The sequence below is a fragment of the Microcoleus sp. K1-B1 genome (genome assembly GCF_036704705.1).
Lineage (GTDB): Bacteria > Cyanobacteriota > Cyanobacteriia > Cyanobacteriales > Microcoleaceae > Microcoleus.
On sequence record NZ_JAUBSH010000001.1, the window covers coordinates 1 to 115343 of the forward strand.

Consider the following 115343-nt stretch of genomic DNA (forward strand, 5'->3'; position numbering starts at 1 on the left):
ATCTCTTTGAGCACAACTTGATATTTTTTATTATATCATATTAGTTGTTTGTGTAATTAATTTTGTTTGACTACTTAAGGGTGTTTTGGGCGATCGAGAAAGCGAACTAGATTTTTTTATTTAATTAACCGCAGAGGACACAGAGGACACAGAGAAGAGATGAGAGAGGGTTTACTGTATTAAAATGTTCATGACGGATCAAGCTAGGGATGTTGGGCTTTATGAGCGAATCAATTTCGACTAAGCAGTTATCCGCACAATGGGTGACACCGGATAATTTTCGGAGTTACGGTCAAGTTATCTTTGCGGCTGTTGATGGCAAGTCTTTCGATGCTGAGGATGCTCAGTTAAACTTGCAAAATGGTATTCCTAGATTTTACATTATGCGGCTGCACAATAAAGGTCGCAAGTTTGGCAAAATTACGCGGCACGTTCAATGTACTCAGTGTTTGGGTTCTTTGGAGGGGAAGGATTGGTTGATGGCGGTTGCGCCTCCTGGGGGTAGCTATAAACCGAGTTTAGAGGATATGGCTGCTTTTCGGATTCCGGGCAATTGTTTTATTAAGTTAGATGTGGGGACTTGGCACGCTGGGCCGTATTTTGATGCGGATTTTGTTGATTTTTACAATTTGGAGTTGAGCAATACTAATGTGGTTGACCATTTTACCTTTGATTTGGTGAAAAATCACAATCTGGAGTTTGAGATTGTCTGATGTTGGCGATTTGTAGTTGCGCTTTCTTCGGGTGATTATGGTTATAGGTGGGTTTTTTGAGTAAGATTTTTTAACCGCAGAGGGCGCAGAGGACGCAGAGAGGGAGAAGGAGGGGGTTCGCAAGTGATTGGGGAATTCTTTTGGTCTCACTAGGCTGAATCGCAATTAGGAAGGATAAAGTTTACCAGTGTTAAAATAAGTGCAATTGTCATGCCTGAGCAAAAGTATAGCATTGTTCTGCGCGAATGTCGTTTGTTAGGTGCGGGTGATCGCCCAACGGTTGATATTGCTATCGAGGATGACCAAATAGTCGCCGTTTCGCCTCGGATATCAGAACTTGGGGAACGCGAAATCGACATTCAAGGCAAATTAGTCAGTCCCCCGTTTGTGGAGTCGCACATTCATCTCGATTCGGCTTTGACTGCGGGGGAACCGCGATGGAATCAAAGTGGCACTTTGTTCGAGGGAATTCAAATCTGGGGGGAACGAAAGCAATGTTTAACTCTGGATGATGTCAAAAAACGGGCTGTTGAAACTTTAAGGCTGCAAGCGTCTCAAGGGATTTTGTTTGTCAGGAGTCACGCTGATGTTAGCGAACCGACGCTGACTGCTTTGCCAGGACTTTTGGAAGTTCGAGAACAAGTCAAAGATTGGATGACTCTGCAAGTTGTGGCTTTTCCCCAAGACGGGATTTACGGAAGTCCAGAAAATGACAAACTTTTAGAGAAATCTCTGGATATGGGTGCGGATGCTGTGGGCGGGATTCCGCATTATGAGTTGACGCGGGAAGATGGGGTGAAGTCGGTTGAGCGAATTTTTGAACTTGCGGAAAAATACAATAAATTAATAGATGTTCACTGCGATGAAATCGATGATGAACAGTCGAGATTTTTGGAAGTTGTAGTGGCTTGTGCGATTAGAAGCGGGGCGGGTTCGCGGGTGACGGCAAGCCACACGACTGCTTTCGGTTCTTATAACAATGCTTATGCTTTTAAGCTGATGGGAAGTTTGGCAAAATCTGGAATTAATTTCATTGCCAATCCTTTAATTAATATCACCCTGCAAGGCCGCGCTGATACTTATCCCAAACGCCGTGGGGTGACGCGAGTTAAGGAGTTGTGGCAGCAGGGATTGAATGTGAGTTTTGGTCACGACTGCGTGCAAGATCCTTGGTATAGTTTAGGTACGGGAAATATGTTGGATGTCGCTCATATGGCGGTTCATGTTTGTCAGATGACGGGAATGGCTGAGATTGCAGCTTGTTTTAATATGGTCACTGTCAACGGTGCTAAAACTCTCAATCTGGGGGATGATAATTATGGGATAGATGCGGGGAAACCTGCAAATTTGATTGTGTTGGATGCTGAGGATTGTTATGATGCAATTAGGAGGCGCGCTGCGGTTCGCTATGTGATTTCGCGGGGTAAGTTGCTGGCGGAAACTGAACCTGCTAAAATTAGTTTTTATTCGGTTTGACAAACAATATTTGAAGCTGTTAAATTGTGAATCAAGGTGCTATTCCCGATGAGAGTCCGAGAAGGGCGCATCTAGAAGTTGGGGGAGGAGCCAGAATTGGAAAAAAAGTTCGCATCCGAAAACAAGTCGTCGAAGCGACCATTTACCCACGCTAGGCGTAAATGCAGCAAGTGATTAAATCCCTCAGAACTCCATCGCATACCTACACCCTTAAAGCGCTGTTGGATTAACCATTTACAAGCACTCTCGACCATCCCAGAACCTCTGGGTATGGCTTCGGCTTCAAAACTTTTATAAGTAATATGATTTTCATGAATTTTCAAATAATTATGTACTCGGCGGATAATTTGCCGTTGGCTAGGGGTTAAACAACCTAAAGCTAAAACTTTTTCTAATTCTAAAATTACTTCTCTTGAATCTCCATGTGTCAGGTGATGTCGCCACTGTTTAAACCAGTTTTTTGCTTCCCTCGTCCTGCCATCTTTATAAGCTGCTGCCGCTGACCACAAATGTCCAGCCGCATGATAAAAATCTAATACACCTATTACATTTAAGGGAGCTAAATATTGATAATATAAATTCCAAAAACCTACTCCTCCATCCGAGAGCCACACTACCTTAGAGGCTCTGTGTAGTCCAGAACGAATGGCTTCTAGCATTAGCCGGGGACAGAGGTCATTAATATTTCCTAGTACCGCTACTAGACGCCGTTGATGTAACCGGGTTGCTGTTTTACCCGATCGAGTAAAATATGCTTCTAGTCTGGCGATTACTCCCACTTTCACTTCTCGCCATTGTGTGGCTCCTGATGGAGTTTTTTCCTGGGGCCGAAAAGGCACCATTACTCCATCAGCAGCTAGAGCTAAAGCCATTTTTTCTACCTCACAGGGCAAAGACTCAGCTATTGGGTTGTCCCCTTGCTCAAAAGCAGCTATTTCTTTCTGAGTTTTTTCCATTGTCAGCCTTCCTTTGGAGGCAATCCAATTACCAATTGTTTGACTACAAACCTTAATTCCTGTTAGTTGTTTTAGTAATTGACTTGTAATCCCAAAGGGAACAAAAATTGCTAACAAACATCCCAACCTCATGACTTCATCGGAGGTTTTTTGGTCAGGTTTGATTAAGAGCAACTCATCAAGAGGAACTCTCTGGCTATTCTGACACTTGAGGGGGCAACGCCCGACTCTTCTAGACCAGTTAACCGTTCCCACGAGGGTTACTATCGAGCGTTTTTGAAAGCCCTTACTATTGAGTCGGCTACCACAATGAGGACAGTTGGGCCATTCAGTTGGTAACTTGGCACGACTCCATAATTCATTTTCAACCAGAACTCTTGCCACTTCTAATCCTATCCCCCAAGCCACCCAAACAATGGCTCCCAGGCTAGAAGCTGTTTCTAGCTTTAATATGCGGGTTTCCCAGTCTGGGATTTCATCAATGATTCGTTCCAATAATGCTATCATAGAGCTACATAAAAAATTTGTGGACAGGGAATGTGTGCAATCACATTCCTTTTTTATGTTACCCCAACCCCTCCCCTGAACCTCCTCCCGATACAGACCCTTCCGGGACTCCTCTCCCAACTATTAGATGCGCCCGTCCGAGAAATTTGCCGGAGCAACTGCTACTGCAAGATGCTAAGGCTGGTAATTGTAGAGCAATTCAGGGCGGGCCTGACGATATACTAGGGGATGTTTCCAGACTGGTTGCCCTCTATGGAGGTAATCCCGAAGACTGGTACAAAATAACTAGCATTCAGGCTTTTACAATTAATGGAGCTTCCGTACAAGTCCACTGGTTTGAAAATGCAAAAATTTTCCAACAAGTTGAATTAAAGTTTAAACGACAATATCCTAAAATAGCACCTAAGAATTTATAGGTAGATAAGTTATGATTGTTCGCTGTATTGCTAATACTGGGGAAGTTCTACCGGAAAATTATATTGATCCGGCCCGAGGTTATACTAAAAAGGTTGAATTGCCGTTGACAGTTGGCAAGGAATATGTTGTTTATGCAATCCGATCGTGGCAGGGAATAGTTTGGTACTATATTTGTGATGATAATTACACCTATTATCCCATACAGACTCCGGCACCGCTGTTTGAAGTAGTTGATAACCGAGTTTCTAAGTATTGGCAGTTTATGCTTGACCCGAATGGGGTGTTAAGGTTTGCTTTTGAGCAGTGGTTTACTGACCCTTGTTTTTATGATAAGCTGACGGATCAGGAAGAGGCGGAGGTTGAGATTTTTGAGAAGGTTAAGGAATTGATGGATGCTGAGGATTTTACTTTGCCTCCGCTGGATGTTGCCGTTGAGAAGTTGCAGGAAACTGTCAGTGTTTGAGTGGGAAAAGTGCGATAGTCAATTTATTTCTTTACCAGCTTGACTCAGATAGCTTGAAATGGTATCAAATAGGAATCAGCAGAATTTTGTAAAAAAAAATGAACGATGAAATTAAATCCAATAATAACTATGAGACAGTCGGTGATGATGATGTTTTGTTATTCGATGAAGCTACTTTTCTGGTGCGTAGGTTTAAAAACTTAACCGTCAGCAAATTTAGTAAGATACTTGAGACTTATGTAGTTGGAGCTAATAACCAAGGGGGTAACAAGCAGATAATTGAGTGTATGAACGAGCTGCGAATTAACGAAAAAATAATAATTTACGGGTCTGAAATAAACTGGAAGTCCCCTAAAGAAGGAATCGATTGTCAAGTTCTTAAGATAGGTTCTAATGGTTGGCAAAAAGGAAAGATTAAAATCGAAGTTAAGGAAGATTTACAGTTGGGTCAAACACAGGTATGTATAAAGTTTTGTCCTGATGAACTACCAGAGCAAAAATCCCCTTTAGATGATATCAGACAATCCGAGGAATACAAAAAACTGAGCAATAATAACTGACGGCCCGATCGCGATTACAATACAATAATCATCGCACCTAGATCTGAATCTTAGATTTTCAACCGCAGATGAGGGCAGATGTACGCGGATGAACGCTGATGTTTTTTTGGGAGGGACTAATGATAAACATAGAAGAATATGTCGATCGCACGGCTGAACTGATAAACTTACCGTTAGACCCGGAACATCGTCCAGGCGTTGTGGTAAACTTCGAGAGAATAGCTGCGATCGCCCAACTCGTTACTGAATTCCCTTTACCTCAAGCAATCGAAGCTGCGCCAGTGTTTGAACCTTAGATTTTTAACCGCAGATGAACGCAGATGAACGCAGATGTTTTTTAGATAAGGCTGATGCGGTTGCTACGGCAGCGGCTGTTAAATGTGGTAAGGTTACGGCTACAGAGGCGGTAAGTGCTGCTTTGGAACGGATTGCTGTTAAGGATAAAGCTTTTAATTGCTTTACTGCAATCACTGCATCAAGCGCACTCGCAGCAGCCGAAAATATAGATAATTCCATCGCAAATAACCAAAACCCAGGCCCTTTAGCAGGCGTTCCCTTCGCTGTCAAAAACCTGTACGACATCGGCGGAATTACCACTCTAGCAGGGTCAAAAATCAACGCTGACAATCCTCCGGCTACCCAGGACGCGGCGGTGGTCGCCCGACTCAAACAAGCCGGTGCAATCCTCGTAGGTACGCTTAACATGGACGAGTACGCCTACGGTTTCGTCACGGAAAACAGCCACTACGGGCCGACTCGCAATCCCCACGATACTACGCGCATCGCTGGCGGTTCCAGCGGCGGTTCCGCAGCAGCAGTCGCCGCCGGTTTTGTACCCTTCACTCTCGGTTCTGATACTAACGGTTCCATCCGCGTACCCGCTGCTTTGTGCGGTGTCTTTGGGTTTAAGCCTACTTACGGCCGTTTGTCGAGGGCTGGCGCTTATTTATTTTCGAGTAGTTTGGATTGTGTGGGGCCGTTTGGGCGATCGATCAGAGATATGGCGCTGCTGTACGATATCCTGCAAGGTCCTGATTCTCGTGACCCAGTTTGCACTCAACGCCCGCCTGAACTTTGTTCGCCGCAGTTGAATCAAGGCATCGAAGGATTGCGAATTGCTGTTGCTGACGGGTATTTCGCTACAGGCGCCGCACCGGAAGCAATGGAGGCTGTAGAAATAGTTGCTAAAGCCTTGACAAATGTCTTGGATTGTGGTAAAGCCACAGAAAAAACAACAAACCCCCCAAAAATAGGGGGGCTTGCGACTGTCAGCATACCGGAATCCGATCGCGCCCGGGCTGCGGCGTTTATCATTACCGCCTGCGAGGGCGGAAACTTGCATTTAGACAATTTACGATCGCGCCCTCAAGACTTCGATCCGGCGACGCGCGATCGCTTTTTAGCGGGAACCCTGATCCCTGCGACTTGGTACTTGCAAGCGCAGAGATTCAGACAGTGGTACCGCGATCGAATTCGCGAAATATTCCAACACACAGACATCATCCTCGCACCCGCAACCCCGATAGCTGCCCCTGAAATTGGCGTCGAGAAAATGGTAATAGCCGGACAAGAAATCTTAGTGCGTCCCAATCTCGGACTGTTCACCCAACCCCTATCATTTATTGGCTTGCCCGTTCTTTGCGTGCCCGTACAGCGGCCCGGCGCTTTGCCCTTGGGGGTACAAATTATTGGTGCTCCCTACAGCGAAGCGGTGATTCTCCGAGTCGCTGCGGTACTAGAATCGCAAGGCATTATATCTGCCGAATCAATTTAGTGCTAATAATTCTAGGGTTTGTTGTTGCGGTGAAAGCGTCTCTTAGTCCTTCTGGCAATAGCTTTGCGCTTCTGCTTTTCCAACGGGGTTTCAAAGTGGCGGTGCTTTCTCATGTCGGGGAAAATACCCGCTTTGGAAACTTGTCGCTTAAACCGTCGTAGGGCTGACTCAATCCCTTCATTTTCGCCTATTACAACTTGGGTCATTATTTCTCCTTAGTGTTTGTCAGATCAAGTTTTATCATATCAAGGTTTTTGGCCGCGCGACCTGTTGAAGGTCGGGCGATCGACCAAAACCCCAAAATTATAGCAAATCCGCTGCCATTACCACTCTTGATTCTTTAGTCCGCGCAGGCGGACTTTCTATGTGAAGGCGGCAATTATATTCGCGCGGTTGAATCGGTTTGGGCTACCAACTGATTTTCTTGCCGCAGGTAAGCTTGAATAAACGGGTCTAATTCGCCGTTCATCACATCTGCGATGGCGGTTGTTTCCACTCCAGTACGCAAATCCTTGACCATTTGGTATGGGTGAAAAACATAATTGCGAATTTGGTTGCCCCAAGCCGCCTCCACCATATCGCCGCGAATCTCGGCAATTTCCGAAGCGCGCTGTTCTTTAGCAACCACCAACAGCCTAGCCTTGAGTAATGCCAAAGCTTTTTCTTTATTTTGCAACTGACTGCGTTCTTCAGTACAACGGACTGCCAAGCCGGTAGGAATGTGAACGATGCGTACAGCAGTTTCTACCTTGTTAACATTTTGCCCGCCCTTGCCACCAGCGCGGGAGGTCGTGATTTCCAAATCTTTTTCTGGAATGTCCAACTTGACGGATCGATCGAGAATTGGCATCACTTCGACGCCTGCAAAACTGGTTTGACGCTTGTCGTTAGCATTAAAAGGCGAAATTCTGACCAAGCGGTGAGTGCCTTTTTCCGATCGCATATAACCGTAAGCGTAGCGGCCGACAATTTCCAAAGAAGCCGATTTAACACCTGCTTCCTCTCCCTCGGAAATTTCCATTAAATGTACTTTGTAACCTTGACTTTCCCCCCAGCGGGTGTACATCCGCAGCAGCATTTCGGCCCAATCTTGAGCATCTGTGCCGCCGGCCCCGGCGTTAATTGTCAAAACAGCGCCGCCTTCGTCGTAGGGCCCAGATAGTAATTGTTGCAGTTCCCACTGATCGAGTTCGCGGGTTAACTGAGAAAGACTCGATGAGGCTTCTTGGAACAGGGACTCGTCGGCTTCTAACTCCAGCAGTTCTAAAATAGCTTTAGCATCTTCCAAGCTAGTTTGCCAGCCGCGATATTGGTCTAAATGAGATTTGAAGTCATTAAGTTCTTGGAGGGTTTCTTGAGCTCGATCTTGGTCGTCCCAAAATGCTGGTTGGGCGCAGATTTGCTCTAAGTCTTGAATTTTGGCTGTGAGTGCGGGGATGTCAAAGATAGTCCTGGGTTGCACCCAGTCGATCGGACAATGTTTCGATGTTGTGTTTGATGTGTAGAATTTCCACTGTGAGCTCTCCGGCGTTGTGGGGTGTATTTTTGAGTTTAGCTGAAATTTTAACCTTTCAGCAACTAATGCGTGTATCCGTGTCCAAATCCGTGTCGTGGCTTCCTTCTTATATATACTGTGAACCTGTTGAATTGAAAGTTTTACCGCATTCGTGAGCGCATACGTCCAACCTTTTAGAACAGGAAAAACTTTTTGTGAGGTCTTCGCGAAACCAATCACTTTCCAGGGCATCTTTCACCGATTGAGTTCTGAGAGAATTAAAGCCCTCTCCGTATTTTTCAATTAAAGCCAGCATCTGCGGTCTGTAAGTATCATTATAAACAGCGTATTTAGTATGACTTACCCAACAACAAGGCCAGAGTTCCGCTTCAAAACTGATAAAAATGTCTTTGCTAGCTTGAGTTTGGCAGCTAATTTCTACATTTCGGTAGTAATTGTTTAGGCTACCAAATTTTTCTACAGCTTGGATAAATTGGTCTCCCTGTGGATTTTTATATTGTTCCAACGATGGGGGTTGAAGTTCTTCGCTGGCTGGCTTTGATGGGACGGGCTGAGTTTGATTGGGTGCTTGAGAGGTTTCGATAGCTATAGCTTGATACCAAGCATAATTTGCTTTTTCTGGTTGCCCCAACTGCGTCAACACTTTAGCTAAATTGCGATAAGCTCCGGCAAAATTGGGTTTAAGCTCGATCGCCTTTTGGTAATAAGCACTAGCTGGCTGCCACTGTTGCTGTTGGGCATAAAGACTGCCGACATTAGCATAAACTTCTGGAAAATTAGGCTGAATTTTGAGGGCTTTTGCGTAACAATCGGCTGCTGCTTGCATCTTCCCCAAACCTTGAACAGCATTGCCTAAAGTTTTCCACGCTGCTGCAAAATTAGGTTGAATTTTTAGGGATTGTTGGCTGGCGGCGATCGCCTCTGATAGCTTTCCTTGTTTCAAACATTCCTCAGCTTGTTTGTGCAACCCAACAGCCGTCTGTGTTTGATTTTTAGGGGCTGACGCATTAGTTGTTGCTGGTTGGTTTGGGCGATCGCTCTTGGCATCTACCTGAGAGTTTTCTGCCTTCTGAGGCTGTTGATTTGCGGACTCTTTCTCATAAATCTCTTTCGCCACAAAACGAGAGGTTGCTTTCGGTACAAACTCGACAAATCCTAGTTGTTGGGCTAAATCCCGCGCTGCTTCTACTTGGTGCTGGTTGTGTTCAAATATCAAGTAGTGCCATACAGCTTTTCCGCCAGCTTGGATGAAGGCATTAACCGACTGCATTATTCTATCCCAGTTGGTATTTTTGCGGTAAATGCTGTTAGTATCTGCCAAGCCGTCGATACTAAAGGTTACGCTGTCGTTTTCTCCTGTCATCGCCTTTGCCAGGGATCGCCACCAGTCGGGATTGCGTCCGCTACCATTAGTATAAAGCCCGATTTGAGGAACTCCCATGCGATGCCAATATTCGATCGCGGGAATTGTGGTATTGCTAGTCATAGCATCGCCGTAGTTGCCGCACATATAAACCAAATCCAACTGAGAGCAAAACTCTTGTGGGAAAATTCTCTCAATATCCTCAATCTTTAATTCCGCCCCCGGCAAAATCGGGTTGTCGGTGCGGGGACACTGCGGACAAGCTGCATTGCACCTAGAGGTAATTTCTACGCTGACTCTCCTAATATCTTCATATTTTAGGTACATGAGTTTTCCCCAATTAATTTGTGATTAATATTGAAATCGCGATCGACAGAATTAAATAACAAGGGTTTTGATTGAGCGATTAAAAATAAAGATTATACCTCATGTCGGCCGGCTGCAAACATTATATAAGTTTTTTGTATGAGGGACAGAAGAGGCGATGACGACTATCTTGGTTGCAAATCTTAATCAAAAACCGCGGCTCGATGTCGATCGAGCCACGGTTTTTTTTAAGCTAAAGTTTCAATTAATCCCGGCCGTTGAGAGCAATCAGCAGGCGCAGAATGAAAATGAACAAGTTGATGTAGGTCAAGTACATCGACAGAGCGGCGGGCAAATACTGGTCGTCTCGGTAGCTGCGGGGTAGTATGTAAAAATCGACGATCGCAGCGCCGGCAAATATAAACACGCCGATGCCAGAAATGCCAATTTCCAACCAGGTTGGGGTGTAGACGCCAAATAGAGCGAGCAGAAACTGACCGCCAACGACGACGAATAAAGCAATCACACCTAAACTGATAGTTTTGGTGAGGGCCATGCCGTCTTGTTCAGAAAGGTTAGAGCCAATTTGGCGGGCGGCGATAAAGGTAATGCCGCAGCCGAGGGCAGCAAAAGCGATGCCGGAGATGCCGACGCCTTGGGTTCTGAGGGCTGTAAATACCAATCCGCTGAGGGTATAGCCGGAAAGCAGGCTGTAGGTTGCCAGCAGCGGCAAAGCGGTGTTTTTGTTGCCTTGTTCGGCAGCACCGCGGGCGACAAAGAATAGAATTAATTCTACGACGATCGCGGCAATGAATGTGGGAAAGAAGAGTCGGGGATAGTTGCGGATCACTCCGAGGCCGCCGTAGGTGCCGACAGCAGTTAAGACAAGTCCGCCGCCCACGAAGGGGAGAGCGTTGGAGATGACGTTGGGGCCTACTAGCGCGTGGTTTTTGGCCTCGCGCACGGCTTCGCGGAAATTGCTAGTGTTACTCACGAGGATTTACCTAATTTTGGCTGAGAATTGCTATCTATCATTTTGACAGCTTTACACTGTGTTTGCAAAACCTGAAAGAGTTTAAAGATTTGATAAAGAAGGGGGGTGAAATCACTCCAAAGCAGGGATCGATTGTTTATAATCGACTGCGTACAGGTATGTGTCGTGTCGCTGTCTCGCACCGTTGCGCGTCGCGGCAAAGCTATAATTGAGGTTAAAGGGCCGGCGCTATCTGTGGCCAGGGGCAGCTTACAATCGCTCAAATCACAAATAGCTGAAGTCAATCAATTTTGGAGGGGGGATTTACGATTGGGGATTAAGGAGTATATGCTAGAGGCATGGGCCACAGTTGATTTTAGGTTTTTGATTTGCGACTTAGTTGAAACTAGGGACCAGAAACTTCAATAATCTAAAATATAAAATATAAATAAAATCTAAAATCTAAAATCGGTTCCGTTAATTGCTAAGGTAGCTCAGACAGAGAATACCCAGAAAATCAATGAATAGAGCTAGTTCTATCGACAAACTGCTAAATAGGTAATGTCCCATGCCCACCTTTTTTGAGCGAAAAGTATTGCCCCCTACAGCCGGGATTTTATTGGCTGTCGCCGCCATTATTTCCGGCGGTCAAGCTGCCGTTGCAGCTAATGTCCAAGCCGTTTCTACCGCTGCTTTAGGGCAGGGTTCAGAAAATTTGCTGCTGGCTCAGACCGGTCAACTCCCCCAAAGTACAACTTCTTCAACCCCGAACCGGGGGACGGAAAACCGCGTACCTCTCCCCGCAAGAATTCCTGAGCCTTCGACGGTGGTAGGGTTGGGTTTAGTGGCGGGTTCGCTGGCGCTGACTCGCCGGAAAGTGAGAGTTAAAAATTAGACTTTGGGCAAAAAGTCTAATTTTTGGATTTTTAACCGCAGATAAACGCGGATAAACGCAGATAAATCCGGGTATCAGGATTTTAGCCGATCGCGTCGCGTAGAGCATTTTTAGTCATAGCTGCGATCGACTGTTCGGTAGCTTTGGGCAAGTGATAGTATTTCCCTCCAGAAGTCTTGGCCAATTCCTTCGCAAAGCCAGTCGAAATAAACTTGCTCTCGGTATCAATCACCAGCAACTGCATTCCCAACCCACGAATTTTGGCAGCAATTTCTAACAATTCCTGCTTAATATCAGGCTTTTCTCCATCTACAATCGGTTCGCCCAAAGAACGAGCCAAAGGAATATTACCGCGTCCGTCAGTAATGGCGACAATCGCAACTTGACCGATATCTCCAGACTGACGCGCGTTGACTCCCACCCGCACTGCTTGAGTCAAACCGTGGGCCAGGGGGGAACCGCCGCCGCAGGGCAACCGTTCCAAACGCTTGCGGGCCAAGGCTATCGAGCGAGTCGGCGGTAGCAGCACTTCTGCTTGTTCTCCGCGAAAGGGAATGAGAGCAACTTGGTCGCGGCTTTGATAAGCTTCTGTGAGTAGCTGCATGACTGCACCTTTGGCCGACTGCATTCGGTTGAGGGCCATCGAACCGGAGGCATCGACGACAAATACGACTAAAGCTCCAGCTTTTCGGGCCAAGCGCTTCGCCCGAATGTCTCCCTGTTCGACAAATACACGGCGCTCAACCTCCCCTTGCCCCCCCTTGCTAAGGGGGGGGTGCGGGGCGTGAGAATTCCTGTCGCGACGGGCTTTTTGGTAGGGCGCGGCGGCTCTGAGGGTGGCGTCAACGGCGATGCGGCGGACGGGGCCTTTGGGTAATACTGGCTTGACGTAACGGCCTCTATCTTCCGAGAAAATGGTGCTGCGGCTGCCCGATTTGCCTTGGCGGTTGGCGGCTTGGGCGAAAAAAAGCACGCTGGGGTCGAGAATTACTCCTTCGGGGTCGAAGAGAAATTCTTCGGGAATGGTATCTTTTTCTGGTTCTTCTTCAGGTTCCGGGTTGTCTTCATCCTCTTGGTCTTCTTCGTCTTCTTGCTCGTTTTCTGGTTCGTCTTGTTCTTGTTCTGACTGCTTTTGGGGAGGCGGTGGGGGGGGAGGAGGAGGAGAGTTTTCGTCTGGGGGAGTTTGAATGATGGTGGCGCGGGGTACGATGACTAATTCTACGGCGCGGCGCAGGTCTTCGGCGTTAACTTCTGTGCGTCCCTCGATGGCGGCGGCGGCTTTGGCGACGCGGACTGCGAATATTTCGGCGCGGTGTCCTTGAACGCCACCCCGGATGGCTTCTTCTACTAGGTAGGCAATTTGTTCGCGTTTAATGCTGACATCTTTGAGCCATTCTCTGGCTAGGATAATTTGGGTTTTGAGGTTGTCGGTATCTTCGCTGTATTGATTGAGAAATTCTTGGGGGGAGCTGGAGTAGGATAAAGCTTGTTCTACTGCGTAGACTCTTTCTTCTAGTTCGAGTGCTGCGTCGGCTGAAAGTACGATCGCGATGCGATCGAGCAAATGTTCTCTCAGTGGCCCTTCTTCGGGGTTGTAGGTGGCGATAAATAGAGGTTTGCAGGGGTGTTGGAAGCTAATACCTTCGCGCTCTATTTGGTTGCGTCCTTCGGTTAATACTGTTAGCAATTGGTTGGAAATGTTGTCATCGAGGAGGTTAATTTCGTCTACATAAAGTACGCCTCGATTTGCTTGGGCTAAGAGTCCGGGTTGAAATACGGTTTGACCGAATTTTACTGATTGTTCGACATCGACTGAACCTAAGAGTCTGTCTTCGGTGACACCCAAAGGAATTTGAATGAAGGGTGTGGGAATTATTTCTGTATTTGGGGAATTAGTATCAGTGGTGTGGGCATCTTGCCCGCCATTTTCTGGTAACAAGTTTGATGCCTGTTCGGCAATATTTTCATTAGGTTCGGCGTTGCAAAAAGAATCTTTAACAATTTCAATGGGTGGCAGTAAGGAGTGCAAGGCGCGGGCCATTACTGATTTTGCTGTACCACGGCGGCCTGCGATCGCAACTCCTCCCAATCCGGGATCTACTGCTGCTAACAGCAGGGCTAGTTTGATTGCTTCTTGCCCGACTACGGCGGTGAGGGGAAAGGCTGTGGTGGAAGGGCTAAGGTTGGCTGCGGGCATAGGATTTTCGGATGTAAAAATTTGAACTTAATGTTTAGCTTACTTCTTGGAGTATTTTAACTTCTTGCGGCAGAATCACGGTAAAAGTTGAGCCGACTCCTATTTCTGATACTAACTCGATTTTGCCTTGCAGCAGCGAGACGAGCCGCGATACTATTGCTAATCCTAGGCCAGTGCTCTCGGTGGGAAAGAGCTGTTTGCCTGCTTCTCCTGCTTGAAAGAAGGGGTCAAAGATGCGGTTTGTATCTTCGGGGGCGATGCCAATGCCGGTATCTGTAATTGCGATCGCCCAATTTCCTTCTCCAGCAGGGTGGCAACTTAATTCGATGCTACCAGATTCTGTATAGCGAATGGCATTGCTCAGCAGGTTGATCAGAATTTGTTGCAGCCGCCCAGAGTCGGAGATTACTTGTGTTGGGCCGCAGTCGCTGGTAACAGCGAGCTTTAATCCTTTAGCATCAGCAATTGGCTGCATCATTTCTACTACGGTGTTAATTACCGATCGTACATTAGTTCGCTGCAGGTTAAGTTTAATTTTTCCGGCATCGGCGCGAGAAAGTTCTAGGGTGTCATTAATCATGCGAAGCAACTGTCTGCCGTTACGCAATACTCGCTCGATGTGTTCGATGCCGGGGAGAGTATCTTTGACTTCAGATTGCCATTTTTCTTTTCGCAGGAATAGTTCGGAATAACCAATAATTGAGTTGAGAGGAGTTTTGAGTTCGTGAGCCAAATGGTAGACGTTTTCTTGATTGACGCTGACGAGGCGAGCGAGTTCTTGATTGGTGAGTTGTAACTGAGTTTGGATTTGTTGAAGTTCCCGCAGTCTCTGAGCAACGTAGCTGTTGAAACACTGGGCAATTGCTTCGTCTACTACGGCATCTATGAGCCTAAAAGCTCTGAATACGTCGGCGGTGGTTCCTGCTAGCAATTCTGATTCTAACTGCGAAAATATTACTTGACGCAATAAGTGGTATTCCCGGGCTACTTCGGCAGCATCGTAGCCTTGTTCGGCTCTGAGAAATCCGTGATCTAAACTGGCTTCAATTATTAGTTTTATTTCGCTGTTTTGATATTGGGAAAGCACTGTGGCCATTGCCGCCAGCAGGTGAGGTATATGATTTTCGATTGCTGAGTGCGGTAAGGCGTCAGCGCTTTCAATTTTCCGATCCTGACGAACTGCTTCAATCCAGTTTTTGACGATAGTATCGGTTTTTTCGGCGAGCACTTGGCTGTAGTCCATGATGTCTGCGTGGGGGTTGAGTTTGGCAGAGATTGCCCATGCTTCATTGTAGTTGAGCGATCGCCAGATCGCCATATCAAACTTCGGGCGATCGCGACCCTGCCAAAAGAAGTAGTTTTGAGGTGATTTTTTTCCCAGGGCCGGATCTCTCTCTAGGGGTCGATCCCAGCTTGTTGCTACAATAATCAGCCCTTCAACCTATTGACAGAAGAGCCATAAAGTAGTACATTGCCTCACACTAATAGTTTTTAATTTTAAGTATTAAATTGTTCAGGGGAATAAATGGAAAACGTACAAGCTGTGATTGCTGCAACAACATTTATATGTGTAATTTTCTTAATAATTACAGAATGGATACACCTAACAGTTGCGGCATTTCTGGGAGCAGTGATTCTGGTGTTTACCCACGTGATGACGTTAAACAACGCGATCGAATATATCGGTCGGAGTCACGCCACGCTGGGCTTATTCTTCGGAGTCATGGTAATGGTGAGAGCCTTTGAGCCTACCAAAGTATTTGAATACTTGGCAACTCAAATTGTGCTTTTGGCTAAAGGCAAAGGTAAAAATCTCTTGCTGGGTGTTGTCGCAATTACTACGCCAATTTGTGCAGTTTTGCCCAATGCCACGACAGTCATGCTGCTAGCACCATTAATTCCGCCAATGGCAGAAGAAGTAGGTGTAGATTTTGTGCCGTTACTGATTTTAATGGTATTTGTGGCTAACAGTTCGGGACTGCTGACCATCGTGGGCGATCCGGCGACATTCATTGTCGGGGATGCTATTAACATGAGCTTTGCAGATTACCTGGTAAAGTTAAGTTTGGGCGGGGCGATCGCATTAGCAGTTATATTAGTTACGTTGCCTTGGCTGTTCCGCGAAATTTGGCACAAGAACTTAGACGATTTGGAACATTTGCCCCACCCAAAAATCAATCACCCGCGAGTTTTAGCAGTAGGCGGCTTAATTATAGCTTTCGTGCTGACCTTTTTTGTAATAGGAGAGTCTCTGCCCGTGCCTATTTCACCGGCAGCCGTTGCTTTGTTGGGGGCTGCTTTGGCAATGCTCTTAGCTCACCATTCCCAAATTGATTCTGTTAATAATATTTTGCGGGATTTAGATTGGAGCACCCTGCTATTTTTTATGTCTATCTTTGTGCTGATTGGCGGTTTAGAAAAAACCGGAGTCATCGCCAGTATATCTGGAATATTAGCAGTGATTTTAGGTAAGAATATTTTTCTGGGTTCTTTAGTTTTGTTATTTTTTGTGGGTTTGATGTCGAGCGTGGTGCCAAATATTCCGCTGGTAGTGGCGATGGTGCCGCTGCTAAAACAGTATGTTGTCAATGTCGGGCTTGCACCGGCAGAAGTGCTGGCGCCGGATTTTGCAGGGCAGTTTCCACCTGCTGTGCTGCCACTGTTTTATGCGATGATGTATGGAGCAACTTTAGGAGGAAATGGCACTTTGGTAGGAGCTTCTTCTAATATAGTGGCGGCGGGAATTTCTGAACAGCACGGGCGCCGGATTTCTTTTAAAACTTTTCTGCGTTACGGGCTTCCTGTGATGGCGCTGCAATTGGTGGCTGCGGCTGTTTATGTAACTATTCGGTTTCTGATTTGAAGGAAGAAGGAAGAAGGAAGAAGGAAGAAGGAAGAAGGAAGAAGGAAGAGAGAAGAAGTCAGAAGTCAGAAGTCAGAGGGAAGAGGGAAGAAGTCATAGGGAAGAGGGAAGAAAAATTGGTTGGTAATACTAAAGCATCTAAAATCCATCCAATTCTAAGGGGAAAATTACAGTGAAGGACGAGCCAACTCCTACTTCAGACACTAATTCGATTTTACCTTGCAAGAGCTTAACTAATCGAGCGACAATTGCTAGCCCTAAGCCGGTACTGTCAGGAATGCCAGAGCTCAGGGAGTTGTCGGCACGAAAATAGGGTTGAAAAATTCGATCGCAGTCTTCGGGAGGAATGCCAATTCCTGTATCTGAGACAGTTACTGTCCAATATTTATCTGCCAAAAGTTCGCTTTTTATTGTAACAGTACCGGCTGTGGTGTAGCGAATGGCGTTGCTGGTTAAGTTTGTGATAATTTGCTGCAAGCGCAAGCAATCTGTCACCACTTGATCGTCTGAGAGATGGCACTCAACAGCTATCTCTAAACCTTTGGCTTTCGCTAAAGGCTCGATTATTTCAACAACAGTGGCGAGTACATCTGGCAGTCTGATTGGCGCTAGCTGTAACTTTATTTGTCCGGCTTCGTACCGCGAAATTTCCAGAGTATCGTTGATCAATCTCAGCAACAGTCGGCCGCTGTTGAGGACTCTATCAATATGTCCTATATTGGGTACCGAACCTTTAATTTCTGAATAGTTTTGTTGCTGGCGCAAAAACAAATCTGAGTAGCCGATAATAGAGGTGAGGGGAGTTTTTAATTCGTGAGCTAAGTGAGATAAGTTTTGTTGATTGGCGCGAACTAAGCGAGTCAGTTCTTGATTTGTAAGTTGCATTTGGTTTTGCAAATCCTTTAGTTCTTGGAATCTTTCCTGGGTAAAGGTTTGGAAACATTTAGCAATTACTTCGTCGAGGGCCGTGTCAATTAAGCGGTAAGCTCTGCTGACTTCGGCTGCAGAGGCTTTTAACAATTCTGGCTCTAAAGCATCGAAAATTACCCAGCGCAGCAAGCGGTATTCCCGCGCAATTTCTTCGGCGTCGTAGCCTTGTTTTGCCCTGAGAGTTCCGTGTTCTAAACTTTTTTCTACGAGTGTGCGAATGTCGCTCTCTTGGGATTGGGAAAGCATGGTTACGATCGCGTGTAGTACCATTGGAACGCTGTCGCGCACGCCATTGTAGGTGAGTTCCTTAGCGGTTTCGAGTTGGTCGTCGGAGCGTACAGCTTCGATCCAGTTTTGTATAATTATGTCAATTCGATCTTGCAGCGCGAGGCTAAAGTCTCTCATGGCTCAAGTAGAGAAAGAAGTGGCCGATCGCATTTTATCTCTCTAGGTGAGTTTAATTAATTAACTTTTGGAATTTTCTCTCAACTTTGGAGCTTTGCCGATCGCCAATAGCTACTCCTAAAGACCTATTGACAAACTTAAATGCTCGTGCTACCTTATGTTAAATTGGCTTAAAAAGTCAAGCCTAATCGAGCATCGCGCAATCAAACCAAGCGTGTGGCTGGAGCGGAGGAACCAATTTTCGGGGCTAATTTCTACAAAATTCAAAAGCAAAGTTAAAAATTTCCCAGTTTGAGTGAGTGTAATTTTTAACCTTTAATTATGTAGAGAAGGACATCTCTCAGTCCTAGCCCGTCAGCTAACTTCGCAGGCATTGAGAAGAGACTGAAAAGCCAAATTTCTGAACAAGATAGTTTGGCTTCGTCAGTGTCTCAGGTTGGTATTGTTCAAGATTCTTGTACCTGCCCTGACTCTGAAGGAGTTTGAAATGTTCATACAGCTTAATTTATCTGCGATCGCAGTTGCAGGAGTTGCAACGTGGAAGCGGGTAAAACCCGTTGTCATCCGAGATGCTGTTTTGTTGCCTGCTGCGGGTTTTTTGGGAATTCTTGGCTTGTGGTGGATTGTTGCCAGCTTCAACAGCGATTTGATTCCCACTCCCTATCAAGCGTTAATCGCTAATTTAGATTACATATTGCATCCATTTTACCAGCGCGGGCCTGGAGATTTAGGCATTGGCTGGCTGCTGCTAGCGAGTTTGCGGCGGGTATTGGTGGGATTTTTCCTGGGTGCAGCAGTTGCGATTCCCGTGGGATTTCTGATCGGGATGTCGAAACCAGCAATGATGGCGCTCAATCCGCTGATTCAAATCTTCAAACCGGTGTCGCCGCTAGCTTGGCTGCCCATAGCTTTATCGATTTTTAATTTAGCAGAGCCGTCGGCAATTTTTGTCATATTCATCACGTCTTTGTGGCCGACAATTATCAACACAGCTTTGGGAGTTTCTAGCGTTTCCCAGGATTATCTGGATGTGGCGCAAGTCTTGGAAATGCCTCGCTGGAGGCGGATTACCAAGATAATTTGGCCGGCGAGTTTGCCATACATTTTTACAGGTTTGCGGATTAGTTTGGGGATTGCTTGGCTGGTGATTGTGGCGGTGGAAATGCTGACAGGCGGTGTGGGAATTGGCTTTTTTGTCTGGGATGAGTGGAGCCGTTTGAACCTGAGTTCTGTATTTTTAGCGGTGTTTGTAATTGGCTTAACTGGACTTTTGCTCGACGCTGCTGTTGACAAAGTTCAGGAATTGGTAACGCATCGATCGGTCATTAATCATTAGTCAGTTTGCAGTTTGCAGTTGTTAGGAAAGCAGTTGTCAGTTGTCAGTTGTCAACAGTTAACAGTTAACAGTCAACAGTCAACAGTCAACAGTCAACAGTTAACAGTCATTAGTCAAATTAAATATGAGTGACAAGTTTTCCAATGAATGGAAGCGCCGCGAGTTTTTGCAAGGAATGGGATCGGCGGTGGCGGGAATGGCTTTATCTGGTTGTGGAATTAGCGCGGATCGATCGGCAAAAGGACTCACAGAAGAAGCCTCAGCCGTAAAGCCGGTTGTCGATTCCCGAACCTTAGAAAAACCCGATTTAACCGTAGGATACGTGCCGGTTAACGATTGTGCACCATTTGCGATCGCCTGGAAAAAAGGCTTTTTCCGCAAATACGGTTTAAACGTCAAACTCAACCGCGAAGCAAGCTGGGCAACCTCCCGCGACGGCCTAATCTTCGGCCGCCTCGACGCCTCCCCAGTCGTATCCGGCGCCGTCACAAACGCCCGAATTGGCGCCGAAGGAGCGCGCCACGCACCCCTGTGCGCGGCAATGACAATTCACCGCCACGGCAACGCCATGACGATGAACAAAGCTATGTGGGATTTCGGTTTACGCCCGTGGAACGAATACAACGGCAATTTAGAAGAATTTGGCAAACAATTTCGAGCCTTTTTTGACAGTCAGCCGTCGGAAAAAAGAGTTTGGGCAGTGGTTCTGAGTTCTTCGATTTACGAATACTTTGTCCGCTATATATCGGCGGCTGCGGGTGTCGATCCGTTGAAAGAATTTCGGGTAATTATTGTGCCGCCGCCGCAGATGGTAACTAATATCAGGATTGGCGCCATGCAGGCTTACATGGTAGCCGAACCTTGGAATACGCGGGCAATTCAAGGCAATTTGGGAGTGGGTTTTACCTTTGTGCAAGGCAAGGAAGTTTGGCTGGGACATCCCGATCGCCTTTTGGGAGTAATGGAATCGTTTATTGAGGAAAATCCGAAGACTTATTACTCGCTGGTTAAGGCAATGGTGGAAGCTTGTCAGTATTGCAGCAAGCCTGAAAATCGCAGTGAAATATCAGCGCTGCTGACTGAGCGATCGTTTACGGGGGCGAGACCGAAAAAAGGGGCGATCGACAAATTTACGCGACCCGCAATAGTTGGCGACTACAACTATGGAGGGTTTGACGAAAAAGACCGCACCATACAATCGGAAGATGCAACTATTTTCTATGACATTCCTAAGAATTTGCCTCAAATACCGGGAAATCATTCAACATTTATGTGGCAGTCTCAGAGTATTTGGTTGATGACTCAAGCCGCTCGCTGGGGACAGATTAAAGAAGTGCCAAAAAATGCTGAGGAATTAGCTAAAAAAGCTTGGAGAACCGACCTTTACCGCAAGATTGTTGCCGAAATGGGGATCGACTGTCCCCCGGAGGATTACCAAGTGGAACCTGCGGAACTTTTTATTGATAAAAAGGCATTCGATCCAAGCGATCCGGTAGGTTATTTGAATAGTTTTGAAATTCGAGCTAACCGCCCTCAGTCTTTTTTTCAGTCTTAATGTTTGAGATGTTGCACTTTTACTAAGATCCCGCCAGGGACTTAAGTCCCTGGCTAATAGCTAAAGTCGGTTGAAACCGACTGCCCAAGTTTAGGATTTAGGCAATAGCAATAAAATTCAATTAACACTTTACTACTTTTTAGGAGAATACCGTGAGCCAATACACTTCTACTTCTACCAGTACCAAAACTTCCGTCAAGAGCGATCGTGTATTTCTGGAAATAGACAATTTGTTCAAGTCTTACAAAAATGGTGACGGTACAGAATTTAGCGTCTTGGAAAATATCAATTTAAGTATTGGAGAAAACGAATTTATTTCGGTAATCGGTCACTCAGGCTGTGGCAAATCAACGCTGCTAAAAATAGTGGCTGGTTTGGAAAAACAGAGCCGGGGAATGGTGACACTGGAAGGAAAAGAAATTCGCAAACCTGGAGCCGATCGCATGATGGTATTTCAGCACTACGGATTGCTGCCTTGGCTGACAGTGCGCGAAAATATTCGGCTGGCTGTTGATGAAGTTTTGCAAAGTCTTAGCCGTCCCGAGAAGATTAGTCTTGTCAACGAACACCTAGCAATGGTAAACTTAACATCGGCAGCCGATAAATATCCAGACGAAATTTCAGGAGGCATGAAACAGCGGGTTGGGATTGCACGAGCTTTGGCGATTCGACCGAAAATGTTATTAATGGACGAACCGTTTGGAGCGCTGGATGCTCTGACTCGCGGTAAGTTGCAGAAACAGGTGCTGGATATCTGGGAAAATCACAGACAAGCTGCAATGATGATTACTCACGATGTGGATGAAGCTATATATATGTCCGATCGCATTGTGCTGATGACAAACGGCCCGGCTGCGACGATAGGTGAAATTTTGTCAGTGCCGTTTGCGCGCCCGCGCGATCGCCAAGAGTTGCGGGAATCCCAGGAGTATTACGAACTCCGCAACTATGCTTTGAATTTTCTCGATCGCTACTTTACCCAAGACGAATAACGCCCGACGGACAGACCAAACAATTCACTTAAGAGAGGTCAAGCCTGTGAATCTCAAAACAATGTTAGCGCGTTTTGAAAGTGCATTGGGATACCAAAATTTAGCAGAAGAAATGGTGTTGCTGCCGGAGCCAACATTACCAGTTTCTAAGAAATCAAAATCTCCAAAACAGGCAAAAAGTATCAATTTTATTGTCGGTTACAACAGTTCTCCCAAAAGTCAAACAGCTCTGGACATTACCCTTTGGATGGCGCATCAAACTCGTTTAGTAACAACTCAAGAAGTCACGGTTCAAGTAGTCTACGTGATCGACGAAGCGCCAAAAAGTGACGGGGAAGATACTTGCAAATTTGCTGTAGCAAATGCCTTGGCTGCACAGCAAAAAGTGTCTGCTTTAGAGGAAACATTCGCCCTTAACTGTGCAGCGCCTGCGATCGCTTTACCTCAAACCGAACTCCCATCAATATCCCAGGGAAAAAATTGGAGCGAGCCACCTGATTTCAGAGCAGTTTGTGGTCAAAATAATGAGTACGAGGTCGCAGATAAGTTGTTGTGGCAAGCGCGCTGTTTGGCTGAGGAATGGCGCGGTTTATTCAAAGCTCATTTACGCATCGGGGGGGTTGCTACAGAACTGAGAAATGTGGTGGAATTAGAATCAGCAAATTTACTATTTTTGGGCTGTGGTTCTGGCAACCATCGGCTTGTTAGGGAACTAGGCAATAATTTTCCTTGCTGCGTACTCGGTATTCCTTCAGCACTCAGCTATCAGATGGATTTTCAGCCTGAAGAAAGTTTGAGCAAGTTACAGTTGGCGACAACTATACCTGCACGTTAAACTTGTTCACTCGTTGGGCCAGAATCTAATTATGTAAGGTGCAGCGCACCCTACGACTATAATTCGTGCGCCCAACCTTTTTTTTCGTAAGTTCTATATCGCTCAAAAATTAAAAATGGTTTCCTCGCTCGAAGTCCTAATTATGAGACAATTAGGACTTTTTTTGATTGTGGAGATTTAAAAAAATATCGTCAAGTAAAATTATCGGCACTTATCTAATCATAGACAGTTCGTTAACTAATTTTATCCTTCCCCGGCACACAGAGCGCAGCAGCCGATCGATCGAGCGTTTGTCTTCCTCAGTCAAATTTTCGTCAAAAATAGCAGCCATCAAACCGTACCTATCGGCTAGAGTAATGTAGCCATTTTGATTCACTTCGGCAAACAGCTCGCCCAAAGCAGATGGAATCAGGTGGACAGGAGTTTGCATAGTAATTGACTCTCTACTCGACGATCGCGCGATCGGGTGTTCTGCAACAACAAAAGGCGATCGCACTATAAAAATTTATAGCTGTATTGCCTTTAAAGGTGTGACAATAAACAGCCCAATTTGTGAAGTAAATCACATTTAAAACTTGCGAATTATGATAAAGCTTGCAGGTGCGTTTGAGGGAAGACCGAGCAACTGCAAACTTAATGTTTTCTAAAGATTGAAAATCACCACTTCCTCCACAGGTTCAGCTAACTCAAACTTAAACACCCGCGAATAGAAATAGAATTCGCCGTCAAGAGTTCTTTTGATATTTTCAGCGCGGCGAAAACCGTGCTGTTCCCCTTCATAAGCAACATAAGCCACCGGCAAACCTTTAGCTTTCAATATGTCTACCATCATTTCCGCTTGATTGGGGGGAACCACTTTATCTTCTAATCCTTGAAAAAAGATAACGGGACAAGATAAACGTTCGGCGGAATGAATCGGCGAACGAGCCACATACAAATCTTTTCTTTCAGGATAAGGCCCGATTAATCCATCCAGATAGCGCGCTTCAAACTTGTGAGTATCCGTCGCCAAAGCTTCCAAATCGCTAACTCCATAATAGCTCGCACCGGCCTTAAACACATCGCGGAAAGTAAGAGCACACAGAGTGGTGTACCCCCCTGCACTGCCTCCGGCGATCGCCATTCTTTCCCCATCAACTAAACCCTTTTGAGCTAAATATTTAGCACCATTAGCGCAGTCGTCAACATCGACAATTCCCCAACTATCTTGCAGTCTTTTTCTGTATTCTCGGCCGTAACCAGTGCTGCCGCCGTAATTAACATCAAGTACGGCAAAACCGCGACTCGTCCAATATTGAATTTTCAAATTCATGCTGCTAGAAGTAGCAGCAGTTGGGCCGCCGTGACTTTTAACAACAAGCGGCGGTTTTTCACCCGCAGGCGCTGCGAAATCTTGATTTTTCGGGGAATAAAAGAAACCGAAAGCAGTCAAATTATTTTCCGTGGGAAATTCAATCGGTTCCGGTACAGAAAGATAACCCGGATTGATGCTTAAATTGCTCGATTGTCGCAAGATTTCTAGTTTGCTTGTTGCTAAATTTAATTGTACAATAGCAGTGGATTCAGTCGGTGAACTTGCCAGAAAAACAACTATTTGTCCCTGCGCTTTGACGGATGAAATATCAGTGTAAGGCGTCTCAATTGTTGTCAAATGCTTTGTCGTTAAATCGAGACTCGCTAAATACCACAGACCTTGCTGAGTGTAGGTGCAAATAATTTTGCTTTCCGAGACAACGGCATAAGTAGACATTCCAAAAACCCACTGGGGAAGTCCGAATTCAGCCGCCATTTCGCACAGAGGTTCAACCTCTTGCTGTTCCCTCGGCAAGCGGGGATTGACGGTTCTATAGAAATTCCACCAGTTCGACTTGTCAGAAACAAAATACAAAACTCCATCGGGCGACCATTCCGGTTGAAAAATCGACTCCTCAACCCCGCCAGCAACTAAGTATTTTTCACCTAAAGAACCGTCAGCCTTAATTTCTGCCACCCACAATTCTGTGCCATCCCACGGCATATTTGGGTGGTTCCAACAAATCCAGGAAAGTTGAGAACCGTCTGGACTTAAACGAGGGGAAGCATAAAAATCATTGCCCTGAGTTAAGATTTGAATATCTTCGCCGTTATCTAAATTAATGCTAACAATAGTATTGACAGGTTCGCCCTCACCTGCATGGTCTTCGCGCACGCAAATCAGGTGATTTCGTTGCTTGTCAACTATCGCATCTGCATAGCGACAATTAGCAGCAGGAGTCAGAGGTTCTGCTTGAGAAGTTAATGTTTGAGTATAAATACGTTGGTCGGCAAAATGAGAAAAATAGACAACACCGCCAGCAACTGCAAAAGCAGCGCCGCCGTATTCGTTAACGCGAGTGCGAACATTAAAAGGATGCGGTGTCACGTCGCTGATTTTACCGTCAGGAGTGCGCCGCACGAGGACGCTTCTTCCCGCTTCCGAAGGCCTTCCCTCAACCCAATAAATATCATCGCCGTCAATAGCAATTTGTCCCAGCCCGACAGTTCCAGAAACAATTAAATCGGAAGAAATAGGTGATTTCCAAGAGCCGTAAGGTGATACTGTATTCATATAGTTAAGGCTGTTGTGTTTGATACACAAATAAATTTATATTTGTACTTTACACTAATTCAGTCACCGGGAAGCAAAATGTCTAAAAAACTCGTACTAATGGATCACGATGGTGCAGTTGATGACTATCTCTCAGTCGTGTTGCTGATGACAATGGAGGAAGTCGAAACTCTGGGAGTAATTGTAACTCCTGCGGACTGCTACATTCAACCGGCGGTGAGTGCAACGCGCAAAATCCTCGATTTGATGGGGCGTTCAGAAGTTCCGGTGGCGGCGAGTACCGTGCGGGGACTCAACCCATTTCCGGTGTTATTTCGGCGAGATTCCTTTGCAGTCGATCGACTTCCCATTCTAAATGAAAAAGGAACCATTGACACGCCGTTAATATCAGAACCCGGACAAAACTTTATGGTGCGAGTTTTGCAAGATGCAGCCCTACCAGTCACATTAATGGTAACGGGGCCGTTAACAACAGTAGCGCAAGCTTTAGATATCGCACCAGAAATTGAAAGCAAAATTCAAGAAATTGTCTGGATGGGAGGCGCACTCAATGTTATCGGCAATGTTAGCAAAGATATGGAACCCGGACAAGATATGTCGGCGGAATGGAATGCTTACTGGGACCCGATAGCAATCGAGAGAATTTGGCAAACCCAAATTCCCGTTGTCATGTGTCCTTTAGACATCACAAATAATGTACCGCTGACTGTCGAATTTTCCAATATCTTAGCAAAACAGCGCAAATATCCAATTTCCGACTTAGCAGGACAGTGCTATGCTCTCGCAATATCTCAAGATTACTATTTTTGGGACATTTTGGCAACCGCTTATTTAGCACATCCCGAATATTACCAACTGCGAGAATGGGAAACAGAAATTGTGACCGAAGGCATCAGCGAAGGACGCACAAAAGTTAAAATAGGAGGACGAAAAATTCAAGCAATGGATAAAGTAGACACAGCCAAATTTTACAATTACATATTAGAACAGTGGGCGAGGTAAAAATCCCAATATCTGCTAGAAGTGAGCAAAATCTCCGTACAAAACCCCCCTAACACAAATATTTACCTCCTCTTCTCTTCCTCTGCGCCCTCTGCGCCCTCTGCGGTAAAAAAAACTCCTCTCAAAAATGCTGCCAATTCTATCAATTCTCCCCTTAGCCCAAACCCCTCCCGCACCTCAAGAAATCCTCCAAATCCAAGAAGTGCGACCACTCCCCGGACAGTTAGACAACATACCAGTATTTAACAGCAACAGTCCCGAATTAGTGCTGCAAGAAGGAATTTTGCTTTCGACATTTCCCCCGGATGGTAAAAGATTTCCGGCGGCACATTTAAACTTTCCGTTTCAAGGACGTTTCGACATATTTGCCCACCACATAGCCCGCGCACCTTCCCCGGAAGATTTGCGAACATTGTATCAAGGAGTAATTGTTTATAATCCGGGCAATAAACCTGTAACATTAGATATATTGCAAGCTGCAAGTTATCTCAGCCAACCCGATGCACCTTTTATTGAATTGCCGCCGCAAGTCGATAATTCAAACAGTAATATTTACGCGGGGCCGGGAAGTCGCGCTGTGAATGATATTCTGAGAGGAAGGAGACAGTCTGACTTTGGGCCGAGGTTAATTATTCCACCGGGAAAAAGCGAACTGTTGATGAATCATCCGATACCGGTGCGGGGATTGGTACCGCCGCTAAACGGTCGATCGACCTTGATGCGGTTGCGGAGCGATGGTATAGTCTATGTTGCCAGTCTGGCGATGTTTGCCCGAGTTGACCCAGAGGGAAACGGACAGGGAAACGAGCGATCGCCCAATTTAGCAGAATGGCAAAACTTATTAGACAATGGTAATATAGCCGGGCCGCGCGATCGAACTCCCACACCACCAGAAATCACCGAAGGTCAAATAATTTACGGCCGAGTTGCCGGTGTAGCATTAGGTTCAGAATGGCGAGCACTTCTCTCCGACAACCCCGCCACATCAAGCCTAGCAATTCCCCAACCCGGAACAGCATTTTCCTACCCATTAAGCAGCCTCCCGCGCGGAATGCTGGGCACAAATCAAGTGCAAAGTGCAAAGATGCTAGTCCGCTACCCAGATACAGCATACCGCGCCCACGGCAATTACGGAATTCAATACAGTCTCAGCTTGCCGCTGTACAATTCTACCAGCAAAAATCAAACTGTAACTGTCGCCATTCAAACTCCAATTAAGACAGACAAATTAACTTCAGGAGGACTTAGTTTTTTAGAACCTCCGGCACCTCAAACTTTTTTTAGGGGAACGGTCAGAGTGCGCTATACTGATGATAATAAAGTGCCTCAAACTCGCTACGTGCATTTAGTGCAGCGGCGGGGACAGCAGGGGGAACCTTTGGTAAAATTAGAGATGGAATCGGGAGAAAAGCGGCTTGTAGAAGTAGATTTTATTTATCCGCCCGATGCGTCGCCTCCGCAAGTTTTGACAGTGACCACAAATTAAATTTGATCGGCTGCTACGGGTAGGCAGACGCCTACAAATACAATACGCAATTAACCAGATTTGATATTAGTTTCGCGTTGGGCGGAGTTGGTTTGTTTCTAGTCGGTATTGGCAAAAAACAAGATGAACTTATCAAAAAACTTCTGGATTGTTGCTTGTTTTGTGTACGTTTTAATTCTTCTCACTATCATGCTTTTAGCAGGGACGGGGAAATTAGTCAACTTTCCTCTCGCTCATCCGCCTTATGACAAAATCGGACACTTTGTTTTGTACGGAATAGCATCTTTTTTGTGCCATAGAGCAACTGGCAAAAAAAATATAAATTTATTTAATTATTCAATTCCTTTCGGGCCCGCAATTTTTACTATGTTCACTGCGGCGGAAGAAATGCTGCAAGCGATTTTACCAAATCGTAGCGCTAGTATTGAAGATTTTTTATATAGTTTTTGCGGGATTGCAGTTTTTTATTGGATTGGAGAAGTTTGGGATAGAAAAAAAGGGCATTGATGATATAGAAGGAAGTTCGGCAACGGATTCTGTAACGGATGTAACGGATGTCACGGATAGAAGGAAGAAGGAAGTTCGGCAACGGATTTTGTAACGGATGTAACGGATGTCACGGATAGAAGGAAGAAGGAAGTTCGGCAACGGATTTTGTAACGGATGTAACGGATGTCACGGATAGAAGGAAGAAGGAAGAAGGAAGAAGGAAGTTTGTAGGGTGCAATGAGCATCGGTTGACGAGTGTCAGCAACTTTTGTCAATGGTGACTCTGCCCCCACGGGTAAAGAGATATGAGTAGCATAAACGGGAGCAACTGTCAATACGCTGGCTGCTGCTGTCGCAGTTAAAAATTGATTTTTTTTTGAAATTGTTTAAGATTAGCAATTAACCGGGATTTCCCATCTCGACAATGTGTTTGAGAGCGTTTAATCACTCTCTTCCAAAAAGGTTTGTACTCGACCGTTTGGTCTCAATACCACTCGAATTTTTGGGTTTTTTCCATTGGAAACGGCAGAAACAAACGGCTCGCCGGCTAAGGGCATATTAATTTGCTCGATATAATCTGCTGCTGCTTTTCCCATCGGCATAATACTTTCAACTGAACCATTTTCATCGATCAGCACGCTGTATTCCAAAGTTTGTTCCATTCCTTCTGGAGGCTTCCAGCGTTCCTCAAAGTAAGTTCTAGCTTCTGAAACTTGAGGAATAGTATCAAATAAAGTGCGGTTTTTTTTGCTCACCGCGGCCTGGTTGTTGTCCTCAGACTCCGCTGGCGGTTGAGCGTCCTCAAGGGCTGGGAGTTCCGTACTGGCGGGGGGGACAATCGGCTCGATGGGGCTGGGGAAGGGTTGTGGCGGGGGAACGGGAAATCGGGAGGCAGACAGGGAGGGCGGCAGGGGGGGCGGTACGGCGGGAGCTAGTCTCGGCGGTAGGGGGGGCAGCACGTAGGGCACTGGTGCGGGTGCTTGGGGGGCGGAAATGGGCGGTTCTTCGGGGGCGGGAATAGTGATTGTTTGCCCTTGAGGGAAAGCTGGGGCGCTCTGTGGGGCGCTGGCTGCGCTGCCGTTGGGGGGAAATAGCAGGGGTGGCTGCTGGATGGGGCTGGGTCTGTTGGTGGGGGAAGTTGGGGCGAGGGCGATGGGAGGCAAGCTGGGGCTGGGGGAGGCCGCGGTGTTGATGGGCGGGGGCGGCAGCGGTGGTAAACCGGGTGTGGCTGCGGGTTTTGGTGCTGGGGGTGTGGGTAGGGCGGGAACTGGACTGGGGGAAACGCCGGCAGCTAACTGGGGGTTTCCTGGAGCGGTGCTCAATTGTGGATTGGCGGGGGCGGGAGCAGGGGCTGTGGCGGTTTGCGGGGAGGTAGCCGCCCGATCGAGCATTTTGAGAATTCCTGTCGTCAGGCCCGCGCTGGCGACCATCATTGCTGCCACCTTGAGCCAGGGTGAAGACAGCGGTTGTCGGGGCTCGCGGTTGAGGTTGGGAAGCGCCATCACTTCGGCGGCGCAGTCATCTAGCGCTGTGGCCAAGTCAAACAGTTGCAGGGTGCTCAAGGGAACTACTGGCCCGGATTCTGCAGCGCTCAAAGAGCCTAAAAACAAGTTGTGGGCGAGCAAGCCGCGGGGTTCTAAGCGGGGGGGAACCGGAAGGTAGGCTGTGTTCGGGGCGGAGGTTGCTAGTTCGGAAGTGTGGACGGCTCGATCGAATATAACGGCATTACGCCCGACTTCTGGCGTGTCTGGGCCCGCAGCGGTACGATCGGTTTGAGAGTTGAGGTTGCTTTCCCAATCGCGGGATTCGCCGAGCAAGTTTTGGACGTAGTTGCTGACAGCTTCGTGGAGGGTTTCGAGTTGAATTCGATCGCCCCTGAGAGTAACGTGTTCGGTATCTGGCAGCCTGGGGTCGTCGAGTCGCAGCTCGAAACTTAAAGATTTAAACACGGGTTGGCCCGCCCAGCGAGATAGAGGCGAACTTTTGGCTGTAATTTCCAGCGTGCAAGTGGGGGGCGTGTACCGTTTGAGAACCATAGCAGAAAGTCTGTTGACTGTTGACCGTTGACTGTTGACTGTTGACTGTTGGCTGTTGGCTGTTGACTGTTGACTGATGACTGATGACTGATGACTAATGACTAATGACTAATGACCGTTGTTTAATTCTTAGCGCGGTCTAGAAGAGCCAGCCAGAGGCGGCGGTGGCCGCCGGGACTGCTGTAAAACAGCAAATCGATCAGGAGTTTGAGGGCCAAATCAGTCAACTCTCGGGCCGATAAATTTTCTCCATCTTCCATGCGCGAGCCATAAGTGTTGCTGAACCTGTCAATATAATCTCCCAACAAAGCGATTGTGTGAGGTTCGCGGTTTTGCTCTGCCATTTGTTCGAGCAAAGCAACAGCGCGGCGGATTAAAGCTTGGTGCTGTTTTGCCAAATGACAGCTTATCAAAACGAGCGATCGAGCTTCCTCCACATCGAGTTTTTTGCGCCCTCCGTGGCCTTTCCGCAGCGGGTTAGATTGGCGCAGCCGCCACAAAGCTACCCGATCGGCTACCATTGGCTCTAAATTCAGTTCGGCTGCTACCTTGAGCATCGCCTCTGAGCCAATTTCTGCCAGTGCTTCTAGGGCTAACAGCACTAAATCCAGTTGGGCTTTAATGTTGTCCAACTGGGTAGGTTCTGGCGCTTTTTGGGTCAATTCTGCCCAGTTGGGAGATGGGCCCGTTTCGTTTGTGGGAGCGGAGGACTTTACGGTCGAGCGCATGGCTTCAGCACGGGAAATTAAGACTGGTTGAGGCAGGATATCAAACAGTATGCAGTGATGAAAGCTTTACGGCCCGGCAACAGCACATCTGTTAATTTGTCTCCATAGCTCGTTGCTTTGATTCCGGCAATCCTAACTGCTGGACGGAGTTGCGGGTGAAAAGTTGCGGTTTCAAGTTCGATCGAGCGCAATCCGCAAAACCCAGATATTTTTACCCCTAACCATCCTACGCCGCAAAGTGACCGAAATCAAATCAGTGGTTTGAAACTATCGGGACTTATATTAATCCAAATATCCTAGCGCTCTCGAATGCTACTTATAGTCTGTCGATACTTATAGTCTGTCAGATTATAGTTGTCATTGCTTCATCTGGCGCGATCTATGGATATTACGGAGCAATTTGGTAAAAAAGTTAGACATTTCAGAAAGCTCAGAAATCTTTCCCAAGATCAGCTTGCAGAACTATCTGAATTACATCGCACCTATATTGGTTCAGTTGAACGAGGTGAAAGGAATATAACGCTGCTTAATGCCAGCAAAATAGCCAAGGCATTATCCGTTAGTCTAGCTGAACTGGTAACTGCTGATGACTGAAAGAAGACTAGAGCAAATTTTAGCAAGATACCAAAACTCATTTACCGAAAAAATTTATGCAGAAGAGAATGAAGAACACGATATTTTAATGGATGTGTTTGGTATTTCTCCAATAATAAAAAAAGAAAATAGGCAATATTGGGGACGTGAGTTAGGTATGTGTTGGCAATTGTTAGTTACTGAAACGTGTAAAACATATTGCAGTAGCTTTCAGCCAGCATTTAAAGTTGGAAGCGATGAGCCGTGCGATCTGATTGTTGATGGGTACGCAATAGATACAAAATATCGTATTGGCTCAGGAGATTCTGGAACCCTGAAAAAGTTCAAATCTTATGGGTCGCTACTTCGTACTTATAATTACGAACCAGTATTTTTAATCCTTAGAAAAGATAATTTGCCCACAGCTATTACAGCGTGCCAAGTAGGGACTTGGAAAGTTTACACAGGGGACAATTCCTTTGAGTTCATAAAAACAATAAGCGGGTTTGATTTAAAGTCATTTCTTATTGAAAAAGTGGGAGAATTCCCTGTCTACCGCTGAAACTATCAAGGCGCTTGTTGATAATCTCTATGTAGTCAGGTACTATTTCAATGCCAACATACCTAATGCCAAATTCTTGCGCCGCCAGCAATGTGGTTCCCGATCCTGCGAAAGGATCGATTAGAATAGAAGTTTCCAAGCGCGGTACAAATATTTCGACCAGCTTTCTCATGAGAGCGATTGGTTTAACTGTGCAATGGACGTTAAACTCCTCGGTTTTCTCACGCTGTATACCTTCTAAAATATTGGACTGAAAACCACCGAACTGATCTTTAGTATAAAATAGACCAGTACCATACTCCTGTAGAGTTTCCAAGTAATTATTGACCAGTGGCTTTTGAAGTACGCAGATTGCTTCCCATTCATTCCTCAGACAACTGTGCCAACCATCCCATTTTTCAGGATTTTCATATCCTTTCTTCTCTAACTGTTGTTTGATATTGACACCTTTAGGGATACCACTGGATCTTTTATAAACAAGAATATCTCTCGCATAGAAACCAGCACTTTCAAGTGCTACTTGTACGTGAGCAACAGTCCGCGTGCTGTTGAAAACTAAAACTGTCGCACCCGGTTTGCAGATCCGAAAAAGCTGCTCACCCCACTCAAAGCACCACTTTTCATAATCCAGAGTGTTGTTGCGATTCCTTTGATACCATTTTTCGTTTCTGACTCCACCTGCTAAACCACTGCCATAAGGAATGTTTTTAACAAGGGTTTTATTTCCCTTGCCATTGACTCTTTCAATACGCCTTTGAATTTCTGAGTCATCCCACTTATGGCCAATAAATTCATAATTATAAGGTGGGTCAGTGATACACGCAGAAATATAATTTTCTGGCAATGTCTTCATCACTTCACGACAGTCGCCCACCAAAACTTCATTTGAGGGAGTTTTTTTCATTAGTCAGGCAGTTACTAAAGTGGGAAATCAACTCTTAATTATGCCACATTTGCAGTATAGTATCCATTCCGGTTGTATCAGTAGGATATGTTCGTTGCGACTTGTTTTGCTGCAGACAACTATATAATTACGAGTCAACCGGAAATGCGTAAATCCTCACTATTTCAAATAAACCACCGTCACACCTGCGCCTCCTTCTTTTTGACTAGCCAACTCAAAGCGGGAAACCTGCGGGTGAGAAGCGAGGAACTCGTGAACCCCACGCCGCAACTGTCCCGTACCTTTGCCGTGAATTATCCACAGAACTCCGTATTCCACTGCTTTGGAAAGAGCTCTGTCTATTTCTATTTCTGCGTCTGAAACTCTCGCACCCCGTAGGTCGATCGAATTATTAGCAGTGCGAATGGCGATTTCGGGATGGGGTTTTGCAGGTTCCGACGCTGCTTGCTTGGCTTTAGCGGTAGCGAGTGCTTGTGCTTGGGCGGCCGCCTTGGCTAATTGAGCTTTAGTTTCCGGTTTTTGACCGTCGAGGGATTCAATTTCTCCTAGTTTGACAGTCATTTTCATAATCCCAAACCTAACGCTCAACTCTTCGTTAGCATCGGGGCCGCTGAGGACTTCGGCGGTTTGGCCCAAGCTGGGAATGCGGATGCGATCGCCCACTTTCGGCATAAAACTCGGTTTGGGTTTAGCCGGTTGTTGGCGAGAGGGCAGGTGTTTTTGGGAAATTTGATTTAATGTATCTGTCGCTTGTTGGGCATTTTGAGCCGTCTGGTTGCCCGACTGCAAGCGACGAATGATTTGAGCAATTTCTGATTTTGCCGACCCGATCGCCTCATTTACTGCCACTTCCTGAGCTATTTTTAGTTCTCGCTCCCGCTCTTGCAAAGCGGCTGCTTTTTGAGAAACTTCTCTGTGCAGTTTTTCGGTTTGGTGTAGCAGTTGAGTTGCTTCTCTGGCCTTGGTTTCCTGTTTCCGGCGCTGTGCTTCGAGTCCAGCAATCACTTGATTAACATCTTGAGAGGCTCCCCCGACATAGGTTTGAGCTTCTTCGACTATGGATGCTAGCAAACCGAGTCTTTTGGCAATGGTGAGGGCGTTGGAACGTCCGGGAATTCCCCACAGCAAGCGATAGGTTGGCTGCATGGAATTGTCGTCAAATTCTACTGAGGCATTTTCAAAGCGGGAGTCTTGATATTTGAGGGCTTTGAGTTCGCCAAAGTGGGTAGTTGCAACTGTTAATAGGGAATGTTGGGCGAGGTATTTCAACAGGGCGATCGCCAATGCACTGCCTTCTGAGGGGTCTGTCCCCGCTCCTACTTCATCTAACAAAACTAAAGATTTGGGAATTGGGAATTGGGCATGGGGCATGGGGCATGGGGCATGGGGCACTTGTGCTGAGCTTGTACTGAGCTCCGTTGAAGTGCGTAGCCGAAGTATGGGGCCTGGGGAACTTGTACTGACTGTAGCCGAAGTATTAGTAATTGGAAGGTTTGAAATTTCTTCCCCTTCCTCTTCCCCAAGCGATTTATTGCCTAAAACTTCTAAAATGCGGCTGATGCGGCGGATATGGCCGGAGAAAGTAGACAAACTTTGCTGCAAAGATTGTTCGTCACCAATATCAGCCAAAATATTGTCGAACCAAGGCAATTCTACGGGTTCGCGGGCGGCAACAAACATTCCTGCTTTCGCCATTAAAGCCGCCAATCCCAAGGTTTTGAGAGTAACAGTTTTGCCGCCTGTGTTGGGGCCTGTGATGGCGACGACGCGGATGTGCGGCCCGATCGTTAAATCGACCGGCACGACTGGAAAGCCTTGCTCGTGCTGTTGCTGCCAAACTAATAAAGGATGGCGCAACTCGCGCAGGGTAATTTGCGATCGCAGGTTGCGAATTAATAATTGACTGTGTTCTGAGTTTTCCTCATCTTCTTTTTCTTCTTTTTCCTCATCTTCTGTTTCGGGATTTTTGGGTGCTAATTCTGGCTCTCCCAATTCGATAAATTTCGGCGGATTTGCTTGCAACCAAAAACTATAACGCGCTTTAGCGGCCGCTAAATCTAAAGTTGTAACTACAACTAACAATCTGTCTAAATCAGGTTTTACTGCTGCGACTTGCTCGGTGAGGGCGCGGCGGACTGCTTCTTCTTCGGCTTGTTCTTGCCTGAGCAACTGCCGCATTTGGTTGTTAAGATTGACTGTGCTGTGGGGTTCTACGTACAGTGTCGCGCCGCTGGCCGAGGAGTCGTGAACGATGCCCGGTATGGCATCTTTTTGGGGAGCTTTGACGGGAATGACAAAGCGTCCGCTTCTTTGGGTAATTAGCTGTTCTTGTACGGCGTTGGATTGGCGCTGCAAAATCCCCTGCAATATTTGATAAATGCGATCGCGCAACTGTCGCATTTGAACTCTAATTCCTGCTAATTTAGGAGTGGCTCTGTCTGCTACTTGAGCGCGATCGTCTATACAGCGATGGATTTCTTGCTCTAGTTCGGGATAAGTCCGCAATTGGGCTGCCAGTTCTTTGAGTGTCGGCACATCTGCCTGAGAGTCAATTATCCGGCGCAATTGCCTTGCTCCGGCGAGGGTAGTAGCAATTGCCAGCAATTCTTCGCCGCTGAGCAAACCTTGGAGTTCGGCTCGCTGCAGAGAAGTGCCGATGTCTTGGATTCCTTCAAAACTCAAAGCACCGCCCGCGCGACTCTCTAACTGATAAGTTTCCTGAGTTTGGGCGAGGAGTTCTGCTGTTTGAGCTTGAGTTGCCGGGATTTCGAGGTCGAGGGCGGCGGCGACGCCGAGTTTGGTGGCCGCGAAGGTAGCCAAGTGCTGACACAGGCGCGGCCATTCTAATAGTTCTAGTGTTTCGGCTTGAATCAAAGTTGAGGTGGTGTTGGTAATTGGCATTCCCAGGCGCTGACCGAGAAGGTGAATTTAACGATACTATTAATTGATTTTAAAGTTTTTTATTGTTTCCTGGCGCAATTTGAGAAAGTATCTGCGATCGCCCTCAGCAGTCTTTCGGCCGAAAGCTCTGATGTAACATTAATTACGAAGGAGAAAATTTGCATTTTTGCATTACCCGTCTACAATTATACCTTCTCGTGATACCATTCCCCAAAAAATATGCAACTGTAGGCAAGCTCCCAACTATTATACAGTAAGTCATTCCCTGTTTTTTACTCTAAAATATAAAATCTAAAATGGTATGGGCTATTTTGGGTTTTGAGGGAGCGGGGATGGACTGTTTTTTGAGGGAATTGAACTATTTTGGAATTTTAAATCTGTCAGCGCAATTCTGGCGGTTGTATCCTAAAAAGTAATTTGTGGAGGTGGTAGAAGTATGGCAAAGATTCTGGCGATCATCGCGGATACTGTGACTTTTCAAGTTGTCCAAGAGTTACTCAGCCAACAGGGACATCAGGTGAGAGTCGTTCCTGACGACAAGGAGGGTTTAGACTTGGCGAAGGAGTTATCCCCCGATGCGATAATTTGCGACGGGACTTCGCCTCAAATCAACTTTTTGGAGGTGTGCAGGCTGGTGAAAGCCGATCGAGAATTGGCGACAGCCTATTTTATTCTGCTGACAACACCGGAGCAATTTGATGAAATTCAAGAATTGGATGCGCCCTTTGACGATTTTCTGTTTAAACCGATAGTTAAGCAGGAATTATTGGCGCGGGTGCGCGCGTCTAAGCGATCGCACGAGTTGAGGGCGCGGTTGGAGTTCACCCAGCAAGAATTGGATCTGTCGCGCGATCGAATGCTGCAAACTGAAAAAATGTCTAGTTTGGGCGAATTGGTGTCTGGGATAGCCCACGAAATTAACAACCCAATTACTTTTATTTACAGCAATCTAACTCACGTCCAAAGCTACGCAGCCGATTTAATTGAACTGCTGCGATTGTATCAAAAAGAGCTAGTCAATCCCGGAGCGGAAATTCTGCAAAAGCAGCAAGATATGGATGTGGAATTCGTACTCGACGATTTATTAAAAATTGTGAGTTCCATGCGTACCGGGAGCGATCGCATCCGCCAAATAATCTTGTCGCTACAGGATTTTTCCCGCAGCGATCGATCGGGCTGGCAGTTATTTGATGTTTCCGACGGTTTAGAAAATACTCTGTTGTTGTTGCAGCACCGCTTGCCGGCTCGCGAGGGAAGGCGAGACATCAAGGTGATCAAACAATTCGGCAATTTGCCACAGATTGAGTGTTATGCAGGTCTGCTAAATCAAGCTTTTCTGAATATCATCAATCACGCGATCGATGCTTTGGAAGAGTCGGCTCAAGAGTTGGAAGAGTTGGAATCAGTCAAATTTAAGCCTGTGATTTTGATTACCACTCAGGTGGTCGATGCTCAGCGAATTTCGATTGAGATTGCTGATAACGACATCGCACATAGCAAAGATATCACAGCCCAAATTTCCGATCCATTTTTGGCAGCAAAACCTGCGGAACCACCCATATCATCGGGACTTGCTCTCAGCTATCGGATAATTGTAGAGCAGCACAAAGGAGAGTTCAAGTGTTTTTCAGAACCGGGTAAAGGCACTAAAATTCAGATAGAGATTCCGCTGCGGCACAGTTAATTAACAGTATCTACCGTTGGTGGGGGCGGGTTTTTGAAATTGTTGGTTTTAGCCTGAGATTATGGTGAATCCGCCCCTACAATGACTGCATTTTTTTTGAGGTAAATTTTTTGATGTAAAATTTTGTAGAAGGAATGGCAGAAGTCATCAAAAAGAGACTTTAGTTAATATTCAAGAGATTTGAATGGTCGCCGAAAACAATTTTTAATCAGGTAATAAAACAGGCGTTGGTGGACTTACCCAACAATCCTATGGATAGGGGCAACCACAGGGGATTGCCCCTACAAAACACAGTGATGTAGATGTTGTGTGTCCAGCAGTGGAATAACTAAAGGGAGACTTGCGCGCCTTGAGTATCGAGGCCGATCGCCCTTACCTCAGCCTTTACCCCAAATTCCATCCAAGCAGCCGCCATCGCTTTCTCAACAGCAACGGCGTTAGCCACATCCGTTAAAGCTAAAAGCGTTGGCCCGGCACCGCTAATTACCATTTCATAGGCCCCTGCATTCAGGGCAGCTTGTTGCACCGCTTCATATCCCTTAATCAGAGATTGCCGGTAAGGTTGGTGAATTTTGTCTTGGAGGGCGCAGCGCAGCCAGTTTTCATTGCCAGTTTCCAAAGCCCGCACTAGCAAACCGAGGTGTGCAGCATTAAAAATCGCGTCAGCCCGACTGTAATCTGCTGGCAAAACTTTGCGGGCTTCGGCTGTAGACAGTTCAAAATCGGGGATGGCTACCACGGGCACAATATTTGGATGCCAGGGAATATCGCAAATCTCCCAGGAACCGCTTGGTGTAGTGCTAGCAGCGAGGCGACAACCTCCCAATAAAGCGGGGACAACGTTGTCGGGATGTCCTTCAAGTTCGATCGCCAATTGCATCACTTCCACCTGACTCAAAGGCTTTCCGGCTAATTCATTTGCACCGACTAACCCGCCGATAATAGCTGTGGCGGAACTTCCTAAACCTCTAGCCAGCGGCACTTGCATATCTATATGTATGGCTACGGGCGGCGGCGATTGGTTCAGGCGATCGTATAACTTGACAAAGGCTAGATAAGCGAGATTGCTGTCATCTGTCTTGACTTTGGCGGCTTCTTTGCCTGTAACAGTAATTTTTAGTTTCTCTGTTGCTGAGGGTTCGAGTCGGGAGAATTGGAAGCGGTTGTAGAGGCTTAAAGCGGCGCCGATGCAGTCGAATCCGGGGCCTAGGTTGGCGGTTGTGGCGGGTACGGTGACGGTGACGGTGGAAGTTTCGGGCATTTTTTGAATGGTGGATTTGGAATGTTTAACCGCCGATGAATGCGGATTAACGCAGATCGAAGGATATTATACTATGTTTTCAAAAGCACTCTATTTTTGCAGGATTTGAAGATGTTTGATAGCATCTTGATAATCGTTGGTATTGCCGTCTTTTTGATAAAGTTCCGCTGCTTTTTGATAATCGGCGATCGCCCCCGGTTTGTCTTCTAAGAACTCGCGGACTCTGGCGCGGTTGTAGTAGGCGTCGCCGTAGTTGGGGTTAATTTCAATTGCGCGATCGAAATCTGCTTTAGCTGCTGGATAATCTTTGAGATTGCGGCCGTGGATGATGCCGCGTTTGTTGTGGGCTTTGGCGTAGTTGGGGTTGAGGCGAATAGCTTCGGTGTAATCGGCGATCGCCCCTTGAATGTCTCCTGCTTCTGATTTGGCTAAAGCGCTATTAAATAAGTCTTCAGCAGGATTTTGAACGATGAGTATTGGCGCTGACTCTGCTGGAATGGCAGGGGATATGCCACCCAAAACGGTAACAAATCCTAAAATGCCGATCGCCCGGTAAAAGTGTTTCATAAATCTAAGCAAAAATTCGAGCGATAGAGCAACTAAAACCAGGTAACAAAGGCGAGGTCAATTCATCAGCGTTCAACAGGGTAGCAATGAGCCTTAAACTTGCTTGTTCCCTGCGATAAACTTCTATTTGCTGCAACCGCCAATTCACAATCCAGTATTCCTGTACTCCTCGTACCGAATAGAGTCTGAGTTTCAAATCTCTATCCCGTCTTTCATTGTCTGCACCGAGGGACAATACTTCAACAACTAACTCAGGTGCGGCGGTTAAATGGCCGGCTTCGTCTAGCAAGATAGCCAAGCGTTCATTGCTGGCCCAAACTAGATCGGGAATAACGTTATCAGCATCCGTGAAAATGATACCCGGATTGATTCCTGCTTGTCCTAAATTAGTCTCTCGCGACCAAGTATTAAGTTCTTGGTAGAGGTTGCCTATAGCCTTTTGATGACCCCAATGCGGTGATCTAGTCACAAATAACTCTCCATCAATAATTTCGTAACGATCGCCGTTATCGGGCAATAGTTCTAAATCGGCGGTAGTCCAGCGTACTTTATCAGATATTGTCTGGTTCATACAAGCACTCTTGATAGGTGATAGAAACATTCTAAACGATCGAGCTTCTACACGATCCACAGCTTAAAACAATCGGGCTACACTGACTTTCGCTTTTTGCAGGCGAGACTCAGAATATTGAAACCCGCGCCTAGGCGGGTTTCGTTTTTGTAGAGGCGATGTCGCATCACCAAATTGTCCGATCGCCCAATTTAAAATTATTTAAAATTTCAAATCGCGCGATTACTTCAAAATAGTTTTAGAAGCAATCCGAGTTTTCTTGCGATCGGCTTCACTCAATTGTTCGCCAGACTGCAAACGAGTAGCAGAAGTTTGCAGCACAGTTGCGGCACTTTTATCGCCCATTTGCAGAGCAGTTTTAGCAGCAGTTTGCAGCATTGTCGCCGCGCCGGCTCGATCGCCCTGTTGCAATCTAGTTTCTGCCAGTTGAGTTTGGCGGTATTTAGCCAAAGCTAAAATGTGCTGCTGTACCATCGGGTTAAGTGCCGGCTGATAAACTTTCAGGACATTAGCGGAAACTGCAACGGGATCGGAAAGCAAACCTTGACCGACACTCGGATCGTCGTAGCGAATTTGCAATTGCCCGATCGCCTGTGTACCTTCGGGCAACTGTCCAATATAAATATTAGCCAAAACTACTCGCTCTATATCCTTCATTAAATCTCCCAGGCGCACCATAAACCGATCGCCCTCTTGCTGTACCGGTAATTCGATCGTATCCGGGGCAACTTGGGCGATCGGTTTGAGTTCGGCTAACCGAACTTTTGGCATTAGGGAAAATAGCAAATAAGCATTAGTCAAACCTACACCTTGGACGCGGCTAAAGAGTTTACCAAACTCGTCAACCGCATCTTCAGGACGCTGAATGTGAGCCAGAGCACCGCCACCAGCATCAGCAATCTTTTCCAAAATATCCTGGTTCCAGTTATCGCCAAATCCCAGAGAATTTAAAGTCATATTATACTCGGCAGCCAGTTTCGCCAACTTCAAACAACGGCTGTCGTCGCCATGTTCGTTTTCGCCGTCAGTCAGCAGAAACGCCTGAGATATAGCTTCTTTTTTGCCTTTGCCCAACTCTTCAATACCTAACTTAATGCCCTCATCAATTGCTGTGCCACCGGCCGGGCGCAATTGCTCAATTTGCCGTTTAATGCTACTGGGGTCTCCCACAATTTGATTGGGGACGAGGACTTTGGCTTTGTGGTCGAAAGCCACCGCGCAAAAGCGATCCCCAGGCTTCAACCTGTCTAGCAAGCGTCCGGCTGCTTGTTTGACGGTTTCCAAGGGGCGTCCGCCCATCGAACCGCTGTGGTCGAGAATCAGGCACAGGTTTAAGGGTACGCTGGAGTCGATCGAGCTTGCCATCGCAGATACTGAAATCGCTAGCTGGCGCTGGGTCGAGGGCGCGGCAGCGTCAAGGTTAGGGTCGTTTAAAACGGGGAGCAAACTAACTTTCATGCGGGATACCTAAAGATTGCGTTAGTATTTCTTTAAGAATAGCTCCATCAGTTCAGGCAACATTTCGGTTATATGAACACACCAATTAAAGCTGTGCAATCGCCATACTACGGGGAAGGGAACTCTCGGACGCCACCTCCCGATTTGCCATCCCTGTTGCTGAAGGAGCGGATCGTTTATCTGGGGATGCCTCTGGTGCCTGCGGTAACAGAACTGATTATCGCTGAACTGTTGTTCTTGCAGTACGAAGACCCGGATAAGCCGATCAAAATCTACATCAACTCGACCGGCACTTCTGGTTACAGTGGCGAACCCGTCGGCTTTGAAACAGAAGCCTTCGCTATCTGCGATACGATCAGGTACATTAAGCCGCCTGTGCACACTATTTGCCTCGGTTCGGCAATGGGGATGTCTGCGATGCTGTTAGCGGCTGGTACAAAAGGCTTTCGGGCGAGTTTGCCCCACGCTTCCATTGTGTTGCACCAACCCAAGGCTTACACGCGGGGTCAAGCAAGCGACATTCAAATTCGGGCTAAGGAAGTGCTGGCAAATAAAGCGACGATGCTTGAGATTTTTGCAAGCTGTACTGGCCAACCGATCGAAAAGATTACTAAAGATATGGATCGGTTGCTGTACATGACGCCCCATGAAGCTAAAGAATACGGTTTGATCGATCGCGTTCTTGAAAGTTCGGAAGAATTGCCGAAACCGCTGCCTGCAGGAGTCATCTAACTGGGAATCGGGAATGGGGAATCGGGAATGGGGAATCGGGAATGGGGAATCGGGAATGAGTAAGAATTAAGGGTTAATGCCTAGTAGTTTCTACCCTGATTAGTTACTCAATAGTCTTTTTATGACTAACAATGCCCGATGCCCAATGCCCAATGCCCAATGCCCAATGCCCGATGCCCGATGCCCAATGCCCAATTGCCCGATCACCAATTACCAACTAAACGGAGTTCCGAATTATGCCTATAGGTGTGCCAAAAGTTCCCTACAAAATGCCGGGTGGTTATGATACTCAGTGGATTAATATCTACGATCGCCTCTACCGGGAACGGATTATTTTCTTGGGCAGAGACGTTGACGATGAAATTGCCAATCAAATCATCGCTGTGATGCTCTATCTCGATTCGGAAGATTCAGGTAAGGATATTATTTTGTACATCAATTCCCCAGGCGGGATGGTGTCGGCAGGCATGGCTATTTTTGATACCATGCAGCACATTAAATCGGACGTGGTGACGATTTGTGTGGGCTTGGCTGCTTCGATGGGTTCTTTCCTGTTAGCTGCCGGTGCGAAGGGGAAACGGTTAGCTTTGCCTCACTCGCGAATCATGATTCACCAGCCTTCTGGGGGCACGCGGGGACAAGCAACGGATATTCAGATTGAGGCGAAAGAGATTCTGCGGCTGCGCCACGAACTCAATAATATCTACGCTAAAAATACTGGCCAGCCGATCTCGAAAATCGAGAAGGACATGGATCGCGACTATTTCATGTCCGCTGAGGAAGCCAAGGAATACGGATTGATTGACAGAGTGATCGAAGAGCGTCCGTAAGTTGTTTTTTCGCTTCAGTAGTGCGGGCAACCCTCGCACTACAACCTAGTTCGCAGTAAATTTTGGCAGAATCTTTACATTTAAGGATTCTGCCATATTTAATGGTATTATCACCGCTCATTCATGCTAGATGGATATTGCAGATTATTACCGACAGTTAGGACTGAGGTCTGGCGCGAGTTTATCGCAAGTTAAGACCTCTTATCGGCAGTTAGCCAGACAGTATCACCCCGATGTGAATCCGGGAAACGAACAGGCTAAGAATAAGTTTATTGCTATTACTGAGGCTTATAAGTTCCTGGTGAACGTTGCCCCCCACCATGTTGCGGAGTCGAAAGTTGCCAATTCAACTGTGCCGCCTACTTGGACACCGCCGGATCAGGAGGTGAAAGCTCAACCGCAGGCAGTGAAAGTGACTCGAAAAGACCCGCCCGATCAATCTAATGCGGATTTGTCGGCTGCGGAACAAAAGTTAAAGCAAGATGCTTATGTTGAATTGCAGCAGTTGCTGAAATATCAGAGGTTCCCACGGGCGATCGCCTTGATTGAGGGTTTGGCACAGCGGGTTCCCGAAGATTTGGAGGTGCGTCAGTGGCAGGCGATCGCCTATCAGCGCTGGGGACGGCATTTGATCGGAGAAAAGCAGGTTGATAAGGCGAGAATTTATTTGAAAAAGGCTGTGAAAACTGACCCTCACAATCGGGCTTTGTGGGCGGAAGTTGAGCGGGATTTTCGCAGGTTGGAACAGATTTATTGAAGCGATGTTGCGTCCCCCTCTTTCAGGGGGTCTGCGTCGTGAATTTTTAATTTTTCTAAAATAACTTGGGTATTTTCAGGCCGGTTTTCTGGTAGCGGTTCTATCAATTCGTCGATCGAGTCTAGGAGTAACGGGTCAATATCTACAGCCTGGTTCCTCCAATTAATTTTACCAGTTTTTTCATTAAGGGGAAAGTTAATCGGCTCTATGCCTGTTAATAAATGTACAAAAGTACGCCCTAGGGCAAAAAAGTCCGAGCGCACGCCTGCTTTACCTAGAATTTGTTCCGGTGCGGCGTATCCAGCAGAACCTATGGGTGCGGTCTCTATATCTGCTTCTGTGGCTGCGCCGAAGTCAATTAATCTCAATTTCCCATTCGCTTCAACCATCAGGTTGGATGGCTTAATATCCCGATGCACTACATGATATTTGCGGATTTCCTGCAAAATATGAAGCATTTGTTGCAGCCAATCAAGAGCTAGTTTTTGAGAAACGTACTGTTTTTTCGTTAAGAATTCTGCCAAGTTTTCTCCGCTAATTTTTTCCATCACCAAACAAGACAATTTCTGGAAATTATGGGGGAGTTTAATTTGGAAATAACCGTCAGGTTCGACTTGGGGAACTGAGCCCTTTCCGGCCAGCCAAATCAAAACTCGCGCTTCTTGCTTGAACAAGCGAACTAAATGGGAATTGTGTGTGTGCTTCAAGACTTTTAAAATTTTGACAGTTCCCCATTCGTTTTCCCCGGTTCCCAAATCTTCGACTTCAAAGATGTCTGTGGGGCGTGCGGGATTGGGCGAGCGCACTGGTTTAAGGATACGATAGCGATCGGCAATTAACAAATCCGTGCCACAAGCCTGACAATTTTGAGCAGCAGCAGGATTTTCGCGTTGTTCGCATTGAGGGTTGATGCAGTAAATCATCGGCCTTGATACATCCACGACTGACAGATTTAACAAATTGATTCAATTATTAGCATAAAACCCAGCAGTTCTGACCTTACTACTGGGTTTATATTTACCGCCCATTTACGCACGCTATCACATTTAAGTCAAGGATTTAAGATTAATAGCATCGCGCTCTACCGATTGAGCTACCCCCCTGCGTTTGGTAGAGGGGGCTGGATATGAGCCAGCAACCTCGATGATGTTATTTTTTCCTGACATTCGTTTTAGCGATCGGCGGTGAATGCTGAGTTTAGAGTAATAGCTTGCTGTTGAATTTGTACGCTATGCTGCCTCTGCCTATTGGGCTACCCCCCTTTTTTTGGGTAGGAGGGACAGGACTCGAACCTGCACTATCACATTTGTACGGTTTAAGTTGAAGTTTTAGTTTGAACTTGTACTCTGTTTATATCTTAAACCATAACTATCACAAAAGCAAGCACTTAGCGGAAAATAAACTGAAAAATTCGCTCTCCCACTCTCTGCTCCTCAACTTCAGAATTGTTAGCTTCTTCGCGGGCGAACATAACAGCTTGCTGCAAGATTTCCACCCTCTGCAGCAACTCATTGATCCGCCGTGCTGGCAAAGCTCCAGAAAACTTGACAGTCCGCCAATAGCCGATCGTAATATCTTCGTAATAAACATCGACTTGAGCCGGATGGTGTTCGGTAGCTTCAGCTTTAACGTGATTGCGCGGAGTTTTAAAAGTCTTGAGAGTTTGCACCGGTTCAGTTGCCCAACAGTCTGCCGAAGCATCGAAGTTCCAAGTCTCGGAAGCATCTAAGACAGGAAGTTTTTTGATGAATGCTTGCAAATCTGCCAACTGCTTTTCAATGAATAGCAAATAGCTGACGGGAACTTGGCTCAAAAGCACGTTTCCGTCTACAGTTACGTCCGCGCGGGCGCTACAATTTGTCCAATCTTTGGTTGCGGTTACGTCGAAGAGTTTCGTCAAAACTTCAGTCGTTTTGCGGATAATCTCTTCTGCTTTGACTTCAACTTTTTTGGACTCTGGCGGTAGTTGTTCGCCTTCTTCGTCTTTGGGGCGGTAAGTACGGGAGATTCCAGAAAGCACAGCGGGTTTCTGGAGTGCTTTTTGAGCTTCTGCGAGTTCTTGGACGGATCGGCTTTTGATGCCTTTTTCGATCGCAATAATCTGATTTAAGCGTGCCATTGTTCGGTTTTATTGACGCTGAACTCATATCAAGCCGGGTTGATACTGATCATCAAATTGTTTGTCCTGTGGCTTTTAGGGCTTTGATAACTCTCCCTCCTCAGTACAAACCTCACGATCGTTCTTTAACCAGACTTGCTCATTGTGTAGTATGACACACTTCAAAATAAATTACAAGCTTTTTTATCGGCGCGGTGCCAAGAGAGCGCGCCGCTACCCGTGCCCAGCAATTTATCCCTCAAAAAATCGGCACAATCTCTCGCATCCTACCAAAGTGTAGCAAATATCACTCTTTGTGAGCGCTGCGACTACCTCTTGAGATAGATGCGGAAATACCTCCCAGGGCGCGTTGTCATATCGGGAAACATTTCTTAACATATAGATAACAAAGGGAATCCGAGGAGACACCAAAAATCCTTAAGCCCTTGGGGTGCCCCGTTAATCAGACTTTTCGCAAACAAGGGCTAAATCAATGAACCAGCAGCAAAACTCCGAAGTTTCAGCATTTTTGCCCATGCTCCAAAAAGGCATTTGGCTGTTTGGGATTCTCTCTTGGATATTCGGGCTGACAGATAGAACTATTGCACTATTATCTGACGGATATTTGTCGGCGATCGATATTGTCCAGCTATTTACAGCATCCTTTTTCTTCATTAGCTGGCTGTTGTTAAGCCCGTTTTGGGGTCTTAACTCCCAGAGTCAGCCGAAGGAAGAAGCATCTCCCTAGTTTTTAAGTTGTAATGTTAGTTTCTCGATCGCTATGAGTTTCTTCTGGGGCAAAGCGGGCCGGCCAAATGCGATCGCAAAAAAACAACGTTCCCGCCGTCACGCACAGCGGAATCGCCAACAGATTCAACAGCGGAATGCTCACCAAACCCAAACAAACCAAACCAAAACTCCCGCTGGCCGGCAAACTCGCCCAAATTATCTCCAATTTCTCCTGAAAAGGTCGCCTGCGTCTCTCCAAAGGTGCATCTAGAAAGTCCAAACAGACAATAGTCGCGCCCAAAGCTACGCCACCCAAACTGCTAAGAATAGAACCGACACCAGGGAGAAAATTTAGCAGCAGCAGGGGTATACCGACGCTCAACAAAATTTGTAGTTTTCGCAGTTCAAAGGCGATCGCCCTTTGAATATCCCCAAAACTACTCGCCCAATTCATTGGTGCTTCTGCGGGCAATTGACCGTTCCGCAGGAGTTCCAATTGTTCGGAAAGTTTGCCGTACCAGGGCGAACCTAAAATCACGCCAAACTGCACTAACAAAAATCCAATTATCAGCAAAAGTCCTGACACTAGGAGTACGCGCAGCAGCCAGCCGAAAGCGACTGTTAACCCGCCGAGAAAGCTCAGCCAAGCGGGAAAACTCGCAATTACAGCATTAAATCGGACGGATAAATCGGCAACTAAAACATCTATCCCTGCCAAACTGGGAAATAGCAAGCTTAAATAAAGACCAATACCAATTATAAAATTTAGCAGCACGGGAACTAATACATAAGTCCACAGCTTGGGAGTTTGCAAAATGAGCGTGAAAGCTCGCAAAGGATAGGTGAAACCTGCCAGGAGTCGAATTGGTGCGGTAATGGCGGCGTGGGCGGGGTTTGAATTTAGCTGTTTTGACATATTTTCTGCTTTTGAGGACTCGACTCTATTTTCTATTATCCACTTTCCATTATTATTGCTGATGAGGATTTATCGCAGGTAGCCCAAAAGTGAAGCTTTTTATTTACCATACCCCGGAACTTACGCCAGCCGACAAAATGCCGGCTTGCGCGATCGCAGTTGATGTGCTGCGGGCGACTACGACAATGGCAACGGCCCTGAATAATGGGGCGGAAGCTGTCCAAGTTTTCAGCGACTTAGATAAGCTAATGGCCGAGAGCGAAAAATGGCCTGCTGATAAGCGGATTCGCGCTGGAGAGCGCGGCGGCGGCAAAGTTGACGGATTTGACATGGGGAATTCTCCCCTGGACTGCACGCCAGAAAAGGTGAGTGGGAAGCGAATTTTTATCAGCACAACTAACGGTACTCGCGCTCTGGAACGAGTGCAAGCTGCTGCAACTGTGTTAACGGCGGCTTTGATTAACCGCAAATCTGTGGTGCAGTTTTTGTTAAATAAACAGCCAGAAACTATTTGGATTGTGGGTTCTGGTTGGGAAGGGAGTTATTCGTTGGAAGATACGGTTTGTGCTGGTGCGATCGCCCAAAGTCTCCTAGCAGAAAGCGGTATTCCTGCGAGCGATTTTGCTGGTAACGATGAAGTATTTGGGGCTATTGCTCTTTATTTGCACTGGCAAGATCGGTTGCACGAATTGTTGGAAAGGGCCAGCCACGGCCAGCGCCTCCTCGGTTTAGGTGTTATTGAAGATTTAAAATATTGCGCGCAAACGGATACTTTAGATGTGCTGCCTGTGCAGCGAGAACCAGGAGTTTTGGTTAAGTCGGATTTTAAAATTCCTCAAGCTAATTTCTGGGTTCCATCATCAGAAAAAACGGCGACTTGAAATTTTCTGCGAATGCAGTATTAGTAAGGTGCGCTTAGGCGCACCCTACGAAAATTAGTAGGTAGTTAATGAACAATATTTTTTTAAAGCAAGTAGAATTAAACATACTTGGTAGGGACAAAACATTGTTTTGTCCCTAGTCTATTGCAGGCAATTGAGAATTGCTGTCTTCACCGCCGAAGCGCTGAATTAAACACTCGGCAATTCTGGCTGCTGCACCGGGTTCTCCCATGCGGCGCCAGCCATTTTCAGCGATTAGCTGCAATCTGTCGGGGTCGCGGAGCAAAGACTGCACTGCGCCGGCAACTTCGGCGGGATGTTTGACTAAAATTAATGACGGGCCTAACAGGCGACTTTGAGCTTCTGCAAAGGCGGGAGTAAATTGCGGGCCGTTTCCGGGAATGGCGATCGCCGGTTTTCCTAAACCTACAAATTGTTCTGTAGCCGTACCTGCCATTGCTATTGCTAAATCGGCTTCGTACAAACAATCGTTAAAACTTTGCTGAGTCAAAATCATCGTGGCGTTTCTCTGCACAAATGTCAGGGGCAATAGTAAATTAGGAGATTCTGGCTGAATTTCTTGAGCGCTAGAAACAGGAGGCCGCAAAATACTTCCTTCTCGCCGCTGCGTTCTAGCTTCCCCGTCTTGTCGCCAGCCGAAAAATTCTAAACTAGGTCGCAAAGCTTCTAAATTTAACTCTGGAGAAATGGCTCCGAAAAATAACAATTTGCGATCGGCAAACAGCGACAAAATTCCGGCTACAGCCTCTACTATTAGCAGCCAATTAGCATAGGCTTCCGGCGCTCTAGAACCGGGGAGTAAGGTGATGATGAGCGATCGCTCCATTTCCCGAAACTCTGCGTCAGGGCCGTAAAAACCGGCGGGGTTTTCCGGTTCGAGTCCGTCCATCATCGGGTTTCCGAGATCGTAAGCGGGAATGCCCAGCTTTTGTAAAGTCTCGGCGGTGAGCGCGTCCCTGGCAAAAACGGCCCGACAGCGCGATCGAGTCATCAACCAGCGCTCCCAAGGCAAATAAACCGATCGCGACCAACTCCACCCACCAAAGACCCTGGATTTGCGACCCAGAGGCCCGTCCTCGTCCCGCAAATAATACTCGGACTTAGCAGTACCGACAAAGGCATAGGGCGCGCCGCTGAGCCAAGCAAACAGCAGCGGTACAATATCCCCGCAGGCTAAAATAACGCCGTCTTGATTCCCCGACTGTTGTTGGGCGCGCACCCAAGCGCGGATGGCTTTAAACTGAGCGATGGTCAACTGAAGCAGGCCGCCTTTGACATCGCGCAAAAATTCCCTCCCGTCCATGTAAATAAAGCCGCCCGAAGGCATCCGCTGCACCGGGCCGATGATGCGGGCGTTTTCTAGTTGAGCGAAAGCTTGCCCTTCACCCACTAGCGGAAACACGGCTAATTCTGGCGGATGCGGGTGCTGTTGCAGTTCCTGCAAGATGCGAAGGGCGATCGCGTCTTCTCCGTGGCCGTTACTGAGGCAAAGTAATTTCAATCCCAACTCTCTCAAAAACTGTCTCTGAATATATAGAAGCAAGATTAGCCGCAGGATGCAAGGTGCTATAGCCGGATGTTGAAGTAAGTGGATCGCCGATCGCACGAGTCTGGGACTTTTGGGTAAAATAGCAGATGAAACTCTATTTTATAGGTAAAATTGGATGGTACAAACCCTGCCAAAATCTTTGACACTCCAAGAGTTTCTGAAGTTGCCAGAAACCAAACCAGCCAGCGAGTACATTGACGGTGAAATCATTCAAAAACCGATGCCTCAAGGAGAACATAGTGTCATTCAAGGCGAGTTGACAAGCGCTGCTAATACTGCTCTCAAACCTCAAAAGGTGGCGCGAGCATTTCCAGAACTACGGTGCATTTTTGGCGGTCGAGCGATCGTTCCAGACGTGACTGTATTCACTTGGGAGCGCATTCCCCGTAAAGAAAATGGTGGTGTGGCAAATGTGTTTGCGATCGCCCCGGATTGGACAATTGAAATCCTCTCCCCCGACCCAAGCCAAACTAAAGTTACTAAAAATATTTTATATTGTCTCAAACACGGAACTCAAATGGGTTGGTTAATCGATCCAGAAGAGCGATCGGTTTTTGTATATCGGCCGACTCAATCAACGGAGGTGTTTGACGAACCGGAACAGTTATTGCCCATGCCATCTTTTGCCAGGGAATTGCAACTGACAGTAGGAGAATTATTTGGTTGGCTATTAGAGTGATATCATGTCCGATCGAGCGATCGCACATGATATCACTACTGACCACTGACCACTGACTACTGACTACTGACTACTGCCTACTGACCATCGATATATTGCTTTAAAGTATTCCGAATTTGTTTGAGCTGAAATCCCTTAGCAAGTTGGCGCAGCTTCGAGACAAACGGCACTAAATTAGGTTCTAAACTCTCCAGCTTAGCACTCTCCTCAAAAATTTCTTCAATGTCGCCCATAGCTGCGAGTTTCAAAAGTTTTGCTACCGACTCAGAAGCCGCAGGTAACAGAGAAGAATAAGCAGGAAAATCAGAGGCTGGTGACAAACTGGGAGGTTTGCGCTTTTTGTTTTCCGAAGATTCCCCATAAATCCATTCTAGTCCCAAATGCACGCGCAACTGTTCCAAAAAGTGATTTGCTTCGATCGGTTTGGGAAGAAAAGCATCGTACCCTGCCATGATGCTATCTTGCTGTGTAGCCTCGAAAACGCTAGCTGACATAGCGATTAATACAACATCTTTTACTTCCGGCAACTGCCGCAGTTTTCTTGCAGTTTCTAAGCCATCCATTACAGGCATCCGCAAGTCCATTAAAATCACATCCGGTTGAAATTCAACTGTTTTGCAGAGGCATTCTTGCCCGTTTTGGGCTTCTGCAACATCAAATCCCAAACGCCGTAGCAGCCTGCACAACAAATCGCGATCCAGTTGATTGTCATCCACGATTAGCACTTTCTGCTTGTTGCCGACAAAACCGACAAGCCAGCGTTTTTCCTGCAAAGGAGACACCTCTAAGTACCGTTTAGCTGCTGGCAATTCTAAATCTACCCAAAAAGTGCTGCCTTTTCCCAAAGTGCTGTGGACGCGAATTTCGGCACCCATTAGTTTCGCTAATTTCTGGCTAATCGAGAGTCCGAGACCTGTACCTTCAACAAACGTATTGCCTCCTACTTGGTGGAAAGGCAAAAATATTTCTTCTAACTTGCTTCGCTCTATTCCCGTGCCGGTATCCTCGACTTGAAAGCGGATTTTTAAAGCGTGTTTGGCTGCGATCGGATTGTGGGCGAAGCGCATATAATTTTGTTTTAGTTCCGAACTCAAAGTCGAAAACTCATAATTTTCTTCTTGCCCTCGACTCCAGGCCCCTGTGCCGACATAGCCGACCTTGAAAGTCACACCGCCACTGTTAGTAAATTTAACGGCATTGCTGAGTAAATTTATGAGAATTTGGCGCAATCTTTTTGGATCGACACGAACGCAGCTAGGCAGGGGAGAGACTTGTTCGTAATGGAATAAAATTTCTTTTTGAGAGGCCCGCATCTGAAACAGATCAGCAATGTTTTTCGTAAAATTTAGAAAATTTAACTCTTCCGGGTAGAGTTCCATTTTTCTAGCTTCAATTTTGGAAAGATCTAAAACATCGTTGATTAACATCAGCAGGTGTTGACCGCACTGTTGAATATTGCTGAGACTTTCTTGCTGATCTGAGTTTAAGTCTTTGTCGGTTTTGAGGATTTGAGCGTAACCTAAAACGCCGTTTAAAGGCGTGCGTAGTTCGTGGCTCATATTAGCAAGAAATTCGCTTTTGGCGCGGTTGGCACTTTCTGCAGCTAATGCAGCTTGTTGGAGGGCAGATTCTGCAAGTTTGCGATCGACAATTTCCGTTTGTGCTTGTTGAAATAGCGTCGATTGCTGGATCGCGATCGCCAATTGCACACACAATTGCCGGAGGGATTCTATTTCTGAGGAATCCCAGGGACGGGGGCCGCTGCAATCCTGGGCGATCAGCAGTCCCCAGAGCTGATTTTCTGCCGTCGGTTGGGTCTGGGAAATGCTTTCTCGTGCTTTTAAAATCGGTACTATTAAGTTAGCTTTTACTTCAATTTTTTCGAGAAATTTCATGTGGCATTCCGTCAAATTTTCCCGGTAAATATCTTCCATAGATCTAATACCGCCTTGCTGATAAACTTCAACAAATTTCTCTTTAAAACAGCCATCAATATTGTTAAAATTTAGCAGCGAAATTCTATCTTTTGCCACGGATTCCACAACGACAAAGCCGCTCCAGTCGGGATTAAAACGGTAAATAACTGTGCGGTCTGTTTGCAAAAATTGCCGCACTTGTTCGACAGCAGTTGTCAGGACTTCTTCTAAATTTAGGGAGGAGCGAATGCGATCGAGCATGGCAACTACCAGCCGTTCTCGCCTTAATTGCTGCTGCAGTGCCATCTCCGCTTGTTTGCGTTCGGTGATGTCGGTAATTACTCCCACTAACCCGATTAAATGACCAGTTTCATCTTTAATGCCGTCGGCGCGAAATAAAGTTGTTACCAGTTTGTTGTTTTTAGTGTTGATTTTGAGTTCGCCTTGCCAAGATTTGCCTTTACGGATCGTTTTAAACATTTCTAGCAGCACTTTAGCTTGGGGGTAAATTGCTGTTAATCCGCCTGCTGTGTTTAGTTCTTCTGCGGTGTAGCCGTACTGTTGAACAAAGGCTTGATTGTGGTAGAGCGATCGCCCTGTTAAGTCAGCAATGCCGATCGCATCGCTGGTGCTTTCCACCGCTTGAGTAACTCGCAGCAAATCTAATTCTGCTTGTTTGCGATCGCTAATATCAGTAATAGTGCCGATATAGCCTTTAATTTCCTGCTTGTCTCCGATTTCTGCAATTGCCTGACCGATCACCCAGATTACCCGACCGTCTGGACGCTGAAAGCGGTATTCTGATTTAAAAGGAATTTTCTCAATAATTGCTCGCTGCCATTCATTTTTTACCCGATCAACATCGTCGGGATGTATGGCATTCATCCAGCCAATTTCTGCTGCTAATTCTGCGTTTAATCCCGTAATTTCGCTCCACCGTTTATTCACATAAAGGCAATTTCCCAAGGTGTCAGTGTGAAAGATGCAAACTGGCGATGCTTCTGCTAAAGTTTGGTAGCGACGCTGGCTCGATCGCAGGGCTGATTCTACCTGTTTTCTATTAGTTATATCGCGGACTATAGAAATAATTTCGCCCCCCGCAAGCATTGTCAGTGACAATTCTTGAGGGAACTTAGTACCGTCACGGCGCTGGCCGATAGCTTCTATATTGCAGTACCCTTTTTGCAGAAGCATTGGCATTATTTGTAATTCAAAAAATATATTTTCTGCTTTGCTGTAGAGCATTTTCCATTTCTTCCCATACAGTTCGCTAGGGCTAGCCAAGCCGTACATTTTGAGATAAGCGTCGTTTGAATAAATACATTCTTTATTATTATTAAAAATAGCGATGCCGTCATAAGCAGCGGCCATTGCTACTGCTTGTCGCTGGAGTTGGGACTCTGCTTGTTTACGAGAGGTAATGTCGTGACCTACTGAGTAGATTAAACCTTCTTCACTAAATGGCGATGCCGTCCACAGGAAGCATTTGTAAGAACCGTCTTTGCAGATGTAGCGGTTTTCAAAGGAGATACTGGACGTACCTGCTATTAGTTTTGCTCCTTCGGCTGCGGTAGCTTTTCGATCGTCTGGATGAACAAATTCGATCATTGGCTTGCCAAACATTTCACTAATACTGTAGCCTAAAGCTGTTGACCAAGCTGGGTTTAAACGTTTAAAATGACCGTCAAAACCTACAATACAAAGCAAGTCTAAGGAGATGGTGAAAAACCGATCGCGCTCTGTTTGTGCCTGCTTTAATTCAGTGATATCCATCACTAAACCGTCCCAGAGAATATCGCCTTCGCTGCCAGATTTGCTTTCATTAGTGAGCCTTTCTGGTCTCGCAGCTCCTTGCAGCCACTTAACTTTTCCAGATGGCAAAGTCTGTCGCCACTGCTGCTGCCAAGGTTCCAGCGTAGTGGCTGAAATTGCGATCGATGCTTTTAAATCTAAGAGGTCGTCTGGGTGAATTCCATTGGAAATCAGTTCCGCATTTTGCTCTATTGCTTCTGCCTCTAATTCGTAGAGTTGCCGGCTGCCTGAAGAGATGTAGGGGAAAGACATTTTTCCAGTTGCTGACCTTCGTAATTGATAAATTGTTCCCGGCAGGTTAGCTACCAATTTTTGAAAGCGAGCTTCGCTTTGTTCCAGGGCTTTTTGTTGCTGTCTGTATTCGGTAAAATCTCTAATTGTACCCACTATTACTTTACTGCCGTCTGCTATTTTGAAGACGCTTTTTTTGGTAGAAATTATGTGTTCTCTCCCGGCAGAGTCTGTGAATTTTTCTTCGGTTTCCAAGCAGACACCCGTTGTCAATACTTCTTCATCTTTTGTCCAAAAAACAGCAGCTTCTGATGGGGGGAAAAAGTCATAATCTGATTTGCCGATCAGTTCTTGCCGCGATTTTCCGACCAACTGACAAAAAGCATCATTTAATATCATCCAGCGGTGTTGCTCGTCTTTGACAAAAATTGGGTCGGGCGTAGCATTTATGGTGTGGTTTAAAAATTCTTCTGACGCTTTCAGTTTTGCTTCGTAGCGGTAGCGATCGCTCACGTCCAAAACTACTTCGATTATCCGGTCGATAGACCCGTCCAGGCGGCGGATGCAGCGCAGGGAAACTCGCGTGTGAACTATTTCTCCGTTTTTTCTGAGCCACCTTTTGTCTGAGATGTAACCGTCGAGCCTACCTGCTAACATCTGAGAAAATTTTTCACAATTAGCATCCAAATCCTCTGGATGAGTCAACTCTAGCCAATTCTTTTGCACGAGTTCGTAGCGCTCATAGCCCAGCAAATTGCACAGGGCATCGTTAACTTCTATCCAGTGGCAATTTAGAGGAATTTCGCTGTCAATAATTGGAGCGATGATGGCAATGCCGATCAGGGAATTTTCCACCACCGAGCGATATTTTTCTTCACTTTTTCGCAAAGCATCTTGACTGTTCTGGCGTTCTATGGCGTAACGGAGCGATCGAATTAACAGTTCGCTGTCGATTTTTCTTTTTACCAAATAATCCTGTACGCCGACCGAAATCAACCGCAGGGCAAGTTCTTCGTCGTTTTGGGCGGTCAGAACTACGATCGGCACATTTACCCCGTACTCTTGTACGCGAGCCACCGTCTCGATTCCCAGACTATCTGGCAATGAAAGGTCTAATAAAATTATGTCAAAAGTTTCTTGATTCAATCGCTGCTGCGCTTCGCTGAGGCGCTCTACTTTCGTCAGCACTATACGCTGCGAGCCACCTATTTCTGACAGCAAATCTTCAATCAGCTCAGCTTCCTGAGGGTTGTCTTCTACTAACAGAACTTTAAAGCAGATAGGAGGCAAAGCTAAGTTAAAAACTGCTTTCATAATATTTGTTAATCAAGTAAATATTAAACTAACTTGAATTTTACCTTTTATTTTCAGGGCAGTCATTCAATTGCAGGTACACATACATCGATCGTCTGATTGGGGAAGGTAAGCAAGCGTTACAAATAATATGTTTAATAATTAAAATTATATCACGCACCAACTAGACTGTCAACGGAAAAAATTTTTTATTCTAACTGGTTATTTATATCACTTAAAAAAAGAATGCAACTGTAGCCCATATCCCCACCCCGATACTCACATTCCTTCTCAATTATTCAATGCTTTCATCTCCCCTATTAAATAGTATTAACTTCGATATTATCTCTTCTAGGTTATGATTTGTCATATACAAAAAAATTAATTTTACCTACCTGATAGCTTATACCTTTTGCCAAAATTATGTCTCAATTAAGCGAGAGTAAAGTAAAAAGTTGAACCTTGATCCTGTTCCGATTCCACCCAGATAGATCCGCCGTGAAGTTCCACAATTTTTTGACAAATTGCTAAACCAATACCTGTCCCCGAATATTCTCTTTGAGTGTGCAAGCGCTGGAAAATTTGAAATATACGTTTTTGATGCTGGGGAGCAATCCCAATTCCATTATCGGAGACAGAAATTAACCAGTTTTCCTCCTGTTTGCAAGCGGTAATATGAACCACAGGCGGTGCATCGTGGCGATATTTAATCGCATTGCTTACTAAATTTTGAAATAGCTGTACGAGTTGAGAAAGATCCCCCATTACCGCGGGTAATTCGCTGTAGGTGACAACGGCTTTAGTCTCGCGGATCGCCCCTTGCAGGTTCGCGAGTGCTTGCTCAACTGCATGATTGCAATCTGTCAGTTGAAAAGGTTTCCGACTCCGGCCAACGCGCGAATATTCGAGTAAATCGTCAATTAAAGTTTGCATTCTGGTGCAGCCCTGAACGATATTACCGATAAACTTACTACCTTGGCTGTCGAGTTGGTCTTTGTAGCGTTTTTCTAAAAGTTGAGCGTAACTGGCAATGGTTGCTAAAGGCGCTTGCAAGTCATGAGAAGCCACATAAGCAAATTGTTCTAGTTCTGCATTTGAACGCGCTAATTCTTGGTTAGATTTTAATAGAGCAGATTCGGCGCGCTGGCGGTGGGATATCTCTTGTTGGAGTACCAAATTTTGCTCTTGCAGAGCTTTTTCAACAGCGCGACGAGTGCTGATTTCTTGTTGCAAGATTTGGTTTTTTTCCTGAAGAGTTTTTTCGACTGCTAAACGGCTCGTTATTTCTTCTTGCAGCAGCATATTTTGTTCTTTTAGCTGCTTTTGTAAATTCCGCAGGCTGAGGTGACTTTCGATGCGGGCGAGCACTTCTTCAAACTGAAATGGCTTGCTGATATAGTCAACAGCTCCCACAGCAAATGCGTTTACTTTGTCAAATACTTCATCTTTAGCGCTGATAAAAATTACCGGGATTTCGCGAGTTTTTGCTTCTAGTTTCAAGTGCTGACAGACTTCGTAGCCGTTCATTTCCGGCATCATTATGTCGAGCAAAATCAAATCTGGTGGATTAGAATTGCAGGCTCTCAAAGCCATTTTTCCGTTAATCACGCAGCGGGGGGTGTACCCCCTCTGAGTCAACATCGTAGACAACAGACGCAGGTTTTCTGGTGTATCGTCTACTACTAAAATGTTTCCTAACGGCGTCCCTGGTTGGTGATTGTTCATTGATTATTTCCCCGTTCCTGTTCTCTTCACAAAAAATCTTTGCAGCTATTTTATTTAGGACTTACGGAAAACACCCGATTTCTAGTAGGAATATTGGGGAAAGAAAACGAGGAATCCGCTCATAAACCGGGTGTTTAGCCGTTTGTGCACAAGCAAGTCCTGTTATTATTCGTTTACAAACCCTCAAATCCCCAGCAGCAGAGTCAGAACATTATTGCCCCAAGCCAATCCTTTGTCTAAAACCTTAAATCCCGCGACTTTGCACATAGCTTCTAAAGCAGTAGCTGTAGGCAGCCACCAGCACGCCGCCAAATTGTCCATGTCAAAAACTGCTTTTTCAGTTATCCCTATAAGTGGGTTGCTGTTGAGGTATGGCTGCCAGTAAGCTGTTAAAATAGCTCGTTCAGCATCGTCCAAAGCTGGAATAAACATTACTCCCGAAGTTGGAATTTCATAGCGTCCCAACTCATTTTCTATAACTTCTTGGGTGATAGCGGAAGTGAAAACTAAATGCTCGCGAGTTATCTGACGCAAGGCAGCTAAAATCTGCAACGGATGGGGGTGATGGTACAAAACTCCTGCACAGTGAACTACATCGTAAGGTTCGCCAATGTCTGCAAGTTGAATCTGAGTGATATCTTGATTGATACAGTGATAATTAGCAATATTTAAACTTGTCATGCGATCGTGAAAATCTTGCCACCAGTCGAGGTATGCCGGCATGGCATCAATCATTGTCAGAGAAACTGCACCGTATTTGCTAGCTACAGATACTTTTTCGCTGACAGTTCCCCACAAGCCGCCGACTTCTGCAAAAGTCTTGCCTTTGGCGACTCGGGCGATATAGCGATCGCGAATATCCTTAGCCTCTAACTCTAATAATAGAGTAGATTCCCCTGTTTGACGCTGTTTTTCTAAAATTTCCTCTAATTTCTGGGATATTTCTGGATCTTTTGGTCTAATTTCTAATGCCATCAAGTACAACATTATGGCTTCGTTAAGCCGATCGCTCTCAGCAAACTTTTGGGCTATTTCGCAGTAAAATTCAGGAGCGTGCAGCGGCTGCATTTCGTGGTGATAGTAGCTAGTTGCTACATCTGAATCTACCGGAGTTCTTTTAACTACAGCCTCACCTAACTTTATGTAAATTCCCGGTAGAGACGGATCGAGTTGAATCGCACAAAGGTAGGCGGAAACAGCATCGTTCCATGCGTGACTTTCACTCAAAGCATCGCCTAAATTGTAATAAGACCAAGAAATAGTGGGATTAAGTTCAATAGCACGTTGGTAAGCGGTAGTGGCAGCTTTCCACTGTTGGGTTTTTAACAGCGCTTCTCCTAAATTGTGGTAAGTCCAAGAGAATTCGGGATTGAGTGCGATCGCCCGCCGATAAGCGAGTGTTGCGGCTTCAAACTTTTGAAGTTTAACTAAAGTCAAAGCTAAGTTATAATGAGACCAAAACAAATCCGCATTTACTGCGATCGCCCGTTCGTATGCAGCCTCAGCTTCTGACCACTTTTCTAGTTGAAACAGAGCATCTCCTAACTTGTGAAAAGCTGCGAAAAAATTCGGGTCTAATTCAGTAGCGCGCTGGTAAGCTGCGGCGGATTCAGACCATTCTTCTAATTGATCGCAAGCTGCACCGATGCTGTAGTAAGACCAAGGAAAATCCGGGTTAATTTCCACAGCCGTGCGGTAGGCTATCGCAGCTTCTTGCCATTTTTCTAAATTGAGCAGCACGCTGCCTAAGTTGTAGTAGGACAAAAAAGAATTGGGATTTAAATCAATACTTTTTCGGTATGCAGCCTCCGCTTCACGCCAGAGTTCCTTAGCTTGCAAAACATTGCCTAATTTGTAATAAAAATCCGAAATCTCCGGCTGGAGTTGAATAGCTTTGCGGTAGTTAACAATAGCTTCGTCCCACTGCTTTAGCTCCCTAGCGGCTTCGGCTATTTTGCAATAAGCTTCGCAAAAGCTCGGGTTTAAATAAATCGTGCGGTGGTAACAAACTAGCGCTTTTTCTGGCTTGTTTTGCGCTAACAAAGTATTACCTAAATCGAGATATTCTTCTGCTATTTCTATCGGTTCCACAATCAGTGCTTGATACCAAAAATCGGCTGCTTCTTCAGCTTGACCGACTTGGGTAAATATCCGGCTCAAATTACGGTAAAATCCTGCAAAGTTTGGTTGCAGGGAGATGGCTTTTTGGTAACAGGCGATCGCCTCTTGCCACTGTTCCAAAGTAGCGCTGAGAGTGCCGAGGTTAGCAAAAGCTTCGGCAAAATCTGGTTGCAGGGCGATCGCAACTTTATACCAATACCTTGCGTCTTCTAGTTTACCCTGAGCTTGCAGCGCCTTTCCCAAGGTCTTGCAAGTCTCTGCTGAATTGGGTTCAGATGCCAAAACTTGTTGGCAAAGTGCGATCGCCCGATCGAAGTTGCCTGTAGCTAAATAAAGTTCTGCCTGTTGCTGAAAATTCACCTGCGCTGTTTCCGAATTCATTTTTTATTTTCCTTTTGAGTTATCATTCCATGTAAAATTATATGCTACACTTTGCCAAATTTCAAGTTTTTGTAAGTAGAGCAACCGAACACAGAATAATGATAAATGTCCGCGAGATTAATATAAACTAGATAATCATAGGTTAACAGGGAGCTAAATAATGTCAACAGCTACTCAAACACCGCAAGTCAGCGTAATTATACCTGTATACAATGGAGCTCGCTACATCGTGCAAGCGGTTGAAAGCGCCCTAGCTCAAACTTTTACTAATTTGGAGATTATAGTTGTAGACGATGGTTCCACAGATCGCACGCAGCAAGTATTGCAGCCTTATTTTGACAGAATTCGCTACATATACCAGGAAAATCAAGGAGTAGCAGCCGCCAGAAATATTGCTTGCCAACTAGCGCAAGGCGAGTTTTTGGCATTTCTAGATGCCGATGACTATTTCCTACCATCCAAGCTAGAGAAACAACTAGCTTGCTTTGACGCTGACCCCGCATTAGATATGGTGCAGACAGGTTGGCTGATGGTCGATGAAACAGGGAAAGATATTTTTGAAATGAAGCCTTGGCAGCAAGCGCATAAATTAGATTTAGAAAGCTTTATTATATTTAAATGCGTGCGTCCGAGTGCGATGATGCTGCGCCGAAAGTGGTGGGAAAAATTAGGAGGTTTCAATGATAATTTTCCCTTGGCTGAAGATTTAGACTTTGCCTTGCGTTTAGCTTTAAAGGGGTGCAAAGCAGTTTGGTTAGAAGAGATTCTTACCTGTTATCGCCAGCACAATTCTAATATCATGTCAAGCGGTTTACCGCTAATGAAGAATACAGAAATTTTGATGAAAGAATTCTTCAATCGACCTGATTTGCCTCAGTCAATCCGCCAGTTAAAAAACCAGGAACGCTATCTATGCTTCAAGTGGCTGGCATGGCGGATGTACCGCGACGGTCATCTAGCAGAGATGGCCCAGTGTTTGGAAAAATCATTGCAATATACGCCTTTTTCTCCCACAAAAACAGTCTTGAATTGGCTGGAAACTTTTAGGATAGCTTCTGAAGAATACGGTGAAAAGTTTGATGCTTATTCGCTGAGTAAGTTAGCGGAATGGCAAGAGATAATTCAGATGGTGATGACTAATCCACCCCAATCTCAACAGAGTTCTATTCCCACACCTTCAAAAGCGCAAGCCCACATTCTACTCTACAACACCGACGATCCGGGGGTGGGAGGCTTAGCGCAGTACAATCATGCCATTCTCTGTCAGTTAGCCTTGTTAGGCTATCGAGTCACTTGCGTGCAAACCAAACATTCTAGTCCCTTGCTTGAGCGAGAACGAGAGTTAGGTATAGAACACTTGTGGCTGGATTTTAGCGGCCATAAAGATTTACAGCGGGTGTTAAGAAATACTCAGGATGCACAAGAGATTTTTGCTAGTAATAAACCGGATCTGATTATTTTTAGCGATGGTTGGCCATTTTCCAATTTTGCAGCTAAACAGGTAGTTATTGAAATGGGAATACCATACATGATGGTGATCGGGTTAGTTATGCCAGAACACGCAACTTTTGCCTGCGGGGATGTAGTGCCTTATGTAGAAGGAGTGCTATACCACTGCCTGCAAGCTAGAGCGGTGATTGTTGGCGCTTACGAACATCTGAATTTATTGTGCCAACATTTCAAGTTGCCAAAAGAGCGAGGACAAGTGATTTACTTGGGGCGTTCTCCTGAATATTTTGCACCTCCTAATGCTGCGGTTCGTCAACGCCTGCGACAAGAAATAGAAATTCCTGAAGATGCGATTGTCTGTTTCACTTCTGCTCGATTGGCATCGATTAAAGGGCATCGATATCAGATTGAAGCAATCAAGCAGTTGCAGCAGTCTCCTGTGTGGTCTAAACTGTATTTTGTCTGGGCAGGAACTGGTGAGGGAAGCGCTGACAATGTAGAAATAGAATTGAGGGAAACTATTGAAGAGTTAGGGGTGAGCGATCGCGTGAAGGCGATCGGACAGCGCTGGGATATCCTAGATTGGCTCGATGCTAGCGACATATTCATTTTGACTTCTGTGGCAGATGCAGCGCCTTCCCTTGCAGTTATGGAAGCGATGGCTAAGGGATTGCCCGTAGTTGCAACGGCTGTGGGCGGCATTCCTGAAGGGCTTGGCGAGACTGGGAAATTATTGCCAGATCCGAATACCGATCCAGAGGGAACCGCGAGGGAATTGGCGAAAACTGTAGAAGCTTGGGCGATGAATCCAGAATTACGGCATCAAATCGGTCAAGCTTGCAAGCAGCGGGCCGAGAAAGTGTTTAAAGAGGAACGGATGTTGGCAGAGTCGATGGAGGCGATCGAAAAAGCTTTACTTTGCGATGATCGCCAAACAGATCCATTTGTTACTCAAAAAAAGGTGCTGAGGTCAATGGCGAAAATAGAAAGCCTGGTCAACTACAGCTCTTTAGTATGGAATGCTTGGCAGGCTTACTGTCAAGAAGATCTAAGTGGAATGCAGAAGTCGCTTCAAGAATCTTTGAAGTACACACCTTTTTTGACTACAGAAACGCTGTTAAACTGGGTAGAATATTTTGTCAACTTTTCGTCAGCAAAAGGGCATTCTTTAGATACATATTCTCTGATAAGCTCCACAGAATGGCAAGAATTGGTCGAGGGCGTACAGGGTCTTGAACCTGTATTTTCTACACGCTAAAGTAATAGATTGACATTTTAAATTGGGATTGCTGTCAGCAGTATAATTGCATCTGCCTTCTGCCTTTTGCCTGACCTCCGTTACATCCGTCGAGCGAATCCGTTGCCGAAGTTCCTTCTTCCTTCCTTATCACCGATAAAATTCATGTCAATAGCAAATCCGGCACCGCGAGTAAGTGTAATTATTCCAGCATATAATGGCGATCGCTACATCGGGCAAGCGGTAGAAAGCGTCATCAGCCAAACCTATAAAAACTGGGAAATTATCGTCATAGACGACGGCTCAACCGACGACACCCGCCAAGCATTGCAGCCTTATGTTGAAAAAATTCGCTATGTTTATCAGGAAAACCAAGGAGTAGCTGCAGCCCGCAACCGAGGAATTGAGGAATCCCGAGGTGAATTAATTGCTTTTTTAGATCAAGATGACTTTTTCTTGTCCGATAAGTTAGCTGCACAAGTTGCGTTATTTGACGCTCAGCCATCACTAGGAATTGTTAATAGTGGCTGGCGGATGGTTAAAGAGCAAGGCGAAAGAATTTTCGATGTAACACCCTGGGAATACTTGCCTCAGCTAGACTTAAAAACCTGGATTGTTTATATGCCCCTACTTCCCAGCGCGATGATGTTTTCGCGGCAGTGGCTGGAACGAGTCGGTGGCTTTGATTCTCAGTATGATTCAGTAGATGATGCCGACTTAATCTTGCGTTTAGCACTATTGGGCTGCGAAGCTGCTTGGTTGCCTCAAGTGACTGTATGCTATCGGCAGCATGGGCAAAATGTGTCCATCCAGAGAGCGCTGAAACAAGCAAATCTTGCTATTAAATTAAAGCAAAATTTATTCGCCCGATCGGACTTGCCAGAGGACCTCCGTCAATTGGAAAAGCCTGCTTTTTATGAGATTATAACATGGATGTCATGGCAACTTTACTACAGCGGCTATCCGGTGCAAGCAGTTGAGTATTACCAAAAATCTTTCCTTTATACTCCTTACTCGCCAGAGAAAACAGTAATTGATTGGCTTGCTCGTCTGACTGCAATTGCTAAATCTTACGGAATTGACCCCGACACTGAATCTTTAAGAAACTTACCAGAATGGAAAAAGTTAATGGTTAGCATACTTCCCCAAAAAACAGCGCGAGTCAGCGTCATCATCCCCACTTACAACTGCGAGCGCTACATTGTCAAATCCATAGAGAGTGTTCTTAGCCAGACTTGTCAAAACTGGGAAATTGTCGTCATAGACGACGGTTCAACTGATAACACTCGCCAAGTTTTAGCACCTTACCTCGATTTAATTCAATACATCTATCAAGATAACCAAGGAGCAGCCATTGCTCGAAATAGTGCTTGCAAGTTAGCAAAAGGGGAATTTTTAGCTTTTTTAGATGCTGACGACTTCTTCTTGCCCGAAAAACTAGAAAAACAAGTAGCTTGCTTTGACGCTGACCCCACATTAGATATGGTGCAAACAGGTTGGTTTATCGTTGGTGAAAAGGACGAAGCCATTTATGGAGTAAAGCCTTGGGAAGAAGCACCAAAATTAGATTTAGAAGCATTTGTTTTCTACAAATCAGTGCGTCCCAGCGCCATGATGCTGCGGCGCGAGTGGTGGGAACGCTTGGGAGGTTTCGATCCTCGCTTTCCGCCAACCGAAGATTTAGATTTTGTCCTACGTTTAGCTTTAAAGGGGTGCAAGTCAGTTTGGTTAAAAGAGATATTAACCTGCTATCGTCAGCACGACAACAATATCATGTCCAACGGCTCCAAATTAATGAAAAATACGGAAATAGTGATGGAGCAATTTTTCGCAAGGCCAGACTTACCTCAGCACATCCGCGACTTGAAACGCGCGGAACGTTACAAGTGTTTAGTATGGATAGCATGGCGGATGTACCGCGACGGATATTTGCCAGAAATGGTCGAAAGTCTGGAAAAATCTCTGTATTACACTCGTTTGACAGGCACTGAAACTGTTTTTAATTGGCTGGAAACTTTTAAGGGGGTTTCGGAACAGTACGGCGACAACTTTGATGCCTATGCCTTAACCAATTTACAGGAATGGCAAGACATAGTGGCGATCGCAGCTAACAATCCTTATCAGTTCCAATCGGCTTCCACTTCAGCTTCTCGGTCGCCCACAAAGCACGTACTGCTATACACAGAAGACTCAGGAGTCGGGGGATTGGCTCAGTTTAACCACTCGCTGATGTGTAAATTAGCTGCCGATGGCTACCGAGTTACTAGCGTTCAAAGCCAAGCTTCTAACCCTTTAATTACTGAACAAAAACAGCTAGGTATAGAACATATTTGGCTCGAATTCGACACGATGAAAGAGTTCTTGCGAATAGCTTACAATTTGGATGATGCTCAAAAAATTTACGCCCAAGCTCGACCGGATTTAATTATATTTAGTGACGGTTGGCCGATGGCTAACTTTGCAGCTAAACAAGTTGCGATCGAGCAAAATATACCGTACATAATCAGTCTGGGTTATATCAATCGCAATTATGAAACCTTCGATCGCGGCGATCAAATTCCCTATTTCGATGCAGTTGCCTACCAGTACATGGTAGCCAAAGCAGCAGTAGCAGTTTCCCACGAGAATTTAAACTTGTTCCAAAGTTTATTTAAAGCGCGTCTAGAACGGGGGAAAGTAATCTATTATGGCAGACCAAATAGTTATTTTGAGCCGCCGAATCTTTCCACTCGCCAACGCCTGCGTCAAGAACAAGGAATCCCCGAAAATGCTATCGTTTGTTTTACGGCGGCGAGATTGACTCCCATTAAAGGATATCAGTATCAATTGCAGGCGATCGCCCAATTAAAAAATCGTCCAATTTGGCCCCAAATTTACTTTGTTTGGGCCGGACCTGGGTCTACTACTCACGACAATATGGAACCTGAATTAAGAGCAACTGTGAGCAAATTGGGAGTAGAAGAACAGGTTAAATTCTTAGGACAGCGCTGGGATATTGCCGATTGGCTCGACGCCAGCGACATCTTTATTTTATCTTCGGAAGCTGAGGGAATGCCACTAGCAATTATGGAAGCAATGGCGAAAGGATTGCCCGTAATTGCCACAGCAGTCAGCGGAATTCCTGAAGAACTGGGAGACACGGGAAAGTTGCTCCCCGATCCTACAATCGACCCAGCAGGCACAGTAAAAGAGTTGGTACAAACGGTGGAAATATGGGCAGAAAATCCCGACTTGCGCCGACTTGCAGGACAAGCGTGCAAAGCGCGAGCCCAAGAACTATTCAAAGAAGAACGGATGCTTCGGGAATATGGAGAAATAATTGAACAGGCCTTTGTAAGTGACGATGAGAGCGACAGTTTCTCTATTAGTCCGAAACTCAAAAAGCAGCTACAGCAAGTGGATAGCCTGCTAAAATACTATTATTTAGTGTGGAAAGCTTGGGAGGCTTACGATCGGGGAGATATGTCCGAGATGGCGAGTAATTTGCAATCGGCTTGGGCCTGCACGCCTTATTTTACCACAGAAACTATCTTTGACTGGGTGAAAAATTTTGGTATTTTTGCTGTGGAAAAAGGAGTTAATTTCGATACCAACGAGCTGATCAACTCCCGATCGTGGCAACAAGTGATAGAATCAATACAGGGTTTTGAAGTGTTTTCATCGGTTCGTTAAAACTGAGCTATTGCAGCATTCTTAGGAACGGGCAAGATGCCCATTCCACAAAACATCAACCAAAGAAAAGATATGCAATTTACATTCAAGTTCCCACGGATTAATAAACTGCTGCCAATTTGTTTAGCTATTGTCACTGTTCTGTTAATAGCCTATTTGGGACAGCCAAGAGCGATCGCCCAACTTCGATCGAACGTTACAGTAGATTTTGGAAAGCCAGCCACCGGTACAATTTCCATGAGTGGCATCCTGCACGGAATCGACACTGCAAAACCGCCGGATAGTTCTATTAAACCCTTGCAGCCCAAACTTTGGCGGGCGGGGAGACTCGATATTTACGATCGAGTAATCGCCAGCGGAGCCGAGTTTCAGTTAGTAGTCAGCGACTTGTGGGGCTACGGTAGCAATCCCAACGGCTGGCCCTATCAAAACTACCCTGCGTGGGAAGCATTCATCCGACAGTTAGCCCAGCAAAATAAAGGCAAGAAAATTATTTGGGATGTATGGAATGAACCCGATTTAAAAAATCCGTTTTGGAATGGAAGCAGAGAGCAATTCTTTGAAACCTACAAAAGAGCTTACAAAATTTTGCGAGAAGAATTAGGGCCGTCAGCAATAATTGGCGGGCCGAGCATTACCAACTACAACAAAGGATATCTGACCGCTTTTTTGAATTACTGCAAAGCGAACAAACTGGAAGTAAATTTCCTAGCTTGGCACGAACTCAATGATACAATGATCTTATTTGTTGACGATCATGTAATTGATGCTAAACGTAATTTCCAGCAAAGTCCCTCTTACAAGGAACTGAACTTGCAAAAAATTTACGTCAACGAAATTGTCGGGAACTTAGCGCAGTACCAGCCGGGGGACATCTTAGGTTATTTGTATAACTTAGAGTATGCAAAAGCTGACGGTGCTTGCAGAGCTTGTTGGGAGAGTAAAGGGCCAAATAAAGTTAGCAATTGCTTCAACAATACGCTGAGTGGGATGGTCACGCCTAATACCTTTGAGCCAAGAGCAGCTTGGTGGGCTTACAAAGCTTATGCTGACGGAGTTAATTCGCGGGTGCAGAGTTGGTCAAATAACAATCGCCTTGTCGCTTTAGCCAGCAAGTCAAATCCTGAAGGTAAAGCACAAATACTTTTAGGTTATTTCGACCCCAATTTTTCCTCAGCAACAACGGTAACATTAACCCTCGGCAATTTGGAGCAGCTAGGTATTCAAAGAGGTCAGAAAATCACTCTAAAATTAGAAAAAATTCCCAACAATCAAGAAGGAGCCGTGCCAAAGCTTGTCACCGTTAAAGAAGAAAGTTTTTCGGTGGGTAGTGGCAGCTTGGCTTATGTTATCCCTAATTTCAACGTCCACGAAGGCTACTTATTGACCGTTAGCAAGTGAGCTAGCTATCCTATTAAATTGTGAACAAATTGTAGGGCCACGGGAGTGCCCATTGGTGTCAACTTAACGTTAAACCGATAGTCCGACAGGGGTTGAAACCCCTGCCTCAAAGCTAAAGTCCTCTAAAAGAGGACTAATGAATTATTCAGTCCTCTTTTAGAGCATCCTACGGGCGTCGCACGCCCGTTATGAAGAAAAGAAACAGTTTCGCTCGCCCAAAAGTTGCTAGCGATCGGATATATTATCCCTGTGTCCCGAGAGTCAGACCGACAAGTCAATGGTGCGATGCGTGAGCCTGATTTAGAGCATGGCCGTGGGCCAGATGATTATGACATTGGTGAAGGGCAATTTTACCCTATCCCGTTGAGGAGAATATAACATCACATCCGCCCACCGCTCGGGACACCTTCTAATTTGATCGCGAAAAGGAGTCATCTAATGATCCGACGCCAGACAAACAAACCTGTTGCGGGTGAAATGTCGAATTTCACACAGATTAACCCAAATGCCGCAGGCATAGATATTGGTTCTGCTGAACATTGGGTTTGCGTTCCACCCGATCGAACGCCACAGAATGTACGTAAATTTAGTTGTTTTACCCCCGACTTAATCGAGATGGCATCTTGGTTATTGGAATGTCGAGTAGACACGATCGCGATGGAATCTACAGGAGTTTATTGGATACCAGCTTTTCAAATTCTCGAAGAAAGGGGTATCGAAGTCAAACTGGTGAATGCCCATCACGTCAAAACCGTACCGGGTCGAAAAACCGATGTTTTGGATTGTCAGTGGTTGCAACAGCTACATACCTACGGTTTATTGTCCGGTTCCTTTCGCCCTGATGACCAAATTTGTGTTCTACGTAGTTACATTCGCCATCGCGATAACTTAATCAAAAGCGGTAGCACCCACCTACTGCGGATGCAGAAAGCATTAACTCAAATGAATCTGCAACTAAATAAAGTCATCAGTGACATCACAGGAGTTACAGGGATGGCAATTATCCGCGCCATTGTAGCTGGAGAAAGGAACCCTCAAGTCTTAGCTGGCTTGAAAAATTCTCGGATTAAAAGTAGTACCGCCGATATTGCTAAAGCCTTGACAGGAGACTATCGAGCTGAGCATATATTTGTGTTAAAACAAGAGTTACAACTCTATGACATCTATCAAGGACAAATTGCTAGCTGTGATGTTGAGATTGAGCGATATTTAGCCAGCTTTGCTTCCGAAGAAAACAATCCCCCACCAACTCCTCCCAAACGCGGTAAAAGAAAGCCCAGAGGTCATGAACCCACTTTTAATTTACGCAACCATTTATATCGAATTAGTGGGGTAGATTTTACCCAAATTCCTGGTTTTGACGCCCTCACAGTACAAACCCTGTTATCCGAAGTCGGATTAGATGCTACTCGTTTCCCCACAGTTAAGCACTTTTGTTCCTGGTTAGGGTTGTGTCCTTCTACAAAAATTACTGGCGGTAAGGTCAAAAGTTCTCACACCCGTCGAGTAGTTAATCGGGCTGCCAATGCCTTCCGTTTAGCTGCTCAATCTTTATCTCGCTCTCAATCAGCTTTGGGGGCTTTTTATCGTCGCTTGCGATCGAGATTGGGTGCCGTTAGCGCTAATACCGCCGCTGCCCACAAGCTAGCCCGCATCTTTTACCACCTCGCTTAGTACAAAAACTGCTTATGTCGATGCGGGTGGCGATTATTACGAACATAAATACCGACAACGGATCGTCTCCAAGCTGGAGAAAACTGCTCAATCTCTTGGGTTTGAGCTCGTTGCTAAACCTCTGCAGTTAGATTGAGTTTCTGAGGAGGACTTTGGCTATTAGACAGGGAATTCATTCCCTGGCGGACTAGCGGGTAGGCGCGAGGACTAGCGGACGAAAAGCTTAATTTGACACCAATGGACACTGCCGTGTCCTTACAAATATATAGATTTTATCTAGGATTATTCAAAGATTTTTGCACAGATTCCAACCACTCTCGGACTGTTTGATTTTCGGATTGTGGGTCGTAGTAACACCCTAATTCATCGAGGATGAATGCTTCTAAATCGGCTGGGGCGATCGGCATTTCGAGCAGTTTGCTGAGTTCTTGCGATGCAGCTTCAACACTTGGGCGCGGTTCGCTGCTGCGGTAGTTGTTCACTACATCGCTGGGAGTGCCAGCTTCTAACGGCCAGTCTTGGTGAAAGTAGGAACTGAAAAATTGGGTTAAATGAGGAAATTGATTGATCATTGGGGATAGGCGGTGAGAATAAAGTATCCGGGAGGTAATTTGGCGCTGCGCTGGAGGACGATTCTCAGGCGAGATGTTGAAGTTGCTTTGGATGCGCGGCGACGCAGAGTAATGCCAATTATTCTGTTGGCATTGTAGTCGATCGTATAACGATTGCCTCGACTTTTCACCCAGGAGTCGATCGCACTTTGATTTCTGTTCATTGCTTCTGCAATAGCTGCTTCGGCCACGGAACGGTCAGTAAAAGAAGATGCGGCAGAAATTCTCGTTTCGCTTGCGAGTCGCTGTGCTAGTTGTGCTTCTGTTTTACCAACGTGTCTCTCTAAAGTGTGTCCTCCTGCTGATTCGTGAAAGTCTAATCCGCCGCCCGGTATGTTGGGAACAAAAGCTATGGTGGTTTGTGGTATTGTTGAGCCTTCCTGTGCAACAACCGTGGCGTAAACACCAGATATAGCCGATTGGAATAATATAATTATGGAGGCGATCGCGCATAAGATACCTAAAAACTTTTTTAGGCGATCGAGTTGATTTTTCATGGCTGTTTAATTTCTTCCTTATATTTAGTAGAAGTGTTGGCTTTTTTTGTCTATTTCCTAATCTACCATTCGTAAGTTAGAAATTGCGCGCAGCATTTAAATATACGATGTGCAGTGCGCGCCCTACTGTTAGGTAGAAATTGCGCGCAGTATTTAAATACATGGTTCTCCGCGCGCACCCTAGGATTATTCATAAATAGAGGTAAATAGAGGGTGCTGGGCGCCCACCCTATGATTATTAAGAATAGTTTGTGATTTCTGTGGTTTACAAAGCTTCACTAAATATGAGAAAACGTTAATAATTCTTTGAATAAATCACTGATGATTGATGATAAATTAATTGATCATCTTTTAAAAATTAAAAAAATGCAAGTAGTTATCCTAGCAGGTGGTCTCGGTACTCGTCTCAGAGAAGAAACAGAATTTCGTCCCAAACCCTTAGTTGAGGTGGGCGGCCATCCGATTATTTGGCACATCATGAAAATCTATGCACACTATGGTTTCCAAAACTTTATTGTGTGCTTGGGCTATCGCGGCAACATGATTAAAGAATATTTCCTTAATTATGAAGCCATGAACAATGACTTTACTATCTGTCTGGGACGGCAAAATACCATCACTTATCACGAGGAACATCTCGAACAAGATTTTAAGGTGACACTGGCTGAAACTGGCGCGGCAAGTATGACGGGTGGGCGGGTAAAACGGATCGAAAAATATATCGATCGCGAGAATTTCATGGTGACATACGGCGATGGAGTAGCTGATGTCGATATTGAGGCCTTGATGGATTTTCACAAGTCTCACGGTAAGCTGGCAACTGTCACTACATTTCGCCCGATTTCTCGCTTTGGAATTTTGGATGTAGACAGCGATAGCCGCGTAGTACAATTTACTGAGAAACCTCAAATCGACGGCTGGATTAGTGTTGGATATATGATATTTAACCGCCGGGTATTTGAGTATTTGGGGGAAGATGATTGTATTTTAGAACAGGAGCCGATGCAGCGTTTGGCGGCAGAGGGACAGTTGATGGCTTACCGTCATGATGGCTTCTTCTTTGCGATGGATACTTTTCGAGAGTACAAGTATTTAAACGAGCTTTGGGATGAAGGGAAGGCTCCTTGGAAAGTGTGGCAATGAGTTAGTTGTTTCATTCTCAGTCAGCCTTTTATGAACGGGCTCTCCGGCCCCTTCCACAATAGATAGAATTTATTGGTTGTGGAACAGGCATCTTGCCTGTTCTTGATCAGGGTGCACAATGTGAGGAAATAAGTAGGGACACGGCAGTGCCGTGTCCCTAACTCTGCTATAAAATAATTATAAAAAATGGATTTTCAAGATATTCTCAACAGCACAGAAACTTACCTACAAAAGTGCGTTTCACCCCACGCGGAAATTATCGACAGCGACTCGGAAGCGCTAAAAACTGCAGTTGCGGGATTGGAAGATCGATCGCTCTTAGCATTGCGAGTTCCCCAAAAATGGGGCGGTGCGGAAATTGCACCGGAGATTTTTTACCAATATCAGGAATTGACGGCTCGATATTCCGGCGCATTGTCTTTCCTGCAAACTCAGCACCACAGCGCCACTGCGATGCTTGCCAACAGCGACAATGAAATGCTAAAAAGCAGATACTTGCCCGCGATCGCCCAAAAAGAGTTACGCTTGGGTATTGGGTTTTCGCATTTGAGGCGATCGGGCAATCCGGCCGTCACCGCAACTCCCACAAAAGCGGGCTATTTACTGTCAGGAAAAGTTCCTTGGGTAACAGGTTTTGGCTTGTTTCAAAAGTTTATTGTAGCGGCGGTACTTCCTGACGAACGCGCTGTTTTCGGTTTAGTGCCTTTTGCCAATATTGAAGGCGAATATGGTAAAATAGCTTGTAGCGAAATCATGCAGTTAATCGCCATGAACTCGACTAATACGGTGACAGCAACTCTAGATAATTGGTTGCTGCATGAATCGGAAATAATTTCAGTTAAACCTGTCGGCTGGATTTCGGAAAACGACACCAAAAATATACTGAATTTTGTTCCGACTACTTTTGGCTGTATTCGAGCCGGATTGGATGTAATTGCAGCAGCGGCGGCTGCTAAGAATTCACCTTTTATAGTGGCGGCTTGCCAAAAACTAGAGCAAAAGCTCGATCGGCTAAAACAGAGTTTCCCACAATCTCAACATAGCTCGAAAGCAGAACAATTAGCGCTGCGAGCTCAAGCCATTGATTTAGCGGTGCGTTGCGGGCACGCTGCGGTTGCAGTTTCTAGCGGTGCTGCTAACGGTGCGGTACATCCTGCCGGAAGAGTTTATCGAGAAGCTTTGGTGTATACTGTTTCCGGGCAAACAAAAGATGTGATGGAAGCAACGCTCGATCGACTAATCCAATTTTAGATTTTAGATTTTAGATTTTAGATTTAGAGTGCAGACGGTCAAAAAATCAACCATGTCTAATAAATAATCAATCTACTTTACCTAATGATATCAAATCCATTCGTATCCGAATTATCCATCCCTCTCTTCTCTAACTCTGCGCCCTCTGCGCCCTCTGCGGTTAAATACTTCAAAAACAATCGCCAACGATATGACAAACCAATTAAACTTAAATAATCTCAAAACGATCGCCTATAGCACAATTGTAGACTTAACCCATGCAATTCACCCAAATATCCCCATTTGGCCGGGAGATCCGGCGGCAGAATTTGAAACTGTATCTCAAATAGAAAAACACGGCTATTTCCTGCGAAAATTCTCAATGGGAGAACACAGCGGAACTCACATCAACGCACCCAACAGCTTTTATGCAGGAGGCGCCAGCATTGATAGTTATTCGCCGCAGTCGCTAGTTGTGCCGGCAATTGCGATCGACATCCGAGAGCAAAGTCTTGCCAATCCCGACTACACTTTAACAATTGATGATATATTGACTTGGGAACGGCAGCACAAACTTATAGAACCGGGAAATCTAGTTTTATTGTATACTGGCTGGCAAGAAAAATGGGATAACGATGGAGCATTTTTCAACCGAGACGATCGCGGGATTTGCCACTTTCCCGGATTTGGCAAAGCAGCAACTCAATTTTTGCTAGAAGAACGCTTTATCGCGGGAATTGGAACCGACACTCACGGAGTCGATACCGGGCGAGATGAAAGTTTTGCGGTTAACAAATTGGTATTGGAAAAGCAGCGAATAGTGCTGGAAAATCTAGCAAATCTCGACTTGTTACCTGCGGAGGAAATCACTTTAGTTATCGGAATCTTGCGCCTTGTGGGAGGTTCCGGTTCGCCCGTGTCGGTGTTAGCTTTTGTTGCTTGAGACGGTAAAATTTACATCTTGCACCATGCTCAAGAACAGGCAAGATGCCTGTTCCACAAAGAGTGAATTTTCTTGTGGAACAGGCATCTTGCCTGTTCCTAAATAGGTAATTGAGAATGGTGCAATATTTCAGGTAAAATTAGATAGAGAGAAGTCGAGTAAAAACAATTAGAATAATGACAGAACTGCCCAAGGATCTCAACGAGGCGATCGCCCAATCCCGCATTGCCACCGCCGCTGCCCTCTCGGACGGTAAAACTCTACTGCAAGTCGAATTAGTATTTCCAGAAATCGCCCTGCAAGCACAGTCTATCACCCTACAATTTCTCCCAGAATTTGAGGAAATCTACCCCGGAGTAAAAGTCTTTTTTCCCGACACCGGTGCGGCAGCCCTCGCGCGTCGCGACTGGGGAGAAACACCGTTTAAAGTCACTGATTTGGGTAGCAGTCGCACCCCTGTTGAAGATAAAATATCACCGGAAGATCAACTTTTCCTTTTGATCAATCCAGCAGCCGTAGAAGTTGCCCAAGTCGAAAAAATTTATATAGCTGCGGCCGGTCGCCCTGTAATTCTACTCAACCCGCGCTTGGAAGATGTTGCCACCATAGGTATAGGCTATGCGGGCCGCCAATTGCGCGATCGATTCCTCAGCAAAATTGAATCCTGCTACTATATCAGACCCCTAGACACTGCTGCTTTATTCCGCTGCTACCCCCAATCGTGGCAAGTCTGGCTGGAAACAAACGACGAATACGAACTAATTTCTGAAACCGCCCAAAAACCTGTCGGAGACGATTTAGAGCGGATTTTAGCAGGTTCTCTCCCAAGCGCCGATCCTGACTCCACCACACCTGCAAAACCCCTAAAAAAGAAAGGTTTTTTGGCCGAACTCCAGACATTCCTCAAAGCTTTGACTCAGTGACCATCGTTAAGGCTCGATCGTATTTTAGGGTGTGTCAGCTAGGATTATTTTCGACTTAATCGGTCGGCTAATCGCTGATGCACTTTAAAGCGTGAAATAACTTAAAGCTTGGCCTCAGTAACAGCAGTTGCAGAAGCACAATTAACAGCTTGCCTGTTTTTCTATCAGTAGCTACGCAAACAGCTACTGGTGAGCTTTACAGAATCTTTATAAAAAGCAGTATAATGGGTGACACCCCTCCACCGTAAAAGAGGGGAGGCAAATAGCAGCAAAATCAGATGCTATAAGCTAGAGATGGGGCTTTTGAGTCAGGGAAGCGGATAAACACAATGGAGCACCGGCGCATTGTTATCGGGGACGTACACGGGCATTACGACGGCTTAATGACCCTGCTAGAGGCACTTGCCCCCGGCTTGGACGATCGCGTCTATTTTTTGGGAGATTTAATTGATCGTGGCCCCAAAAGCGCTCAGGTATTAGATTTTGTGCAGCAAAGCCCCTACCAAACTCTGTTGGGAAACCACGAACAACTGATGCTGGAGGCTTTGTCGGGGACGCCGATGGATATGCGAGCGTGGCAATCTTGGCTCTACAGCGGCGGCGATGCGACAGTAGCCAGCTACAGAGATACAGGGATGATGCCGTATAAACACTTAGAGTGGCTGCGATCGCTCCCCACGCACCTGGATTTAGGGGACATCTGGCTGGTTCACGCCGGCGTTGACCCCCATCTGTCGATCGATGAACAGTCGATCGAACAACTCTGTTGGATTCGCAGGGAATTTCACACCATGTCGAAACCCTATTTTCCCAATAAATTAATTATCACCGGTCACACGATCACCTTTACCTTTCAGGGAGTCAGACCGGGCGAATTAGTCAGGGGCGAAGGGTGGTTGGATATTGACACGGGTGCTTATCATCCCAAAAGCGGCTGGCTGACAGGATTTGACCTCAGCTACCGCAGAGTTTATCAAGTAAATGTATTTAACCATCAAGTCCGAATTTTGCCGTTTGACGAAGTTGTCAGGCAATTGAAGCCGCAGCCGATTGCACCCCCGGAACCTGCGATCGATTCTGTTGTTCAACAGCAGTGTTAAATCAATTTGTAGTTGTAGGGTATGTCAGCTTAAGTTTGATCAATTAAATCGAAATTAACTTGCTTCTGACGTACCCTAGTAACTGGATTTATTTTTTAAGGAACCGCGAAGACGCGAAGATCGCGAAGTAAGAAAAGAGAAGGGAAGAGAAGAGAAAATACTTCTTGCAAAAGTCCTTTTATGCAAAGTTTCGGACGGGCTCTCCGGCCCATCTCACAATAGAAAAAACTTTTTGTGGGATGGGCCGGAGAGCCCGTCCCAGCTATTTCTGAAAGAGGTCTAAAAGAAGAGAGTGCCTGACAGATTTACCTTTGCTACGAACCTAAAAGTCTGCGGATTTCTAGCCTGTAATCCTCATTATCCAAACCTTCACCGCTAGCGAGCTCCGGGTCTATCGCCTGTGAAATAGCAGCAATGCGATCGCCAGTTGCTGGGTGAGTGCTCAAAATGCTCGGAGGAGAAGGCTTATTGAGCAACTTTTTCATAAAATCAACCATCCCAGATTGAGCGTAGCCCGCTCGCCCCATAGTTTGCAATCCCAACTGATCTGCTTCATACTCAGCTTGGCGACTGTGGGGGCGCCGCAAAGCCAATTCCACCCCAATCTGAACCGCCTGAGATCGATCGAGCCCAGTGGCGGAAGCTACGCCTGAAGCTATGGCCATTTGACGCATTTGTTTAATCGCGTGGCGAGCATTAATGTGAGCGATTTCGTGGGCGATCACACTTGCCAATTCTGCCTCATTGTCCGCCGCCGTCATCAAACCTTTATTCACATAAACAAAACCGCCCATAGTTGCAAAAGCATTAATCGTGTCGTCGTCAATCACTTGAAAAGTATAAGGAATATTTGGGCGAGTGCTTTCTTGAGCGAGTCGTTGACCGATGCGGTTGATATATTCTGTAGTGTCCCGATCGCGGTCAATCTTAAACTCGCTGTTCGTTAACTGCTGATTAATTTGTCTGCCAATAGTCACCTCTTGGCGATCGGACATATTCGACAATTGAATAACTTGAATGCCCCGAAAAATTAGTTCAGGCAAAGAAAATGCTTGCGTCGGTTCGGGGGAAAGCACCCAGATACCCGCAGCCACAATCAGGGACAGAAACAGATAAATCCCCCGGCCACAAGTACGCCGGCAAGTCAACCAAAAACTTTTTAACATGATTGATACGTGGGAGAAGTTAGATAAAATTTGAGGAAAAACTCGAAAAGTCACTCAATAGGCAGACGCAATTTGAGGCTGCTTAGTTGCTATTCTAGCTTTTTGCCAATTTTTCACCGCCCCACCAGCTTCTGGGCGATCGAGCCCAAGGCCCACGAACCGCCGTCAACTGCCTTCTGGGTTAAGTGCCCCAGTCATGCGGATTTTGGGCGATCGTTGTGGTAATATCTTTTAGCTTCAGGACTTATGCATCAATAAAGTATGTCATTGCCAGCGGTAGCTCAGCAATAGCAGCATCTGTTTTTCATCGATGTCTGTGTAAGTCCTGAGCTTGTAAACATACTCCTGTCGCTATCAGTATAATAGGCGATTATGAAAATTTTGGATTCTCAAGGCCGGCTGTTCGGCAAACTCAGCATTCTAGACGTAGCTGCCGCTCTGATCGTACTGCTAGTTGCAGTCGGAATCTTCTTCTTTCCCGGCACTTCTGGCGGTTCCGTCGCCCAAGTCGGCACCAGTATCAAACCTGTAGAAATTGATGCAATTGCGATCGGTCTCAAAGGAACAAACGTTCAAGATTTGTTCAAACCAGGTGATAAAATCAATGTGGTGATCCGCAATCAACCCTCCGGTCAGATTACCATCAAATCTGTCAAAACTCTCACCAGAACCCTAGCAGTTCCTCAGCCCAACGGCACTGTGAAAGCTCTCCCAGATCCCAGAGAAGAAGAAGCCTTCAGCAAAAATATGATGTTTACCTTAGAGGGAAAAGGTCAACTTACTGAAAATGGCCCGGTTTTAGGTAATACGAAAGTCAAAATAGGCACTACGCTAGAGCTTGAAGGCAACAAGTACATTTTCAACGCCAGCGTTATCGACGTGCGAGTAAAAGAATAATTAGTAGTCATTAGTCATTAGTCAGTAGTCATTAGTCATTGCTAATAGGGAAGGGGGAAGAGGGAATTCATATTCCTTCTTCCTTCTTCCTTCTTCTTCCTTCTTCCTTCCTTCTTCCTTCCTTCTTCCTTCTTCCTTCTTCCTTCTTCCTTCTTTACCCTTCCGAAAGCAATTTTAAGTATTGCCGAATTAAGCCAATCGTGACAGCCGGAATTTCTAACTGCGGAGTCAAACCTACGTTTTCCAGAGGTTGAAAAACTTTGATTGCTTCGGGGTTGAGATTTGCCAACCGCTGGCCGATATCGGGCCCGGTAAACTGCGATTTTTCTCCCCAAATAATCGCTGTCGGCGTTGTTAGCTGAGTGATGTACAGCGACAAATCAAAGCACAAATCTCCCCGCACAAAAGACAGGGCGGCATATTCTGCATTGGGTTCCAAAGCAGATTGGAGGTAAGCATCAACAATTTCTTGGTAAACGCGACGCGAATCGGCAAATTGGCGTTGTTCTAGGAAGCTACGGATGCCGCCGTCTGTGGCGATTCCGGTACTGTAGAGCAAGCGATCTAAAATCGGCGTGTTGACTAGCTTAGCGAAGAAACTTGTGCCGTAATCTTGTCCGAAGTCCGACAAACCGCTGGGTATGGTCAAAATTAGGGATTTGAAGAGATCCGGCCGTGCGATCGCCGCTCGAATCGCGATCGCCCCTGTCAGCGAAGAAGCAATCACCTCTGTCGGACTGCCGCAAGTTTTTTCTAGAAATTCGATCAAAGTTGTGATATAATCTTCAACCTGATAATTTCTTGCCGGATGTTCCGATCGCCCCCAACCGATTAAATCCGGTGCTAAAATTCGATATTCTGCAGCAAAAGCCGGATAAACTTTCGACCATTCGTAGGCACTCGACCCGCCGCCAAAACCGTGAAAAAATACTAAGTTTGGTTGATTTTCCGAAGTTGAGGTCGGCAACCCCATCCAAGGCATTTTTTCAGCAGTGTAGTAAACCATTCTGCCGAGAGAAGTAACTATTGATCGCTGACCGAAGCCGAGGGGTACAAGCATAAACTAACCTTAATCGCTGTTATATTTTAGATTCTTTTCCGTTGCCCCGTCTTTGTTTAAAAAACTTGCAAAGATGGTGGCGTTTTTGTAAAGATTGAGTAATGATTTAAATCTATTTTAGTACAGGTGAAGCGTGAAACTACAGACAGCAAGTAAGTTTTGCGATTTGGGCAATTCGGCTGTGTAGTTATCCTTACCGTTGCAAACTAGCGCCGATCGGAGATAATAGCAAAATGATGGGTAAGACCCCTCAACAAAATAGAGTCTGTTCGCCAACCGGGAAAGCAGGCGCTCGGAAAGGAGGACTATTAGAACTCGCTTTCAGGCAGGCGGCAGGTTTGCCGACGCTCGCCAATCACAAATCATTAATCACGATATTTTGCGGAGCAGTGGCTTTTGAGGTCGAAAGTCTTTGTTGGAGGGCGGGCGATGGGGTTTCGATTCCTAATTGCAGGTTTGGCAATCACGGATCTCGCCGTTATCAATTCCAAAACACAAGAAACAACTAATCTCAGGGAGGTCTACTAAAATGCAACTGCTCAGAAAAAGGGATCGCGAGGGTTTTATGGTTGATGCGAAAAGTCTTCAATCTGACGGGTTGGCAGAATTTGACACAGCCTGTCGAAGCATGGATTTAAACGGCAAAAAGTCTTTTGTCGCCACTCCAGAACGCTCAGGCGCAGGTTCGGATGTGCGATCGCGCGCCACGGTACCTGCGATAGTCCGCGTAGCTTTAGAAGACTTGAAATGTTTTGAAGTAGTAGAACACCAGTTTGCACATTGGGGGGTGACTTTTAGCAATGCCGTTGCCATCCAACCTTCAAATCCAGCATTTGTCACGGGTTCTGGGGCAACAGTGTTAATGGGGGCCCCCAAAAGCGGACTGATAGAAGTAACTTTTAAGTATCCAGTTCGCTGGGTGTCAGGACTTGTCACCAGTTCGCGACGAACTGTTTTATCTGCTTGTGACATTGACGGCAACCCAATTGTTCAGGATGAAATGCCGGCGCCCAATCTGGTCGGGTCTAATTCTCCGATCGCCCCTAGGGCTCCCCTGCGCGTAAAAGCTCCGAATATTCATAAAATTACTTTTTACGCTTTTGACGGTCAGCTAATAGTCGATGACTTGATGTTTGGATTTTAAAGCCATGCCATAAGTAGTGTCCCAAGTCTGCAAACCTTCGAGAAGGGCATTGCGGACTACAGCTTCTGGTTCCCGACTCAGCATCAGGCGAAAGCACTCGGCAGCGCGGGAACGGGCAATCGAACTTTTGACAGAGCTCACAGGACCAAACCCACCCTGATTCACCAAATCGGTCATTTGCCGCACAGCAATCAAACGCTTTACGGGGTCAGCATCAGTCAAATCCGCCAAGATGCGATCGAGCGCCACTTCATCTTTTGCTGCCCCCAGGCTCAACCCTTGCCGCAGCAACACCCCTGCAATTGCGATCGTACCCAAATTCTGCAAAATTAGGCTCAAAGCCATCCAGGGGCTCTCGGAGTCCGCCCAAATTGCCAAACTCATGTAAGCGCCCAAGGTAGCAATGCCGCCGGTGCCGACGGCTAAAACGAACCGACGGTTCGGGCCCTCCCAAAATTGCTCGCCTTTTGCCCGCAGCAATTGCCAGTCCCACGACTGCCCTCGGTAAACTACCATCATCGCTGCTATCCCCAGGCCTGTCGAAAACAGTAACTGACTGTTCCACCACCCCCAAACTGCTGCCAGGGTGACAACTGCCAGCCAACCTTTTGATCGAGTCAAATGCTCTAGCAGCCACTTGAGAAGAGCAGTAGAAACCACAGGCGATCGGGTCCAGGAGGTCTTGCCATCTACCCTCCGGCGTCTTGTTTCGGCAGTGCGGCCTGTGACTGTTGGGGTTGCCGGCGGGCGATCGTCCGAACTAAATTCTCTCAAAGCTTGACCATCAGTTATTTCTAAAGACAGGTCGCTCAAGGGAAGATTACCGAGTTCCAAAGTGCGATCGGACACTTTCACAGGCGATCTATTCAGCTTGGTTGTAGTTTTTTTAACTTGATTCATACTGACTTTTTTGAAAAATAACTTAAAGTTATTCAGGCTTTTTTAGCACTGATTTAGATTCTCGGCAAACAAGAGTCTAAGCTTCTATGATACCGGAAATTCAACCCTGTGGCGAATACCACAACTGCGCCGAATTCCGAGAAATCCTTACCAACAATAGAGCTATTGAAGATTGTTGAGAAAAGCACTACAGGTTAACAGGGAATATTTCAGCATCACTCTTGAGACAGAATGGCGATCGGAGTTGGCATGATGGCAAAAAATCGAAATTTTTTAATTTCCGAAAATAGGGGAATTTTGAGTGATTCAATTCGTCCGCCAAGAAATGCACGACGAAAATTTAGCCCTTTGCCCGCAGGCCCGGACTCTCGCTGCTACCCCGGTGTCAGATGAGGCTGGGTTCAGCTTGACCGCTAGCGGGACGAACCGCAGCCTCCGGGCGGGCCGAGAATCCAGACACAGACAGTATTGTTGGATAATTAGCAGGAGCATTCTTAAACTGCTAAGATTTTTGAATCAATGGGAGTTGAGCAAGGTCATCATCCGGGTTCCAACCGGTAAAGCAGCAAGGCAAGCAACCGACCGCGCAATCCGGTTCGGCAAGTGCGGAGGCGGGAGAAACAGCGGCTTTTGACCAAACTCAGACAGAACTGATGCCCCAAAGTGTGTCTGTGGAGGTTAGGCTAGTGAAGAGACGAAAAGAATAGTTACGATCGAGACTTCATTAGTCTACCTTGTAATTTATTGCTCAGTTGTCAAGCCCAACATTTTTACATTCTCGCGATGAGCGAGACTCTTGGCACTTCCAACAAGTGGGGAACTCGACCATCAAAGAGCTTGGGTTTGATGGTAAAGCCCTTAGTAATATGTAAACACCTTATCGATAACTCGCCAACTCGCCGGAACAATCTTGCAAGAAAACCCATGTCTAGTATGCACAACCAATTCACGGTTCACTTCTGGGGCGTTAGAGGTAGCATAGCGTCTCCCGGAGCCGAAACAGTACGTTACGGGGGCAACACGCCCTGTGTAGAAATGCGAGTGGGTGACAGTCGCCTAATTTTCGATGGCGGTACTGGATTGCGGGTTTTGGGACAAACTCTCCTGTCCCAGATGCCCGTAAAAGCTCATATGTTTTTTACTCACTCTCACTGGGATCACATTCAAGGATTCCCATTTTTTGTCCCAGCTTTTATTCCTGGGAACTGCTTTCACATCTATGGGGCTATTGCTCCTAATAAGGCTACTATCCAGCAGCGCCTGCACGACCAGATGCTGCACCCCAATTTTCCGGTACCCCTGCAAATTATGGGGGCAGACCTGAAATTTAACGATATAGAAGTGGGCAAACCGCTGGAACTCGGAGAGATTAAGGTGGAAACTGCTTTGCTGAACCATCCCGGTGAAGCTATAGGCTACCGCGTAAACTGGCGGGGGTATTCGGCTGCTTACGTGACTGATACCGAACATTTTCCCGATCGTTTAGACGAAAATGTGCTGTCTTTGGCTCAAGATGCTGAGGTGCTGATTTACGACGCTACTTATACCGATGAGGAGTATTATGCGGAGAAGAGTAGCAAGGTCGGCTGGGGACATTCGACTTGGCAGGAAGCGGTGAAGGTGGCAAAGGCTGCTAATGTCAAAAAGTTGGTGATTTTTCACCACGACCCGCTGCACAATGACGAGTTTTTAGACAGGGTGGGAGAACAAGTGGCTCAAAGGTTCCCGAATAGTTTGATGGCGCGGGAAGGTTTGTCGTTACAATTGCTGCCTCCTGATAACGATTTGTCTGAAGTGTCGGTGCAAGCGCCTCAAGTGCCTGTCTGATGGATTTGAGATTGCCCGATGGTTCTGAAATCTTGAGGTCGGAAATCTCAAATTTAAGTTAGGGCTGACCTCAGAGACGGATACAAGCCCCCGGCTTAAGTGGTGGAAAACCAAAAAGTTTAGACCAAAGTTCAACCTTCCAGATTTATCTGTGGAGTCAAATCTAAAATCTAAAATCTAAAATCTAAAATCGACTGGCGATCGCAATCTGGCTAAGTATGTCAAAATTTTAAGCGTGTGGGTAACTTCTTCTTGTACCGCTGCTCTGACTCCAACTTCTGTTGCCTTGGGAAACTTTGATGGTTTGCACCTAGGGCATCGACAAGTCGTGCAGCCAATTTTAAATCGATCGCCTGGGCAAAATTCTGCGACGGTTTTTGCGTCGGGGCAAAACTTGCGCTCAAACGTTGGCACAGATCAAAATTGGGAAACTGAATATCCGGCGACCTGCGACAATGACTCAGCAGCACCGCCGGATCGAGCCGACAGCCACCATAATTTCGATGGTTTGATAGGCCCTAGGGCAGAGGGCAACAGCCTTTCTGGGATCGATTCTGATGGGGTCGATCGACTTTACAGCACTGTGGTGACATTCGATCCGCACCCGCAAGAATTTTTTACGGGTCAACCGAAAAAACTTCTGACGCCTCTGGCAGAAAAGGTAGAATTGCTCGCAGCAATGGGCGTCGAGCAACTTGTTCTGCTGCCGTTCGATCGAGAATTGGCGGCTTTGACTGCTTGTGAGTTTGTCGAGGAAATTCTGGTGCGGCAACTGCAAGCGAGTCGAATTAGTGTGGGGGTTGATTTTCGGTTTGGACGGGGACGCGCTGGGACGGCTGTGGATTTGCAGTCGATCGCGTCGGGTTACGGTATTGATGTTGCTCTTGTACCCCTGCACAATTGCGGTGAGGGCGATCGGATCAGCAGTTCTGCAATCCGCCAAGGTCTGGCATCCGGCGACCTCACAAGAGCGAATCAGTTGCTGGGGCGACCTTACAGTTTAGTCGGGACTGTGGTTGGGGGACAGCGGCTGGGTAGGACGATCGGATTTCCTACTGCTAATATCGAACTGCCGCCGGAAAAATTTTTGCCACGTTTTGGCGTGTATGCGGTGCGAGTCTCGCTGAAGCATGGATGGGAAAAGATGAAAGAGGAAAGTTCTTCCTATCAGCGGGAGAATCCCAAATCTCTAATTACCGGCAAATCATCAAATTTATCTTTTGTCAATGGGGTGATGAATGTTGGCTGCCGCCCGACAGTAGACGGCCTGCAACCCACTGTGGAAGTTCACCTGTTAGATTGGTCTGGGGATTTGTACGGTAAAACCTTGAGCGCGAGTTTGGTAGAGTTTTTGCGACCCGAACAAAAATTCGCTTCTCTGGAAGCTCTCAAAACTCAAATTCAGGCAGATTGCGATATTGCTAGAAGCGTATTAGCTGCTAAAGTCTAATAATTATGTGATCTACAACAAGCGATCGGTTTAAAAAATGGTGCAAGATGAGTCAGACTAAATTCTAGTTGTACAAATACGAAGTCCGCAAGGCAAAGACTTAAGATTTTGGCAATCTTGATATCTTTTCAACAATTAGCAACTAGCAATTAGCAATTAACAATTAGAAATCAGGGATATGAGACAACATATTGAGCGACTCAAACAAAATCTAGGCAAAACTATGGTCGGCAAAGCGGATGCTATTCGCTTAGTGCTGGTAGCGGTGCTTTCGGGCGGACACGCGCTGCTGGAAGACGTGCCGGGTGTGGGAAAAACGCTGCTGGCGAAGTCTTTGGCGCGATCAATCGATGGGAAGTTTCAGCGGATTCAGTGTACTCCCGATTTGTTGCCAACGGATATCACGGGTACCAATATTTGGAATCCTAGCAGCGGGAAGTTTGAGTTTTTGCCCGGCCCAGTTTTTGCTAATGTTTTGCTTGCTGATGAAATCAATCGGGCGACACCGCGAACTCAGTCAGCTTTGCTGGAAGTGATGGAAGAAAAGCAGGTGACAGTAGATGGAGTTTCTCGGAATGTTCCGGCGCCGTTTTTTGTGATTGCGACTCAGAACCCGATCGAATATCAAGGCACTTTTCCGCTGCCGGAAGCGCAGATGGATCGGTTTACTTTGTCTTTGACTTTGGGCTATCCCGCTGCGTTGGAAGAGTTGCAAATGTTGGAACGGCTTTCTGATAGTTTTGCTGTTGAAGATTTGCAGCCTTGTATTTCTTTGGAAGAAGTGCAGGAATTGCGTCGTTTGTGCGCTGGTGTGAAGGTGGAAGGCTCTTTGAAACAGTATATTGTGGATTTGGTGCGATCGACGCGGGAGGATGAGGAGATTACTCTGGGGGTGAGTCCCCGGGGTGCGGTGGCTTTGCACCGGGCGTCCCAGGCATTGGCGTTTATGGAGGGCCGGGATTTTGCTACCCCGGATGATGTGAAATATTTGGCGCCGCACGTACTGTCTCACCGGTTGATTCCGGCGGGGGGAAGGAGGGCTAAGACGATTGTTGACAAGTTGTTGCGATCAGTTCCTATTCCTTAAAAAGTTTGTAAGTAGGTGGCTTTAATTAAAGGAACGGGCAAGATGCCCGTTCCACAAACAATTACAGCTTAATTAAAGGAACAGGCAAGATGCCTGTTCCACAAACAATAAAGAATTACAGCTTAATTAAAGGAACAGGCAAGATGCCTGTTCCACAAACAATTACAGCTTAATTAAAGGAACAGGCAAGATGCCTGTTCCACAAACAATAAAGAATTACAGCTTAATTAAAGGAACAGGCAAGATGCCTGTTCCACAAACAATTAATTTTCCTGTGGGGAGTAGGGTTTGGGCATCCTGCCCGCCCTTGAAAGACTTATTAATAATGGTGCAAGATGTCAGTTAATCAATAGGTTTTGCACCATTCTCAAGCACTCTCAAACAGCGCGACTAATTTTTTTGCCTCTAAATCAACATTGTGTTGTTGAGCAACCCGTTCTGCTCCTGTTTTCCCCATTTGTTCTAGTTTTTCTAGAGGTGCTTCCAATACCGCGCGCATCGCTACGGCTAATGCTTCTGCGGAACCGGGAGGAACTAACCAACCGCAAACACCGGGTTCTACGAGTTCCGGGATGCCAGCAACATAAGTGCTAATTACGGGCCGATTGAGAGCGAGGGCTTCCATAATTACGACGGGCAAACCTTCAGCAAAACTAGGCAATACCATTGCCCGTGAAGCTAAAATCTCTTGCTGAACTCGATCGCCACTGGCCCACCCGGTAATTTCTATATGGTTTTGCAGGCCGAGTTGCAGAATCTGCTTTTCAATATCCGATCGCAGCGGCCCGTCTCCTACGAGTACCAACTTAAACTCTAAGCCTTGAACTGCTAGCAAGTTAGCAGCTTCTAGCAATAACAAATGACCTTTTTGTTCGCTGAGTCTGCCAATGCAAGCTAAGCGGGGTGCTGCGGGGATGGGGACGTAGGGTGCAGCTAAAAATGCAGCATCTAGGCCGCAGTGTATGACGTGAATTTTTGACCAAAAAGTTCGATCGCACCACCGAAAAAGCTGACTTTTACCGAAGGAACTAACTGCTGCTACAAAGGTCGATCGTTTAATTTTTTCGTCTAAGGAAAGAAGTGTCGCTTTATCAAATTCTTCAGGGCCGTGAACCGTGAAACTGTAAGTCGGGCCGCCAAGCACGCGGCACAGCATTGCGACTGTTGTGGAATTTGTCCCGAAGTGAGCGTGAACGTGTGCTGTACCGGATTCTGCAAACCAATTTAAAAGAATGCAAGCTTCTGCTAAATAAGCTAGATGCAGCAAAATCCCCCGTTCCGAGTGCCAGCCAACTTTGAACATTAACCGCACAGCTTCGATGAATCGAATGGGTCTAGTTGCAGCAACGCGCAGCAAACCCCACGCTAACCCCTGTACACCAACTCCTAAGATTACTTTAGTCGATTCTTGCTCTAGTTTGTCGGCTTCATCAACGAGTTCTGACTCGCAGGAGCGGATCGAAAAACGTGCGACTTTCATGCCACATTTTTCAACGGCTAGCACTTCTCTGCGGACAAAGCTGTGGCTGACTTTGGGATATTGGTTGACTAAATAAGCGATGTTCATGAACGGGGAGAAAATTATATGGTAAAACTTAGATTAGTTTAGCCTTTGGCTGCATTCGGTGGGCAACAAATTTAGCTGATTTGTTGAGCTTATTTGAGCAGGGGCGAAGGGCGATCGCTTTTGGCGGGATGGCGGAAGTGACAGCGGGGCGATCGCTATTCCGGCGAGAGGAAATCAATCCACACATTTTACATTTTTAATACAATAGTCAGGACTGTTTTTAGGTAGTAGTCACAAACCCTTGATTTTCACGCAGGCAGATCGAGCGCGATGAAAGCCTTTTTTTAGGGTTAGCAATCAAAAACTCTCTCAAGTGTTTTCAGATGCAAATCACTCGAAATCAGGTTTAACAGCCCCCAGATTGCCTCAATAATTGGTAATTATTCAACCTGCAATTCCATCTAATTTCCTATTGTCACCTAAATTTTCCAAAAAATCACCAGCTCGAAAAATAATCGCCCAAATCCCCAAAAAACCAGCAACTCTCGCAACTCTCACAACTCCCCCAACTCTCGCCACCAAAGATTTTTCTGAGGCGACTTGCTCTGCATCTACCCAAGATGACAGCAAATAAGGTAAAGTAAACGGCACAAGAGTCTAGAACTCTCCAACTGCCGCAACTCGGCAAACCCGCCCCTGACCAGCAAAACTGGCCGATACAGGCGGCATTAACCGCTAACCGTCAACCTCTAACAACCGAGAAAAATGCAAACCTACTACTACGTTTTAGCCAGCCAACGCTTTTTGCTAGAAGAAGCCCTAGATGAAGTGTTTAAAGAAAGAACTCGCAACTACAACGAACAAGAAAAACAAATAGACTTCTGGTTGGTCAAACAGCCCGCTTTCCTAGAAGCACCGACAATGGCAGAAGTTAAAGCAAAATGCCCTCAGCCAGCCGCCGCTATTATTTCTACCGATCCAGTCTTCATCACCTGGTTGAAACTGCGCTTAGAATATGTACTGACAGGTGAATTTCAAGCACCGTCAGCAACTATTCCCGATGCCCTCGCATCCCTACAGACAGCATGACTAAAATAGCCAAATATCCGACCAAACAACTAACAACAATTAGGGGTAAATTGTACAAATTTATTTTGTCTCTCCCCCTATTTTCTGCTACTTCGCTCGCCCTTTTGGTATTGACAATTTTATCGAGTTCTGTTAAAGCTCAGTCGAGCTGCCAACCGCCCCAGCCCGATGAATATCTACTGTTAATTGTCACCCAAACACCCGAACAGCAAGAAAGAGCAAAACGCTCTTTTCCTGGAAATACTAACAACACAGTGTGTCGGTACATCAATGACACGGTGACGCGAGTTGGTGGCTTTCGCGACTCGCAAATCGCCAGCGATTGGGTTAAATACATCGAAGATGTTGTCGGATTGCAAGCTTACGTAGTACGATCGCCCGCAGCGGCACTACCCCAAAATTTGCCAGTCTACAACCCTCAGCCAGCACCAGGTTTTGAACCAACCACCAATCCTGCAACCGGAAATCTTGACTTTAATCCCCAACCCCTCGGCCCTGGTTATGCAGTGTTAGTAGATTACTTCAACCAACCGGAATTAGCAGCCCAAGTCAGACAAGCATTAGGCACGCAAGTAGGCTTAGCTTCCTACGGCCAGCGTCCCTTTTTATTCGTCGCTTATACAACGGATCAAAACGCCGCTACTGCTGCGGTAAAAGCATTGAGCGATCGAGGTTTTTGGCCGATGTTAGTAGACAGCCGCCGAGTTACCGTAATTGCTCCCGCTGTTCGCTAAAAGATAACCTACCCCCACGATAATTCGGAGCGTGAAATCGCTACTACACAAACTCTCGTCCTAGCAGAGGGGGACTAATAACAATTATTGTTGTTGTTGATACTCTAGCGGGCTGCTTCCTAGCTGACTTTCGGCCCGCTTTTTTGCTTCCATTGCGGCTCGGTAATCCGGTTTGTAGCGAATTGCTTTGTCATAGGAGGCGATCGCATCTTCGTATCTTTTTACCGCCACCAGTGCATTGCCGCGGCTGTACCAGGCTTCCGAGTAGTCAGGCTTGACATAGACAGCTTCATTGTAAGAGACAAGCGCATCTTCGTACCGCTTTAAATTGGACTGAGCATTGCCTCTATTGTACCACGCTTGATATTCTTTCGGGTTTAAATCTAAGGCTCTGTTATAACACTCAATTGCTTGTTCGTACTTGCGTAATTCGTGATATGACCAACCTAAATTGTACCATGCTTGATAATAATCAGGTTTTAATTTGACAGCTTTTTCGTAAGCTTCTACCGCTTGTTCATGCCTCCGCATTTTCAGCAAAGCGATGCCTTTACTGTACCACCCTTGATAAAAATTGGGCTGAAACCGCACGGCTTTTTCGTAGGCTTCAAAAGCTTCTTGGTTTTTGTTTAATTCTAGGAAAACATTGCCTAAGTTGTACCAAGCTTCATAATTATCGAATTTGATTTCAACGGCTTTTTGATAGGATTCAACGGCTCGATCGTACTGTTTTAATTTTTGGTAAGCTTGTCCCCGATTGTACCAAGCACCGTACAAATTGGGCTGAAATTTTACAGCTTTTTCGTAGGAGACGATCGCCTCTTCGTACCGCTGCGAATCTAAGAGAACATCGCCTCTGCCTTCCCACGATGCGGCATAGTCGGGCTGGATTTTCAAAGCGTTATCAAAAGATGCGATCGCCTCTTGAGACTGTTGCAACTTCTCCAAAGCATAACCGCGTCCCGTCCAAGCTTCCAAGTATTCCGGCTTTAATTCTATGGCTTTATCATAAGCTGACTGCGATTCTCGATATTTTTTCAATTCATATAAAGTTTTGGCTTTTTCCTGCCAAACTTCCGCGTAGTCATGCCTGAGAGTTATTGCTCGCTCATAAACTGCCAGAGCTTCTTCAAATCGGTTTAAATTGTAAAGAGTATTGCCTCTGTTGTACAGGTCAGTTGCATTTGCAGAGTTAAACGTGTTTACACCATAAATTGATGCTATAATACTGATGCCAATTAAACTGGTGATCGACAATATTTTTAAATACAGTTTTTTTCGAGATTTGAGCGGCATCTTCGCAGCAGCCACCGGAGGCAATACAGGAACTGTACCGCTGAAAGAATTTTTCAATTCTTTAATAGCTTGCAGCGTTTCGCCGGCACTAGAATAACGTTGCCGAAAATCGTACTTTACCATCTTATCTAAAATAGTCGCAAATTCAGGACTGACTGATGTTTTGTCCTGCCAAATAATTTCCTCTGTATCGGGGTCTTTTGGCATTTGGTGAGGATTTATGCCAGTGAGGAACTGAATTGCGATCGCACCGACGGCATAGATATCGCTGCTGAGTTTCGGGTTGCCGTGAGCTTGTTCACTGGGCATATAACCGGGAGTACCGATGCTGACACTCAAGCTATTCTTGGGCTGAGGATTGGTGATTTGAGTAGTAATTTCTTTGACTGCGCCGAAGTCAATTAAAACTAATTTTCCGTCTCTATCTCTGCGGAGGATATTGCGGGGATTGACATCGCGGTGAATCACATTTTGCTGGTGTACAAAGTCTAAAATTTCGAGAAGTTCCTCCAATATACAAATCACTGCATCTTCCTGCATGACTCCTGCTGTGCCCGGAACAACTGACGTAATTTCGTGACTTAAATCGTGGCCTTCTATAAATTCTTGAACTAGGTAAAACTCTTGATTCTCTTCAAAAAAAGCAAAAAGTCTGGGAATGCGATCGTGATTTCCCAACTTGTACAAAACTTGTGCTTCAGTATCAAATAAACGTCTTGCTACCTGTAGAGTTTCGGGATCAGTTGCGTGAGGTTTAAGCTGCTTGACGACGCAGAGGTGATTGCCTGGTAGCTGCTTATCTTCAGCTAAGTAAGTTTGAGCAAATCCGCCGCCTCCCAAGTGACGGATAATACTGTAGCGACTGCTGAGTGTGATTCCAAGCATGAGATTTACCTAATATTTCCTAGTCTGTGAACTACGCACCTTACTTTTATTTAACTGGTAGGGTGCGTTATCAACTTATTGAGAATTATCTTCCAACCAATTACTCAACTCTTCCAAGTTTGAAAAACCCCATAATGCGTTTACTAAACTTTCTAATTTGTCGCTCGATAACTGCTGAATACGCCTTTCTATATCGGGGTTTAGTTGACCTAAAAGGCGATTCAGCGAAAGCATAGTTAACTCTATTTGTGCTTCTTGTCTGCCTTCTTGTCTGCCTTCTTGTCTGCCTTCTTCCCTGCCTAAAGCCACGGAACTCTGCTGATCTTGAGCAAAGAACTCTTGCTGCTGTAACGTGTTCAATTCCTCCAGTGTCAAACTCACTTCATTGGCAATTTCAAAAGCTTTCTGAATTTGCGGTACTGTGGCCATTGTTTGAGGTACTTCATCCAAAGTGCCCGTGGTTTTGATAAAGTAAATCCACTTGTCAGTAATATTTTCCAATTGCTCCAATTCTTTTTTGAATTTTGGCAACTCTACAAATACTAACTCAATGTCATTTTGTATATAATCAGACAAACGTTTTTTTTCTTTGAACACAAAATGAGAAATTACATCGTCATGTCCACTAAACATTTCAAAATCTGTGATCTTCAAAGCAATCACAGGTCGCAATTCTTTGTATAATTCTCCTCTTGTTAGTTGCAGTGCATAAGTTTTTGCTGCATTGTATAAAACTCGCTTGCCAAATGCCTGCACTTTCAAAACTTGCATTTCAATAATCACAAATGTGCCATTATTAAGTAGCGCTTTGACATCTAAGTAACTATTTTTAGCTCCAGCTACTTGAGGGCCAAGATAAGGATCGAGGATTTCCAAGCTTTGAATTATGGATTCTCCTTCATAGAGTAGGGCATTTAAGAAACTAATCAAAATCTCTGTGCTTTGGCTGGAGCCAAATATTTTCTTGAATGCAAAATCAATTTTGGGATTGATAAATTTCATGTTATTTTTCTCCTTAGACATTGGTATGGTGCGCGCTGCACACCATACTTTAATTTTACTTTAAACGGCTTTCAAAATCTCGTCATCGACTGAAAAATCTATCTCGGCTTGATCCCGCCCCGAAACTACATAATCATTCTGAAAAGAATCTTTCAATCCAGAAAGTAAGTCAAATTCCGGCTGCCAGTTAAGATCGGTGACAGCTTTATTCACTGAAGCGAAAAAGTGCTGCAAGCGCATCGGAAAAGCTTTCTTTTTGCCGAAGTTAAATTGTTTCGGATCGTAGTGTACAATCTTAATAGCATCAGGGGATTTGCCTGCTGCTTGAATGCAGGCGCGGGCTAAACCGTCAAAGGTGACAAATCGATCGCCCGAAACGTTGTAAATTTGCCCGATCGCCCTAGAGTTGCCCAAAACCGCCGCCATTGCTTTAGCCAAATCCTGACAGTGCCCCAACTGCGTGAAGTGCATTCCATTACCGGGAATTGGAATCGGTCGATCGCGCACAATGCGATCGAAAAACCAAGCCTCTAAATCGTTATAATTTTGGGGGCCGTAAATGTAAGTCGGGCGAATCGAAGTCCAAGGCAAACCGGACTCGGCCAAGTAATTTTCGGTTTCGCATTTACCCAAATGCCGGCTTTTAGGATCAGTAGCGTCCCCTTCAACATGAGGCATTTGATCCGACTTCAAATAAACCCCCGCAGAGCTCATGTAAACAAAGTGCTGCACCCGCCCTTTAAATATTTCAGCCAAAGGCTTTGTATCGCTGAGTTCGCGGCCGTTGTTATCAAAAACAGCGTCAAACTCGACCGTCGATAACTTTTCTTTTAGTTGTTCGACATTTGTGCGATCGCCCTGAATCTGTTTCACGCCCGCAACTGGTACAGGCTTGTTGCCCCGGTTAAACAACACCACTTCATGTCCTTGTGCTGCTAAAATCTTAGTAAGATAAACCCCAATAAACCGAGTACCGCCCATCATTAAAATTCGCATTATTTTCGATGCTCCTTACAGTTAGTGTAAATATCTTACAATAAAGTTATGCCTTACGGAGAAACCGGTTTTTTTAAGAAAACACATATTAACAGCGAGCAGCCCTGGTACAAAAAACCGGAACGCTTGAGTTTTTGTGTGCAAGTCCTGAAAGTCACTTTTGTGCTTTACTAAAGTGCGATCGCTCAAAATAAACATAATTTCCAGTTGCCTAAAATAGCTCTATGCAAGTTCCCCGGCTGCATCCAGAAACAATCGAAGAAGTCAAACAAAGAGCCGACATAGTAGACGTTATTTCCGGTCGCGTCGTTTTGCGGAAACGCGGGAAAGAATTCGTAGGTTTGTGTCCCTTTCACGACGAAAAATCTCCCAGCTTTACTGTCAGTCCCGGCAAACAAATGTATTATTGTTTCGGCTGCGGTGCAGGCGGCAATGCTTTTAAGTTTCTCATGGAATTGGAGAAACGCCCTTTCAGCGAAGTAGTATTAGAATTAGCTAAAAATTATCAAGTCCCCGTCAAAACAGTCGAACCAGAACACCGACAAGAATTGCAGCGGCAAATTTCCCTGCGGGAACAACTCTATGAAATCTCAGCACTAACAGCCAACTTTTACGAACACGCTTTGCGACAAACCCAAGGAGAAGAACCCTTAGCATATCTCAAATCAGAACGCCAGCTAAGCGAAGAAACTATCCAACAATTTCAATTAGGTTATGCACCCCAAGGTTGGGAAGCACTTTACAGTTATTTAGTAGAACAGAAAAACTATCCCGCGCAATTAGTAGAACAAGCTGGATTAATTGTACCCCGAAAAAATGGGGGCAGCGGTTATTACGATCGCTTCCGCAATCGCATTATGATTCCCATACGCGATACCCAAGGCAGAGTCATCGGTTTCGGCGGCCGAGCTCTCGGCGACGAACAGCCGAAATACCTCAATTCTCCCGAAACAGAACTGTTCGATAAAGGCAAAACATTATTCGCCTTAGATACAGCAAAAACAGCCATTAGCAAAGCCGATCGCGCAGTGGTTGTAGAGGGGTACTTTGATGCGATCGCACTTCAGGCCGCCGGTATCTCCAACGCCGTCGCTTCCCTCGGCACAGCCTTAAGTTTAAACCAAGTGCGGCAGTTATTGCGCTACACTGACTCCAAACAAATTATCCTCAACTTCGACGCCGACAAAGCAGGAACTCAAGCTGCAGAACGCGCTATTGGAGAAATAGAAAAACTCGCTTATCAAGGAGAAGTGCAACTGCGGGTTCTCAACATTCCCGACGGCAAAGATGCCGACGAATATCTCAAAACATACTCCCCAGAACAATATCGAGAATTGCTCGAAAATGCTCCGCTTTGGATCGACTGGCAACTGCAACAAATGCTGGTTAATCAAGATTTAAAAAAAACCGATATTTACCAGCAAGTTACCAAAAAATTTGTTAAATTATTAACTAATATTACTGACGACAATCAACTCCATCGTTACCTTTCAAAGTGCGCGGAAATCCTAAGCAAAGAAGAATCTAAGCGGGAACCAATACTAAGAGAAAATCTGTTAAACCAAGTAGTTAGCGATTGGGGTAAAAGGCTGAGTCAAGACGAATCTTTGACAATTCCGCCGTTAATTAGAAAGAATTTGAAGCGGCACACGCAATATAAAAAACAGCGTGCAAGTGGCGAAAACAAAAGCTCAAAATCAAGTTTATCTGCTGCTGTAGCTCGCAGTCTTTTAGAAGAAGCAGAAGCGCAATTATTGCAGATTTACTTGCACTGTCCCGAATACCGCCAAGATGTCAGAGAAGCAATAGAAGCTAGAGACGTGCAGTTTAGCCTTTCTCACCACAGATTTTTGTGGCATCAGATTGTCAATGCAGAAATATTGCACAAAACCTCTTTACAAATAGCGCCTTCTGAGTTAATATTGAAGTTGCAAGATAGCTTCATTGAATATCCAAATCAACTCAATCAGATATCGCATTTATTTCACTTAAATGAGTTTTCAGAAAGAAACGTTTATCGCGCACCTCTAGTAATTAGATCTGCCCTCGCCTGTATCGAGCAAATTATCAGCATGAAGCGCCGCCGGATTGCACTCAATATGTGGGAAAAAGCCAAGGCCGCTAGCAGTGGCGAAGAGGCTATAGAATATTACCAACTATTATGTGCCGAACAACAATGGCTCACGGAATTAGAGCGGCTGCGTCAAGTTAATTTTTACGATTTAACATCCGTACCTTGGGGCTAATACCCTTTTAGATTTTAGATTTTAGATGGGGGATGACTCGTTCGATAGATGTTGGAATCTTGCCTGCGGTTACATTGTTTTAACTGAGATAAGTAAGAAAGCCCTTAGTACAAGCTTGTTTGTACTAAGGACTTTATTCCTTTATTAAACGAGCCTTTTAATAATCGCAAAAAAGAGTTTCGCGAGTATCTCTACCCGTCACCGGATTAGTACCTTTTGCCACTTTACAAAGTTTTTCTATCATATCGTCTCGCAGCAGTGTCTCTGTAAAATCAGCACCGTCAATAATAGCTCCTTCCAGCCTGGTATTGTAAGCGAAAGCACCCTCAAGGATAGCATTAGTTAAATTCGCTTTCATCATGCGAGCTAAATCTAAAGTAGCACCCGTGAAATTAGCGCCTTCTAAATTTGCTTCTTCCATATTGGCAGCAAAAAAGCTGACGCCCCGCAAATCTGCATTAGTAAAATTGCTGTTGCGAAGATTGGCTTTATTAAAGCTGTCGTCAGTCAGAACTTGGCCAGTAAAATCAGCGCCGACTAGGATTTCTTTGTCGTGATCCAAAGCCCAAGCAGGTGCGGGATTAATGCCGAGCGCCCCAGCGGCAATTACTGCTAAAATAACAAAACTCAGCAAGAAAGTATAAATATGTTGGCGAATTCGAGAAATCATCATACAAGTTCAAGCTAATGGGCAGTCGTGACAGTTCAGAATTGAATTCTACCAGAAAGAGCGATCGCCAGCTCGCCACGGCTGACTCCAATTGCCCCCAATCGCCCAACTCTAGGGATATCGGCACATTGGGAGAAAACTTAGTCGCCGACTGGTTGCAGCAGCAAGGTTGGGAAATCCTGCATCGGCAGTGGCACTGTCGCTGGGGAGAAATTGACATCATCGCACTCGGAAGAGATGAAGAAAGCGAAATCAACAGAGGTAACGAAAATTCCCCATTCCCCATTCCCCATTCCCCATTCCCCATTCCCCATTCCCAAACATTAGCATTTGTAGAGGTGAAAACTCGCCGCCGGGGAAATTGGGATGCTGGTGGAATGTTGGCTATTACTACCACAAAACAAGCCAAACTTTGGCAAACAGCCGAAATATTTTTAAGCACTCATCCAGATTTAGCCAATAATTCTTGTCGCTTTGATGTGGCTTTAGTCAGGTGCGAACCTTCACAACAAAACACTAAGCGAGTATTACCACCATTAACAGCAGCGCACTCTCAATCCGCCGTTGCAGGAAACTACCGACTCACCCTGCAAGAATACATTCGCTCGGCTTTTAGCAATTAAAAATATATAATTAAAATTTAGAGGGTAAAATCTCAAAGCAATGTCACTAGGTAATTTTAAATTGTTAACTTGCCTAGGCTGTCGCGCATTTCTCTCTTGAGCTTTAATGGAGCTGAAAAAAGCGTTAAATCTTCTCCCGCTTTCCCCTTCTCTCCCTCTCCTGTTCTGTCATCACAGTTAATTTATATGCGTAGCAATCTAGGCCAGAGTTTCCGGGCAATATCCCAGACCCTTGACAAACTGCTGGCGAAACGCTTCAATTTCCTTACGGTCAGGGCTGCCGTGACAAACCACGGCCACCTGGTAGCGGCGCATCACGCTCAGTGGCGACTGTCCGGTTTCCAAACTCCAAAGTGCCATTTGCAAGCGAATTTCAGGATCGTAAGGAATCCCGAGTTCATTCATAAAAGCCCGAAAATCCCCGTGCATTTCGGGAGTTAAATATTGGCTCATTTTCACCTTTACGACCCAGCCGTCAATTTGGTGAATAACAGTGATAAATTGCAAGGGAAGATGATGAGCCGTGCGTAGGTAATCCACGACTCTCAGAGTAAGGCTAGTATTGGCGATGTAGTAGAGGTATTCCATAACGATCCTTATGAGCAAAGCTGATGCTATACCTCTATCCTCGCGGGCTATACCCGCCACCACAAGGGGAAAAGCACCCGACTTTGGATGGGGGTTTTTACCCAATTTGTTACCCAGTTGACAGATCGATCGCACAGGAATTCACTTGATGACAGAGATGGACTGGTCTTTGGACGGCTACGACTACGAACTTCCGCCCTCGCGCATTGCCCAAAATCCCGTAGTGCCGAGGGACAGTTCTCGCTTGCTGGCTGTAGATTCTCCCAGCAGCCACCAACACCGGATTTTTAGGGATTTACCCGATTTGCTGCAACCTGGGGACTTGCTGGTACTCAACAACACCCGCGTGCTGCCAGCGAGGCTCTACGGGCACAAACCCAACGGCCCGGCTGTGGAGATATTGTTGATGGAAGAACGGCAGCACAACTGTTGGCTGGCTTTGGTTAAACCGGGGAAACGCTTAAAGTTGGGAGCAAAAATTGAGTTTGATCGCATCGCCCCTGCCTGTGAGGACTCTACCACAGCTCCTTGCTGTTGCCTTCCCGATGCCACGATGCCCGATCGTCGTCGATTGACTGCGACAGTTATAGAGAGGGACGACGCAACAGGTGGACGGCTGCTGGAGTTTGACATCCCCACAGATGCGAATTTGGTGAAGTTTTTGGACGAATACGGCCACGTACCCCTGCCGCCCTACATCGACAATTCCCAAGCTTCAGCGGAACAGTACCAGACTGTTTATGCCGATCGGCTTGGGGCGGTGGCTGCCCCCACAGCAGGCCTGCACTTCACCGAAGAATTGTTCAGCCGCTTGGAACAGCGGGGAATCGAAAAAACTTTTGTCACCTTACACGTCGGAGTAGGGACGTTTCGCCCAGTGGAGGTGGCAGACGTAACGGCTCACAAAATGCACGGCGAATGGGTGGAAGTACCCCCCGCCACCGTTGAGAAAATTCGGGAAACTCAAGCCCGAGGCGGGCGGATCATTGCCGTGGGTACAACAGCAGTGCGAGCTTTAGAGGGAGCCGCCGCCGCGAGTGGCGATTTTTCCTTGCAACCTTTTTGCGGCCCGACCCATTTGTTTATCTACCCTGGTTACAAGTGGCGGGTTGTAGAGGGGATGATTACCAATTTTCACTTGCCCCGCTCTACTTTGATGATGATGGTAAGTGCGATGATTGGAAGGCCTCGGCTGTTGGATTTGTACCGAGAAGCGATCGAGCAACAGTACCGCTTTTATTCCTTTGGCGATGCCATGCTGATTTTACCAGCAGCAAAAAAGGATTGATCGATCGGGCATCGGGTTCGCCCCATGCCCGGTATTCCGTTTCTATTCTTCCTCCTCTTCTTCATTGCCGGGATACACGAAGCTGTTGGAACGCCCAGTCAGAACAGATTTGCCCAGAGACAGAGCTTTCTGAGCTGCCACTACAGCTTTGCGCTTCCATGTGGCCTTACGCATATTCTTCTTGGATTTGGAGGTTTTCTTCTTAGGGACTGCCATGACGCTAAATACTTTCTGCTTGCTTATATAGACAAACAAACATTCTAGCCGATTTTGCCAGCAATGCTTACTCGAAAAACCGCAACAACTGCTGGGCCAGCAATATCAAGTAGTAGGGTGCGTCAGCGATTAGCTTCTGGAAAAATAGACAAAATCCCCTACATAACGCACCCGCAGCAGCTAAAGTTCGTGAAAGTGGTAGATCACGACGCCAGTTACGGCATCGTTCTCGATACTCACATAACCTGTTTTGAGCATTGCCGTGAAAGCCTCTTGCACTTCGGCAAAAGTAGCGCCGGTTGCCATCACCCCTTGGGTGACAGATAATCTTCCGTTCTTGGTATAAGCTGCCTTCAGGAGTTTAACCCCTAACTGGTCTGGAGTTTGCTTGGGATATGTCGCGGCGATCGCCCCGCTGACTGGATATAGCGGTATACCTTCGCGAGATACGCCGAGTTTGCCCCTGAGACTGGCATTGCGTTCGTCCACCATGTTCGGCAGCAGCAGCAAGTCAAACAATTGCCCAAACCCAAACAAACCAAAGGTAAACAGCCACAGCAAACCCGTACCAATCTTGCCGTTGTAGAGGCGGTGGAGTCCGAATGGGCCGAAAAAACAAGCTGCCCATAAAAGGTAACTAACACCTAAATTGCTCATTTTCTGACCGTCCTGCCTGGTTATTCTAAGAATTGGAGTCCCTCTATACATTTTGTACTTTCTATCGGGTGTTTGAACAGTTTGACACCAGCAGATATTTGTGCATTGTCCGAAGTTATTGGTTGTTTACTACCAATTCCCCAATTCCCCATGCGCCATGCCCCATGCGCCATGCCCCATGCGCCATGCCCATGCCCAGTGAGTAATTTTGCGTAGCAATTCTTAACGCCAGCAACATATTTGCGTGGGCGAGAGCTTGGTAAACTGGAGGGCGTGGAAATTACAGCAGCTTAGACCTGGATTCCACACGGAGCGCCAAACGAAGCGCGCCGCCAGCGCTGGCCGGACATACACGAGCGCGATCGCCCGCAGTACCCGACAATGGAAACAAGCGAGTAGTTATAAGCAGAAATCCAATAAACATATGGTAGATTCCCTCAAAAAACCCACTTTTGAAGAACTGCGGCCGGGAGTGAAAGCCCCAGCCAAAGAAACTATTCTCACGCCGAGATTTTACACAACAGATTTTGACGAGATGGCCAAAATGGACATCTCGGTAAATGAAGCCGAACTAAAAGCAATTATTGAAGAGTTCCGCGTTGACTACAACCGCAACCACTTCGTGCGTGATGCCGAGTTCGATCAATCTTGGGAACACATCGACGGCGAAAAGCGCCAGTTGTTCATTGAATTCCTGGAACGCTCTTGCACCGCAGAGTTTTCTGGATTCTTGCTTTACAAAGAATTGGCACGCAAGCTCAAGGACAAAAATCCAGTGCTGGCCGAAGGTTTCTTGCTGATGTCGCGGGACGAAGCGCGGCACGCCGGATTCCTCAACAAAGCCCTGTCCGACTTTAATTTGTCCCTAGATTTGGGTTTCTTGACAAAGAGCCGCAGTTACACATTCTTTAAGCCCAAGTTTATTTTCTACGCGACTTACTTGTCTGAAAAGATCGGTTATTGGCGCTACATCACGATTTATCAGCACTTAAAAGCCCATCCTGAAGACCAGATTTATCCGATTTTCCGATTCTTTGAAAATTGGTGTCAGGATGAAAACCGCCACGGAGATTTCTTCGATGCGGTGATGAGAGCTCAGCCTCAGATGTTGAACGATTGGCGTGCTAAGCTTTGGTGCCGTTTCTTCTTGCTGTCAGTGTTCGCGACAATGTATCTCAATGATATCCAGCGCGCCGGTTTTTATCGATCGCTCGGTCTCGATGCTCGCGAATACGACATCGAAGTGATTAAAAAGACCAACGAAACAGCAGGCCGCGTATTCCCCGTCATGCTGGACGTGAACAATCCCGAGTTTTATGAAAGGCTGGATGTTTGCCTCAAGAACAATCAGAAGTTGACTGCAATTGTTGCTTCTAATACTCCGAAATTCTTGCAGTTCTTCCAAAAATTGCCTTTGTATCTGTCGAACGGCTGGCAGTTGTTGAAGCTGTACTTCATGAAAACAATTGAATCACCTTCAGTACAGGGCGCTGTGCGTTAAGTTTTGATTTTTCATCCTCTGTGACGGCGGTTCTGCGACAAGCGGAGCCGCTTTTTTTGGTATGATGTTAGATTAGTTTTCATGGGCGGGCGTGCGATATGGTTTCAAATTCAATTAAGGAACTTTATGAAGGAGTTAATTGTGAGATGAGGAATGAGTGATATGAGTTCGGGAAGACGCAACTCTTTTGCAGACTACAAAGCCGATGGACAGAACTGGATCACCTTGACTGCCGGAGAATACTATCCCGATATATTGCAGGAGGCTTGCGAACTTTACGAACCTGTTCTAGTAATGTTTGGGCAATTACTCAGGACTTCTGAATCATCGGTGCGTCTATTTATACAGATTTCAGAGGTTCCCAGCACATGGATGCGAGTTCAACTTTTTAGGGTGTTTCGCAAGTATGTCAGCCCTGAGCTTCCCGTGGAAATGCTCAGAAGGAAAAAAAAGGCAACGGAAATTTGCAATCAGTTCGGAGTACGTTTTAGGTCTGTTCAAGAAGTTCAAGCTGCTTATATGACTCGTCCAATTCCCGATGAGGCACTGTCGGCTTTATTGTGGGAATACAAAAGTCGCGGAAAAAAGGGATACGACTTAACTGAAAGATTTTTCTCCTTATTCCGGTTACACTTTCCCTACTTGGCAATCAGAGGGCCAGAGCGAGCTGGAAAAGATATCCTGATGGGAAATGTCTTCGCCAACTATCCCAACCCGAAACGTCCTGTTGATTTTGTGATTTACGATATTAATGAAAATGACTTGCTGGCAATAGGATTGGCAAGATATGATTCAGATAGAGGCGGTGCACAAGAAGACGACCGAACAGGTGGTTATCGTAGCTGCGCTGATGAAATCCTCAGCTATACACAAAATCATAACTTAAGAACTAAAGTAATTTTCCTGAATGATGGGCCTGGTCTCTTACTCGGATCGATGTGGGATGACTACGCAAATATTGAAAATAGCTGGCAAGACAAGATTATTGTATTGACACTGCGTATGGTTCCAGATCGGATTACAGTGGAATGGCTGCGTTCTTGAAAATAGGAGTGACAATGGCTACGGGTATTTCTAAAAAACAATCGCAGGGTCAAGCTGCATCTAATTTTAGTGAAAGCCAATTAAACAATAGCTTGGATGCGTGCTTTTCCTATCCAGGAAAAGTGCCTGCAAGTGAAGTTTTAGACACTCATCAAGCTGAATGTGTAAAACTGTGGTCTAGCAATGAACAGCTAAGTCTGGCAAATGAAAACCGTCTTTACTATGGTGATAATTTACCAATTTTAGCATCTTTACTTAAAGATAGTTCAGTAAAAGGTAAAGTAAGATTAATTTATATAGATCCGCCTTTTGCAACTAAAAGTGTGTTTCAATCGCGTTCTCAGACTGCGGCTTATTCTGACTTATTAGGAGGGAACAGTTATATTGAATTTATTCGTCAGAGGTTGATACTATTGAGAGAGTTATTAGCTGATGACGGCTCAATATATGTCCATCTTGATGATAAAATGGCATTTTATATCAAGGTGATTATGGATGAAATTTTTGGTCAACGCAATTTTAGAAATTGGATTACTCGCAAAAAATGTAATCCCAAGAACTACACAAAAAAGACTTACGGGAATGTTTCAGATTTTATCCTGTTTTATAGTAAATCAGATACTTATGTCTGGAATCGTCCTGTTGAAGAATGGACTGATAAGCGCGCCAACAAAGAATATGAATATATTGAAAAGGAAACTGGACGGCGATATAAAAAGGTTCCGATTCATGCGCCGGGAGTGCGAAATGGCGAAACTGGAAAGTCTTGGCGAGGGATGAATCCGCCACCGGGAAAGCATTGGCAATTTCCACCTCAAACACTAGATGAAATGGATGCTAGAGGGGAAATATATTGGTCTGCAACAGGAAATCCCCGTCGCAAGATATATTTGGATAGCAGTAGCGGGATTCCCGTACAAGATATTTGGCTAGAGTTTCGCGATGCTCACAATCAGAATATTAAAATTACAGGTTATCCAACAGAGAAAAACCGTGATCTAGTTAGTAGAATTATTCGAGCTTCATCAAATCCTGATGATTTAGTGCTCGATTGCTTTGCCGGTTCGGGTACGACTTTGAGTGTTGCTTCGGAGTTTGGGAGGAGATGGATAGGAATTGATAATAGTTCTGAGGCGATCTCAACTACTTTGCGCCGTTTTGCTAAGGGTTGCGAACGGATGGGCGATTTTGTCAGCCAGCAAACATCCCTACACCAGAATCCATCGGATGACGAGTCTCGCCAATTATCGCTTTTTAACTTAGATGAATCTCTATTTCAAGCTGAGTCTCCCTTAGAAAAAAGCGAGATGATTAATAACTTTGGTCTTTATGCAACTGATTCGTTTGCTGGGGAACTAGAAGATATTGTGAGGCAATGGAGAGAATGGCAGTAGCAGCCTACAAAAAAAATCACAAAAAGCATTCCGCCACATTGCAAAAATTTGCTCGACTATTACCATATAAGATATATCAACTATTAACCTGACTTGATATCATAAGGGTTTTTCATAAAATTTATCGCCATTCCCCCTGAAGCGTAAAAGCCGCCCAATAATAAGGAGAACGCCACTCTTCCTGCTTCAACATTTCCAGTTGCGCCGCCCTCAAGGCCGCCGCTGGCGTTAATCCTTTTTGCAGCATTCCCTGATAGAAACTCGACATTAACGTAGCCGTTCCTTCATCGTCCACACTCCACAAACTCACCACCACTCGCTGAGCACCTGCATACATAAATCCCCGTGTTAATCCTACCATGCCCTCGCCTTGAATGTTCTGCCCCATTCCGGTTTGACAGGCGCTTAACACTACTAAATCTGCTGCTAATTTGAGATTGAAAATATCCGTAAGTCTCAGGAATCCATTTAAAGGGTTGCCCTTTTCATCTATCAGTGACAAGATGAGTCCCGATAGTTCCGGGTTAGTGCTATTCGCTAAACCGTGAGTGGCAAAATGAATGATTTTATATTGGCTTAAGTTCTGACTGGTTGCTGCGGCGCGGCTGGCTTCAAAATCCAAAGATTCGGTGCGAGAATTGGCAGGAACTAATGCTTGAATGATTTGAGCTTCTTGGCGAGTGAATTTTAAACGGCTCAACTGTATGTTATTGTCGCGACCAGAGCGGCTTAAACCCAGATTTACTGATTCTATTGCTTGCAGATTGGTGGCGGTTGACTGGTTTTGTAATCGTTCATCTTCCGGGCTAAAAACTGGATCTGCGAGAATCGCTAAAGTCCGAGTAGGAGGTTGTCTGTCACTGTAGTTTTGTCTTAATATTCCCAAGGTGGAAGCTGAAGGCAGCAGCACGATTTCATGGTCTACTATTAAAGGCGAATTCCGATTTTTACCGGGTGTTTCAGGGAGCGAGAGGGCCGCAAAGGGAAGGTAATTGAGAATGCCATCGCCAACAATCAGCAGGCGTTTTTGAGCGAGTTGTGCTGCTACGGGCTGTAAGATAATTTGACTGATAGCATCGTTGGCTTGGGCGATTTGATTGGGGCGGTTTCGGGAAATTGGAGCTGTGACAGCATCGCGGAATTTTCTGGCATTTGTCTCGATGTCGGCAGCTTTTGGTAATTCATAAGTGGTGATGCTGGTTTTGGTTACAGCCCAGAGATAGCTGCGCTCTTTCCCTAGAGAATACTGGAGTAAAATTGTCTGATCATCGAGGATTTGTTGTTGAATTTGTGCAAGCGTTAGAGGTTGCGGTTGGGTGAGGGCTGCGTACCGGGGGCTAGTAGCGCGGATTTGTGTTTGAATGTCCTGATATTGTGCGATTAAAGTTTGCCGTTGTTGTTCTAATTCTGCTTCTTGGGTGGGAGTGTAGTTGGGGCGATTGATAACTTCGACGCGCCGTTTTTCTAGGGCATCGAGTTGCTGTTGCACACTGCGTTCTCGCTGCAATAATTCAGGGGCGACACTTTGGCGAATATCGGCATTTGCTTCTTGCAGAAGTTCGAGGAGACTGCGGGCGCGGGAACGTTCGCTGGCTTCAAAGGCTTTGGTATCATAACCAGATTTGGGTTGCGTTTTGTGCAGTTGCATTAACAGATCAATGTAGAACTGGTAATAGTTTTGTACGGTGGCAAAGTATGAGGTGCGGAGTTCTGGGCTGGCAATTTTGGTGCGGAGGCTTTCAATAATTTTGAGGGAGGCTTCAATCTCAGTGAGAGCTTGGTTAAGATTACCATAGTCACGTTTGATAGTAGCAATACTATAGAGGGTAAGAGCTTCTAAGGAGCGATCGAGGGTGGCTTGACTCAGAGGAAGGGATTGATTGAAATACTCTAATGCTTTCTCTTTGTTTCCTAATTCTGCGTAGCTCCTGCCGATACCTATAAGGCTGTAGGCTTCTCTTTGGCGATCGCTTGCTTCCCGGCTCAAAGAAAGAGACTGATTGTAATAGTTTAGGGCTTTTTGTTGGTCTTCTAATTCTGCGTATATGTTACCAATGCCAGTGAGGGTGCGAGCTTCTCCAGAGCGATCGCCTACTATGCGCTTGAGGATAAGGGATTGGTTAAAATATTCTAAGGCTTTCTCTTTGTCTCCTAATTCTGAGTAGGCAATGCCAATGCTGGTGAGAGTGGTTGCTGCTGAGGAGCGATCGCCTAGAGTCTGGAAAATTGGAAGGGACTGGCTGTAATACTCTAAAGCTTTCTGTTGGTCTCCCAATTCTGAGTAGACATGGCCAATGCTGATTAGAGTAACAGCTTGCCCAGAGCGATCGCCCACAGCTTGGTTGATGGGAAGAGACTGGCCGTAATGCTCTAGGGCTTTCTGTTTTTCTCCCACTTCTGAATAGACAATACCTATGTAGTTAAGGGTACGAGCTTCTTGTTCGCGTTCACCTATAGCCCGGAACAATTTAAGGGACTGGTTGTAAGAGTCTAAGGCTGTTTGTTTCTCTCCCAATTCTGAGTAGACTCTACCAGCAGAAATCAGGGCGAAGGCTTCAACAGAGCGCTCGCCTATTTCTCGACTGAGGGGAAGAGATTGGTTGTAATAATCTAGGGCTTTCTGTTTTTCTCCCAAACCTGAATAGACATTGCCAACGACGATCAAGGTGAAAGCTTGCCAACGGCGATCGCCTATTTCCTGGCTCAAAGAAAAGGACTGATTGTAATACTCTAGCGCTTTCTGCTGTTCTCCAAATTCTGCGTATATCATGCCAATACCTAGAAGGTTGTAGGCTTCTTTTTGGCGATCACCTATTACCCGGCTCAAAGAAAGGGACTGATTGTAATAGTCTAGGGCTTTCTGTTTTTCTCCTAAAACTGAGTAGACTCTGCCGATGTTGGTGAGGGTGACAGCTTCCCCTGAACGATCGCCTATTGCCCGACTCAGGGGAAGGGACTGGCTGTAATACTCTAGCGCTTTCTGTTTTTCTCCCAAATCTGAGTATACTTTGCCGATGCTGTGGAGGGTGGTAGCCTCCCCAGCGCGACCGCCCCCGGCCCGAAACAGCTTTAACGCTTCTTCATATTTGGCGAGTGCTTTTTTTAAAGATTCCGCCGTCCCCTCCTGGTAAACTTGATCCCCTTCTTTCAAAGCTCTTTCAGCAGCAGCCGCCGCAGGATTGCCCTCGGACTGCTGCGATACCCCTTGACTAATTTTTATCGCACTGGGTGCAGCTACCGCCGGGACTCCTAGCAAAATCAGAGCACTTACAGCGAGTCCGTAACGCCCCCAAACCCAAAGCGTGAGATTCATAAATACCTGCTCAAAGAAGACCTTGTTAACCGGTATCATAGTCGATCGCAGCTTATCAGGTGCGATTTCCCGGACTGCGTGCCGGTTACATCGGGGGCATATTGTGCCAGTCCACCGCTGCACGTAGTGCCGCATCCTCCAAGTGCGATCGCCCTTAGAGGATTTGCCTCCGCGAAGATTAAAAGTCATAATTGTAATTTTTACGCTATTCTCAACTCAGTATTTTTAAATTAGCGATCGCTCCCAAACCTAGCCTCTACTATTTTTTGATGTTTTATGAACGCCAACAAAAAACAATCCCACAAATCAATGTTTGTTTTTGCCCTGGGAATGCTCGGTGTGTTCCTCTTTTCCTTAACACTCCGATTTTGGGAACTAGAGCGATTTAACACTTTAGTAGAAGAAGGAAGAAGGAAGACGGTTGACTGTTGACTTTTGGCTGTTGTTCATGGCAAGCCGGATGCCCGATGGCCGTATAGGTTTTATCAGCAATTATTCAAACTTGATATCATAACGGTTTTTCATAAAATTTATCGCCATTCCCCCTGAAGCGTAAAAGCCGCCCAATAATAAGGAGAACGCCACTCTTCCTGCTTCAACATTTCCAGTTGCGCCGCCCTCAAGGCCGCCGCTGGCGTTAATCCTTTTTGCAGCATTCCCTGATAGAAACTCGACATTAACGTAGCCGTTCCTTCATCGTCCACACTCCACAAACTCACCACCACTCGCTGAGCACCTGCATACATAAATCCCCGTGTTAATCCTACCATGCCCTCGCCTTGAATGTTCTGCCCCATTCCGGTTTGACAGGCGCTTAACACTACTAAATCTGCTGCTAATTTGAGATTGAAAATATCCGTAAGTCTCAGGAATCCATTTAAAGGGTTGCCCTTTTCATCTATCAGTGACAAGATGAGTCCCGATAGTTCCGGGTTAGTGCTATTCGCTAAACCGTGAGTGGCAAAATGAATGATTTTATATTGGCTTAAGTTCTGACTGGTTGCTGCGGCGCGGCTGGCTTCAAAATCCAAAGATTCGGTGCGAGAATTGGCAGGAACTAATGCTTGAATGATTTGAGCTTCTTGGCGAGTGAATTTTAAACGGCTCAACTGTATGTTATTGTCGCGACCAGAGCGGCTTAAACCCAGATTTACTGATTCTATTGCTTGCAGATTGGTGGCGGTTGACTGGTTTTGTAATCGTTCATCTTCCGGGCTAAAAACTGGATCTGCGAGAATCGCTAAAGTCCGAGTAGGAGGTTGTCTGTCACTGTAGTTTTGTCTTAATATTCCCAAGGTGGAAGCTGAAGGCAGCAGCACGATTTCATGGTCTACTATTAAAGGCGAATTCCGATTTTTACCGGGTGTTTCAGGGAGCGAGAGGGCCGCAAAGGGAAGGTAATTGAGAATGCCATCGCCAACAATCAGCAGGCGTTTTTGAGCGAGTTGTGCTGCTACGGGCTGTAAAATAATTTGACTGAGCGTGTTGTTAGCTTCAGCAACTCGATCGGGAATGTTTCGGTAGCGCGGGTTAGTCACAGCATCCCGGAAATTGCGGGCCACTTTTTCGATGTCGGTACGTTTAGGCAATTCATAACTGGTGATACTGGTTTTAGTCACAGCCCACAGATAGCTGCGTTCTTTCCCTAGAGAATACTGGAGTAAAATTGTCTGATCATCGAGGATTTGTTGTTGAATCTGGGCCAGGGTTAAAGGTTGCGGTTGGGTGAGGGCGGCGTACCGGGGACTGGTGGAGCGGATTTGGGCTTGAATGTCCTGATATTGTCCTAGTAAAGTTTGCAGTTTTTGGTCTAATTCTACTTTTTCTGCGGGGGTATGATTGGGGCGGCTTAGAGTTTCGATTCGGCGTGTTTCTAAGGCATCGAGTTGCTGTTGTAAATTGCGTTCTTGCTGCAACAATTCCGGGGCGACACCTTGGCGAATATCGGCGTTTGCTTCTTGAAGAAGTTCGAGGAGGCTGCGGGCGCGGGAACTTTCGCTAGCTTGAAAGGCTTTGCGATCGTAACCAGAGTTGGGATTGGTTTTGTGCAGTTCCATTAACAGGTGAATGTAGAACTGGTAATAGTCTTGTACCGTGGCAAAGTATGATATGCGGAGCTCGTGGTTGGTAATTTTGGTGCGGAGGTTTTCGATGATTTTGATGGAGGTTTCAATGTCAGTGAGGGCTGCGATTAAATTGCCTCGATCGCCTTTGATATTAGCCATATTGTAGAGGGTGAGAGCTTCCCCAGGACGATCGCCCACAGCGCGAAACAGCGGCAGGGCTTGGTTGAAATATTCTTCTGCTTCCTGCTGTTTTCCCAATTCTGAGTAAGTAGTACCTGTATTGTTGAGGGTGAGGGCTTCTCCACGCCGATCGCCCACTTTCTGTCTCAAATCGAGGGCTTGTTTGTAGTAGTCGAGGGCTGTTTGTTTTTCTCCCAAATCTGAATAGACTAAGCCAATATTGGTAAGGGTAGTTGCTTCCTTAGCCCGATCGCCCATAGCGCGGAATAAGGGAAGGGCTTGGTTGAAATACTCTTTTGCTTTCTGTTTTTCTCCCAAATCGTTGTAGGCTAAGCCGATGTTGTTGAGTGTGGTGGCTTCCGCAGTGCGATTGACCAAAGATTTGTCGCTGTTTGCGGGTAGGTTCGAGATGTTGCTGAGGTTGATACTTGCTTCAGGGCGATCGCCCCTTTCCCGAATTAAGGAAAGGACTTGGTTATAGTAGTCGATGGCTTGCTGTTTCTCTCCCAAAGCATAGTAGAAGGCGCCGATATTGTTGAGGATGAGGGCTTGCATCTGGCGATCGCCTACAGTCTGAGACCCAGAAAGGGCTTGCTTGTAGTAGTTCAGGGCTTGCTGTCTTTCTCCTAATCTATTACTAATCAAGCCCATTATATTCAGCGTCTCAGCTTCCTTGTCCCGATTTCTAAGCATTTGATAAAGCGAACGCGCTGCATCAAACTTTTGCAAGGCCTCCTGGTAAGATGCTGCTGTTTCCTGAGCCAATAGTCGCTTAGCTTCCTGAAGCAATCGCTCGGCTTCATCTGTTTTTTGATTTAATCGTTGTTTGTTTTTCTCAATTAATCGATCGGCTTCCCCATCCGGGATTTGATTTCTACTGAGATCGAGGGTGGTCAGATATACCAATCCCGCTAAAGGTGTGGCATCTGCGATTTGATTTCTACTGAGGTCTAGGTTAGTTAGATTTGTCAATCCCGCTAAAGGTGTGGCATCTGCGATTTGATTTCTACTGAGGTCTAGGGTGGGCAGATTTGTCAATCCCGCTAAAGGTTTGACATCTGCGATTTGATTTGATGCTAGGAAAAGCACTATCAGATTTGTCAATCCCGATAATGGTTTCACATCTGCAATTTTATTGCCACTCAAATAAAGAAAATTCAACTCCGTCATTGTCGATAAAGGTGTCACATCTACAATTTGATTAGATGCGAGGGACAGCCCTGTTAGATTAGTCAATCCCGCTAAAGGTTTTACATCTACGATTTGATTAGCTTCGAGGAAAAGCTCTGTCAGATTAGTCAGTCCCGATAATGGTTTCACGTCTGAGATTTGATTGAATTTGAGGACGAGGGATCTCAGATTAGTCAGTCCCGATAAGGGTTGCACATCTGTTATTTGATTTACACTGAGGTTGAGCCTTCTCAGATTGGTTAATTTTGATAATGGTTTGATATTGACTATTTGATTGTCAGCTAGGTAAAGTAGTGTGAGATTAGTCAGTCCAGATAATGGTTTCACGTCAGAGATTTGATTGGAAGTGAGGGTGAGAAATCTCAGATTAGTCAGTCCCGATAAGGGTTGCACATCTGTTATTTGATTTGTACTGAGGTTGAGTTCTCTCAGATTGGTTAATTTTGATAATGGTTTGATATCGACTATTTGATTGCGAATTAGGGAAAGTTCTGTGAGATTAGTCAGGGTTTTTTGAGCGCGATCGCACTCTTGTGTTTTTGCTTTTGATAGCAACACCTCCACCGTATGTCTGGCTTCAGGGGTCAAATTCTCTTTGTTGGTACAGAAATCAGCAAAGCTTTCAAATGTCTGGGGATTTGGCGCGGCGGCAGAGCCCATCAGCATAGTCGCACCTACAGCTAACCCCCAACGCCCCAAAATCGAAAGTATGGGATTCATAAACACTCGTTCAAAAAAGACATGATTAGCTGCTATCATAATCTATCGCACCTTGTGATGCGCGCTTTTCCTTCCGGCTTGCCAATTAGATCGGGAGCATATGGTGAAACAATAGTCGCTACTGCTTCTCGCTGCACTCTCCAAGCATTATTAGAAGCCGGGTTTAAGAAACTGGGTATTTCAAAAAAACCCGGTTTCTCCTCAAAAATTCGGTTTTTGCAAAAGTCCTATTTTACGTTACTCTATACTCAGGAATTTTAAATTAGCGATCGCCCTCAAATTTAGGATCAATTATTGGCTGCTGTTTTATGAAAATCAAAAAACAACAATTTAACAAATCGAATGTTATTTTTTCCCTAGCCATGCTCGGCATTTTTCTATTTTCCTTAACTTTACGCTTTTGGGAACTAGAGCGATTTAACACTTTAGTATTTGACGAGGTTTATTACGCTAAATTTGCCAACAATTATCTCACAAAAACTCCTTTTTTCAACGCTCACCCACCTCTGAGCCAGTACATAATTGCGATCGGCATTTGGATCGGCACTCACCTTCCCTTCGGAAAAACAGCCGTCAACAGTATGGCTGGTTCCCTGCTTTCTCCTTGGGATTACCGCTGGCTGAATGCTCTTACAGGTTCCTTTATTCCGCTAGTTGTAGGAGGGCTAGCTTATCAGCTAGTTCGGCGCCGCACCTTTGCTTTTCTTGCTGCTTTATTTATCGCCTGCGACGGTTTGTTTTTAGTTGAGTCTCGCTACGCCCTAAACAACATTTATCTGGTTTTATTTGGGATTTTAGGTCAGTTATTTATTTTAAAATCCGTAGAAGCCGAAGGCAAAAAGCGCTGGCTTTGGCTGGTACTAGCCGGGATAGGTTTCGGCGCATCTGCGGCTATCAAATGGAACGGATTGTGGTTTCTTTTCGGTACTTATCTAATTTTAATCTGTGCTTGGGCAGTTCGTTTTATCCAGGGTAACAGAGGAAATGAAGAACAAAGCCGCGAGGTATATTCACCTCTAATTCCTGCCGAAAGTCCAGTACAAAAACTGACTAAACTCAATTTTATAGAACTCTGCTTGAGTCTAGCTATTATTCCTATTATCGTTTACAGCATCTCTTGGATTCCTCACCTGCACTTTAATCCAACTCCCAATTTCTGGCAGATGCAAACGGAAATCTTGACTTATCACCAGCGGATTAAAAGTGGCCCAGATGTGCATCCTTACTGTTCCGCGTGGTACGGTTGGCCGTTGATGCTGCGCCCGATAGTTTACTTCTTCAAAAAAGCTAGCAACAATGCACAATCAGATCCGGTTTTGCCGCCTTTACCTGAAGGTGCAACTGAGATAATTTTTGACGTTCACGCAATGGGAAATCCCTTCCTTTGGTGGCTGTCAACCTTAGCTTTACTGCTAGTAATAGGAGTTTTAGTTCACCGGATTTTGGTGTGGCTGCAAACGCGCAGCGAGGCTTCTGTTGACACGATAGAACAGCAGCGGCCGATTTTGTTTCCGCCGACTGCTGAAATGTGGCTGGGGTTATATTTAATAGTTAATTGGGCCGCTAATTTGCTGCCTTGGGTGAAGGTGACTCGCTGCATATTTTTATACCATTATATGGGCTGTTCTGTGTTTGCAGCCTTAGCGCTTGCTTGGTGGACTGACAGGTGGCTGCACAGCCCTCAAACTCGACTCCGAGGGATGGGGGTAACAATTATTTTTCTGGTTTTGGGTGCTTTTATTTTCTGGATGCCTATCTATTTGGGACTGCCTTTGTCGAAGTGGGAATTCAATATTCGGATGTGGCTGCCGTCTTGGGTTTAAGTTAGAAATAATTCTTTTATGAACGGGCAAGATGCCCGTTCCACAAGAAAATTAAGTTTTGTGGAACAGGCCGAAAAGCCTGTTCCTAACCAAGGTGCAAGATGTAAGTTATAACATTTATGACAAAGGTGAGTTTGCGAAAGCAAGCATTATTTTTGATAGAGTGCTCGATAAACTGGTTCACCCCGTTTCAGAGTAGCAATTTCTCTTTCTGTAGCCACAGGCAGGGGATTTTCTGCTAACCATTCGCCGCCATTTTGACGTTTAAAAATCGGGTGAGATGAAAAGCGATCGCACATTTCTCTTTCTACTTCTTCAATATCTGACTGGATAAAAACTTCCCCACCAATTGCCAGATAATTTGCCAATTCGTTGACTAATTCCTGCTGCACCACCCGCCGTTTGTGGTGCTTTTTCTTGAACCACGGATCGGGAAACTGAATGCTAACCCGCTGCAAAATACCTGCGGGTAAAGTTTCTAAAATTGGTTTCAGGGAACTATTCGCATTGCAAAACAAATAGTGCAAATTTGTCAAGCCTTTTTCGTCCCGCCAAAGATTCGCCTCATCTACCAGCGGTTCCCGAATTTCTAATCCGAGAAAGTTCCAGTCTGTTTGGATTTGCGCCATGTGCCACAAAAACCGTCCTCTGCCGCAGCCGATATCTAAATGCAGCGGTAAATTTAAGTCGGCATAGATTTTAGTCCAATCCGGGGGACTTGCAGATGCTTGATATCTAATTGATAGGGGATTGACGTGTTCCCGCACTCTTACTCTTGCCAATTTTGCTGTCTCCTGAATGTAATTTTTCACCGCTGATGAAGGCAGATTAACGTGGATTAACGCAGATAAATATTGATTTTTGCGATGTTGTTCAATACTTTTTAATTAATGAGCAATCTTAAATTGCAGAAGGACAATTTTTAATTGCTCATTATTGCATTAGGCTTCTGGTTCAATGCCTGCTGCTCTTAATTGCGCGGCTAGTCGATCGGCCCGCTGCCTTTCCCTTTCTACCATCTCTGCTCCCCACAATAACATCTGTCCGCTCTCATCCCACCAGCGCAACCAATATCCGGTTCTTTCGGCCTTTGTTCCCTGCCAAACCCCCAAAAATAACCCAACTCCTGCAATCCAATAACGGCTGTTTAAATCTGGTGGTTGTACTTCATACTTTCCTGATGAATCCAACTGGTAGACTTCTAACACTCCGGCGGCTGGCTCAAAAAGTGCATAGACTGGCACTCGCAATACTTGTTCGTAAAAAAACCATTTGCCGGGGGGATAAGTTTGTTTGCTAGAATATTCATCGTTGGGACTAGCTGACAAAAACTCCATGACGATCGCCGGAATTTCCCCTTCTAAGTTGGGAGTGTAACTGCGGCGAATTTCTTGACTGGAAAGCGGCTGGACGTTGCGGGCATAAAACCAATCTGCAGCTTTGATAACTAGCTTGCCGTTTAATGTAGCGCAAATTCCCATGTTTGGGGCAACTAATATTCCTGTTAAAATTAGCCCTGCGATTTCTAAGATTTCCCGCAAGGCGGCTGCTAGCAAGGGTTGGTCGATATTTTCCACTGGTTCCTCCCCTAAGATGAAGTCATCTGGCAATTTTTCCCAGGTAATTTTTAATTCGGCTGTACTGATTGTCATTGTATTTCACCTCTAAATGAGATTACTGGAGTGCAGTTTGCAATACTTCGCGGTGAAAGAGCGATCGCTCTACTATAAATTTTATCCTGTCTGGCGATAAGGCGTCGCCGTTAGCATAGTGTTCGATCCAGGTTTTGCTGATTAAATAAGGATCTTCTGGCAATTCTGATAATAAGTATCCCGGCATTTCTAACTCATCCATCAATTGACTGACTTTGGGATCGTAGCTGAGAGCAAAACAGCGGCATTCTTCGGAGGCTGCCATAATTAAACTGTGGTAGCGCATCCCGATCGCCATTTCGACTCCCCGGAAGACTCCTTTCAATTTTCTCGGATCGTCTAAACTGAGGATGCGGCTTCTTTTGGGCAAGGCTTCGTGCAAATGTTTGGCAATTTCTAAGTCATGAGACGCTTGAAAAGGCAGCAGCAAAATTAAGGTGCGAGTTGCTTTTTGAAAGTCAACTAAAGCTTGAGTTAAGATTGACAAACGGGCGGGAGTTAGTGTAGGATGAGAACGCAAACAAACAGCAACTCTGGGCGCGGGTAAATCCCACAAACCCGACACGGGGGAATTCTCCAAAGCCCACACGGGATCGGGCGCTAAAGTAAAGGGAATTTTCCAATCAGCAAGTAAAGTAGCTGAACCTTTATCTCGCACGCTGACGCCGGTGCATCCAGCAAAACAGCGCTGAGATAGCTTGCGAGTCATTTCGCGCTTCAAAGGCCCAATTCCCTGGGC

92 protein-coding genes, 1 pseudogene and 1 riboswitch (1 of these 94 running past the window's edge) are annotated in these 115343 nt (G+C 45.8%); of the genes and pseudogenes, 49 read left to right on the plus strand and 44 right to left on the minus strand.

What is annotated here, in order from left to right:
* Positions 1-221: 221 nt before the first annotated feature.
* A complete protein-coding gene (locus tag QUA83_RS00005) occupies positions 222-713 on the plus strand; it encodes an ureidoglycolate lyase (RefSeq protein ID WP_333290764.1) in 492 nt (163 codons plus the stop codon).
* Positions 714-923: 210 nt separating this feature from the next.
* A complete protein-coding gene (gene codA, locus QUA83_RS00010) occupies positions 924-2189 on the plus strand; it encodes a cytosine deaminase (protein WP_333290765.1) in 1266 nt (421 codons plus the stop codon).
* 71 nt (positions 2190-2260) lie between these two features.
* Here codA and QUA83_RS00015 read toward each other — a convergent pair whose 3' ends face one another.
* Complete coding sequence (locus tag QUA83_RS00015; RefSeq protein WP_333290766.1) at positions 2261-3652, minus strand: ISKra4 family transposase; 1392 nt, start codon at positions 3650-3652, stop codon at positions 2261-2263.
* Positions 3653-3684: 32 nt separating this feature from the next.
* Between QUA83_RS00015 and QUA83_RS00020 the strand changes: the two genes are divergently transcribed.
* The 5 genes from QUA83_RS00020 (at position 3685) to QUA83_RS00040 (ending at position 6866) form a co-directional block, all read left to right on the plus strand.
* Positions 3685-4068, plus strand: coding sequence for a hypothetical protein (locus tag QUA83_RS00020; protein ID WP_333290767.1), 384 nt, complete (start codon positions 3685-3687; stop codon positions 4066-4068).
* 11 nt (positions 4069-4079) lie between these two features.
* Complete coding sequence (locus tag QUA83_RS00025) at positions 4080-4532, plus strand: hypothetical protein (protein ID WP_333290768.1); 453 nt, start codon at positions 4080-4082, stop codon at positions 4530-4532.
* A gap of 98 nt (positions 4533-4630) precedes the next feature.
* Positions 4631-5092: a KGK domain-containing protein gene (locus tag QUA83_RS00030; protein ID WP_333290769.1), complete on the plus strand. Its 462-nt coding sequence runs from the start codon at positions 4631-4633 to the stop codon at positions 5090-5092.
* Between the two features lie 119 nt (positions 5093-5211).
* The gene (locus QUA83_RS00035; RefSeq protein WP_190732723.1) at positions 5212-5388 is read left to right on the plus strand and encodes a DUF4089 domain-containing protein; all 177 of its coding nucleotides are present in this window, start codon (positions 5212-5214) and stop codon (positions 5386-5388) included.
* A gap of 14 nt (positions 5389-5402) precedes the next feature.
* Positions 5403-6866, plus strand: coding sequence for an AtzE family amidohydrolase (locus QUA83_RS00040; protein WP_333290770.1), 1464 nt, complete (start codon positions 5403-5405; stop codon positions 6864-6866).
* Positions 6867-6877: 11 nt separating this feature from the next.
* On the opposite strand, the gene rpsU is transcribed toward QUA83_RS00040, so the two are convergent.
* From rpsU to QUA83_RS00060, 4 genes are all read right to left on the minus strand, one after another.
* Entirely contained in the window at positions 6878-7072 is a 195-nt protein-coding gene (gene rpsU / locus QUA83_RS00045; RefSeq protein WP_006632476.1) for a 30S ribosomal protein S21, read from the minus strand.
* A gap of 173 nt (positions 7073-7245) precedes the next feature.
* Positions 7246-8380, minus strand: a protein-coding gene (gene prfB, locus QUA83_RS00050) for a peptide chain release factor 2 (RefSeq protein ID WP_333290771.1) whose coding sequence is annotated in 2 segments (ribosomal slippage) — positions 7246-8307 and positions 8309-8380 — 1134 coding nt in all. Because the reading frame shifts where the segments join, the coding sequence is not laid out codon by codon here.
* 108 nt (positions 8381-8488) lie between these two features.
* Positions 8489-10072 carry a tetratricopeptide repeat protein gene (locus tag QUA83_RS00055; RefSeq protein WP_333290772.1) on the minus strand — a complete coding sequence of 528 codons (1584 nt, stop codon included), beginning with the start codon at positions 10070-10072 and terminating at the stop codon, positions 8489-8491.
* Positions 10073-10316: 244 nt separating this feature from the next.
* Positions 10317-11045, minus strand: a complete 729-nt coding sequence (locus QUA83_RS00060) for a Bax inhibitor-1 family protein (protein ID WP_333290773.1) — start codon at positions 11043-11045, stop codon at positions 10317-10319.
* A gap of 547 nt (positions 11046-11592) precedes the next feature.
* On the opposite strand from QUA83_RS00060, the gene QUA83_RS00065 reads away from it, so the two are divergent.
* Positions 11593-11919, plus strand: a complete 327-nt coding sequence (locus QUA83_RS00065; protein WP_333290774.1) for a PEP-CTERM sorting domain-containing protein — start codon at positions 11593-11595, stop codon at positions 11917-11919.
* 82 nt (positions 11920-12001) lie between these two features.
* Here QUA83_RS00065 and bchD read toward each other — a convergent pair whose 3' ends face one another.
* Together bchD and QUA83_RS00075 are read right to left on the minus strand one after the other, a co-directional pair.
* Positions 12002-14116 (minus strand): magnesium chelatase ATPase subunit D, encoded by a 2115-nt coding sequence (bchD, locus tag QUA83_RS00070; RefSeq protein WP_333290775.1) that lies wholly within the window; start codon positions 14114-14116, stop codon positions 12002-12004.
* A gap of 34 nt (positions 14117-14150) precedes the next feature.
* Positions 14151-15434 (minus strand): HAMP domain-containing sensor histidine kinase, encoded by a 1284-nt coding sequence (locus QUA83_RS00075; RefSeq protein WP_333290776.1) that lies wholly within the window; start codon positions 15432-15434, stop codon positions 14151-14153.
* A gap of 207 nt (positions 15435-15641) precedes the next feature.
* Between QUA83_RS00075 and QUA83_RS00080 the strand changes: the two genes are divergently transcribed.
* Positions 15642-16979, plus strand: a complete 1338-nt coding sequence (locus QUA83_RS00080; RefSeq protein ID WP_333290777.1) for an ArsB/NhaD family transporter — start codon at positions 15642-15644, stop codon at positions 16977-16979.
* Positions 16980-17117: 138 nt separating this feature from the next.
* On the opposite strand, the gene QUA83_RS00085 is transcribed toward QUA83_RS00080, so the two are convergent.
* Entirely contained in the window at positions 17118-18314 is a 1197-nt protein-coding gene (locus QUA83_RS00085; RefSeq protein WP_333290778.1) for a sensor histidine kinase, read from the minus strand.
* A gap of 171 nt (positions 18315-18485) precedes the next feature.
* Positions 18486-18702: riboswitch (cyclic di-AMP (ydaO/yuaA leader) on the plus strand.
* Between the two features lie 99 nt (positions 18703-18801).
* Between QUA83_RS00085 and ntrB the strand changes: the two genes are divergently transcribed.
* The 4 genes from ntrB (at position 18802) to QUA83_RS00105 (ending at position 23032) form a co-directional block, all read left to right on the plus strand.
* Positions 18802-19650 (plus strand): nitrate ABC transporter permease, encoded by an 849-nt coding sequence (gene ntrB, locus QUA83_RS00090; RefSeq protein ID WP_333290779.1) that lies wholly within the window; start codon positions 18802-18804, stop codon positions 19648-19650.
* A 124-nt stretch (positions 19651-19774) separates the two neighbouring features.
* Positions 19775-21205: an ABC transporter substrate-binding protein gene (locus tag QUA83_RS00095; RefSeq protein WP_333290780.1), complete on the plus strand. Its 1431-nt coding sequence runs from the start codon at positions 19775-19777 to the stop codon at positions 21203-21205.
* Positions 21206-21357: 152 nt separating this feature from the next.
* Positions 21358-22197: a nitrate ABC transporter ATP-binding protein gene (locus QUA83_RS00100; protein WP_333290781.1), complete on the plus strand. Its 840-nt coding sequence runs from the start codon at positions 21358-21360 to the stop codon at positions 22195-22197.
* 46 nt (positions 22198-22243) lie between these two features.
* Positions 22244-23032: a universal stress protein gene (locus tag QUA83_RS00105; RefSeq protein ID WP_333290782.1), complete on the plus strand. Its 789-nt coding sequence runs from the start codon at positions 22244-22246 to the stop codon at positions 23030-23032.
* A 211-nt stretch (positions 23033-23243) separates the two neighbouring features.
* Here the strand turns inward: QUA83_RS00105 and QUA83_RS00110 are convergent, their stop codons facing one another.
* The gene (locus tag QUA83_RS00110) at positions 23244-23462 is read right to left on the minus strand and encodes a hypothetical protein (RefSeq protein WP_006632461.1); all 219 of its coding nucleotides are present in this window, start codon (positions 23460-23462) and stop codon (positions 23244-23246) included.
* 213 nt (positions 23463-23675) lie between these two features.
* Positions 23676-25619, minus strand: coding sequence for a S9 family peptidase (locus QUA83_RS00115; RefSeq protein ID WP_333290783.1), 1944 nt, complete (start codon positions 25617-25619; stop codon positions 23676-23678).
* Positions 25620-25697: 78 nt separating this feature from the next.
* On the opposite strand from QUA83_RS00115, the gene QUA83_RS00120 reads away from it, so the two are divergent.
* The 3 genes from QUA83_RS00120 to QUA83_RS00130 all read left to right on the plus strand — a co-directional run bounded on the left by QUA83_RS00120 (position 25698) and on the right by QUA83_RS00130 (position 28614).
* Positions 25698-26621 carry a nucleoside hydrolase gene (locus tag QUA83_RS00120; protein WP_333290784.1) on the plus strand — a complete coding sequence of 308 codons (924 nt, stop codon included), beginning with the start codon at positions 25698-25700 and terminating at the stop codon, positions 26619-26621.
* A gap of 127 nt (positions 26622-26748) precedes the next feature.
* Positions 26749-28107 carry a DUF3370 domain-containing protein gene (locus tag QUA83_RS00125; protein WP_333290785.1) on the plus strand — a complete coding sequence of 453 codons (1359 nt, stop codon included), beginning with the start codon at positions 26749-26751 and terminating at the stop codon, positions 28105-28107.
* Between the two features lie 123 nt (positions 28108-28230).
* Positions 28231-28614 (plus strand): VanZ family protein, encoded by a 384-nt coding sequence (locus QUA83_RS00130; RefSeq protein ID WP_333290786.1) that lies wholly within the window; start codon positions 28231-28233, stop codon positions 28612-28614.
* A gap of 422 nt (positions 28615-29036) precedes the next feature.
* Here the strand turns inward: QUA83_RS00130 and QUA83_RS00135 are convergent, their stop codons facing one another.
* Both QUA83_RS00135 and QUA83_RS00140 read right to left on the minus strand, forming a co-directional pair.
* Positions 29037-30632 carry a DUF4335 domain-containing protein gene (locus QUA83_RS00135; protein ID WP_333290787.1) on the minus strand — a complete coding sequence of 532 codons (1596 nt, stop codon included), beginning with the start codon at positions 30630-30632 and terminating at the stop codon, positions 29037-29039.
* A 122-nt stretch (positions 30633-30754) separates the two neighbouring features.
* Positions 30755-31360, minus strand: a complete 606-nt coding sequence (locus QUA83_RS00140; RefSeq protein WP_333290788.1) for a DUF3038 domain-containing protein — start codon at positions 31358-31360, stop codon at positions 30755-30757.
* A 381-nt stretch (positions 31361-31741) separates the two neighbouring features.
* On the opposite strand from QUA83_RS00140, the gene QUA83_RS00145 reads away from it, so the two are divergent.
* Together QUA83_RS00145 and QUA83_RS00150 are read left to right on the plus strand one after the other, a co-directional pair.
* A complete protein-coding gene (locus QUA83_RS00145; protein WP_333044298.1) occupies positions 31742-31954 on the plus strand; it encodes a helix-turn-helix transcriptional regulator in 213 nt (70 codons plus the stop codon).
* Entirely contained in the window at positions 31947-32495 is a 549-nt protein-coding gene (locus QUA83_RS00150; RefSeq protein ID WP_333290789.1) for a hypothetical protein, read from the plus strand. The genes QUA83_RS00145 and QUA83_RS00150 overlap by 8 nt, the downstream gene beginning before the upstream one ends.
* On the opposite strand, the gene QUA83_RS00155 is transcribed toward QUA83_RS00150, so the two are convergent.
* Positions 32458-33399 (minus strand): site-specific DNA-methyltransferase, encoded by a 942-nt coding sequence (locus QUA83_RS00155; RefSeq protein ID WP_333290790.1) that lies wholly within the window; start codon positions 33397-33399, stop codon positions 32458-32460. The genes QUA83_RS00150 and QUA83_RS00155 overlap by 38 nt on opposite strands.
* Before the next feature lie 159 nt (positions 33400-33558).
* Complete coding sequence (locus tag QUA83_RS00160) at positions 33559-36273, minus strand: endonuclease MutS2 (protein WP_333290873.1); 2715 nt, start codon at positions 36271-36273, stop codon at positions 33559-33561.
* Between the two features lie 463 nt (positions 36274-36736).
* On the opposite strand from QUA83_RS00160, the gene QUA83_RS00165 reads away from it, so the two are divergent.
* A complete protein-coding gene (locus tag QUA83_RS00165; RefSeq protein ID WP_333290791.1) occupies positions 36737-37984 on the plus strand; it encodes a response regulator in 1248 nt (415 codons plus the stop codon).
* Positions 37985-38312: 328 nt separating this feature from the next.
* Here QUA83_RS00165 and thrB read toward each other — a convergent pair whose 3' ends face one another.
* From thrB to QUA83_RS00185, 4 genes are all read right to left on the minus strand, one after another.
* On the minus strand, positions 38313-39245 hold the full coding sequence (gene thrB / locus QUA83_RS00170) for a homoserine kinase (RefSeq protein ID WP_333290792.1): 933 nt from the start codon (positions 39243-39245) through the stop codon (positions 38313-38315).
* A 90-nt stretch (positions 39246-39335) separates the two neighbouring features.
* Positions 39336-39812, minus strand: a complete 477-nt coding sequence (locus QUA83_RS00175; protein ID WP_333290793.1) for a tetratricopeptide repeat protein — start codon at positions 39810-39812, stop codon at positions 39336-39338.
* Between the two features lie 4 nt (positions 39813-39816).
* Positions 39817-40383: a Uma2 family endonuclease gene (locus QUA83_RS00180; RefSeq protein ID WP_333154788.1), complete on the minus strand. Its 567-nt coding sequence runs from the start codon at positions 40381-40383 to the stop codon at positions 39817-39819.
* Positions 40384-40605: 222 nt separating this feature from the next.
* Positions 40606-41841, minus strand: a complete 1236-nt coding sequence (locus QUA83_RS00185; protein WP_333290794.1) for a VWA domain-containing protein — start codon at positions 41839-41841, stop codon at positions 40606-40608.
* 72 nt (positions 41842-41913) lie between these two features.
* On the opposite strand from QUA83_RS00185, the gene QUA83_RS00190 reads away from it, so the two are divergent.
* From QUA83_RS00190 to QUA83_RS00200, 3 genes are all read left to right on the plus strand, one after another.
* Positions 41914-42573, plus strand: coding sequence for an ATP-dependent Clp protease proteolytic subunit (locus tag QUA83_RS00190; protein WP_242715759.1), 660 nt, complete (start codon positions 41914-41916; stop codon positions 42571-42573).
* Between the two features lie 236 nt (positions 42574-42809).
* Positions 42810-43403, plus strand: a complete 594-nt coding sequence (locus tag QUA83_RS00195; RefSeq protein ID WP_333290795.1) for an ATP-dependent Clp protease proteolytic subunit — start codon at positions 42810-42812, stop codon at positions 43401-43403.
* Positions 43404-43533: 130 nt separating this feature from the next.
* Positions 43534-44160 (plus strand): DnaJ domain-containing protein, encoded by a 627-nt coding sequence (locus QUA83_RS00200; RefSeq protein WP_333290796.1) that lies wholly within the window; start codon positions 43534-43536, stop codon positions 44158-44160.
* On the opposite strand, the gene QUA83_RS00205 is transcribed toward QUA83_RS00200, so the two are convergent.
* Together QUA83_RS00205 and QUA83_RS00210 are read right to left on the minus strand one after the other, a co-directional pair.
* Positions 44154-45083 (minus strand): inactive serine/threonine-protein kinase VRK3, encoded by a 930-nt coding sequence (locus tag QUA83_RS00205; protein ID WP_333290797.1) that lies wholly within the window; start codon positions 45081-45083, stop codon positions 44154-44156. The genes QUA83_RS00200 and QUA83_RS00205 overlap by 7 nt on opposite strands.
* 464 nt (positions 45084-45547) lie before the next feature.
* The gene (locus QUA83_RS00210; protein WP_190732936.1) at positions 45548-46279 is read right to left on the minus strand and encodes a DUF7873 family protein; all 732 of its coding nucleotides are present in this window, start codon (positions 46277-46279) and stop codon (positions 45548-45550) included.
* A gap of 472 nt (positions 46280-46751) precedes the next feature.
* Between QUA83_RS00210 and QUA83_RS00215 the strand changes: the two genes are divergently transcribed.
* Positions 46752-47006: a hypothetical protein gene (locus QUA83_RS00215; RefSeq protein ID WP_333290798.1), complete on the plus strand. Its 255-nt coding sequence runs from the start codon at positions 46752-46754 to the stop codon at positions 47004-47006.
* A gap of 3 nt (positions 47007-47009) precedes the next feature.
* Here the strand turns inward: QUA83_RS00215 and QUA83_RS00220 are convergent, their stop codons facing one another.
* A complete protein-coding gene (locus tag QUA83_RS00220) occupies positions 47010-47903 on the minus strand; it encodes an EI24 domain-containing protein (protein WP_333290799.1) in 894 nt (297 codons plus the stop codon).
* Between the two features lie 89 nt (positions 47904-47992).
* Here QUA83_RS00220 and QUA83_RS00225 point away from each other — a divergent pair, with 89 nt between their 5' ends.
* Complete coding sequence (locus QUA83_RS00225) at positions 47993-48784, plus strand: 2-phosphosulfolactate phosphatase family protein (protein WP_333290800.1); 792 nt, start codon at positions 47993-47995, stop codon at positions 48782-48784.
* A gap of 136 nt (positions 48785-48920) precedes the next feature.
* Here QUA83_RS00225 and QUA83_RS00230 read toward each other — a convergent pair whose 3' ends face one another.
* On the minus strand, positions 48921-50306 hold the full coding sequence (locus QUA83_RS00230) for a lipid-A-disaccharide synthase-related protein (protein ID WP_333290801.1): 1386 nt from the start codon (positions 50304-50306) through the stop codon (positions 48921-48923).
* A 163-nt stretch (positions 50307-50469) separates the two neighbouring features.
* On the opposite strand from QUA83_RS00230, the gene QUA83_RS00235 reads away from it, so the two are divergent.
* Complete coding sequence (locus QUA83_RS00235; RefSeq protein WP_333290802.1) at positions 50470-51033, plus strand: Uma2 family endonuclease; 564 nt, start codon at positions 50470-50472, stop codon at positions 51031-51033.
* Positions 51034-51110: 77 nt separating this feature from the next.
* On the opposite strand, the gene QUA83_RS00240 is transcribed toward QUA83_RS00235, so the two are convergent.
* The 3 genes from QUA83_RS00240 to QUA83_RS00250 form a co-directional block, all read right to left on the minus strand.
* Positions 51111-56306 carry a PAS domain S-box protein gene (locus tag QUA83_RS00240; protein ID WP_333290803.1) on the minus strand — a complete coding sequence of 1732 codons (5196 nt, stop codon included), beginning with the start codon at positions 56304-56306 and terminating at the stop codon, positions 51111-51113.
* A gap of 411 nt (positions 56307-56717) precedes the next feature.
* Positions 56718-58010: an ATP-binding protein gene (locus QUA83_RS00245; RefSeq protein ID WP_333290804.1), complete on the minus strand. Its 1293-nt coding sequence runs from the start codon at positions 58008-58010 to the stop codon at positions 56718-56720.
* 183 nt (positions 58011-58193) lie between these two features.
* A complete protein-coding gene (locus tag QUA83_RS00250) occupies positions 58194-60512 on the minus strand; it encodes a tetratricopeptide repeat protein (RefSeq protein WP_333290805.1) in 2319 nt (772 codons plus the stop codon).
* A gap of 160 nt (positions 60513-60672) precedes the next feature.
* On the opposite strand from QUA83_RS00250, the gene QUA83_RS00255 reads away from it, so the two are divergent.
* From QUA83_RS00255 to QUA83_RS00270, 4 genes and pseudogenes are all read left to right on the plus strand, one after another.
* A complete protein-coding gene (locus tag QUA83_RS00255) occupies positions 60673-63219 on the plus strand; it encodes a glycosyltransferase (RefSeq protein WP_333290806.1) in 2547 nt (848 codons plus the stop codon).
* 144 nt (positions 63220-63363) lie between these two features.
* Positions 63364-66870, plus strand: a complete 3507-nt coding sequence (locus QUA83_RS00260; RefSeq protein ID WP_333290807.1) for a glycosyltransferase — start codon at positions 63364-63366, stop codon at positions 66868-66870.
* A gap of 36 nt (positions 66871-66906) precedes the next feature.
* A complete protein-coding gene (locus QUA83_RS00265) occupies positions 66907-68271 on the plus strand; it encodes a GH39 family glycosyl hydrolase (RefSeq protein ID WP_333290808.1) in 1365 nt (454 codons plus the stop codon).
* A gap of 477 nt (positions 68272-68748) precedes the next feature.
* Positions 68749-70081, plus strand: a pseudogene (locus tag QUA83_RS00270) (IS110 family transposase).
* 136 nt (positions 70082-70217) lie between these two features.
* On the opposite strand, the gene QUA83_RS00275 reads toward QUA83_RS00270, so the two are convergent.
* Both QUA83_RS00275 and QUA83_RS00280 read right to left on the minus strand, forming a co-directional pair.
* Positions 70218-70517 (minus strand): contact-dependent growth inhibition system immunity protein, encoded by a 300-nt coding sequence (locus QUA83_RS00275; RefSeq protein WP_333290809.1) that lies wholly within the window; start codon positions 70515-70517, stop codon positions 70218-70220.
* Positions 70514-71053: an RNase A-like domain-containing protein gene (locus QUA83_RS00280; RefSeq protein ID WP_333290810.1), complete on the minus strand. Its 540-nt coding sequence runs from the start codon at positions 71051-71053 to the stop codon at positions 70514-70516. Before QUA83_RS00280 ends, QUA83_RS00275 begins: the two co-directional genes overlap by 4 nt.
* A gap of 366 nt (positions 71054-71419) precedes the next feature.
* Between QUA83_RS00280 and rfbF the strand changes: the two genes are divergently transcribed.
* From rfbF to QUA83_RS00305, 5 genes are all read left to right on the plus strand, one after another.
* The gene (rfbF, locus tag QUA83_RS00285; RefSeq protein WP_333290811.1) at positions 71420-72196 is read left to right on the plus strand and encodes a glucose-1-phosphate cytidylyltransferase; all 777 of its coding nucleotides are present in this window, start codon (positions 71420-71422) and stop codon (positions 72194-72196) included.
* A 186-nt stretch (positions 72197-72382) separates the two neighbouring features.
* Positions 72383-73447 carry an acyl-CoA dehydrogenase family protein gene (locus QUA83_RS00290; RefSeq protein WP_333290812.1) on the plus strand — a complete coding sequence of 355 codons (1065 nt, stop codon included), beginning with the start codon at positions 72383-72385 and terminating at the stop codon, positions 73445-73447.
* 190 nt (positions 73448-73637) lie between these two features.
* Positions 73638-74369 carry a cyclase family protein gene (locus tag QUA83_RS00295; protein WP_333290813.1) on the plus strand — a complete coding sequence of 244 codons (732 nt, stop codon included), beginning with the start codon at positions 73638-73640 and terminating at the stop codon, positions 74367-74369.
* Between the two features lie 176 nt (positions 74370-74545).
* Positions 74546-75292 (plus strand): DUF1995 family protein, encoded by a 747-nt coding sequence (locus QUA83_RS00300; protein WP_333290814.1) that lies wholly within the window; start codon positions 74546-74548, stop codon positions 75290-75292.
* Between the two features lie 329 nt (positions 75293-75621).
* Entirely contained in the window at positions 75622-76392 is a 771-nt protein-coding gene (locus tag QUA83_RS00305; protein ID WP_333290815.1) for a metallophosphoesterase family protein, read from the plus strand.
* Positions 76393-76706: 314 nt separating this feature from the next.
* On the opposite strand, the gene QUA83_RS00310 is transcribed toward QUA83_RS00305, so the two are convergent.
* Positions 76707-77558 (minus strand): M48 family metallopeptidase, encoded by an 852-nt coding sequence (locus QUA83_RS00310; protein ID WP_333290816.1) that lies wholly within the window; start codon positions 77556-77558, stop codon positions 76707-76709.
* Positions 77559-77930: 372 nt separating this feature from the next.
* Here QUA83_RS00310 and QUA83_RS00315 point away from each other — a divergent pair, with 372 nt between their 5' ends.
* Positions 77931-78455, plus strand: a complete 525-nt coding sequence (locus tag QUA83_RS00315; RefSeq protein WP_333290817.1) for a DUF4330 domain-containing protein — start codon at positions 77931-77933, stop codon at positions 78453-78455.
* Between the two features lie 154 nt (positions 78456-78609).
* Here the strand turns inward: QUA83_RS00315 and QUA83_RS00320 are convergent, their stop codons facing one another.
* A complete protein-coding gene (locus QUA83_RS00320) occupies positions 78610-79515 on the minus strand; it encodes an alpha/beta hydrolase (protein WP_333290818.1) in 906 nt (301 codons plus the stop codon).
* 565 nt (positions 79516-80080) lie between these two features.
* On the opposite strand from QUA83_RS00320, the gene QUA83_RS00325 reads away from it, so the two are divergent.
* On the plus strand, positions 80081-80659 hold the full coding sequence (locus QUA83_RS00325; RefSeq protein WP_333290819.1) for a hypothetical protein: 579 nt from the start codon (positions 80081-80083) through the stop codon (positions 80657-80659).
* Here QUA83_RS00325 and QUA83_RS00330 read toward each other — a convergent pair.
* A complete protein-coding gene (locus tag QUA83_RS00330; RefSeq protein ID WP_333290820.1) occupies positions 80627-81559 on the minus strand; it encodes a hypothetical protein in 933 nt (310 codons plus the stop codon). The genes QUA83_RS00325 and QUA83_RS00330 overlap by 33 nt on opposite strands.
* A 301-nt stretch (positions 81560-81860) precedes the next feature.
* On the opposite strand from QUA83_RS00330, the gene QUA83_RS00335 reads away from it, so the two are divergent.
* The 4 genes from QUA83_RS00335 to QUA83_RS00350 all read left to right on the plus strand — a co-directional run bounded on the left by QUA83_RS00335 (position 81861) and on the right by QUA83_RS00350 (position 85923).
* Positions 81861-82193, plus strand: a complete 333-nt coding sequence (locus QUA83_RS00335; protein WP_333290821.1) for a hypothetical protein — start codon at positions 81861-81863, stop codon at positions 82191-82193.
* A 290-nt stretch (positions 82194-82483) separates the two neighbouring features.
* On the plus strand, positions 82484-83386 hold the full coding sequence (locus QUA83_RS00340) for an MBL fold metallo-hydrolase (protein WP_333290822.1): 903 nt from the start codon (positions 82484-82486) through the stop codon (positions 83384-83386).
* A gap of 235 nt (positions 83387-83621) precedes the next feature.
* On the plus strand, positions 83622-84836 hold the full coding sequence (locus QUA83_RS00345) for a bifunctional riboflavin kinase/FAD synthetase (protein WP_333290823.1): 1215 nt from the start codon (positions 83622-83624) through the stop codon (positions 84834-84836).
* A gap of 178 nt (positions 84837-85014) precedes the next feature.
* On the plus strand, positions 85015-85923 hold the full coding sequence (locus QUA83_RS00350; RefSeq protein ID WP_333290824.1) for a MoxR family ATPase: 909 nt from the start codon (positions 85015-85017) through the stop codon (positions 85921-85923).
* 367 nt (positions 85924-86290) lie between these two features.
* Here the strand turns inward: QUA83_RS00350 and QUA83_RS00355 are convergent, their stop codons facing one another.
* A complete protein-coding gene (locus tag QUA83_RS00355; protein ID WP_333290825.1) occupies positions 86291-87490 on the minus strand; it encodes a glycosyltransferase in 1200 nt (399 codons plus the stop codon).
* Between the two features lie 384 nt (positions 87491-87874).
* Positions 87875-88081: a hypothetical protein gene (locus QUA83_RS00360; protein WP_333290826.1), complete on the minus strand. Its 207-nt coding sequence runs from the start codon at positions 88079-88081 to the stop codon at positions 87875-87877.
* A 114-nt stretch (positions 88082-88195) separates the two neighbouring features.
* Here QUA83_RS00360 and QUA83_RS00365 point away from each other — a divergent pair, with 114 nt between their 5' ends.
* Positions 88196-88519 (plus strand): MgPME-cyclase complex family protein, encoded by a 324-nt coding sequence (locus QUA83_RS00365; RefSeq protein ID WP_333290827.1) that lies wholly within the window; start codon positions 88196-88198, stop codon positions 88517-88519.
* Complete coding sequence (locus QUA83_RS00370; RefSeq protein ID WP_333290828.1) at positions 88516-89253, plus strand: hypothetical protein; 738 nt, start codon at positions 88516-88518, stop codon at positions 89251-89253. The genes QUA83_RS00365 and QUA83_RS00370 overlap by 4 nt, the downstream gene beginning before the upstream one ends.
* A gap of 84 nt (positions 89254-89337) precedes the next feature.
* On the opposite strand, the gene QUA83_RS00375 is transcribed toward QUA83_RS00370, so the two are convergent.
* The 3 genes from QUA83_RS00375 to QUA83_RS00385 form a co-directional block, all read right to left on the minus strand.
* Positions 89338-91434 (minus strand): tetratricopeptide repeat protein, encoded by a 2097-nt coding sequence (locus tag QUA83_RS00375; protein WP_333290829.1) that lies wholly within the window; start codon positions 91432-91434, stop codon positions 89338-89340.
* 75 nt (positions 91435-91509) lie between these two features.
* Positions 91510-92436, minus strand: a complete 927-nt coding sequence (locus QUA83_RS00380) for an Rpn family recombination-promoting nuclease/putative transposase (RefSeq protein ID WP_333290830.1) — start codon at positions 92434-92436, stop codon at positions 91510-91512.
* A gap of 60 nt (positions 92437-92496) precedes the next feature.
* The gene (locus tag QUA83_RS00385; protein ID WP_333290831.1) at positions 92497-93432 is read right to left on the minus strand and encodes an NAD-dependent epimerase/dehydratase family protein; all 936 of its coding nucleotides are present in this window, start codon (positions 93430-93432) and stop codon (positions 92497-92499) included.
* 224 nt (positions 93433-93656) lie between these two features.
* Between QUA83_RS00385 and dnaG the strand changes: the two genes are divergently transcribed.
* Positions 93657-95678: a DNA primase gene (gene dnaG, locus QUA83_RS00390; protein WP_333290832.1), complete on the plus strand. Its 2022-nt coding sequence runs from the start codon at positions 93657-93659 to the stop codon at positions 95676-95678.
* A gap of 157 nt (positions 95679-95835) precedes the next feature.
* On the opposite strand, the gene QUA83_RS00395 is transcribed toward dnaG, so the two are convergent.
* On the minus strand, positions 95836-96351 hold the full coding sequence (locus QUA83_RS00395; protein ID WP_333290833.1) for a pentapeptide repeat-containing protein: 516 nt from the start codon (positions 96349-96351) through the stop codon (positions 95836-95838).
* A 14-nt stretch (positions 96352-96365) separates the two neighbouring features.
* On the opposite strand from QUA83_RS00395, the gene QUA83_RS00400 reads away from it, so the two are divergent.
* The gene (locus QUA83_RS00400; protein ID WP_333290834.1) at positions 96366-96971 is read left to right on the plus strand and encodes a YraN family protein; all 606 of its coding nucleotides are present in this window, start codon (positions 96366-96368) and stop codon (positions 96969-96971) included.
* A 198-nt stretch (positions 96972-97169) separates the two neighbouring features.
* Here the strand turns inward: QUA83_RS00400 and QUA83_RS00405 are convergent, their stop codons facing one another.
* Positions 97170-97559, minus strand: a complete 390-nt coding sequence (locus tag QUA83_RS00405; protein ID WP_006632408.1) for a hypothetical protein — start codon at positions 97557-97559, stop codon at positions 97170-97172.
* A 148-nt stretch (positions 97560-97707) separates the two neighbouring features.
* Here QUA83_RS00405 and queA point away from each other — a divergent pair, with 148 nt between their 5' ends.
* A complete protein-coding gene (queA, locus tag QUA83_RS00410; protein WP_333290835.1) occupies positions 97708-98847 on the plus strand; it encodes a tRNA preQ1(34) S-adenosylmethionine ribosyltransferase-isomerase QueA in 1140 nt (379 codons plus the stop codon).
* A 42-nt stretch (positions 98848-98889) separates the two neighbouring features.
* Here the strand turns inward: queA and rpmF are convergent, their stop codons facing one another.
* Positions 98890-99063, minus strand: a complete 174-nt coding sequence (gene rpmF / locus QUA83_RS00415) for a 50S ribosomal protein L32 (RefSeq protein WP_006632406.1) — start codon at positions 99061-99063, stop codon at positions 98890-98892.
* Between the two features lie 180 nt (positions 99064-99243).
* Positions 99244-99720: a TM2 domain-containing protein gene (locus QUA83_RS00420; protein ID WP_333290836.1), complete on the minus strand. Its 477-nt coding sequence runs from the start codon at positions 99718-99720 to the stop codon at positions 99244-99246.
* Between the two features lie 424 nt (positions 99721-100144).
* Between QUA83_RS00420 and acsF the strand changes: the two genes are divergently transcribed.
* The 3 genes from acsF (at position 100145) to QUA83_RS00435 (ending at position 103659) form a co-directional block, all read left to right on the plus strand.
* Entirely contained in the window at positions 100145-101221 is a 1077-nt protein-coding gene (gene acsF, locus QUA83_RS00425) for a magnesium-protoporphyrin IX monomethyl ester (oxidative) cyclase (RefSeq protein WP_333182559.1), read from the plus strand.
* Positions 101222-101383: 162 nt separating this feature from the next.
* Entirely contained in the window at positions 101384-102265 is an 882-nt protein-coding gene (locus QUA83_RS00430) for a hypothetical protein (protein WP_333290837.1), read from the plus strand.
* Positions 102250-103659: a site-specific DNA-methyltransferase gene (locus QUA83_RS00435; protein ID WP_333290838.1), complete on the plus strand. Its 1410-nt coding sequence runs from the start codon at positions 102250-102252 to the stop codon at positions 103657-103659. The genes QUA83_RS00430 and QUA83_RS00435 overlap by 16 nt, the downstream gene beginning before the upstream one ends.
* A 121-nt stretch (positions 103660-103780) precedes the next feature.
* On the opposite strand, the gene QUA83_RS00440 is transcribed toward QUA83_RS00435, so the two are convergent.
* Both QUA83_RS00440 and QUA83_RS00445 read right to left on the minus strand, forming a co-directional pair.
* Positions 103781-107161, minus strand: coding sequence for a tetratricopeptide repeat protein (locus tag QUA83_RS00440; RefSeq protein ID WP_333290839.1), 3381 nt, complete (start codon positions 107159-107161; stop codon positions 103781-103783).
* A 341-nt stretch (positions 107162-107502) separates the two neighbouring features.
* Positions 107503-111168 (minus strand): CHAT domain-containing protein, encoded by a 3666-nt coding sequence (locus tag QUA83_RS00445; RefSeq protein ID WP_333290840.1) that lies wholly within the window; start codon positions 111166-111168, stop codon positions 107503-107505.
* Between the two features lie 269 nt (positions 111169-111437).
* Between QUA83_RS00445 and QUA83_RS00450 the strand changes: the two genes are divergently transcribed.
* Positions 111438-112952 (plus strand): phospholipid carrier-dependent glycosyltransferase, encoded by a 1515-nt coding sequence (locus tag QUA83_RS00450; protein WP_333290841.1) that lies wholly within the window; start codon positions 111438-111440, stop codon positions 112950-112952.
* Between the two features lie 149 nt (positions 112953-113101).
* On the opposite strand, the gene trmB is transcribed toward QUA83_RS00450, so the two are convergent.
* The 3 genes from trmB to csaB form a co-directional block, all read right to left on the minus strand.
* Positions 113102-113734, minus strand: a complete 633-nt coding sequence (trmB, locus tag QUA83_RS00455; RefSeq protein WP_333290842.1) for a tRNA (guanosine(46)-N7)-methyltransferase TrmB — start codon at positions 113732-113734, stop codon at positions 113102-113104.
* 159 nt (positions 113735-113893) lie between these two features.
* Positions 113894-114604 (minus strand): Uma2 family endonuclease, encoded by a 711-nt coding sequence (locus QUA83_RS00460; protein ID WP_333290843.1) that lies wholly within the window; start codon positions 114602-114604, stop codon positions 113894-113896.
* Positions 114605-114626: 22 nt separating this feature from the next.
* Positions 114627-115343 carry the 3' portion of a polysaccharide pyruvyl transferase CsaB gene (gene csaB, locus QUA83_RS00465; RefSeq protein ID WP_333290844.1) on the minus strand. It continues 321 nt past the right edge of the window, so only the last 717 of its 1038 coding nucleotides appear in the window; its start codon lies beyond the right edge, outside the window — the gene reads right to left on this strand; it ends in the stop codon at positions 114627-114629.

Bases quoted from the DNA above. Each gene is read 5' to 3' on its own strand.
- QUA83_RS00385 (WP_333290831.1), bottom strand. From the start codon at position 93,432: ATGCGAATTTTAATGATGGGCGGTACTCGGTTTATTGGGGTTTATCTT.
- QUA83_RS00180 (WP_333154788.1), bottom strand. From the start codon at position 40,383: ATGAACCAGACAATATCTGATAAAGTACGCTGGACTACCGCCGATTTA.
- QUA83_RS00245 (WP_333290804.1), bottom strand. From the start codon at position 58,010: ATGAACAATCACCAACCAGGGACGCCGTTAGGAAACATTTTAGTAGTA.
- QUA83_RS00255 (WP_333290806.1), top strand. From the start codon at position 60,673: ATGTCAACAGCTACTCAAACACCGCAAGTCAGCGTAATTATACCTGTA.
- QUA83_RS00035 (WP_190732723.1), top strand. From the start codon at position 5,212: ATGATAAACATAGAAGAATATGTCGATCGCACGGCTGAACTGATAAAC.
- rpmF (WP_006632406.1), bottom strand. From the start codon at position 99,063: ATGGCAGTCCCTAAGAAGAAAACCTCCAAATCCAAGAAGAATATGCGT.
- QUA83_RS00210 (WP_190732936.1), bottom strand. From the start codon at position 46,279: ATGGCACGCTTAAATCAGATTATTGCGATCGAAAAAGGCATCAAAAGC.
- QUA83_RS00240 (WP_333290803.1), bottom strand. From the start codon at position 56,306: ATGAAAGCAGTTTTTAACTTAGCTTTGCCTCCTATCTGCTTTAAAGTT.
- acsF (WP_333182559.1), top strand. From the start codon at position 100,145: ATGGTAGATTCCCTCAAAAAACCCACTTTTGAAGAACTGCGGCCGGGA.
- QUA83_RS00175 (WP_333290793.1), bottom strand. From the start codon at position 39,812: ATGAAACACTTTTACCGGGCGATCGGCATTTTAGGATTTGTTACCGTT.
- QUA83_RS00250 (WP_333290805.1), bottom strand. From the start codon at position 60,512: ATGAATTCGGAAACAGCGCAGGTGAATTTTCAGCAACAGGCAGAACTT.
- QUA83_RS00115 (WP_333290783.1), bottom strand. From the start codon at position 25,619: ATGAATACAGTATCACCTTACGGCTCTTGGAAATCACCTATTTCTTCC.
- rpsU (WP_006632476.1), bottom strand. From the start codon at position 7,072: ATGACCCAAGTTGTAATAGGCGAAAATGAAGGGATTGAGTCAGCCCTA.
- QUA83_RS00315 (WP_333290817.1), top strand. From the start codon at position 77,931: ATGAAAATTTTGGATTCTCAAGGCCGGCTGTTCGGCAAACTCAGCATT.
- rfbF (WP_333290811.1), top strand. From the start codon at position 71,420: ATGCAAGTAGTTATCCTAGCAGGTGGTCTCGGTACTCGTCTCAGAGAA.
- QUA83_RS00330 (WP_333290820.1), bottom strand. From the start codon at position 81,559: ATGAATCAAGTTAAAAAAACTACAACCAAGCTGAATAGATCGCCTGTG.
- QUA83_RS00190 (WP_242715759.1), top strand. From the start codon at position 41,914: ATGAACACACCAATTAAAGCTGTGCAATCGCCATACTACGGGGAAGGG.
- QUA83_RS00185 (WP_333290794.1), bottom strand. From the start codon at position 41,841: ATGAAAGTTAGTTTGCTCCCCGTTTTAAACGACCCTAACCTTGACGCT.
- thrB (WP_333290792.1), bottom strand. From the start codon at position 39,245: ATGCCCGAAACTTCCACCGTCACCGTCACCGTACCCGCCACAACCGCC.
- QUA83_RS00355 (WP_333290825.1), bottom strand. From the start codon at position 87,490: ATGAACATCGCTTATTTAGTCAACCAATATCCCAAAGTCAGCCACAGC.
- QUA83_RS00140 (WP_333290788.1), bottom strand. From the start codon at position 31,360: ATGCGCTCGACCGTAAAGTCCTCCGCTCCCACAAACGAAACGGGCCCA.
- QUA83_RS00195 (WP_333290795.1), top strand. From the start codon at position 42,810: ATGCCTATAGGTGTGCCAAAAGTTCCCTACAAAATGCCGGGTGGTTAT.
- QUA83_RS00325 (WP_333290819.1), top strand. From the start codon at position 80,081: ATGGTTGATGCGAAAAGTCTTCAATCTGACGGGTTGGCAGAATTTGAC.
- QUA83_RS00040 (WP_333290770.1), top strand. From the start codon at position 5,403: ATGAACGCAGATGAACGCAGATGTTTTTTAGATAAGGCTGATGCGGTT.
- QUA83_RS00275 (WP_333290809.1), bottom strand. From the start codon at position 70,517: ATGATCAATCAATTTCCTCATTTAACCCAATTTTTCAGTTCCTACTTT.
- QUA83_RS00205 (WP_333290797.1), bottom strand. From the start codon at position 45,083: ATGATTTACTGCATCAACCCTCAATGCGAACAACGCGAAAATCCTGCT.
- QUA83_RS00310 (WP_333290816.1), bottom strand. From the start codon at position 77,558: ATGTTAAAAAGTTTTTGGTTGACTTGCCGGCGTACTTGTGGCCGGGGG.
- QUA83_RS00375 (WP_333290829.1), bottom strand. From the start codon at position 91,434: ATGCTTGGAATCACACTCAGCAGTCGCTACAGTATTATCCGTCACTTG.
- QUA83_RS00200 (WP_333290796.1), top strand. From the start codon at position 43,534: ATGGATATTGCAGATTATTACCGACAGTTAGGACTGAGGTCTGGCGCG.
- QUA83_RS00395 (WP_333290833.1), bottom strand. From the start codon at position 96,351: ATGATGATTTCTCGAATTCGCCAACATATTTATACTTTCTTGCTGAGT.
- codA (WP_333290765.1), top strand. From the start codon at position 924: ATGCCTGAGCAAAAGTATAGCATTGTTCTGCGCGAATGTCGTTTGTTA.
- QUA83_RS00110 (WP_006632461.1), bottom strand. From the start codon at position 23,462: ATGCAAACTCCTGTCCACCTGATTCCATCTGCTTTGGGCGAGCTGTTT.
- QUA83_RS00380 (WP_333290830.1), bottom strand. From the start codon at position 92,436: ATGAAATTTATCAATCCCAAAATTGATTTTGCATTCAAGAAAATATTT.
- QUA83_RS00260 (WP_333290807.1), top strand. From the start codon at position 63,364: ATGTCAATAGCAAATCCGGCACCGCGAGTAAGTGTAATTATTCCAGCA.
- QUA83_RS00365 (WP_333290827.1), top strand. From the start codon at position 88,196: ATGCAAACCTACTACTACGTTTTAGCCAGCCAACGCTTTTTGCTAGAA.
- QUA83_RS00150 (WP_333290789.1), top strand. From the start codon at position 31,947: ATGACTGAAAGAAGACTAGAGCAAATTTTAGCAAGATACCAAAACTCA.
- QUA83_RS00155 (WP_333290790.1), bottom strand. From the start codon at position 33,399: ATGAAAAAAACTCCCTCAAATGAAGTTTTGGTGGGCGACTGTCGTGAA.
- QUA83_RS00135 (WP_333290787.1), bottom strand. From the start codon at position 30,632: ATGGTTCTCAAACGGTACACGCCCCCCACTTGCACGCTGGAAATTACA.
- QUA83_RS00435 (WP_333290838.1), top strand. From the start codon at position 102,250: ATGGCTGCGTTCTTGAAAATAGGAGTGACAATGGCTACGGGTATTTCT.
- QUA83_RS00265 (WP_333290808.1), top strand. From the start codon at position 66,907: ATGCCCATTCCACAAAACATCAACCAAAGAAAAGATATGCAATTTACA.
- QUA83_RS00370 (WP_333290828.1), top strand. From the start codon at position 88,516: ATGACTAAAATAGCCAAATATCCGACCAAACAACTAACAACAATTAGG.
- QUA83_RS00450 (WP_333290841.1), top strand. From the start codon at position 111,438: ATGAAAATCAAAAAACAACAATTTAACAAATCGAATGTTATTTTTTCC.
- queA (WP_333290835.1), top strand. From the start codon at position 97,708: ATGACAGAGATGGACTGGTCTTTGGACGGCTACGACTACGAACTTCCG.
- QUA83_RS00005 (WP_333290764.1), top strand. From the start codon at position 222: ATGAGCGAATCAATTTCGACTAAGCAGTTATCCGCACAATGGGTGACA.
- ntrB (WP_333290779.1), top strand. From the start codon at position 18,802: ATGTTCATACAGCTTAATTTATCTGCGATCGCAGTTGCAGGAGTTGCA.
- QUA83_RS00075 (WP_333290776.1), bottom strand. From the start codon at position 15,434: ATGGCGATCTGGCGATCGCTCAACTACAATGAAGCATGGGCAATCTCT.
- QUA83_RS00095 (WP_333290780.1), top strand. From the start codon at position 19,775: ATGAGTGACAAGTTTTCCAATGAATGGAAGCGCCGCGAGTTTTTGCAA.
- QUA83_RS00405 (WP_006632408.1), bottom strand. From the start codon at position 97,559: ATGGAATACCTCTACTACATCGCCAATACTAGCCTTACTCTGAGAGTC.
- QUA83_RS00320 (WP_333290818.1), bottom strand. From the start codon at position 79,515: ATGCTTGTACCCCTCGGCTTCGGTCAGCGATCAATAGTTACTTCTCTC.
- QUA83_RS00085 (WP_333290778.1), bottom strand. From the start codon at position 18,314: ATGAGAGACTTTAGCCTCGCGCTGCAAGATCGAATTGACATAATTATA.
- dnaG (WP_333290832.1), top strand. From the start codon at position 93,657: ATGCAAGTTCCCCGGCTGCATCCAGAAACAATCGAAGAAGTCAAACAA.
- QUA83_RS00125 (WP_333290785.1), top strand. From the start codon at position 26,749: ATGCTGCCAATTCTATCAATTCTCCCCTTAGCCCAAACCCCTCCCGCA.
- QUA83_RS00080 (WP_333290777.1), top strand. From the start codon at position 15,642: ATGGAAAACGTACAAGCTGTGATTGCTGCAACAACATTTATATGTGTA.
- QUA83_RS00400 (WP_333290834.1), top strand. From the start codon at position 96,366: ATGGGCAGTCGTGACAGTTCAGAATTGAATTCTACCAGAAAGAGCGAT.
- QUA83_RS00165 (WP_333290791.1), top strand. From the start codon at position 36,737: ATGGCAAAGATTCTGGCGATCATCGCGGATACTGTGACTTTTCAAGTT.
- QUA83_RS00445 (WP_333290840.1), bottom strand. From the start codon at position 111,168: ATGATAGCAGCTAATCATGTCTTTTTTGAACGAGTGTTTATGAATCCC.
- QUA83_RS00430 (WP_333290837.1), top strand. From the start codon at position 101,384: ATGAGTTCGGGAAGACGCAACTCTTTTGCAGACTACAAAGCCGATGGA.
- QUA83_RS00295 (WP_333290813.1), top strand. From the start codon at position 73,638: ATGACAAACCAATTAAACTTAAATAATCTCAAAACGATCGCCTATAGC.
- QUA83_RS00300 (WP_333290814.1), top strand. From the start codon at position 74,546: ATGACAGAACTGCCCAAGGATCTCAACGAGGCGATCGCCCAATCCCGC.
- QUA83_RS00055 (WP_333290772.1), bottom strand. From the start codon at position 10,072: ATGTACCTAAAATATGAAGATATTAGGAGAGTCAGCGTAGAAATTACC.
- QUA83_RS00015 (WP_333290766.1), bottom strand. From the start codon at position 3,652: ATGATAGCATTATTGGAACGAATCATTGATGAAATCCCAGACTGGGAA.
- QUA83_RS00460 (WP_333290843.1), bottom strand. From the start codon at position 114,604: ATGACAATCAGTACAGCCGAATTAAAAATTACCTGGGAAAAATTGCCA.
- QUA83_RS00340 (WP_333290822.1), top strand. From the start codon at position 82,484: ATGTCTAGTATGCACAACCAATTCACGGTTCACTTCTGGGGCGTTAGA.
- QUA83_RS00440 (WP_333290839.1), bottom strand. From the start codon at position 107,161: ATGACTTTTAATCTTCGCGGAGGCAAATCCTCTAAGGGCGATCGCACT.
- QUA83_RS00280 (WP_333290810.1), bottom strand. From the start codon at position 71,053: ATGAAAAATCAACTCGATCGCCTAAAAAAGTTTTTAGGTATCTTATGC.
- QUA83_RS00215 (WP_333290798.1), top strand. From the start codon at position 46,752: ATGAACCAGCAGCAAAACTCCGAAGTTTCAGCATTTTTGCCCATGCTC.
- QUA83_RS00030 (WP_333290769.1), top strand. From the start codon at position 4,631: ATGAACGATGAAATTAAATCCAATAATAACTATGAGACAGTCGGTGAT.
- QUA83_RS00305 (WP_333290815.1), top strand. From the start codon at position 75,622: ATGGAGCACCGGCGCATTGTTATCGGGGACGTACACGGGCATTACGAC.
- QUA83_RS00065 (WP_333290774.1), top strand. From the start codon at position 11,593: ATGCCCACCTTTTTTGAGCGAAAAGTATTGCCCCCTACAGCCGGGATT.
- QUA83_RS00220 (WP_333290799.1), bottom strand. From the start codon at position 47,903: ATGTCAAAACAGCTAAATTCAAACCCCGCCCACGCCGCCATTACCGCA.
- QUA83_RS00130 (WP_333290786.1), top strand. From the start codon at position 28,231: ATGAACTTATCAAAAAACTTCTGGATTGTTGCTTGTTTTGTGTACGTT.
- QUA83_RS00145 (WP_333044298.1), top strand. From the start codon at position 31,742: ATGGATATTACGGAGCAATTTGGTAAAAAAGTTAGACATTTCAGAAAG.
- QUA83_RS00420 (WP_333290836.1), bottom strand. From the start codon at position 99,720: ATGAGCAATTTAGGTGTTAGTTACCTTTTATGGGCAGCTTGTTTTTTC.
- QUA83_RS00120 (WP_333290784.1), top strand. From the start codon at position 25,698: ATGTCTAAAAAACTCGTACTAATGGATCACGATGGTGCAGTTGATGAC.
- bchD (WP_333290775.1), bottom strand. From the start codon at position 14,116: ATGCCCGCAGCCAACCTTAGCCCTTCCACCACAGCCTTTCCCCTCACC.
- QUA83_RS00290 (WP_333290812.1), top strand. From the start codon at position 72,383: ATGGATTTTCAAGATATTCTCAACAGCACAGAAACTTACCTACAAAAG.
- QUA83_RS00235 (WP_333290802.1), top strand. From the start codon at position 50,470: ATGGTACAAACCCTGCCAAAATCTTTGACACTCCAAGAGTTTCTGAAG.
- QUA83_RS00025 (WP_333290768.1), top strand. From the start codon at position 4,080: ATGATTGTTCGCTGTATTGCTAATACTGGGGAAGTTCTACCGGAAAAT.
- QUA83_RS00350 (WP_333290824.1), top strand. From the start codon at position 85,015: ATGAGACAACATATTGAGCGACTCAAACAAAATCTAGGCAAAACTATG.